The organism is Streptomyces sp. NPDC002867 (assembly GCF_053591895.1).
In genome coordinates, this window is record NZ_JBSFUR010000014.1 from 54,011 (window position 1) to 164,997 (window position 110,987).

General features: G+C 71.5%; 103 protein-coding genes, 1 tRNA gene and 3 pseudogenes (1 of these 107 cut by a window edge). 39 read left to right on the forward strand and 68 right to left on the reverse strand.

The window, feature by feature from the left end; genetic code table 11:
- Together ACWD0A_RS16115 and ACWD0A_RS16120 are read left to right on the forward strand one after the other, a co-directional pair.
- Nucleotides 1-398, forward strand: partial view of an RNA polymerase sigma factor gene (locus tag ACWD0A_RS16115; RefSeq protein WP_451298494.1) — the final stretch only. The gene continues 847 nt to the left of window position 1, outside the view; only the last 398 of its 1,245 coding nucleotides appear in the window; its start codon lies off the left edge, out of view; it ends in the stop codon at nucleotides 396-398.
- 56 nt (nucleotides 399-454) lie between these two features.
- Nucleotides 455-862 (forward strand): PPOX class F420-dependent oxidoreductase, encoded by a 408-nt coding sequence (locus ACWD0A_RS16120; RefSeq protein ID WP_451298496.1) that lies wholly within the window; start codon nucleotides 455-457, stop codon nucleotides 860-862.
- A 14-nt stretch (nucleotides 863-876) separates the two neighbouring features.
- Here the strand turns inward: ACWD0A_RS16120 and ACWD0A_RS16125 are convergent, their stop codons facing one another.
- The 3 genes and pseudogenes from ACWD0A_RS16125 to ACWD0A_RS16135 form a co-directional block, all read right to left on the reverse strand.
- Nucleotides 877-1,452, reverse strand: coding sequence for a histidine phosphatase family protein (locus ACWD0A_RS16125; RefSeq protein WP_307716366.1), 576 nt, complete (start codon nucleotides 1,450-1,452; stop codon nucleotides 877-879).
- A gap of 40 nt (nucleotides 1,453-1,492) precedes the next feature.
- Nucleotides 1,493-1,959 (reverse strand): annotated as a pseudogene (locus tag ACWD0A_RS16130) (GNAT family N-acetyltransferase).
- A gap of 23 nt (nucleotides 1,960-1,982) precedes the next feature.
- Nucleotides 1,983-3,419 carry an aminotransferase-like domain-containing protein gene (locus ACWD0A_RS16135; RefSeq protein ID WP_451298498.1) on the reverse strand — a complete coding sequence of 479 codons (1,437 nt, stop codon included), beginning with the start codon at nucleotides 3,417-3,419 and terminating at the stop codon, nucleotides 1,983-1,985.
- Between ACWD0A_RS16135 and ACWD0A_RS16140 the strand changes: the two genes are divergently transcribed.
- Nucleotides 3,418-4,314, forward strand: a complete 897-nt coding sequence (locus ACWD0A_RS16140) for a DMT family transporter (RefSeq protein WP_451298500.1) — start codon at nucleotides 3,418-3,420, stop codon at nucleotides 4,312-4,314. The genes ACWD0A_RS16135 and ACWD0A_RS16140 overlap by 2 nt on opposite strands.
- Before the next feature lie 89 nt (nucleotides 4,315-4,403).
- A complete protein-coding gene (locus ACWD0A_RS16145) occupies nucleotides 4,404-4,595 on the forward strand; it encodes a DUF1918 domain-containing protein (RefSeq protein ID WP_177153465.1) in 192 nt (63 codons plus the stop codon).
- A gap of 36 nt (nucleotides 4,596-4,631) precedes the next feature.
- On the opposite strand, the gene ACWD0A_RS16150 is transcribed toward ACWD0A_RS16145, so the two are convergent.
- Nucleotides 4,632-5,921, reverse strand: coding sequence for a glycoside hydrolase family 10 protein (locus tag ACWD0A_RS16150; RefSeq protein WP_451298502.1), 1,290 nt, complete (start codon nucleotides 5,919-5,921; stop codon nucleotides 4,632-4,634).
- 173 nt (nucleotides 5,922-6,094) lie between these two features.
- On the opposite strand from ACWD0A_RS16150, the gene ACWD0A_RS16155 reads away from it, so the two are divergent.
- Both ACWD0A_RS16155 and ACWD0A_RS16160 read left to right on the forward strand, forming a co-directional pair.
- Nucleotides 6,095-6,955 carry a 3-hydroxybutyryl-CoA dehydrogenase gene (locus tag ACWD0A_RS16155; protein ID WP_177153463.1) on the forward strand — a complete coding sequence of 287 codons (861 nt, stop codon included), beginning with the start codon at nucleotides 6,095-6,097 and terminating at the stop codon, nucleotides 6,953-6,955.
- Nucleotides 6,956-7,113: 158 nt separating this feature from the next.
- Nucleotides 7,114-7,371, forward strand: coding sequence for a hypothetical protein (locus ACWD0A_RS16160; protein ID WP_177153462.1), 258 nt, complete (start codon nucleotides 7,114-7,116; stop codon nucleotides 7,369-7,371).
- Between the two features lie 15 nt (nucleotides 7,372-7,386).
- On the opposite strand, the gene ACWD0A_RS16165 is transcribed toward ACWD0A_RS16160, so the two are convergent.
- The 9 genes from ACWD0A_RS16165 to infC all read right to left on the reverse strand — a co-directional run bounded on the left by ACWD0A_RS16165 (nucleotide 7,387) and on the right by infC (nucleotide 17,226).
- Complete coding sequence (locus tag ACWD0A_RS16165; RefSeq protein ID WP_177153461.1) at nucleotides 7,387-7,917, reverse strand: NUDIX hydrolase; 531 nt, start codon at nucleotides 7,915-7,917, stop codon at nucleotides 7,387-7,389.
- Between the two features lie 51 nt (nucleotides 7,918-7,968).
- Nucleotides 7,969-9,309, reverse strand: a complete 1,341-nt coding sequence (locus ACWD0A_RS16170; protein WP_451298505.1) for a transcriptional regulator — start codon at nucleotides 9,307-9,309, stop codon at nucleotides 7,969-7,971.
- 466 nt (nucleotides 9,310-9,775) lie between these two features.
- Nucleotides 9,776-12,331 (reverse strand): phenylalanine--tRNA ligase subunit beta, encoded by a 2,556-nt coding sequence (pheT, locus tag ACWD0A_RS16175; protein WP_451298507.1) that lies wholly within the window; start codon nucleotides 12,329-12,331, stop codon nucleotides 9,776-9,778.
- Complete coding sequence (gene pheS / locus ACWD0A_RS16180) at nucleotides 12,331-13,452, reverse strand: phenylalanine--tRNA ligase subunit alpha (RefSeq protein WP_177153457.1); 1,122 nt, start codon at nucleotides 13,450-13,452, stop codon at nucleotides 12,331-12,333. Before pheS ends, pheT begins: the two co-directional genes overlap by 1 nt.
- Nucleotides 13,453-13,588: 136 nt before the next feature.
- Complete coding sequence (locus ACWD0A_RS16185) at nucleotides 13,589-14,722, reverse strand: ATP-binding protein (protein ID WP_451298509.1); 1,134 nt, start codon at nucleotides 14,720-14,722, stop codon at nucleotides 13,589-13,591.
- Between the two features lie 96 nt (nucleotides 14,723-14,818).
- A complete protein-coding gene (locus tag ACWD0A_RS16190) occupies nucleotides 14,819-15,667 on the reverse strand; it encodes a TrmH family RNA methyltransferase (protein WP_451298511.1) in 849 nt (282 codons plus the stop codon).
- Between the two features lie 114 nt (nucleotides 15,668-15,781).
- Nucleotides 15,782-16,165 carry a 50S ribosomal protein L20 gene (gene rplT / locus ACWD0A_RS16195; protein ID WP_019325184.1) on the reverse strand — a complete coding sequence of 128 codons (384 nt, stop codon included), beginning with the start codon at nucleotides 16,163-16,165 and terminating at the stop codon, nucleotides 15,782-15,784.
- A gap of 103 nt (nucleotides 16,166-16,268) precedes the next feature.
- Nucleotides 16,269-16,463: a 50S ribosomal protein L35 gene (gene rpmI, locus ACWD0A_RS16200; protein WP_018848956.1), complete on the reverse strand. Its 195-nt coding sequence runs from the start codon at nucleotides 16,461-16,463 to the stop codon at nucleotides 16,269-16,271.
- A gap of 121 nt (nucleotides 16,464-16,584) precedes the next feature.
- Nucleotides 16,585-17,226: a translation initiation factor IF-3 gene (gene infC, locus ACWD0A_RS16205; RefSeq protein WP_307716354.1), complete on the reverse strand. Its 642-nt coding sequence runs from the start codon at nucleotides 17,224-17,226 to the stop codon at nucleotides 16,585-16,587.
- A 351-nt stretch (nucleotides 17,227-17,577) separates the two neighbouring features.
- Between infC and ACWD0A_RS16210 the strand changes: the two genes are divergently transcribed.
- Complete coding sequence (locus ACWD0A_RS16210) at nucleotides 17,578-17,955, forward strand: DUF1844 domain-containing protein (protein ID WP_307716353.1); 378 nt, start codon at nucleotides 17,578-17,580, stop codon at nucleotides 17,953-17,955.
- Between the two features lie 13 nt (nucleotides 17,956-17,968).
- On the opposite strand, the gene ACWD0A_RS16215 is transcribed toward ACWD0A_RS16210, so the two are convergent.
- The 3 genes from ACWD0A_RS16215 to ACWD0A_RS16225 form a co-directional block, all read right to left on the reverse strand.
- The gene (locus ACWD0A_RS16215) at nucleotides 17,969-18,703 is read right to left on the reverse strand and encodes an SseB family protein (protein ID WP_451298514.1); all 735 of its coding nucleotides are present in this window, start codon (nucleotides 18,701-18,703) and stop codon (nucleotides 17,969-17,971) included.
- 138 nt (nucleotides 18,704-18,841) lie between these two features.
- Nucleotides 18,842-20,056 (reverse strand): type VII secretion-associated serine protease mycosin, encoded by a 1,215-nt coding sequence (mycP, locus tag ACWD0A_RS16220; RefSeq protein ID WP_451298516.1) that lies wholly within the window; start codon nucleotides 20,054-20,056, stop codon nucleotides 18,842-18,844.
- Entirely contained in the window at nucleotides 20,053-20,907 is an 855-nt protein-coding gene (locus ACWD0A_RS16225) for a hypothetical protein (protein WP_451298518.1), read from the reverse strand. Before ACWD0A_RS16225 ends, mycP begins: the two co-directional genes overlap by 4 nt.
- A gap of 1,116 nt (nucleotides 20,908-22,023) precedes the next feature.
- Here ACWD0A_RS16225 and ACWD0A_RS16230 point away from each other — a divergent pair.
- On the forward strand, nucleotides 22,024-23,226 hold the full coding sequence (locus ACWD0A_RS16230; RefSeq protein ID WP_451298520.1) for an amino acid deaminase/aldolase: 1,203 nt from the start codon (nucleotides 22,024-22,026) through the stop codon (nucleotides 23,224-23,226).
- A gap of 17 nt (nucleotides 23,227-23,243) precedes the next feature.
- On the opposite strand, the gene ACWD0A_RS16235 is transcribed toward ACWD0A_RS16230, so the two are convergent.
- Both ACWD0A_RS16235 and ACWD0A_RS16240 read right to left on the reverse strand, forming a co-directional pair.
- On the reverse strand, nucleotides 23,244-23,885 hold the full coding sequence (locus ACWD0A_RS16235; protein ID WP_451298522.1) for an NAD(P)-dependent oxidoreductase: 642 nt from the start codon (nucleotides 23,883-23,885) through the stop codon (nucleotides 23,244-23,246).
- On the reverse strand, nucleotides 23,876-24,898 hold the full coding sequence (locus tag ACWD0A_RS16240; protein WP_451298524.1) for an EamA family transporter: 1,023 nt from the start codon (nucleotides 24,896-24,898) through the stop codon (nucleotides 23,876-23,878). The genes ACWD0A_RS16235 and ACWD0A_RS16240 overlap by 10 nt, the downstream gene beginning before the upstream one ends.
- Before the next feature lie 27 nt (nucleotides 24,899-24,925).
- Here ACWD0A_RS16240 and ACWD0A_RS16245 point away from each other — a divergent pair, with 27 nt between their 5' ends.
- Complete coding sequence (locus tag ACWD0A_RS16245) at nucleotides 24,926-25,720, forward strand: MarR family transcriptional regulator (protein ID WP_451298526.1); 795 nt, start codon at nucleotides 24,926-24,928, stop codon at nucleotides 25,718-25,720.
- 133 nt (nucleotides 25,721-25,853) lie between these two features.
- Here ACWD0A_RS16245 and ACWD0A_RS16250 read toward each other — a convergent pair whose 3' ends face one another.
- Genes ACWD0A_RS16250 through ACWD0A_RS16265 form a run of 4 tightly spaced genes read right to left on the reverse strand, consistent with a single transcriptional unit; the run spans nucleotide 25,854 to nucleotide 30,448 of the window.
- Nucleotides 25,854-26,882, reverse strand: coding sequence for a DUF2510 domain-containing protein (locus tag ACWD0A_RS16250; RefSeq protein ID WP_451298528.1), 1,029 nt, complete (start codon nucleotides 26,880-26,882; stop codon nucleotides 25,854-25,856).
- Between the two features lie 31 nt (nucleotides 26,883-26,913).
- Nucleotides 26,914-27,699 (reverse strand): 3-oxoacyl-ACP reductase, encoded by a 786-nt coding sequence (locus tag ACWD0A_RS16255; protein WP_451298530.1) that lies wholly within the window; start codon nucleotides 27,697-27,699, stop codon nucleotides 26,914-26,916.
- 6 nt (nucleotides 27,700-27,705) lie between these two features.
- On the reverse strand, nucleotides 27,706-29,070 hold the full coding sequence (locus tag ACWD0A_RS16260) for an aldehyde dehydrogenase family protein (RefSeq protein WP_451298532.1): 1,365 nt from the start codon (nucleotides 29,068-29,070) through the stop codon (nucleotides 27,706-27,708).
- Between the two features lie 7 nt (nucleotides 29,071-29,077).
- The gene (locus tag ACWD0A_RS16265; protein WP_451298534.1) at nucleotides 29,078-30,448 is read right to left on the reverse strand and encodes a glutamine synthetase family protein; all 1,371 of its coding nucleotides are present in this window, start codon (nucleotides 30,446-30,448) and stop codon (nucleotides 29,078-29,080) included.
- A 78-nt stretch (nucleotides 30,449-30,526) separates the two neighbouring features.
- Here ACWD0A_RS16265 and ACWD0A_RS16270 point away from each other — a divergent pair, with 78 nt between their 5' ends.
- The 3 genes from ACWD0A_RS16270 (at nucleotide 30,527) to ACWD0A_RS16280 (ending at nucleotide 33,644) form a co-directional block, all read left to right on the forward strand.
- Nucleotides 30,527-31,267, forward strand: coding sequence for a FadR/GntR family transcriptional regulator (locus tag ACWD0A_RS16270; protein ID WP_451298536.1), 741 nt, complete (start codon nucleotides 30,527-30,529; stop codon nucleotides 31,265-31,267).
- 197 nt (nucleotides 31,268-31,464) lie between these two features.
- Nucleotides 31,465-32,931 (forward strand): ethanolamine permease, encoded by a 1,467-nt coding sequence (gene eat / locus ACWD0A_RS16275; protein WP_451298538.1) that lies wholly within the window; start codon nucleotides 31,465-31,467, stop codon nucleotides 32,929-32,931.
- An 86-nt stretch (nucleotides 32,932-33,017) separates the two neighbouring features.
- Nucleotides 33,018-33,644: a gamma-glutamyl-gamma-aminobutyrate hydrolase family protein gene (locus ACWD0A_RS16280; protein ID WP_451298659.1), complete on the forward strand. Its 627-nt coding sequence runs from the start codon at nucleotides 33,018-33,020 to the stop codon at nucleotides 33,642-33,644.
- 125 nt (nucleotides 33,645-33,769) lie between these two features.
- Here ACWD0A_RS16280 and ACWD0A_RS16285 read toward each other — a convergent pair whose 3' ends face one another.
- The gene (locus tag ACWD0A_RS16285) at nucleotides 33,770-34,696 is read right to left on the reverse strand and encodes a LysR family transcriptional regulator (protein WP_451298540.1); all 927 of its coding nucleotides are present in this window, start codon (nucleotides 34,694-34,696) and stop codon (nucleotides 33,770-33,772) included.
- A gap of 70 nt (nucleotides 34,697-34,766) precedes the next feature.
- Here ACWD0A_RS16285 and ACWD0A_RS16290 point away from each other — a divergent pair, with 70 nt between their 5' ends.
- Nucleotides 34,767-35,897, forward strand: coding sequence for a TDT family transporter (locus tag ACWD0A_RS16290; RefSeq protein WP_451298542.1), 1,131 nt, complete (start codon nucleotides 34,767-34,769; stop codon nucleotides 35,895-35,897).
- On the opposite strand, the gene ACWD0A_RS16295 is transcribed toward ACWD0A_RS16290, so the two are convergent.
- The 4 genes from ACWD0A_RS16295 to ACWD0A_RS16310 form a co-directional block, all read right to left on the reverse strand.
- Nucleotides 35,848-36,582 (reverse strand): helical backbone metal receptor, encoded by a 735-nt coding sequence (locus ACWD0A_RS16295; RefSeq protein WP_451298544.1) that lies wholly within the window; start codon nucleotides 36,580-36,582, stop codon nucleotides 35,848-35,850. The two genes, ACWD0A_RS16290 and ACWD0A_RS16295, sit on opposite strands and share 50 nt — an antisense overlap.
- Nucleotides 36,583-36,586: 4 nt before the next feature.
- Nucleotides 36,587-37,180: a helix-turn-helix domain-containing protein gene (locus ACWD0A_RS16300; protein ID WP_451298546.1), complete on the reverse strand. Its 594-nt coding sequence runs from the start codon at nucleotides 37,178-37,180 to the stop codon at nucleotides 36,587-36,589.
- A 280-nt stretch (nucleotides 37,181-37,460) separates the two neighbouring features.
- Nucleotides 37,461-39,305: an ABC transporter permease/substrate binding protein gene (locus ACWD0A_RS16305; protein ID WP_451298548.1), complete on the reverse strand. Its 1,845-nt coding sequence runs from the start codon at nucleotides 39,303-39,305 to the stop codon at nucleotides 37,461-37,463.
- Nucleotides 39,298-40,455, reverse strand: coding sequence for a quaternary amine ABC transporter ATP-binding protein (locus tag ACWD0A_RS16310; RefSeq protein WP_451298550.1), 1,158 nt, complete (start codon nucleotides 40,453-40,455; stop codon nucleotides 39,298-39,300). The genes ACWD0A_RS16305 and ACWD0A_RS16310 overlap by 8 nt, the downstream gene beginning before the upstream one ends.
- A 249-nt stretch (nucleotides 40,456-40,704) precedes the next feature.
- Here ACWD0A_RS16310 and ACWD0A_RS16315 point away from each other — a divergent pair, with 249 nt between their 5' ends.
- From ACWD0A_RS16315 to ACWD0A_RS16325, 3 genes are all read left to right on the forward strand, one after another.
- Nucleotides 40,705-41,610 (forward strand): 5'-3' exonuclease, encoded by a 906-nt coding sequence (locus ACWD0A_RS16315; RefSeq protein ID WP_451298661.1) that lies wholly within the window; start codon nucleotides 40,705-40,707, stop codon nucleotides 41,608-41,610.
- A gap of 68 nt (nucleotides 41,611-41,678) precedes the next feature.
- Entirely contained in the window at nucleotides 41,679-42,521 is an 843-nt protein-coding gene (locus ACWD0A_RS16320) for a siderophore-interacting protein (protein ID WP_451298552.1), read from the forward strand.
- Between the two features lie 255 nt (nucleotides 42,522-42,776).
- Nucleotides 42,777-43,436, forward strand: coding sequence for a class I SAM-dependent methyltransferase (locus ACWD0A_RS16325; protein WP_451298554.1), 660 nt, complete (start codon nucleotides 42,777-42,779; stop codon nucleotides 43,434-43,436).
- Between the two features lie 44 nt (nucleotides 43,437-43,480).
- Here the strand turns inward: ACWD0A_RS16325 and ACWD0A_RS16330 are convergent, their stop codons facing one another.
- On the reverse strand, nucleotides 43,481-44,110 hold the full coding sequence (locus ACWD0A_RS16330; protein WP_451298556.1) for a MerR family transcriptional regulator: 630 nt from the start codon (nucleotides 44,108-44,110) through the stop codon (nucleotides 43,481-43,483).
- A gap of 104 nt (nucleotides 44,111-44,214) precedes the next feature.
- On the opposite strand from ACWD0A_RS16330, the gene ACWD0A_RS16335 reads away from it, so the two are divergent.
- From ACWD0A_RS16335 to ACWD0A_RS16345, 3 genes are all read left to right on the forward strand, one after another.
- Complete coding sequence (locus ACWD0A_RS16335) at nucleotides 44,215-45,195, forward strand: hypothetical protein (RefSeq protein WP_451298558.1); 981 nt, start codon at nucleotides 44,215-44,217, stop codon at nucleotides 45,193-45,195.
- A 99-nt stretch (nucleotides 45,196-45,294) separates the two neighbouring features.
- A complete protein-coding gene (locus ACWD0A_RS16340) occupies nucleotides 45,295-45,426 on the forward strand; it encodes a hypothetical protein (protein ID WP_451298560.1) in 132 nt (43 codons plus the stop codon).
- Nucleotides 45,427-45,683: 257 nt separating this feature from the next.
- Nucleotides 45,684-46,079, forward strand: coding sequence for a nuclear transport factor 2 family protein (locus ACWD0A_RS16345; protein ID WP_451298562.1), 396 nt, complete (start codon nucleotides 45,684-45,686; stop codon nucleotides 46,077-46,079).
- Nucleotides 46,080-46,148: 69 nt separating this feature from the next.
- Here the strand turns inward: ACWD0A_RS16345 and ACWD0A_RS16350 are convergent, their stop codons facing one another.
- The 11 genes from ACWD0A_RS16350 to ACWD0A_RS16400 form a co-directional block, all read right to left on the reverse strand.
- The gene (locus ACWD0A_RS16350; RefSeq protein WP_451298663.1) at nucleotides 46,149-48,980 is read right to left on the reverse strand and encodes a DEAD/DEAH box helicase; all 2,832 of its coding nucleotides are present in this window, start codon (nucleotides 48,978-48,980) and stop codon (nucleotides 46,149-46,151) included.
- A 160-nt stretch (nucleotides 48,981-49,140) separates the two neighbouring features.
- Nucleotides 49,141-50,094, reverse strand: coding sequence for a twin-arginine translocase subunit TatC (gene tatC, locus ACWD0A_RS16355; protein ID WP_451298564.1), 954 nt, complete (start codon nucleotides 50,092-50,094; stop codon nucleotides 49,141-49,143).
- Between the two features lie 47 nt (nucleotides 50,095-50,141).
- Complete coding sequence (gene tatA, locus ACWD0A_RS16360) at nucleotides 50,142-50,429, reverse strand: Sec-independent protein translocase subunit TatA (RefSeq protein ID WP_307716325.1); 288 nt, start codon at nucleotides 50,427-50,429, stop codon at nucleotides 50,142-50,144.
- A 240-nt stretch (nucleotides 50,430-50,669) separates the two neighbouring features.
- Complete coding sequence (locus tag ACWD0A_RS16365; RefSeq protein WP_451298566.1) at nucleotides 50,670-50,867, reverse strand: hypothetical protein; 198 nt, start codon at nucleotides 50,865-50,867, stop codon at nucleotides 50,670-50,672.
- Between the two features lie 20 nt (nucleotides 50,868-50,887).
- Entirely contained in the window at nucleotides 50,888-51,142 is a 255-nt protein-coding gene (locus ACWD0A_RS16370) for a hypothetical protein (protein ID WP_451298568.1), read from the reverse strand.
- Nucleotides 51,139-52,137 carry a helix-turn-helix transcriptional regulator gene (locus ACWD0A_RS16375; RefSeq protein WP_451298570.1) on the reverse strand — a complete coding sequence of 333 codons (999 nt, stop codon included), beginning with the start codon at nucleotides 52,135-52,137 and terminating at the stop codon, nucleotides 51,139-51,141. Before ACWD0A_RS16375 ends, ACWD0A_RS16370 begins: the two co-directional genes overlap by 4 nt.
- 16 nt (nucleotides 52,138-52,153) lie before the next feature.
- Nucleotides 52,154-53,113, reverse strand: a complete 960-nt coding sequence (locus ACWD0A_RS16380; protein WP_307716321.1) for a helix-turn-helix transcriptional regulator — start codon at nucleotides 53,111-53,113, stop codon at nucleotides 52,154-52,156.
- 156 nt (nucleotides 53,114-53,269) lie between these two features.
- Entirely contained in the window at nucleotides 53,270-53,644 is a 375-nt protein-coding gene (locus ACWD0A_RS16385; RefSeq protein ID WP_177151005.1) for an FKBP-type peptidyl-prolyl cis-trans isomerase, read from the reverse strand.
- A 45-nt stretch (nucleotides 53,645-53,689) separates the two neighbouring features.
- Nucleotides 53,690-54,643: an FKBP-type peptidyl-prolyl cis-trans isomerase gene (locus ACWD0A_RS16390; RefSeq protein WP_451298572.1), complete on the reverse strand. Its 954-nt coding sequence runs from the start codon at nucleotides 54,641-54,643 to the stop codon at nucleotides 53,690-53,692.
- Between the two features lie 117 nt (nucleotides 54,644-54,760).
- Nucleotides 54,761-56,122 (reverse strand): Pup--protein ligase, encoded by a 1,362-nt coding sequence (pafA, locus tag ACWD0A_RS16395; RefSeq protein WP_307716319.1) that lies wholly within the window; start codon nucleotides 56,120-56,122, stop codon nucleotides 54,761-54,763.
- A 9-nt stretch (nucleotides 56,123-56,131) separates the two neighbouring features.
- On the reverse strand, nucleotides 56,132-57,403 hold the full coding sequence (locus ACWD0A_RS16400) for an MFS transporter (protein WP_451298575.1): 1,272 nt from the start codon (nucleotides 57,401-57,403) through the stop codon (nucleotides 56,132-56,134).
- A 143-nt stretch (nucleotides 57,404-57,546) separates the two neighbouring features.
- Between ACWD0A_RS16400 and ACWD0A_RS16405 the strand changes: the two genes are divergently transcribed.
- Nucleotides 57,547-58,653, forward strand: a complete 1,107-nt coding sequence (locus ACWD0A_RS16405) for a LacI family DNA-binding transcriptional regulator (protein WP_451298577.1) — start codon at nucleotides 57,547-57,549, stop codon at nucleotides 58,651-58,653.
- 57 nt (nucleotides 58,654-58,710) lie between these two features.
- A complete protein-coding gene (locus ACWD0A_RS16410; protein WP_451298579.1) occupies nucleotides 58,711-59,763 on the forward strand; it encodes a hypothetical protein in 1,053 nt (350 codons plus the stop codon).
- A gap of 89 nt (nucleotides 59,764-59,852) precedes the next feature.
- Here the strand turns inward: ACWD0A_RS16410 and prcA are convergent, their stop codons facing one another.
- The 5 genes from prcA to arc all read right to left on the reverse strand — a co-directional run bounded on the left by prcA (nucleotide 59,853) and on the right by arc (nucleotide 65,552).
- Nucleotides 59,853-60,617 (reverse strand): proteasome subunit alpha, encoded by a 765-nt coding sequence (gene prcA, locus ACWD0A_RS16415; protein WP_177151011.1) that lies wholly within the window; start codon nucleotides 60,615-60,617, stop codon nucleotides 59,853-59,855.
- A 39-nt stretch (nucleotides 60,618-60,656) separates the two neighbouring features.
- A complete protein-coding gene (gene prcB, locus ACWD0A_RS16420; protein ID WP_177151012.1) occupies nucleotides 60,657-61,502 on the reverse strand; it encodes a proteasome subunit beta in 846 nt (281 codons plus the stop codon).
- Nucleotides 61,503-61,649: 147 nt separating this feature from the next.
- Nucleotides 61,650-61,868, reverse strand: a complete 219-nt coding sequence (locus ACWD0A_RS16425; RefSeq protein WP_451298581.1) for a ubiquitin-like protein Pup — start codon at nucleotides 61,866-61,868, stop codon at nucleotides 61,650-61,652.
- A gap of 149 nt (nucleotides 61,869-62,017) precedes the next feature.
- Complete coding sequence (gene dop, locus ACWD0A_RS16430) at nucleotides 62,018-63,529, reverse strand: depupylase/deamidase Dop (protein WP_451298583.1); 1,512 nt, start codon at nucleotides 63,527-63,529, stop codon at nucleotides 62,018-62,020.
- Between the two features lie 256 nt (nucleotides 63,530-63,785).
- The gene (gene arc, locus ACWD0A_RS16435) at nucleotides 63,786-65,552 is read right to left on the reverse strand and encodes a proteasome ATPase (RefSeq protein WP_451298585.1); all 1,767 of its coding nucleotides are present in this window, start codon (nucleotides 65,550-65,552) and stop codon (nucleotides 63,786-63,788) included.
- Between the two features lie 263 nt (nucleotides 65,553-65,815).
- On the opposite strand from arc, the gene ACWD0A_RS16440 reads away from it, so the two are divergent.
- Nucleotides 65,816-66,127 (forward strand): ferredoxin, encoded by a 312-nt coding sequence (locus ACWD0A_RS16440; RefSeq protein WP_451298587.1) that lies wholly within the window; start codon nucleotides 65,816-65,818, stop codon nucleotides 66,125-66,127.
- Nucleotides 66,128-66,131: 4 nt separating this feature from the next.
- Here ACWD0A_RS16440 and ACWD0A_RS16445 read toward each other — a convergent pair whose 3' ends face one another.
- From ACWD0A_RS16445 to ACWD0A_RS16455, 3 genes are all read right to left on the reverse strand, one after another.
- The gene (locus ACWD0A_RS16445; protein ID WP_451298589.1) at nucleotides 66,132-66,713 is read right to left on the reverse strand and encodes a hypothetical protein; all 582 of its coding nucleotides are present in this window, start codon (nucleotides 66,711-66,713) and stop codon (nucleotides 66,132-66,134) included.
- A gap of 228 nt (nucleotides 66,714-66,941) precedes the next feature.
- Nucleotides 66,942-67,829 (reverse strand): tRNA (adenine-N1)-methyltransferase, encoded by an 888-nt coding sequence (locus ACWD0A_RS16450; RefSeq protein ID WP_177151017.1) that lies wholly within the window; start codon nucleotides 67,827-67,829, stop codon nucleotides 66,942-66,944.
- A gap of 120 nt (nucleotides 67,830-67,949) precedes the next feature.
- Nucleotides 67,950-69,203, reverse strand: a complete 1,254-nt coding sequence (locus ACWD0A_RS16455; RefSeq protein ID WP_451298591.1) for a site-2 protease family protein — start codon at nucleotides 69,201-69,203, stop codon at nucleotides 67,950-67,952.
- A 121-nt stretch (nucleotides 69,204-69,324) separates the two neighbouring features.
- Between ACWD0A_RS16455 and ACWD0A_RS16460 the strand changes: the two genes are divergently transcribed.
- Nucleotides 69,325-70,284, forward strand: a complete 960-nt coding sequence (locus ACWD0A_RS16460) for a RecB family exonuclease (protein ID WP_451298593.1) — start codon at nucleotides 69,325-69,327, stop codon at nucleotides 70,282-70,284.
- 13 nt (nucleotides 70,285-70,297) lie between these two features.
- A complete protein-coding gene (locus ACWD0A_RS16465) occupies nucleotides 70,298-70,969 on the forward strand; it encodes a response regulator (RefSeq protein WP_451298595.1) in 672 nt (223 codons plus the stop codon).
- 87 nt (nucleotides 70,970-71,056) lie between these two features.
- Here ACWD0A_RS16465 and ACWD0A_RS16470 read toward each other — a convergent pair whose 3' ends face one another.
- The 3 genes from ACWD0A_RS16470 to metH all read right to left on the reverse strand — a co-directional run bounded on the left by ACWD0A_RS16470 (nucleotide 71,057) and on the right by metH (nucleotide 77,491).
- Nucleotides 71,057-72,658: an ABC transporter substrate-binding protein gene (locus ACWD0A_RS16470; protein ID WP_451298597.1), complete on the reverse strand. Its 1,602-nt coding sequence runs from the start codon at nucleotides 72,656-72,658 to the stop codon at nucleotides 71,057-71,059.
- Between the two features lie 507 nt (nucleotides 72,659-73,165).
- Nucleotides 73,166-73,867 carry an HAD family hydrolase gene (locus ACWD0A_RS16475; RefSeq protein ID WP_177151022.1) on the reverse strand — a complete coding sequence of 234 codons (702 nt, stop codon included), beginning with the start codon at nucleotides 73,865-73,867 and terminating at the stop codon, nucleotides 73,166-73,168.
- 108 nt (nucleotides 73,868-73,975) lie between these two features.
- On the reverse strand, nucleotides 73,976-77,491 hold the full coding sequence (gene metH, locus ACWD0A_RS16480; RefSeq protein ID WP_451298599.1) for a methionine synthase: 3,516 nt from the start codon (nucleotides 77,489-77,491) through the stop codon (nucleotides 73,976-73,978).
- A gap of 261 nt (nucleotides 77,492-77,752) precedes the next feature.
- On the opposite strand from metH, the gene ACWD0A_RS16485 reads away from it, so the two are divergent.
- The 4 genes from ACWD0A_RS16485 to ACWD0A_RS16500 all read left to right on the forward strand — a co-directional run bounded on the left by ACWD0A_RS16485 (nucleotide 77,753) and on the right by ACWD0A_RS16500 (nucleotide 82,763).
- On the forward strand, nucleotides 77,753-78,520 hold the full coding sequence (locus ACWD0A_RS16485; protein ID WP_451298601.1) for an IclR family transcriptional regulator: 768 nt from the start codon (nucleotides 77,753-77,755) through the stop codon (nucleotides 78,518-78,520).
- A 233-nt stretch (nucleotides 78,521-78,753) separates the two neighbouring features.
- Nucleotides 78,754-79,545: an MIP/aquaporin family protein gene (locus ACWD0A_RS16490; protein WP_451298603.1), complete on the forward strand. Its 792-nt coding sequence runs from the start codon at nucleotides 78,754-78,756 to the stop codon at nucleotides 79,543-79,545.
- A 53-nt stretch (nucleotides 79,546-79,598) separates the two neighbouring features.
- On the forward strand, nucleotides 79,599-81,125 hold the full coding sequence (glpK, locus tag ACWD0A_RS16495) for a glycerol kinase GlpK (RefSeq protein WP_451298605.1): 1,527 nt from the start codon (nucleotides 79,599-79,601) through the stop codon (nucleotides 81,123-81,125).
- 12 nt (nucleotides 81,126-81,137) lie between these two features.
- Entirely contained in the window at nucleotides 81,138-82,763 is a 1,626-nt protein-coding gene (locus tag ACWD0A_RS16500; protein WP_307717901.1) for a glycerol-3-phosphate dehydrogenase/oxidase, read from the forward strand.
- Nucleotides 82,764-82,811: 48 nt separating this feature from the next.
- Here the strand turns inward: ACWD0A_RS16500 and ACWD0A_RS16505 are convergent, their stop codons facing one another.
- Nucleotides 82,812-84,182 (reverse strand): MFS transporter, encoded by a 1,371-nt coding sequence (locus ACWD0A_RS16505; protein WP_451298607.1) that lies wholly within the window; start codon nucleotides 84,180-84,182, stop codon nucleotides 82,812-82,814.
- A 162-nt stretch (nucleotides 84,183-84,344) separates the two neighbouring features.
- On the opposite strand from ACWD0A_RS16505, the gene ACWD0A_RS16510 reads away from it, so the two are divergent.
- Entirely contained in the window at nucleotides 84,345-85,016 is a 672-nt protein-coding gene (locus tag ACWD0A_RS16510; RefSeq protein ID WP_451298609.1) for a FadR/GntR family transcriptional regulator, read from the forward strand.
- A gap of 142 nt (nucleotides 85,017-85,158) precedes the next feature.
- Here ACWD0A_RS16510 and ACWD0A_RS16515 read toward each other — a convergent pair.
- Nucleotides 85,159-85,606, reverse strand: a pseudogene (locus ACWD0A_RS16515) (ABC transporter permease); the annotation flags it as partial.
- Between the two features lie 27 nt (nucleotides 85,607-85,633).
- A pseudogene (locus tag ACWD0A_RS16520) lies at nucleotides 85,634-86,181 on the reverse strand (fuconate dehydratase); the annotation flags it as partial.
- A gap of 256 nt (nucleotides 86,182-86,437) precedes the next feature.
- On the opposite strand from ACWD0A_RS16520, the gene ACWD0A_RS16525 reads away from it, so the two are divergent.
- Nucleotides 86,438-87,472 carry a PAC2 family protein gene (locus ACWD0A_RS16525; RefSeq protein WP_451298611.1) on the forward strand — a complete coding sequence of 345 codons (1,035 nt, stop codon included), beginning with the start codon at nucleotides 86,438-86,440 and terminating at the stop codon, nucleotides 87,470-87,472.
- Between the two features lie 266 nt (nucleotides 87,473-87,738).
- Here ACWD0A_RS16525 and mshC read toward each other — a convergent pair whose 3' ends face one another.
- From mshC to ACWD0A_RS16545, 4 genes are all read right to left on the reverse strand, one after another.
- A complete protein-coding gene (gene mshC / locus ACWD0A_RS16530; RefSeq protein WP_451298613.1) occupies nucleotides 87,739-88,968 on the reverse strand; it encodes a cysteine--1-D-myo-inosityl 2-amino-2-deoxy-alpha-D-glucopyranoside ligase in 1,230 nt (409 codons plus the stop codon).
- Nucleotides 88,969-89,072: 104 nt separating this feature from the next.
- Entirely contained in the window at nucleotides 89,073-89,900 is an 828-nt protein-coding gene (locus ACWD0A_RS16535; protein WP_451298615.1) for an SCO1664 family protein, read from the reverse strand.
- On the reverse strand, nucleotides 89,864-90,454 hold the full coding sequence (locus ACWD0A_RS16540; RefSeq protein ID WP_256524417.1) for a DUF3090 domain-containing protein: 591 nt from the start codon (nucleotides 90,452-90,454) through the stop codon (nucleotides 89,864-89,866). Before ACWD0A_RS16540 ends, ACWD0A_RS16535 begins: the two co-directional genes overlap by 37 nt.
- Before the next feature lie 68 nt (nucleotides 90,455-90,522).
- A complete protein-coding gene (locus ACWD0A_RS16545; RefSeq protein ID WP_451298617.1) occupies nucleotides 90,523-91,227 on the reverse strand; it encodes a histidine phosphatase family protein in 705 nt (234 codons plus the stop codon).
- A 244-nt stretch (nucleotides 91,228-91,471) separates the two neighbouring features.
- Here ACWD0A_RS16545 and corA point away from each other — a divergent pair, with 244 nt between their 5' ends.
- Complete coding sequence (gene corA / locus ACWD0A_RS16550; protein ID WP_451298619.1) at nucleotides 91,472-92,455, forward strand: magnesium/cobalt transporter CorA; 984 nt, start codon at nucleotides 91,472-91,474, stop codon at nucleotides 92,453-92,455.
- Between the two features lie 18 nt (nucleotides 92,456-92,473).
- On the opposite strand, the gene ACWD0A_RS16555 is transcribed toward corA, so the two are convergent.
- Together ACWD0A_RS16555 and ACWD0A_RS16560 are read right to left on the reverse strand one after the other, a co-directional pair.
- Nucleotides 92,474-93,259, reverse strand: a complete 786-nt coding sequence (locus ACWD0A_RS16555; protein WP_451298621.1) for a ferritin-like domain-containing protein — start codon at nucleotides 93,257-93,259, stop codon at nucleotides 92,474-92,476.
- Nucleotides 93,260-93,464: 205 nt separating this feature from the next.
- Nucleotides 93,465-94,514, reverse strand: coding sequence for an LLM class F420-dependent oxidoreductase (locus ACWD0A_RS16560; RefSeq protein ID WP_451298623.1), 1,050 nt, complete (start codon nucleotides 94,512-94,514; stop codon nucleotides 93,465-93,467).
- Nucleotides 94,515-94,643: 129 nt separating this feature from the next.
- Between ACWD0A_RS16560 and ACWD0A_RS16565 the strand changes: the two genes are divergently transcribed.
- Together ACWD0A_RS16565 and ACWD0A_RS16570 are read left to right on the forward strand one after the other, a co-directional pair.
- Nucleotides 94,644-95,627, forward strand: a complete 984-nt coding sequence (locus tag ACWD0A_RS16565) for an aldo/keto reductase (RefSeq protein WP_451298625.1) — start codon at nucleotides 94,644-94,646, stop codon at nucleotides 95,625-95,627.
- A 338-nt stretch (nucleotides 95,628-95,965) separates the two neighbouring features.
- A complete protein-coding gene (locus ACWD0A_RS16570; protein ID WP_451298665.1) occupies nucleotides 95,966-98,266 on the forward strand; it encodes a helix-hairpin-helix domain-containing protein in 2,301 nt (766 codons plus the stop codon).
- Between the two features lie 126 nt (nucleotides 98,267-98,392).
- Here ACWD0A_RS16570 and ACWD0A_RS16575 read toward each other — a convergent pair whose 3' ends face one another.
- Nucleotides 98,393-99,043, reverse strand: coding sequence for a hypothetical protein (locus ACWD0A_RS16575; protein WP_451298627.1), 651 nt, complete (start codon nucleotides 99,041-99,043; stop codon nucleotides 98,393-98,395).
- Between the two features lie 47 nt (nucleotides 99,044-99,090).
- Here ACWD0A_RS16575 and ACWD0A_RS16580 point away from each other — a divergent pair, with 47 nt between their 5' ends.
- Complete coding sequence (locus ACWD0A_RS16580; RefSeq protein ID WP_100106356.1) at nucleotides 99,091-99,279, forward strand: DUF5703 family protein; 189 nt, start codon at nucleotides 99,091-99,093, stop codon at nucleotides 99,277-99,279.
- 112 nt (nucleotides 99,280-99,391) lie between these two features.
- On the opposite strand, the gene ACWD0A_RS16585 is transcribed toward ACWD0A_RS16580, so the two are convergent.
- The 3 genes from ACWD0A_RS16585 to ACWD0A_RS16595 all read right to left on the reverse strand — a co-directional run bounded on the left by ACWD0A_RS16585 (nucleotide 99,392) and on the right by ACWD0A_RS16595 (nucleotide 102,095).
- On the reverse strand, nucleotides 99,392-100,213 hold the full coding sequence (locus ACWD0A_RS16585) for a chaplin family protein (protein ID WP_451298629.1): 822 nt from the start codon (nucleotides 100,211-100,213) through the stop codon (nucleotides 99,392-99,394).
- Nucleotides 100,214-100,356: 143 nt separating this feature from the next.
- Nucleotides 100,357-100,590, reverse strand: coding sequence for a chaplin (locus tag ACWD0A_RS16590; RefSeq protein WP_451298631.1), 234 nt, complete (start codon nucleotides 100,588-100,590; stop codon nucleotides 100,357-100,359).
- Nucleotides 100,591-100,769: 179 nt separating this feature from the next.
- Entirely contained in the window at nucleotides 100,770-102,095 is a 1,326-nt protein-coding gene (locus tag ACWD0A_RS16595; RefSeq protein ID WP_451298633.1) for a M20/M25/M40 family metallo-hydrolase, read from the reverse strand.
- A gap of 185 nt (nucleotides 102,096-102,280) precedes the next feature.
- On the opposite strand from ACWD0A_RS16595, the gene ACWD0A_RS16600 reads away from it, so the two are divergent.
- The 3 genes from ACWD0A_RS16600 to ACWD0A_RS16610 all read left to right on the forward strand — a co-directional run bounded on the left by ACWD0A_RS16600 (nucleotide 102,281) and on the right by ACWD0A_RS16610 (nucleotide 103,709).
- Nucleotides 102,281-102,368, forward strand: a tRNA-Leu gene (locus ACWD0A_RS16600).
- A gap of 53 nt (nucleotides 102,369-102,421) precedes the next feature.
- Nucleotides 102,422-102,748 carry a DMT family transporter gene (locus ACWD0A_RS16605; protein ID WP_451298635.1) on the forward strand — a complete coding sequence of 109 codons (327 nt, stop codon included), beginning with the start codon at nucleotides 102,422-102,424 and terminating at the stop codon, nucleotides 102,746-102,748.
- A 37-nt stretch (nucleotides 102,749-102,785) separates the two neighbouring features.
- Nucleotides 102,786-103,709 (forward strand): pseudouridine synthase, encoded by a 924-nt coding sequence (locus tag ACWD0A_RS16610; RefSeq protein ID WP_451298637.1) that lies wholly within the window; start codon nucleotides 102,786-102,788, stop codon nucleotides 103,707-103,709.
- A 20-nt stretch (nucleotides 103,710-103,729) separates the two neighbouring features.
- Here the strand turns inward: ACWD0A_RS16610 and ACWD0A_RS16615 are convergent, their stop codons facing one another.
- From ACWD0A_RS16615 to ACWD0A_RS16625, 3 genes are all read right to left on the reverse strand, one after another.
- Nucleotides 103,730-104,818 carry an S-(hydroxymethyl)mycothiol dehydrogenase gene (locus ACWD0A_RS16615; RefSeq protein WP_451298639.1) on the reverse strand — a complete coding sequence of 363 codons (1,089 nt, stop codon included), beginning with the start codon at nucleotides 104,816-104,818 and terminating at the stop codon, nucleotides 103,730-103,732.
- Nucleotides 104,819-105,178: 360 nt separating this feature from the next.
- Nucleotides 105,179-106,642, reverse strand: coding sequence for an amino acid permease (locus ACWD0A_RS16620; protein WP_451298641.1), 1,464 nt, complete (start codon nucleotides 106,640-106,642; stop codon nucleotides 105,179-105,181).
- Nucleotides 106,643-106,856: 214 nt separating this feature from the next.
- Nucleotides 106,857-107,558, reverse strand: coding sequence for a FadR/GntR family transcriptional regulator (locus ACWD0A_RS16625; RefSeq protein ID WP_451298643.1), 702 nt, complete (start codon nucleotides 107,556-107,558; stop codon nucleotides 106,857-106,859).
- 157 nt (nucleotides 107,559-107,715) lie between these two features.
- On the opposite strand from ACWD0A_RS16625, the gene ACWD0A_RS16630 reads away from it, so the two are divergent.
- Both ACWD0A_RS16630 and ACWD0A_RS16635 read left to right on the forward strand, forming a co-directional pair.
- Nucleotides 107,716-108,225 carry a gluconokinase gene (locus tag ACWD0A_RS16630; protein ID WP_451298645.1) on the forward strand — a complete coding sequence of 170 codons (510 nt, stop codon included), beginning with the start codon at nucleotides 107,716-107,718 and terminating at the stop codon, nucleotides 108,223-108,225.
- A 55-nt stretch (nucleotides 108,226-108,280) separates the two neighbouring features.
- Entirely contained in the window at nucleotides 108,281-109,678 is a 1,398-nt protein-coding gene (locus ACWD0A_RS16635; RefSeq protein WP_451298647.1) for a GntT/GntP/DsdX family permease, read from the forward strand.
- Here ACWD0A_RS16635 and ACWD0A_RS16640 read toward each other — a convergent pair.
- On the reverse strand, nucleotides 109,664-110,326 hold the full coding sequence (locus ACWD0A_RS16640) for a cytochrome b/b6 domain-containing protein (RefSeq protein ID WP_451298649.1): 663 nt from the start codon (nucleotides 110,324-110,326) through the stop codon (nucleotides 109,664-109,666). The two genes, ACWD0A_RS16635 and ACWD0A_RS16640, sit on opposite strands and share 15 nt — an antisense overlap.
- Nucleotides 110,268-110,933 (reverse strand): molybdopterin-dependent oxidoreductase, encoded by a 666-nt coding sequence (locus ACWD0A_RS16645; RefSeq protein ID WP_451298667.1) that lies wholly within the window; start codon nucleotides 110,931-110,933, stop codon nucleotides 110,268-110,270. Before ACWD0A_RS16645 ends, ACWD0A_RS16640 begins: the two co-directional genes overlap by 59 nt.
- Nucleotides 110,934-110,987: the final 54 nt, after the last annotated feature.

Below are 110,987 nucleotides of genomic sequence, written 5' to 3' on the forward strand. Positions count from 1 at the left end.
GGTGTCTGCGCCGCGGCAGGCCGGGGCCGTACCAGATCCAGGCGGCGATCAGCGCGGTGCACAGTGACGCGCGGGACGCGGCCGCCACGGACTGGGGCCAGATCCTGCGCCTGTACGACCAGTTGACGGCGATCGCGCCGAATCCGGTGGTGGCGCTCAACCGGGCGGTCGCCGTGGCCGAGGTGCGGGGCCCCCGCCCGGCGCTCGACCTGGTGGAGGCACTCGTCCCCTCGCTGGGCGATTTCCACGTGCTGCACGCCGTGCGGGCCGATCTGCTGCGGCGGCTCGGACGCCGCGCCGAGGCGGCGTCGGCCTACGAAGCGGCGATCGCGGGCGCCGGGAACGCAGCGGAGGCCGCCTGCCTGGAGCGCAGGCTCCGCGGTCTCGGGCCGGTGTGAGGGACCGGGGCCGTTTTCCCAACGACCTTGACCGGGGCGGAGGTTACCCTCTGCCCATGCCGATACCTCTGAGCGAGTCCGCCCGCCTGATGTTCGACGAGCCGAATCCGGCGGTGCTCGCCACCGTCCTGCCCGACGGCAGCCCGCAGACGTCGGTCGTCTGGGTGGGCCGCGAGGGCGACGAGCTGGTGATCTCCTCGCAGGCCGGCCGGCGCAAGGACCGCAACATCGCCCGCGACCCGCGCGTCTCGCTGACCGTGTACGACCGCAAGGACCCGCTGCGCTACGTGGAGGTGCGCGGGACCGCGACCGTCACGGAGGACCGGGGGCGCGGGCTCGCGGTGCGGCTGGCGGAGGAGTACGAGGGTCCCGGCGCGGGGCAGGAGTACCTGGACCTCCCGCCGGAGACCGTACGCGTGGTCATACGGATCACGCCGGAGCGGTTGGTGGGGACGGCGAGGTAGCCGTGTCCCGCCGGTCAGGCGGCCGCCTCCAGGCACAGGTGCCAGCGGCCCGGCTGTCCGGTGAGGGTGACCGTCGACAACGGGCGGACGTCGACGTTCCAGTACATCGAGGGATGGGCGCGCAGTGCGTACACGAAGGCCGCCCGCACCACGGACGGTTCGGCCACGGCCACGATCGCACGGCAGTCGTCCGCGGGCCGGGTGTCGAGCCAGCCGCCTATCCGCGAGATGAACGCGAGCAGCGGTTCGCCGCCGTGGGGGGCGCTGCGCGGGTCGGCGAGCCAGGCGTCGACCGCGGCGGGCTCGCGCGCGGTCACCTCGGCGAGCGTGCAGCCGCGCCAGCGGCCCATGTCGCAGTCGCGCAGGGCCGGCTGGGCGAGCGGGGCGAAGCCGAGCGCCTCGCCGGTCGCACGGCTGCGGGTGGTGGGCGAGCAGTAGCGCAGCTCGGCGGCGCTCAGCGGCACGAGCGCGTGCGCGGCGAGCTGCACCTCGTGCCAGCCGGCCTGGTCGAGCGGCCGGTCGTCGTCGAACCGCTCCGTGAGCAGCGGAGAGCTGCGCGCCGCGGCGATCAGGGTGACCCGGACAGTCATGGCGTGATGGTGATGGCCAGCGCCTCGCAGGTCAAGGGTGTCACTCGAACATCAGGTTGAGCCAGTTGCCCGGGACGGCGAGCTCTTTGAAGCCCAGCTTCTCGTAGAGGCCGTGGGCGTCGTCGGTGGTGAGCAGGATGCGGCGCAGTCCCAGGGGGGCGAAGTGGTCGCGGACCGCGGTGACCAGTGCGGTGCCCAGACCCTCGCCCCGGGCGGACCGGTCGACGTAGACGTCGCAGAGCCAGGCGAAGGTGGCGTGGTCGGTGACCACCCGCGCGAAGCCGGCCATCTGCCCCGAGACCGTCTCGTACGCACCGAAGTTGACCGATCCGGCGATGGCCCGGTCCTGCTTCTCCCGGCTGCGCCGAGCGCCCAGTACGCCTCGGTGGAGAGCCAGTGGTGGATCCGCTTCTCGTCCAGCCGGGCCGGGTCCGTGGAAATCGTGTACGCGCCATGTATCACCTCGGTCATGGCGGGAGCGTCGCACACCGGCGCGACGGCTGTCATCGGAGTGTCCCCGGGGCCTGCGGTCACCTCGTCAGCTCGCCGTAGGCGGCCTCCAGCCTGCGCACCCCCTCGGTGATCTCACCGACACCGGCGACGCCCGCGAAGCTCAGGCGGATGTGGCCGGCGGTCGGTTCGGCGGAGAAGTACGGGCGGCCGGGGGCCACCGCGACGTCGGCCCGCAGCGCCGCGGCGACGAGTGCGCTCTCGTCGACGGTGTCGGGCAGTCGCAGCCAGAGGTGATAGCCGCCGGAGGGGATGTGCGGCAGGGCGAGGTGGGGCAGGTGGAGCCGCAGCGCGGCCGTCATGGTGTCGCGGCGGACCTTCAGTTCGCCGGCCACGGCGCGCAGGTGACGGCTCCACGCGGGCGCGCCGACGAGTTCGAGTGCGGCTTCCTGGAGGGGCCGGGGGACGAAGAAGGTGTCGACGACGTGGATGGCGCGCAGCCGTCCGAGCACGGGTCCGCGGGCGGCGAGCATGCCGACGCGCAGGCTGGGCGAGGTGGCCTTGGTGAGCGAGCTGACGTGGACGACGACGCCGTCGTGGTCGTCGGCCGCGAGCGGCCTGGGCAGCGGGCCCGCGTCCTCGTGGACGAGTCGCCGCGCGAAGTCGTCCTCGATGACGAACGCGCCCGCCTCGCGGGCCACACGCAGCACCTCGGGACGGCGCTCGGAGGCGAGGACCGCGCCGGTCGGGTTCTGGAAGAGCGGCTGGCAGACGAAGACGCGGGCCCCGGTGGCGCGGAAGGCGGCGCCGAGCAGGTCGGGCCGCACGCCGTCGGCGTCCACCGGAACCGGGACCGGCCGCAGACCTGCGGCACGGGCGATGGCCAGCATGCCGGGGTACGTGGGCGATTCGACGAGGACGGGCGAGCCGGGCGGTGCGAGCGCGCGCAGGGCGGTGGTCAGCGCGGACTGGCCGCCCGCCGTGACCAGGACGTCCGCCGGACCGACCGTCTCGCCGATCGAGCGGGCGAACCATTCGCGCAGTTCGGGCAGTCCGTCGGTGGGCGGTCTGCTCCAGGCTCCGGGGCGGCGGCCGGCGCGGGCAAGGGCCGCCGCCATGGCCCGTTCGGGCTGGAGGGAGGAGTGCAGGTAGCCGCCGTTGAACTCGACGACACCCGGCGGGGGCACGGCCAGGGTGACGAGGACTCCGGACGCGTCGACGGTGCGCGGTACCGCCTCGGCGGCGGCGTCGGCGCTGAGGGTGACCTCCTGCCAGGAGGTGTCGCCGGCCGGCGGGGCGTCGGTGCGCGGGTGGGCACGGAAGGCCCCGGCCCCGGGCCGGGTGACGACAAGTCCTTCGGCGACGAGCTGGGCGAGCGCGCGGGAGACGGTCACCGGCGAGACGCGGTAGCGCTCGACGAGCGCTCTGCTCGACGGCAGCTTTCCTCCAGGTGAGTAGCGGTCCAGTTCCCGCTTCAGCGAGTTCACCAGTTCAGCCACACTGCTACGCTCTTGCATGACAGCACAGGATAGCGCTACTCCCACCACCACGATAGCGGTCAGCAGCGGCACGGTCCTCGCCGCGCTCGGCGTCCTCGCCTTCTCGCTGACGTTCCCCTCGACTGTCTGGGGCCTGGACAGCTTCGGCCCCTGGTCCCTGGTCGCCGTGCGCAGCGTCCTCGCGGCGCTCGTCGCGGGCGGGTTCCTGCTGGCGCTGCGCGTCCGCGTCCCGGAGCGCCGCCACTGGGCAGGACTCGCGGTCGTCGGCGGCGGGGTCGTCGTGGGCTTTCCGCTGCTGACGACCCTGGCCCTGCAGACCTCGACCACCTCGCACGCCGCGGTCGTCGTGGGACTGCTGCCGCTGACCACGGCGGTCTTCGCGGCCCTGCGCACAGGTCGCCGGCCGTCGCCCACGTTCTGGGCGGCCGCGCTCGCCGGAGCCGTGGTCGTGATCGCCTTCACCGTGCAGCAGAGCGGCGGGGCCCTGCACACGGGCGATCTGTACCTCTTCGGCGCCCTGCTGGTCTGCGCCGCGGGCTACACCGAGGGCGGCAGGCTCGCCTCGGTGATGCCCGGATGGCAGGTCATCGGCTGGGCGCTGGTCATGTGTCTGCCGCTGAGCGTGGCCGGGTCCCTCGTCGCGCTCTCCGTCGAGCCGGTGCACCTCACCGCCAGGGGCGTGACCGGACTGGTCTGGGTGGCGGTCGGATCGACCTTCCTCGGGCTGTACGTCTGGTACCGCGGCATGGCCGAGATCGGCATCGCCAGGGCCAGCCAGCTCCAGCTCGCCCAGCCGCTGCTCACCCTGGTCTGGTCGGTGGCCCTCCTCGGCGAGACCCTCTCCCCCGAGGCCCCGCTCGCCGCTCTGGGCGTCCTCCTGTGCATCGCGGTCACCCAGCGGGCCCGGACCTGAGGTCCACGGCCGGGGATGCGCGGCGCACCCCCGGCCGTAGACTCGAAAAGACCCACCAAACGGACCGGTTGCCGAGGAGGTCACTCCGCATGCAAGCAAACGAGGGCGACACGCTGCTGGTGCACGGCAGAACCGTGGGGCAGCACGACAAGCACGCCGAAGTCCTCAAGGTGCTGGGACCCGACGGCACTCCTCCGTACCGCGTCCGTTTCGACGACGGGCACGAAGCGGTGCTGTCCCCCGGGCCCGACTGCGTGGTCCAGCACCACGAGAAGTCCTGACCACACCGTCCCGGTCCGGGAGCGCGGGCGCCGGGCTCAGCCCCCCGTCCGCACCCGGGTCGGGTAGTGGTCCTCCACCACCTTCGTCATCGCCCCCAGGGGATCGGCCCCCACCTCCAGCGCCGAGAAGAAGCAGTGACCGCCCACCTGGGGGTACCGCGAGGCGTACGTGAGGTGGCGGGAGAGCTCCGCGGGGTCGTGCCATGCCGCGGGCTGGCCCGGGATTCCCACCTTGTACAGCGCCTCGCCGATGTACAGGTCGACTCCCGTGCCGTCGGCGACGGCCGACCACCAGGGCACGAGCGTCGAGTAGTCGGCGGCGGCGAAGCCCATGTGCCAGTACACCTGTGGGACGACGTAGTCGATCCAGCCCCGCCTGACCCAGGTGCGGGTGTCGGCGTAGAGGTCGTCGTACGTCTGCACGCCCGCCGTCGTGCGGGACCCGGCCGGGTCGGTCGAGGCGTTGCGCCACACGCCGAAGGGGCTGATCCCGAAGCGGACGTGCTTCTTCTCGCTCCTGATCCGCGCGCCCGTCTCCCGCACCAGCAGGTCGACGTTGGCCCGGCGCCAGGCGGCCCTGTTCGCGTATCCCGAGCCGTAGCGGGCCCAGGCCGCGTCGTCGTCGAAGTACTGGCCGGCGACGGGATACGGGTAGAAGTAGTCGTCGAAGTGCACGGCATCGATGTCGTAGCGGCGGACGGCGTCCAGTATGGCGGCCTCGACGAAGGCCCGGACCTCAGGAATGCCAGGGTTGTAGTACAGCTTCCCGCCGTACGGAACGATCCAGTCCGGGTGCTGCCTGGCCGGATGGCAGGGCACCAGCCGGGAGGGGTCCGCGTGGATCGCCACCCGGTACGGGTTGAACCAGGCATGCAGTTCCAGACCGCGCCGGTGCGCCTCCCGCACCGCGGTACCGAGCGGGTCCCAGCCGGGGTCCCGCCCCTGGACACCGGTGAGGTACTGGCTCCACGGCTCGTACGGCGACGGCCACAGCGCGTCGGCCGTCGGCCGCACCTGGAACATCACCGCGTTCAGCCGGCGCTCCACCGCGGCGTCGAGGTGGGCCAGCAGCTCGGCGCGCTGCTCGGCCGCGCTCAGGCCCGGCACCGACGGCCAGTCGCGGTTGCCGACCGTCGCCAGCCACATCCCGCGGAACTCCCGCGTGGCCCGCTTCCCCCGCGCGGCCCTGCCCATCGGCACCCCTTCCCCCGCGGCCCCGGCCCCCTCCGAGCCGCGGGCGAAGGCCGCCGCTTCCCCAGTCGTCGCGAGCGCGGCCAGTGCTCCGGCCGCAGCGACCACGAAACCTCTTCTCCTCAAATGCCCCATATGCCCACCCTTGCCGCTGACGGTAGCCATTGCCCTGTCCCGCAGAGCATGCCCGCCCCTGCGGCTCGGTCATCCACGCATCCGGAGTAACGTCGGGGGGTCGGCGGGCGCCGGAACCGTACGGGGGACCTGCCGACCGAAGGACCAGCGAAAGGCATCAGGTGACGGACTCAATGGCCGACATTGCACGCGTCGGAGTGGTGGGCTGCGGCCAGATGGGCGCGGGCATCGCGGAGGTGTGTGCCCGCAGCGGCCTCGAGGTGAAGGTGGCCGAGACCACGGGCGAGGCGCTGGAGATCGGCCGCACCCGGCTGTACAACTCCCTGACCAAGGCGGCCGAGCGCGGCAAGATCACCGAGGAGGAGCGCGACGCCACCCTGGAGCGCCTCTCCTTCACGACCGACCTCGGGGAGTTCGCCGACCGCGATCTCGTCATCGAGGCCGTGGTCGAGAACGAGCAGGTCAAGACCGAGATCTTCCAGGTACTCGATCAGGTGGTGACCCGGCAGGACGCGATCCTCGCCTCCAACACCTCCTCGATCCCGCTGGTGAAGCTGGCCGTCGCGACCTCGCGTCCCGACCAGGTCATCGGCATCCACTTCTTCAACCCGGCCCCGGTGCAGAAGCTGGTCGAACTGATTCCGGCGCTGACCACCTCCGAGGAGACGATCAAGCGCTCCGAGGCCGTGGTGCAGCAGGTGCTGGACAAGCACCCGATCCGGGCGCAGGACCGCTCCGGCTTCGTGGTGAACGCCCTGCTCATCCCGTACCTGCTGTCCGCGATCCGGATGTTCGAGTCGGGCATCGCCAGTCGCGAGGACATCGACAACGGCATGGAGATGGGCTGCGCCCACCCGATGGGACCGCTGAAGCTGTCGGACCTGATCGGCCTGGACACGGTCGCCTCGGTCGCCGACTCGATGTACGCCGAGTACAAGGAACCTCTGTACGCCGCTCCCCCGCTGCTCCAGCGGATGGTCGACGCGGGCCGGCTCGGCCGGAAGTCCGGCTCGGGCTTCTACACCTACTCCTGACGCGGCCACAGGAGAATTCGAACAAGGATTCACACGGGGTGCGCGGGGCGTGCCCGCATATGCCATGCGCGCACGCTCCCGCCCTCCCGCCGGGGTGAGTTGACTCGGTCCCGTTCAGCAAGGGTCCGCGTACGACTAGCCGAACAGGAGAAGCATCCGTGTCCACCGACCCTGATCACTTACTGGCCGTCGAGGAATTCGCCGAACTGCGCCGCAGCATCGACGTGGGACTGGCCCGTATCGACGGCCACCTGGCGCTGCTGGCCCAGCGGGGCGACCAGATCGACCGGGAACTGGCCGACCTGACCGCTCGCGTCGGGGCGCTCGAGCACGCCCGATGGCCCCTGCCCGCCGTGGCGGCGCTCACCGCGCTGGGGGCGCTGGCGGTCGCGGTGTGGCAGGCGGTGAGCCCCTAGGCCGTGGCCGGGGCCCTATCCCAGGCGCAGATGGTGGAGCATCAGCAGTCCGGCCGCCATGTTGGCGGCCGGGACCTCACCGCGGGCGATCATGTCGGGCACCAGCTTGAGCGGTACCCACTCGCGGCGTGAGGACTCGAAGTCGTCCTCGGGGTGGCCGATGTAGGTGGCGTCCTCGGCCCAGTAGAGGTGGTGCCGGGCATCGGTGAGGCCGTTGGACGGCTCGACGGTGAGCAGATGACGGAGGGGACCGGGACGCCAGCCGGTCTCCTCCTCCATCTCGCGCGCCGCCGCGTCGGCGACGCTCTCACCGTCCTCGACGACTCCCGCGGCGAGTTCCCAGCCCCAGCTGTCGGTGATGAAGCGGTGCCGCCAGAGCATCAGCACCTCGTTGGCCTCGTTGACCGCGGTCGCGACGGCGACCGGGCGGAGCCGAATCAGGAAGTGGTCCAGGTGACGGCCGTCCGGGAGTGCGACATCCGCCAGATTGACCCTGAACCAACGGTTTTCATACACAGTTCGTTCGCTTAAGTTCGTCCACTGCACGCTTCTGCCACCTTCCGACAAGTCGATGGCAATATGGCAGCAGGGCCCGGCTCAGAGGGGAACGCGCAGCGCTCCGTCGATGAGGTGGGCCGCCTCGGCGGCATCGGCACAGCCACTGGTCACCAGATGCTCGCGCACGGCCCGCAGACGGTCCCGCAGCCGCTGCGACTCCATCCCCCGGACCCGCTCCACCATCCGTGCCGCCGTCCGCGCCGCGCGGTCCGCCTCGCCCTGGCGCAGTTCGATCTGGCTGAGCATCGCCAGCCGGTGCACCCGGCCGCGGTCGTGCGCGGGGGTGTCCACCGCGGTCGCCGCGTGCTCGCGGGCCGCGGCCAGGTCGCCCAGGCTCAACAGGGCTTCCGCCACCTGGACGTTGACCAGCCCCGGCTGGACGTAGCCCGTCTCGTCCGGCTCGTACCCCGGACGGATCCGCTCCGCCTCCGACTCGGCCCGGCGGATACACCGCAGTGCGCTCGTGGCGTCGCCGAGTTGGGCGTACGCCTTGGCCTGCATCGCGTACAGGTCGGCCGCGAGCGCGGGGGTGATCTGGTGCCCGGCGGCACGCAACGCGGCCTCCGCGAAGGCCACGGCCTGGCGGAAGTCGGACATGAACAGCGACTGGTTGACGAGCAGCGCGATCACGTACGCGCCGAGTCCCCGGTCGCCGCTGGCCTTCGCCAGGCGCAGCGCCTGGTGGAAGTAGCGCTGGGCGAGACCGTGCGCGTCGGAGTCGTACGCACAGATCCCGGCGACGGCGACAAGCCCGCCGGTCGCGCGGTGCAGTTGGCGGCCGAGGGTGTCGCTGTACGCGCCGCGCAGCAGCGGGGCGGTCTCGGCGTTGAGGAAGCCGACGACGCGGAAGCGGGTCGCGATCCCGCCGGCCTTGCGGTACATCAGCTCGTAGTGGGCGCGAGCGGCCCTGAGCATCTCTATGTCGGCCATGCTCACGCTCGTCAGGCCGGCGCGGGAGACGTCCGAGTCCTCGGGAGGGTTCTCCCATTCCCAGACCGGCATCACGGCCGGCGTTCCGGTGACGGCGGGCGCCTCGACGATGTGCGGACGCTGCTGTTCGTCGGAGCGCCACAGGGCCGCGGCGCGCTCCACGAAGCCGGACAGCGACGACCCCTGCGGCGGCGCGGGCTCGCCCGGTACGCCGAGGCCGATGTCGTCGAGCGTGACGACGCGGCGCAGCCGGACGGCGAAGACCTCGCAGATCAGATCCGGCACCTGCCCCCGCGGGCGCTGGCCCTTCAACCAGCGGGCCACCGCGGTGTGTTCGTAGCGCAGCGACAGTCCTCTGGCCCGGCCGGCCTGATTGACGCGCGCCGCGAGACCGGCGTGGGAGATGCCCGCTTCGTCGAGCAGGGCGTCGAGCAGAGTGTTGGGCTGCATGGGCCCCTCCGGTGACTCGGTCCGCCTCAGCCTAGTAGAGGACGATTCGCACGGGGTGTGAAACAAGTGCCCCGTTCCGCACCGTGCGTGCTCTCCCGCCGCACACCGGGGGGCCGGTTGACTGAACTGCCTCTCACAGAGGCGGCCGGGCCGCCGGCTCCCCCTCGTACAGTGCGGCGGCCCCCCTCGCGTCGTCTGCCCTGCTGATCTGCCCGACACTCCGCGGCAGGGCGGACGGCGCCGGCCGCGGCGGCGGTCCCGCTCCTGGCGGACACCGCGAGGCAGCACAGGCCCTGGCGATGGGAGGGTTCCGGGCGGGTACCGGCGCAGTGCTTCCCCGACTGCGCCGGTACCCGCGCGCGGTCGTCACGCAGGTGACGAGGAGCGTCGCGGCGCCGGGTTCGGGGCTGGGCGGAAGCACGACGGGGCCCGGGGGCAGCGCCCCCGGGCCCCGGATCCCAGAGGCTCACGCGCCCCGCAGTACCGCTCCCGTGCGCTCCGCCGCCAGCGACACCGCCGCATCCCGTGCGGCCGACGCCTCGTCGACCGTCAGGGTGCGGTCGGGCGCGCGGAACCGCAGCGCGTACGCCAGCGACTTGCGGCCCTCGCCGATCTGCTCGCCGGTGAACACGTCGAACAGCCGGACCGCCTCCAGCAGTTCGCCCGCGCCCTCGCGCAGCGCCGCCTCCACGTCCGCCGCGGGCACGTCGTCCGCGACGACGAGCGCCACGTCCTGCGTGGCCACCGGGAAGGTGGAGATGCTCGGGGCCTGCACGACACCCGCCGCCGCGCCCTCGACCCGGTCCAGGTCCAGCTCCATCGCGCAGGTGCGCTCCGGCAGGCCCAGGGACTTCAGCACGCGCGGGTGCAGCTCGCCGGTGAAGCCGACGGTGTGCTCCTCGCCGTCCACGGCGACCGAGAGGACGGCGCAGCGTCCCGGGTGCCAGGGACCGTACTGGCCCTTGCGGACGATGAGTTCGACGCCTGCCTCGGCCGCCACGGTCCGGGCGGCCTCGACGGCGTCCGCCCAGCCCGCCGGGCGGCCCTTGCCCCACCAGCCGGCCTGCTCACGGGCGCCGGACAGCACGACCGCCGCGTGACGCGGCTGGTGCGGCAGCGCCGCGTTCAGCTCCGCGATCTGCTCGTCGGTCGGACGGCGGTCGACGGGCAGCTGGACCGCCCGCCGCTCCTGGCCGGTCGGCCGGAAGACGAGTCCGGTCTCGAAGAGCGCCAGGTCGTGGCTGCCCCTGCCGTCGTTGCGGCGCAGTGCGCCGAGCAGACCCGGCAGCAGCGTGGTGCGCAGCGCCGGCTCCTCGTCGGAGAGGGGGTTGACGAGCGTGACGACACTGCGGCACGGGTCGTCCGCGTCGAGACCGAGCTGGTCGAAGACCTGCTCGGAGACGAACGGGTAGTTCGGCGCCTCGACGTACCCGGCACCGGCCAGCGCCCGGCCGACCCGGCGGTGCAGCCGCTGCCGGGCGGTGAGGCCGCGGCCGGACGGCGGCGTGGGCAGCGTGGAGGGCAGGTTCTCGTAGCCCTCGAGCCGGATGACCTCCTCGGCGAGGTCGTTCGGGTGGGCGAGGTCGGGGCGCCACGACGGGACGGTGACGACGAGCTCGTCCTGGCCCAGGACGTCGCAGCCGACCTCCTGGAGGCGGCGCACCACGGTCTCGCGCCCGTACGCGACGCCCGCCACCCGGTCGGGGTGGTCGGCCGGCATCGTGACGGTGCGCGGTGCGGCGGCCGCGGTGATCTGGGTGACGCCGGCCTCGGCGGTGCCGCCCGCGAGCAGCACCAGCAGGTCGACGGTTCGCTGCGCGGCGGCGGCCGCGGCCTGCGGGTCGACGCCGCGCTCGAAGCGCTTGGACGCCTCGGAGGACAGCTTGTGGCGGCGCGCCGTGCGGGCGATGGCGACCGGGTCGAAGTGCGCGGCCTCGATCACGACCTCGGTCGTGCCGCTGATCCGACCGGTCTCCGGGTCGGGCTGGGCGTCCGCGATCTCGGTGTTGGCCCCGCCCATGACGCCCGCGAGGCCGATGGGGCCGCGGTTGTCGGTGATGACGAGGTCCTCGGCGTCGAGGACGCGCTTGGTGCCGTCGAGGGTGGTGAGCTGCTCGCCGGGCCGGGCGCGGCGCACCCCGATCGGCCCGTCGACACGGGAGCGGTCGTAGGCGTGGAGCGGCTGGCCGAGCTCGAGCATCACGTAATTGGTGATGTCGACGGCGAGCGAGATCGGTCGCATCCCGGCCTTCTGCAGCCGGCGCTGCAGCCAGATCGGGGAGCGGGCCTCGGGCTCCAGGCCGACGACGGTGCGCGCGGTGAAGCGGTCGCAGCCGACGGGGTCGGAGACCTGGACCTCGTAGCCGTAGGAGTTGGGCGCGGGCACGTCGAGCAGCGCCGGGTCGCGCAGCGGCAGCCCGTAGGCGATGGCCGCCTCGCGGGCGACACCGCGCATCGACAGGCAGTAGCCGCGGTCCGGGGTGACGGCGATGTCGAGGACCTCGTCGACGAGCTCGAGGAGCTCGATCGCGTCGGTTCCGACCTCGTGCTCGGGCGGCAGCACGATGATGCCGCCTCCCCCAGACTCCGTCCGGGGGGACCCCCAGCCGTCGTCGCCCATGCCGAGCTCGTCGCCCGAGCAGATCATGCCGTGGGACGTCCTGCCGTACGTCTTGCGGGCGGAGATCGCGAAGTCACCGGGCAGCACCGCGCCGGGGAGCACGACGACGACCTTGTCGCCGACGGAGAAGTTCCGCGCGCCGCAGACGATCTCCTGCGGCTCACCCGTGCCGTTGGCCTGGCCGACGTCGACGGTGCAGAAGCGGATCGGCTTCTTGAAGCCGTCGAGCTCCTCGATGGTCAGGACCTGGCCGACGACGAGGGGGCCCTTGAGCCCGGTGCCGAGCTGCTCGACGGTCTCGACCTCGAGGCCGGCGGAGATGAGCTTGGCCTGGACGTCACGACCGGTCTCCGTCGCCGGCAGGTCGACGTACTCCCGCAGCCAAGAAAGCGGGACCCGCATCAGATCTCCATCCCGAACGGCCGGGTGAACCGGACGTCACCCTCGACCATGTCTCGCATGTCTTCGACGTTGTGGCGGAACATCAGCATCCGCTCGATGCCGAACCCGAAGGCGAATCCGCTGTACTTCTGGGGGTCGACACCGCAGGCGATGAGCACCTTCGGGTTGACCATGCCGCAGCCGCCGAGCTCGATCCAGCCCTCGCTGGAGCAGGTGCGGCAGGGCCGGTCCGGGTTGCCGACGGACTCGCCGCGGCACACGTAGCAGACCATGTCCATCTCGGCGGACGGCTCGGTGAACGGGAAGAAGTTCGGCCGCAGCCGGGTCTTCATGCCCTCGCCGAACAGCGCCTGGACCATGTGGTCGAGAGTGCCCTTGAGGTCGGCCATGGTCAGGCCCTCGTCGACGGCGAGCAGCTCGACCTGGTGGAACACCGGGGTGTGCGTGGCGTCCAGCTCGTCGGTGCGGTAGACGCGGCCGGGGCAGATCACGTAGACCGGCGGCTCGCGGTCCAGCATCGACCGGACCTGGACGGGCGACGTGTGCGTGCGCAGCACGACGCCGGAGTCCGAGGTGCCGTCGGCGTCGGCGACGAAGAAGGTGTCGTGCTCTCCGCGGGCGGGGTGGTCGGCGGCGATGTTGAGCGCGTCGAAATTGAGCCACTCGGTCTCGACCTCGGGACCTTCGGCCACCTCGTAGCCCATGGCCACGAAGACGTCCTCGATGCGCTCCATGAGCGTGGTCAGCGGGTGGCGGGCACCTGCGGGGACGCGGTCGTAGGGCAGCGTGACGTCGACGGACTCCTCGACGAGCACCCGGGCGTCCCGCTCGGCCTCCAGCTCGGCCTGGCGCGCGGCCAGCGCCTTGCTGACGGCGCCACGGGCCTGGCCCACGCGCTTGCCGGCCTCGGCCTTGGCCTGCGGCGGCAGTGCGCCGATCTCGCGGTTGGCGAGGGAGAGCGGCGAGGTGCCACCGGTGTGCGCGGTCTTCGCGTGGGCGAGCGCTTCGAGGTCGGCGGCGGCGGCGAAGGCGGCGAGCGCCTCGTCCCGCATGCGCTCGATCTCTTCCGGTTTCAGTGCCTCGACCTCAACAGGGTCGTACGACTTATTGGGTGCGGACATCTCTTCCCGTACTTCCGAATGGGCTGGCTGGGGACCCCGCACGTCGACCAGGGACGACCGAGGACGCAAAGGTGCCAAAGGCCGAGTCTAACGGGGTGCGGGGATGCGGATGAGCCCGTGGGCTGCCCGGCGGCCTCTACAGGAGGTGGGCCGGAGTGCCGACGGGCAGGATAAATCGGAACTCGGCGCCGCCGCCGGGTCCCCGGCCGACGGTGATCGTCCCGCCGTGCGCCTCGACGATGCCCTTGACGATGTAGAGGCCCAGCCCGGTGCCGCCGCGCTTGCTCCCCCGCCAGAAGCGGGTGAAGACACGGCCCATCGACTCCTCGGGGATGCCGGGACCCTCGTCGCTCACGGTGACTGCCGTGCCCTTCTCGTCGTCCTTCGCCGGTGCCGGCGCCACCTCGATGGTGACGGTTCCCTCGCCGTGGCGCACCGCATTTTCCAGCAGGTTGCCGAGGACCTGGTCCACCTTGTCGGGGTCGGCCCACAGATCCGGCAGCCCCGGCCGGATGCGGACGAGGAACCGGTCGGGCGCCTGGCCGGCGGCTGTGTGCGCCTGGACGTGGCGGGCGACGGCGGCGGCCATGTCGACGGGCTGGCGCCGGATCTCGAGCCGGCCGGAGTCGATGCGGGATATGTCGAGGAGCTCGGCGATGAGCCGGGTGACCCGGCCCGCGTCGGCGTCGACGGTCTCCAGCATCAGCCGCTTCTGGTCGTCGGTGAACCTCTCCCACTTGGCGAGCAGGGTCGCCGTGAAACCTTTGACGGAGGTCAGCGGGGAGCGCAGCTCGTGGGCGACGGTGGCGATCAGTTCGGCGTGGCTGCGTTCGGTGCGGCGACGGGCCTCGGTGCCGCGGAGGCTGACGACGAGCCGGCGAAGCGGCCCGGTGGGAACGTCGCGCACGTAGCGGGCGGACACGAGGATCTCGCGGCCGCCGGGGAGCAGCAGGTTGCGCTCGGGCTGGCCGACCCGGGTGGAGAGTCCGCCGTAGGGGTCGGTCACCGTCCACCAGCGACGGCCCTTGAGGTCCTCCAGCGGCAGTGCGCGCTCCAGCGGGGCGCCGATGGCGTCGGCCTTGGACACGGCGGTGATGCGCTCGGCGGCCTCGTTGAAGCAGACGACGCGTCCGGTCTCGTCGGCGACGACCAGCCCGTCGGGGAGGTCGTCGGGGTCGATGACGGACATGGCCCCGGACACCTCGGGACCGCCGGTGCGGCACAGGACGGCCTCCGGTGTCCGGTTCGGCCTCTTGGTCCCGACGGTCATGTCCCCGTACCCCACCTCTCCGCTGCCGAGTGGGCCCCGAGCCCGTCACCCTACTAGCTGAACGTGACGTGGCGGACCCCCTGAGCGAGTACTCCCTCAGCGGGCGGCGCCCCGGGCCCCGGCCCGCTGGGCGCGCGCCGAGGCATACAGACATACGGCGGCGGCGGTGGCCAGGTTCAGACTCTCGGCCTTGCCGTGAATGGGGACGCGTACGACGGCGTCGGCGAGGGCGCGGGTCTCCTCCGGCAGGCCCCATGCCTCGTTGCCGAAGATCCAGGCGGTGGGGCCGCCCATGGTCCCGGCGTCGAGCTCGTCGTCGAGGTCGTCGTCGCCCGCGCCGTCGGCGGCGAGTACGCGCACGCCGGCCTCCTTCAGGCCCCGGACGGCCTGTTCCACCGGAACGCCCACGGCGACCGGCAGGTGGAAGTGCGACCCGACCGACGCGCGTACGGACTTGGGGTTGTAGAGGTCGACGGAGGCGTCCGTGAGGACGACGGCGTCGGCACCCGCGGCGTCGGCGCAGCGCAGCACGGTGCCCGCGTTGCCGGGGTCCCGTACGTGGGCGAGGACGGCGACGAGCTTGGGCCGGGCGGCGAGGATGTCCTCGAACGGCGAGTCCAGGAAACGGCACACCCCGACGAGCCCCTGCGGGGTGACGGTCTGGGACACCTCGGCGAGCACGGTGTCGGCGGCGTGGTGCACGCGGGCGCCCGCGGCGCGGGCGGCGTCGACGATGTCGGCGTACCGCTCGGCCGCCTCGACGGTGGTGAACAGCTCGACGAGGGTCGGTTCGCCGCCGGGGCCCCGGTGGGCGACGGCCTCACGGACGGCCTGCGGCCCCTCGGCGATGAACAGCCGGTCCTTCCCCCGGAAGTTCCGCTTGGCGAGCCGCCGGGCGGCGGCGACCCGCGGGGAACGCGGGGAGATCAGCTCGGGGGTGGACATGGGCGCCTGGGGCTCTCTTCCTCGGTCGGCTGGGGGTCGGTCGCGGGGCTCGGTCAAACACACCGGACCCGCAGGCCCTGGGGCCTGCGGGTCCGGTCACGCTCGGTGCGGCCGTCAGGCAGCCTTGGGCGCGTTGACGTCGCTCGGCAGCGCCTTCTGGGCGACCTCGACCAGCGCGGCGAACGCGCCTGCGTCGTTGACCGCGAGCTCGGCCAGGATCTTGCGGTCCACCTCGATGTTGGCGGCCTTCAGACCCTGGATGAAGCGGTTGTAGGTGATGCCGTTGGCGCGGGCAGCGGCGTTGATGCGCTGGATCCACAGCTGACGGAAGTCGCCCTTGCGCTTCTTGCGGTCGTTGTAGTTGTAGACCAGAGAGTGGGTGACCTGCTCCTTGGCCTTGCGGTACAGGCGCGAACGCTGGCCGCGGTAACCGCTGGCCTGCTCGAGGATCGCCCGGCGCTTCTTGTGGGCGTTGACTGCCCGCTTGACGCGTGCCACTTGTTAACTCCTTGTAGCGGGGCCGTGGTGCGTGATCACACGGCCCGGAAACGAATAGGTCCCGGTCCCGGCGTCCCGTCCCCTGCGTCGGGGACGGAGGACGTCACTTGCCGAGAAGCTTCTTGATCTTCGCGGCGTCGCCCGGGGCCATCTCGGCGTTGCCGGTGAGGCGGCGCGTCAGACGGGACGACTTGTGCTCGAGCAGGTGGCGCTTGCCGGCGCGCTCACGGAGCACCTTGCCGGAGCCGGTGATCTTGAAGCGCTTCTTGGCACCGCTGTGCGTCTTGTTCTTCGGCATCGCGCCGTATCTCCTCATCAGTGGCGCTCCCCCGGTGCGGGCACCGGACTGCGGGAGCGTCAGATCTTCGTTGTGGGTTCCGGGCGGGACCGGGGGCCGCCTGTCCGGCTGGCCCCGCGGGTCACCCCTCGGAGGATGTGTCGGCCGGGGCGTCGGCGTCCTGCGAGCCCTGGCGCTCCGCCTTGCGTGCGGCCTGGGCCTCACGCGCCTCGGCCATGGCCTCGGTCTTCTTCTTGTGCGGGCCGAGAACCATGATCATGTTCCGGCCGTCCTGCTTCGGGTTCGACTCGATGAAGCCGAGGTCCTCGACGTCCGCCGCGAGACGCTGCAGAAGACGGAAGCCAAGTTCGGGGCGGGACTGCTCACGACCACGGAACATGATCGTGATCTTGACCTTGTCGCCCTGCTTGAGGAACCGCACGACGTGACCCTTCTTGGTGTCGTAGTCGTGCGGGTCGATCTTCGGCCGGAGCTTCATCTCCTTGATGACCGTGTGCGCCTGGTTCTTGCGCGCCTCACGGGCCTTCATGGCCGACTCGTACTTGAACTTCCCGTAGTCCATGAGCTTGCACACGGGCGGACGGGCGTTCGCCGCGACCTCGACCAGGTCAAGGTCGTACTCCTGCGCAAGCTCCAGGGCCTTGGCAAGCGGAACAATCCCGACCTGCTCGCCGCTGGGACCGACAAGTCGCACTTCGGGAACGCGAATCCGGTCGTTGATGCGGGGCTCGGCGCTGATGGATCCTCCTAAGTAGCACCACACGACCGCCTGGCAGACAGCCGCGTAACGTCTGTTTCGTCAGACCAACCGCGCCGGAACACGAAAAATGCCCCGGACGGGACACAGGCGGCTGCTCCATGAATACCGGAGCACCGCCGCGGTGAACCGCGGGGCGCACATCGGGCGACTCCATCGTCCGTACGGAACGATGGGCGCCGCCTGACCGGTGACCCGCCGCCCGGAGGGCGGCCAGGTGGGAGATCGGAGCCTCCACTTGTGGGCTGGGCACGCAGGTGTCCAGCCGGTCGTCACACAAGGTTAGCAGCTCCCGGGCGATGCGGCTAACCGGTGGCCACGGCGGTGACCTGCGCGGCGGGGCATATCGTGTGCGTCATGAGTGACGCGACCTCCCCCCAAGAGCCCTCCGCCCAGGAGGCCCCCGACTTCGACGCCATGACCCGCGACATCGCGGAGGTCCCCGCGGTCGAGGTGATCGTCACGGTCGCCGTCAACCTGATGAGCGCCGCCGCCGTCAAGCTCGGTCTGACCGAGGACGGCGATGACCACAAGGACCTCGACGAGGCCCGCAAGCTGGTGCACGCGCTGGCGGGTCTGCTCGACGCGAGCACGACCGAGATCAGCTCCTTCCACGCGGCTCCGCTGCGCGACGGACTGAAGTCGCTGCAGCTCGCGTTCCGCGAGGCGTCGCTGGTGCCGGACGAGCCGGGCCAGGGACCGGGCGAGAAGTACACCGGCCCGGTCTACGGCTGACCTGTTCGGAGACCTACTCCCTGACGTAGAAGGGCCCGCCCGGAGGGGTGGCCCCGGCCGGCAGCAGTGCCAGGTCGAGGCCCCGCACCAGGCGGGCCCTCAGTACGTCGTCGGCCGCCAGCGCCTCGGCGACACGTCGCCCCGCCTCGGCCGGGACCGCGTCCGGCGCGAGGACGAGCGCGAGGGTGCCGTCAGCGTCGCGGCCGGGCCCCAGGTGCGCGCGCAGGACGGCGGGCTCGGCGGCCAGCCTGTCGCGCACGGCGGCGGTGACGGCCGGATCGGCGAGGGGGTCGGTGCTGGTGCGGCCCTCGGCGAGGGCGAGCAGGGCGTGTCCGGTCAGCTGGTACGGGACCGGGCCGGCCAGATCGATGACGAGCGTGTCCGCCTTCTCGTGCGCCGCGGCCTGGAGCGCCTGGTGCAGCGGGACGGCGACGGGGCGGGCCTCGGGGTCCCACAGGGCGAGCGAGGCGGTCGAGGTGAACGCGGGCAGGGCGCGGCGATCGCCTGCCGTCAGGGTGGGCACGGCCATGTCGCTGGTCTTCTCGCGGCGCAGCCCGTTCTCGTCCTCCTCGACCTCGCCGAGGACGGCGACGACGGGGACGAGGAGACGTGCGCTCCTGAGCGCCTCCAGCACGGGCCGTTCGGCGGTGCGGTCCTCGGCCCAGGCGGCGAGCGCCGCCTCCAGGGCGGGGTCGGCGGTGCCGTCGTCGTCGGAGAAACCGGGGTCCGGGATGTTCTTGAGCGCCACGCGTCGAGCCTAACGTCCTGCTCGTGACCGCCGGCGCGCGCCTCTCGTCGGACGGGGCCGCGGGTCGCGGCGGCCGCGGTAGGTTGCGGCGGCCGCGGTCGCGGGTTGCGGCGGCCGCGGCGACGGTCCCGGCTCGGGTCAGAAGGAGCCGCCGTGGCTCCGGCGGCCTCCGCTCCAGAGCACGACGGCCGCGGCGAGGGTCAGCACGCCGAGGCCGCCGGTCACGGGGGCGAGCCAGCCTGCCGGTTCGACGCCGTCCTCCTCCGGGTCGGGGCCCCGGCCGAAGTACCGCTCGTCGTAGCCGGACGCGGCCGCCTTCAGGTCGCCGGGGCGCAGCCGCGCACCTTCGGTGATCGCCGCTGCCGGATCGACGAACCCGTAGCCCCGGGAGTCGTCGCGGCCGCCCTCGGGGGCGTTGCGGGCCGTGTCGCGCAGGAGCTTCTTGATCTGGGCCGGGGTGAGGTCCGGGTGGGCGGACCGGACGAGGGCGACGGCGCCCGAGACGAAGGCCGCGGCGGCGCTGGTCCCCCAGCCCTGGTAGTACTTCCGGTCCGGGTCGGCGAGCACGATGTCGACGCCGGGGGCGCTGACCGTGGCGTACCAGCGGCGGGTGGAGAAGGAGGCGTGCGTCCCGAAACGGTTGACCGCCGTCACCGCGATCACGCCCGGGTAGGCGGCGGGGTAGGAGATGTGGTCACCCTTCTCGCCGCCGTTGCCCGCGGAGGCGACGACGACGGCGCCCTTGGAGAGGGCGTACTGGACGGCGGCGTCCTCGCCCGCCTCTGGGTGGGCCGACTCGCTGTCGTCGCCGAGCGAGAGGTTGATGACGTCGGCACCTTGGTCGGCCGCCCAGCGGATGCCCTGGGCGAGGGCCGTGCCACGGGACTTGCGGGCCCGGTCACGCGCCTTGTCGCCGCCTTCGAGGATGACGCGGACGGGCAGGATCTTCGCCTCCGGGGCGATGCCCATCACGCCGGCCTCCTGGCCGGGGCCGTGCCCGTGGGCGGCGATGATGCCCGCCATCGCGGTGCCGTGACGGGCCCAGGGGCGGTCGCCGCGCTGGGCGCCGAAGCCGATGAAGTCCTTGCCGGGCAGCACGGATCCCGCGAGGTCGGGGTGCTGGTCGTCGACGCCCGTGTCCAGGACGGCGACCGTGATGCCCTCGCCCTTGGTCGTCTGCCAGGCCTGGTCGGTGTGGAGGGCGTCCAGGCTCCACTGCTGGGCGCGGATCGCGTCGGCGTGCGCGGGCGTCGCGGCGGGCAGCACGGCGAAGGCCGCGGCGACGAGTGCGGCGCTGAGGCGGTGGCGGCGCGGGTGGAGACGGCGAGGGCGCGGGACGCGCGGGAGGCTCATTCGGTCTCCTCCGTGGCACGGCCGACGGCGGTCCGCAGGCCCCGTTCGATGCGGTCGGCGATGCCGGCGGCGTCGTGGCCGAGCCCGGACTGGGCGGGGGCGGTCGTCGCGCCGTCCGCCTTGGCCTCGTCGGCGGGCTGCGGGTCGGGGACGGGGCGGCCGTCGGCGAACCCGGAGACGGCGTAGACGACGACGGGCGCCTCGGTCACGACGTCGACGGTCCAGCTGGCACGCTGCTCGTCGCCGAATCCGGCCGCGACCGTGCCCTTGGCCGGCAGCGTGCGGGGCATCAGGTCGGTGCGCTCGCCGAGCCCTTCGGTGGCGAACCGGTTGTGCAGCGCGAGCATGCCGTCCTGCTCGGCCTCGGTGAAGACGAGGCCGACCGTGGTGACGCTGCTCGCGGTGGCGTCGGTGTACGTGGCGCGCACGACACGGGCGCAGCCGACCGGCTCCAGCGTCTTGACGAGCAGTGGGTCGAGCGCGGGTGCGCAGCCGCTGTCCGGGGCGACGGCGATCCGCGTCCAGACGCGGTCGGCCCCGCCGGGTCCGGCGCCGTTGCCCTTGAGGGTGGGCGGGAACAGCTTGTCCACGGGGACGCTGTGCCACATGGCGCGCACCTTCGCGTAGGTGTCGCGCTCGGCGGTGTCGGCGCTGGAGTCGCCGGTGAGCCACAGGCCGGTCACGGCGCCGCCGATGAGCCCGAGCCCGAGGACGACGCAGGCGACGGCGCCGACGGTCCGCGCGGGGTGCCGGGTGCGTACGGGCCGCAGCCGCGTGGTCAGTTCGGTGGGGGCCTCGGGCGGGGCCCAGTGGTTGGCGGGCGGTCGGGGCGCACCGGGCCGCGGCGTCATGTCGACGTGTCCGACGGGCCTTCGTCGCGGCACGGGGGGCACGACCGGCGGCTGCGCTGCGGGGGCGGGTACCCGTCGGGGTCCGGGCGCCGGGGCGGTGGGACGCAGGCGGGTGGTGGTCTCCTCCGGGATGCTCCCGTCCCCCGGCGGGGCCCAGGGAGCACCGGCGGTCGCGGGCGGCATGGGGCGCTCGGGGGACACGGCGGGGCGGGGCGGGCTCGTCCGGGGCGTGTCCGGGGCGGATGCGGGCGGCGGAGTCGCCGCCCCGGCGGCAGGCGCGGGCGTGGCGGCCTGCGGTGGCGGCGCCGACGGCCCGGCCGGAGCGGGCACGGCCCGGGCGGCATGTGGGGGCACTCCGGTCGCGGGCGCGGCGGCGTCGCGAGCGGCGGGCGGCGTGGTTCGCTGCGGGGTCACGCCCGGACGCGACGGGGGCGCCGGAGCGGCAGGCGCGGGCTGCGGCGTGCGCGGGGCGGACTCGGCACGGGAGCCGTCACCGGAACGGTCGGCGCCAGGCGCGGTCGTGCCGGGGCGCGGCGTCGCGGCAGCGGCGGCAGGCGGCTGTGCGGCGGGCGTGCCGGACGCGGCCGCGGGCTGACGGGGCTGACCTGATGGGGCAGCCGTGTCCGCCGCGCGATGTGCGGTGCGCTGGGGCGCCACCGTCTGGGGCGCCACCGTGGGGCCGGAGCCGCCGGACCGGTCCTGGGAGGGCACGGCAGACCCGGGCGCGGCCGGAGCCGGCGTGGACGCCGGAGCGGTCGCGGCCACGGATGCGGATGCCGGAGCGGGCGCCCCCGGCGCGGCACTGGGCGGCAGCGAGGAGGGCGGGTCCGGGGTGGACGGTTCGGGTGGGAGGATCGCGTCGGCGATGCGGGAGCGGGGCGGGGGCTGGGCACCGGAAGGGCGTTGTGCCTCCGTGCTCATTCCGCCCCCCGTTGCTCGACACGTACCACCGACGGATCACCGTTCGGGGCAGGCCTGTTCGCCACCTCGTGCAGGCCACTGTGCATGTCACTCTAACGGGCTGCGCTGGGCCGGACCGCCATGCGGCGGGGGGTCCGGGGGATCTGCCCAGAACATCCCCTACCCCGGGGTAAACCGGTCTGGCAAGCTCGGCCCATGACTCCCCGTGCCGCAGACCGGGCCCGCTACGACAAGGCCACCGCGCATCTGGACGCCCCTGTCGCGATCGTCGACCTCGGGGCGTTCGACGCCAACGCCGACGACCTCGTCCGCCGGGCCGCAGGCAAGCCGATCCGGGTGGCGAGCAAGTCGGTCCGGTGCCGGGCCCTGTTGGAGCGCGTCCTGGCACGCGACGGCTTCGCCGGGATCATGTCGTTCACCCTGGACGAGTCCCTGTGGCTGGCGCGAGCCGGATTCGACGACGTGCTGCTCGCGTACCCGTCCGCGGACCGGTCCGGTTTCGCGGAGCTCGCGGGCGATCCCAAGCTTGCCGGGGCCGTGACGGTGATGGTCGACGACCTCGCCCAGCTGGAGCTCATCGACCGGTCCCGTGGCGGCGGCAAGGAGGAGATCCGGGTCTGCCTGGAGCTGGACACGGCGCTGCACCTGCTCGGCGGCCGGGTGCGGATCGGCGCCCGCCGGTCGCCGATCCGCGAGCCCGCCCACATGGCCGAGATCGCCCGGTCCGTGGCACGGCGGCCGGGTTTCCGGCTGGTGGGCCTGATGGCGTACGAGGGTCACATCGCGGGGGTGGGTGACTCGGTCGACGGTTCGCCGCTGCGGTCGCGGGCCGTACGGCTCATGCAGCGCGCCGCGCGGGTGGAGCTCGCCGCCCGGCGGGCGGCCGTGGTGCGGGCGGTGCGTGCGGTGGAGCCCGATCTGGAGTTCGTCAACGGCGGCGGGACGGGGAGCGTCCAGCACACGGCGGAGGAGGACGCGGTCACGGAGATCGCGGCCGGTTCGGGCCTGTACGTGCCGCGACTGTTCGACAACTACACCTCCTTCTCCGGGCGTCCGGCCGCACTGTTCGCACAGCCCGTCGTCCGCCGGCCGGGTGTGGGGGTCGTGACCGTGCTCGGCGGGGGCTATCCCGCGTCGGGGGCGGCCGGGCCGGACCGGCTGCCGGTCCCCCACCTCCCGGAGGGCCTGCGTTACGACCCCAAGGAGGGGGCGGGCGAGGTGCAGACCCCGCTGATCGGGCACGCTGCCGACGATCTGCTGATCGGCGACAAGGTGTGGTTCCGCCACGCGAAGGCCGGTGAGCTGTGCGAGCGCTTCGACACCCTGCACCTGGTCGAGGGCGAGCGGGTGACGGGCACGGCGCCGACCTACCGGGGTGAGGGACGAACCTTCCTGTAGCGGTCGGCATGACGAGGTCAGTACGCCACGGTGAACCGTGCCCGCCGGTGCCTGGGCCGCTCCGCCTCGTCCAGCAGGGCCACGGCGAAGTCCTCCATGGATATGGCGGAGCGGCCCTCGTCGTCGACGAGCAGTTCGTCGCGGCCCAGCCGGTAGTCACCGGTGCGCTCGCCCGGCTCGAGCAGGGCGGGCGGGCTCAGGTACGTCCAGTCCGCGTCGGACGCGAAGGCCCGGCAGGCATCGAGCTGCGCGGCGCAGGCGGCGGCGATCGGCCCCAACTCCGAGGGGAAGCCGGGCCCTTCGGCCAGGGTGAGCGGCCCCTTGCCAGGGAGCGTGAGCGATGCGGCGCCGCCGACGAGGAGGAGCCGTACACCAGTGCGGGTGACTCCTGCGAGCAGCGCCTCGGCGGTCGCCACCAGCTCCCGCTCACGGCCGGGCGCGGGTCTCGTCGCGCTGATCACGAGGTCCTGCCCGGCACTCGCGCGGGCGACGACGTCCGGGTCGGCGGCGTCGGCCACGTGGGGTCGGGCCCGGTGGGGGAGGTCCGCGAAGCGAGCCGGGTCCCTGACGACAGCGGTGACGTCGTGTCCCCGGGAGAGCGCCTCGGTCACGGTCCTTCGTCCGACGTTCCCCGCGGCTCCGAAGACGGTCATGCGCATGGCTGGGCTCCTCGCTGTCGTGCCCCCTGGCCGGTGGGGGTCGGGGTACTGCCGTGGCCGGCGGCCCCGGCCGAGGACGGGACGGGCTGAGGCACGGCGGCGGAAGGGGCTGCCGTACGAGGGGATGGCTGCCTCTGCGTCTGCGCGGCTATGAGGGCGGCGACGACGACGATGCCGCCGACGGCCTGGAGGCCGTTGAGCCGCTCGCCGGCGACGATCAGGCCGAGCACGGTCGCGACGAGCGGACTCAGGAGCCCGAGGAAGGACACCGCGGTCGGCGGCAGTGCGCGGATCCCTCGGAACCAGAGCGCATAGGCGACGGCCGCGCCGATGAGTGACAGGTAGGCGTAACCCAGCACGTTCTGCGTGGTCAGGCCGGCCGGGGGCGGACCCTCGACGAGCAGCGCCACCGGAAGGAACAGCAGTCCGCCGGCGACGAGCTGCCACCCGGTCGTGGCGAGCAGCGGTGCGGGCGAGGTCCACCGCTTGGCGAGGACCACTCCGGTGGCCATGACCAGGGCGCCTCCGAGGGCGGCGGAGACGCCGATCGCGTCCAGCCGGGCGTCGGCCTGCAGGACGAGCAGGCTCACGCCCGCGATGCCCGCGACCCCCGCGAGCGCGGTGCGCCGGGTGAGCCGGTCCCCGAGGATCGCGGCGGACAGTCCTGCGGCGAACAGGGGCTGCACGGCGCCCACGGTGGCCGCGACTCCGCCCGGCAGCCGGTAGGCCGCGACGAAGAGGAGCGCGAGGAACACGCCTATGTTCAGCGCGCCGAGAACGAGCGCACGCCACCACCAGATGCCCCGCGGCAGCCGCCGCGTGACGGCCACGAGCAGCAGGCCCGCGGGCAGTGCGCGGATCACCGCGGCGAGCAACGGGCGCCCGGGCGGCAGCAGCTCGGTCGTGACGAGATAGGTGGTGCCCCAGATGGCCGGAGCAAGCGCGGTCAACAGCACGACGCCGAGTCGGCCGTTTCTCAATTGATTGCTTAGCACTAAGCCAAAGTAACTCATCACTAAGAGATTCGCTAGACTCTTTTCATGACAGACCACGTGGATCTCGTAGTGAGGCAGTGGCGAGCCCAGCGCCCCGACCTCGACGTGTCGCCCATGGCGGTGATCGGGCGCCTGACGCGGCTCTCCCGCCTCATCGCGTCGGAGCTCGGGCAGACCTTCGCCGCCCACGGCCTGGACAGGGCCTCCTTCGACGTCCTCGCCACGCTGCGGCGCAGCGGGCCCGAGCACCGCCTCACCCCGGCGGCGCTGACGCGATCGGCGATGGTCACCTCGGGGGCCATCACCCAGCGCCTGGACCGTCTTCAGGCGCGGGGCCTGGTCACCCGCACCCCGAGCGCCTCGGACGGGCGCGTCGTGCACGTCTCGCTCACCGACGAGGGCCTGGCGCTCGTCGACCGGGTGCTCCCCGACCATCTGGCCACCGAGAACCGGGTCCTGGGAGCGCTGGACGAGAGCGGCCGCCACACCCTCGCCGGCCTGCTGCGCGAGTTGCTGGAATCGCTCGGCGACACCGTCCCGGCGGACACCACGGGCTATGCCGAGACGCCGGATTATGAGAACGAGTTCTGCGAAAAACCGTCGCAGGACTTCGGCGAGGGGCCCCTCCGCATCGAGTACGCGGGCCACGGCGACGTGCGGCCGCGGCGCGGCGGCGGGCGCCCGAAGGTGATCGACGACGAGATGCTGGCCACCGCCCGCGCGCTGCGCGACCAGGGTGTGCCGGTCTCCGAGATCGCCGGCCGGCTCACCATCCGGACGGGGAAGAACGCGGGCCGGCACCCGTCCGTCGCCTCGCTCTACCGCGCGCTCGCCGAGTGACCCTCACGCGGTCCCCGATGCACCGTCAGAGCCCGTCGCCTGGTGCACCGTCACATCCCAGCGCGCGGTGCACCGTCACACCCCATCCGCCGGTGCACCGTCATGCGTTCACCCGGTGCGCCGGGCAGGTGCGTCAGCCGGGGCCGATGGTGCTGCCGACGCCGCCGCTGGTGGCGTCGCCGATCGGGCGGATGCTGGACGCGATCCTGTCCATGTCGGCGAGCGGGGGTCCGTCCGGTCCGGCGTCGAAGGCGAAGCGCACGACGACCAGCGCCTCCGTGCCCGTGTGGGACGGGAAGACGAGCGACTGCACATAGCCGCCGGGGCCCGCTCCCGTGACGACCCGCCAGCGCACGAGGTACCCGGAGCGCCCGGCGACGGCGAAGTTCTGCGACTTCACGACGGTGTGCGACGTGATGCCGCCGTGGATGCGGGTGCCGAGCGCGTCCTCGTCGTACGCCTCCTCGGCCGCCTTCTCGATGTCCTGCTCGGCCACGGCCTTCGGTGTGCCGTCACCGCCGGACTGGGTGGCCGTCATGGAGGTCACCCGGCCGTGCCGGCAGATCGACGAACCGCCGCCCGGACAGTCGTAGGTCTCGTCCGTGTACATCGTCGTGCCGGAGCCGAGAGCGCTGCTCGACTTCTCCCAGCCCTCGGGGATGGGCATGGTGATGCCGTTGAGCTGGTCGACGAGCTCCGTGGAGTCCTCGTCGGCGGTCGCGGTGGGCGACGCGCTCTGCTCCGGCCCCGAGGTCGCCGGGACGGAAGCGGCCGTGGTGGCCGGCGCGGCGTCGGGCGTGTCCGGATCGTCGTCGATGAGCAGCACGGCGCCTGTGACGAGCGCGGCGACGAGCACGGCGCCCGCGGCGGCCAGCGCGACGACCCGGCGCCTGCCACCGCCCGGGCCACCGGCCGCGAGGTGCTGGGGCACGATGGGGGGCCCGAATCCACCGCCCGGGCCCTGTGACAGGGCACCGGGGCCGTAGGCCGGCTGCCCGGGTCCGTGCACCGGCATCTGCGCGGGTCCGTACGCCTGCGCCCCGGTGTCCGACGGCCCCTGGGCCGCGCGCGTGTGCGCGGCCCAGGCCGAGCCGTCCCACCACCGTTCGGTGCCGGGCCCCTGCGGGTCCGGATACCAGCCGGGAGGGGTCGTCATGCTCATCCGGACACCCTATGCGCGGCACCGGCGCGCACTACACAGGGGTGACGTACGCCCCCGCGATACCGCCGTCGACCAGGAAGTCGGTGGCGTTGACGAACGACGAGTCGTCGCTGGCGAGGAACGCCACCGCGGCGGCGATCTCCTCCGCCTCCGCGAACCGCCCGACCGGAATGTGCACCAGGCGGCGCGCGGCCCGCTCCGGGTCCTTGGCGAACAGCTCCTGGAGAAGCGGGGTGTTGACCGGCCCGGGGCACAGCGCGTTCACCCGGATGCCCTCCCTGGCGAACTGCACGCCGAGTTCGCGCGACATCGCGAGCACGCCGCCCTTGGACGCGGTGTACGAGATCTGCGAGGTCGCGGCGCCCATGCGGGCCACGAACGAGGCGGTGTTGATGATCGAGCCCTTCCCCTGCTGCCGCATGTAGGGGATGGCTGCCTTGCAGCACAGGTAGACCGAGGTCAGGTTGACCTCCTGGACGCGCTTCCACGCCTCCAGGCCCGTCTCCAGGATCGAGTCGTCGTCGGGCGGCGAGATGCCCGCGTTGTTGAAAGCGATGTCGACGCTGCCGTAGGTGTCGTACGCCGTCTTGAACAGCGCCTCGACCTGCTCGGCGTCGGTGACGTCGACGCGTACGAACGTCCCGCCGACCTCGTCGGCAGCCGCCTTGCTGGCGGTCTCGTCGATGTCGCCGCAGACGACGTTCGCGCCCTCGGCGGCCAGTCGGCGCGCTGCGGCGAGACCGATGCCGCTGCCGGCGCCGGTGATGACTGCGGTGCGGCCCACGAGGCGGCGGCAGATGGGGGTGTCAACGGTCATGGGTGCTCAGGCCTCCGTGCTGATGAAGACGTTCTTGGTCTCGGTGAAAGCGGTGAGGGCGTCGGGGCCGAGTTCGCGGCCGAGGCCGGACTGCTTGTAGCCCCCGAACGGCGTCCAGTAGCGGACGCTGGAGTGGGAGTTGACGGACAGGTTGCCCGCCTGGACCGCCCGTGAGACGCGCAGCGCACGGCCCACGTCGCGGGTCCAGATCGAACCGGACAGTCCGTACTCGGTGGCGTTGGCGAGCCGTACGGCGTCCTCCTCGTCCTCGAACGGGAGCACGGCGGCCACGGGCCCGAAGACCTCTTCGCAGGCGGCGGGCGCGTCGGGCGCGAGGTCGGTGAGGAGCGTCGGCGGGAACCAGAAGCCGGGCCCCTCGGGGGCGGTGCCGCGGATCGCCTTCGCGTCGTCGGGGACGTAGGACCGTACCCGGTCCAGCTGGGTCCGGGAGATCAGGGGCCCCATCTGTGTCTTCTCGTCCGACGGGTCTCCGACGACCACGGACTCGATCGCGGGTGCGAGCAGGTCGAGGAAGCGGTCGTACACGGAGCGCTGCACGAGGATGCGGGTGCGGGCGCAGCAGTCCTGGCCGGAGTTGTCGAGGAACGACATCGGGGTGGCCGCCGCCGCGGCGTCGAGGTCGCTGTCGGCGAAGACGATGTTGGGGCTCTTGCCGCCGAGTTCGAGGGTCACCCGCTTCACGCGGTCGGCGCACTTGGCCATGATCTGCTTGCCGACCCGGGTCGACCCGGTGAACACGATCTTGGCGACGCCCGGGTGCTCGACCAGGGTGTTGCCCGCCACGTCCCCGGCGCCCGGCAGCACCTGGAACAGGTGCTCGGGAAGACCCGCCTCCAGCGCGAGTTCCGCGAGGCGCAGCGCGGTGAGCGGGGTGGTCTCGGCGGGCTTGAGCAGTACGGCGTTGCCGGCGGCGAGCGCGGGGGCGGTGCCCCAGGCGGCGATCGGCATGGGGAAGTTCCACGGCGCGATGACGCCGACGACACCGAGCGGTTCGAGGACGGTGATGTCCAGGCCGCCGGGGACGGGGATCTGGCGGCCGTTCAGGCGCTCCACTCCCCCGGCCGCGTAGTCGAACAGGTCGCGGGCGTTGCCCGCTTCCCAGCGCGCGTTGCCGATGGTGTGCCCGGCTTCGAGGACTTCGAGCCGCGCCAGTTCCTCGACGTGGCCGTCGACGACCGCGGCGAATCGGCGCAGCAGCCTCGCCCGGTCGGCGGGGGTGGCTGCCGCCCACTGCCGCTGGGCCGCGGTGGCGCGGGCGACGGCGGCGTCGACCTCGGCGGCCGTGGTCGCGGGGACGGTGCGCACGACCTCTTCGGTGGCGGGGTTCAGTACGTGGTGCTGGGCGGTCAAGGAGGCCTCACATGCGTTCGAAGGAGCGGCGGAGCTCCCAGTCGGTGACCGCTGCGTCGAAGGCTTCGAGTTCGACGCGCGCCATGTTCCGGTAGTGGGCGACGACCTCGTCGCCGAAGGCGGCCTTGGCGATGGGGCTGTTCTCCCAGAGCTCGGCGGCCTCGCGCAGGGTGGTCGGGACGTGTTCGTAGTCGGCGGTGTAGGCGTTGCCGGCACACGCGTCGGGCAGTTCGAGCCGCTGCTCGATGCCGTGGAGCCCGGCCGCGACGAGACCGGCGACGGCGAGGTGCGGATTGACGTCGCCGCCGGGCAGCCGGTTCTCGAACCGCATCGAGCGGCCGTGTCCCACGACGCGGAGCGCGCAGGTGCGGTTGTCGTAGCCCCAGGCGACGGCCGTCGGGGCGAAGGTGCCGGGCTGGAAGCGCTTGTAGGAGTTGATGTTCGGCGCGTACAGCAGGGAGAAGTCGCGCAGGGCGGCGAGCTGGCCCGCGAGGAAGTGGCGCATCACGGGCGACATGCCGCCCGGCCCGTCGCCCGCCATGACGTTGGTGCCGGCCTCGTCGATGGACTGGAGCGACAGGTGGATGTGGCAGGAGTTGCCCTCGCGCTCGTTGTACTTGGCCATGAAGGTGAGCGAGACGCCCTCCTGCGCGGCGATCTCCTTGGCGCCCGTCTTGTAGACGGCGTGCTGGTCGCAGGTGACCAGGGCCTCGTCGTACTTGAAGGCGATCTCGTGCTGGCCGGGGTTGCACTCCCCCTTGGCGGACTCGACGGTCAGTCCGGCCGCCGCCATCTCGTTGCGGATCCGGCGCAGCAGGGGTTCGATGCGGCCGGTGCCGAGGACGGAGTAGTCGATGTTGTACTGGTTGGCCGGGGTGAGGCCGCGGTAGTCGCGGTCCCACGCCTGTTCGTAGGTGTCCTTGAAGACGATGAACTCCAGCTCCGTGCCCACGTGCGCGGTGTACCCGTGCTCGGCCAGGCGCTCCAGCTGGCGGCGCAGGATCTGGCGGGGCGCGGCGGCGACGGGCGAGCCGTCGTTCCACGCGAGGTCGGCGACGAGCAGTGCGGTGCCCTCGTTCCACGGGACGCGGCGCAGCGTGGTGAGATCGGGGTGCATGGCGAAGTCGCCGTACCCCCGCTCCCAGGAGGACATCTCGTAGCCGTCGACGGTGTTCATCTCGGCATCGACGGCAAGGAGGTAGTTGCAGCCCTCCGTGCCGTGTTCGACGACCTCGTCGAGGAAGAAGGGTGCGGCGAACCGCTTGCCCTGGAGCCGTCCCTGCATATCGGGGAAGGCCAGGACGACTGTGTCGATCTCGCCGCTCGCGACGAGGGCGCGCAGCTCCTCGACGGCGAGTGGTGGTGTGCGGTCTGCCACGGGATTACGCCTCCTTGGGTCAGCCGGGAGTCATAAGGTATTGCTGAAGACCATTGCTTGGGAAGGGGAAACGGCGAGGTGGCGAAGACAGGCGGGACGACGGACGGGCCGGCCGACCGGCTCACCCCCGTGCTGCGCCCCGTACGCGCGGGCAACGGCTTCGAGGAGGCGCTCGAGCAGATCCTCCAGCTGTTGCGGCTCGGGCTGGTCTCCGGCGGCGAGCGGCTGCCCGCGGAGCGGGAGCTGGCCGAGCGGATGGGCATCAGCCGGGTCACGCTGCGCGAGGTGCTCAAGGTGCTGACCGATCAGGGCCTGGTGGAGAGCCGGCGGGGCCGCTACGGCGGAACGTTCGTGCTGCACCGGCCGGACAGCCAGGGCGAGGACGAGCTGCGCCGGCGGCTCGCGGGTGTGGACGTGGACGACACCCTGCGCTTCCGGGAGGTGCTGGAGGTGGGCGCGGCCGGACTGTGCGCGACGCACGGACTGACCGACGGGGGCGCCGAACGGCTGCGCACGGCGCTGGCGGCGACGCACGACGCACCGCTCGCGGAGTACCGCAGACAGGACACGCTGCTGCACCTGACGCTGGCCGAGTTGTCGGGCTCGCCCAGTCTGACCGCGCAGTACGCCGCCGTGCGGGCGAAGCTGAACGATCTGCTCGACTGCATCCCGCTGCTCGTGCGGAACCTGGAGCACTCACAGCACCAGCACGCGGCACTCGTCGAGGCGGTCCTGGAGGGAGACGCGGACGCGGCGCGCGAGGTGATGCGGGAGCACTGCGAGGGCACGGCGGCGCTGCTGCGCGGCTTTCTGCCCTGAGAGGCGGGCGCGCGCGAGGGGCGGCGCCGGCAGGGTGGCCGCGGACCGGTCCACAGGGCACTGGCGGGCGTCGGACAGGGGGGCCGAGGGCCGATCCGTAACCTCGGCTTTACCCAGAGGGCTTGCGCTGCCGCCGGAGTGCCGCAAAGGTGTCCGCACAAACCTTTGACCTGAGCGACCTGAGCCAGGAGCGACCCATGGCTGAAGGCACCACCTCGCGCACCCCGTCCCCCGCGCCCTCCTCGGCCGAGCCCGTGGGGGACGCCTATCTGAACCGCCGCACCCTGCGCAGGGGCAGCGCCGGCTGGCTGCTCCTGACCGGTCTCGGCGTCGCGTACGTCGTCTCCGGCGACTTCTCCGGCTGGAACATCGGCCTGTCCAAGGGCGGCTTCGGCGGACTCGCCGTCGCCACCCTGCTGATGGGCGCGATGTACGCCTGTCTCGTCTTCGCCCTCGCCGAACTGTCCGCGATCCTGCCGACCGCGGGCGGCGGTTACGGCTTCGCCCGTCGAGCGCTCGGCACGTGGGGCGGTTTCCTCACCGGCACGGCGATCCTCATCGAGTACATCCTCGCGCCCGCCGCGATCTCGATCTTCATCGGCGACTACGTCGAATCCCTCGGACTGTTCGGCCTGGAGTCCGGCTGGCCGGTCCATCTCGCCTGCTTCGCGATCTTCATCGGCATCCACCTGTGGGGCGTCGGCGAGGCGCTGCGCTTCAGTCTGGTCGTGACGGCCATCGCCGTCGCCGCCCTGCTGATCTTCGCCCTCGGCGCGCTCACCGAATTCCACGCGGGCGGCCTGGACGACATCCCGGTCGACAAGGACGCCTTCGGCGCGAATTCGTGGCTGCCGTTCGGTCTGCTCGGCATCTGGGCCGCCTTCCCGTTCGGCATGTGGTTCTTCCTCGGCGTCGAGGGGGTGCCGCTCGCGGCGGAGGAGGCCAAGGACCCGGTGCGCTCGATGCCGCGTGCGCTGGCGATCTCCATGGGCATCCTGGTCCTGCTCGCGGTGCTGACGTTCTTCGCCTCGACCGGCGCGCGCGGCTCGGCCGCCATCCAGGAGGCGGGCAACCCGCTGGTCGTGGCCCTCCAGGGGGACGGCGACCCGACCCCGCTCAGCCGCTTCGTGAACTACGCCGGCCTCGCCGGTCTCGTCGCCTCCTTCTTCTCCCTGATCTACGCGGGCTCCCGGCAGCTCTTCGCCCTGTCCCGGGCCGGGTACCTGCCGCGGTTCCTGTCGCTGACCAGCCGGCGCAAGTCCCCGTACCTGGGGCTGCTGATCCCCGGCGCGATCGGCTTCGCGCTGGCGGCGGGGACCGGGAACGGCGCGCGGATGCTGAACATCGCGGTCTTCGGCGCCACGATCAGCTACGCGCTGATGGCCCTCTCCCACATCGTGCTGCGCCGCCGCGAACCCGAACTCCCCCGCCCCTACCGGACTCCCGGCGGTGTCGTCACCTCGTCCGTCGCCTTCGTGCTGGCACTGTCCGCGCTGGTGGCGACGTTCCTGGTGGACAAGGACGCCGCCTTCACGGCGCTCGCCGTCTACGCCGTGGCCCTCGCCTACTTCGCGTTCTACAGTCGGCACCGGCTGGTGGCGCAGGCGCCCGAGGAGGAGTTCGCCGCGCTGGCGGCGGCCGAGGCCGAGCTCGAACGGAAGTGAACGCAGTGCACGTGTCGCGTGGGTCCAAGCCGCTCATCGGTGTCAGCACCTACCTGGAGGCGTCCGCGCGGTGGGGTGTGTGGGACATGTCCGCCGTGCTGCTGCCGGCCGCTTATCCCCGGCTGGTCCAGGCGGCCGGCGGCCTCGCCGCGATGCTCCCGCCCGACGACCCGGCGGCCGCCGGATCGGTGGTCGCCCGGCTCGACGGCCTGGTCGTCGCGGGCGGCCCCGACGTGGAACCGGAGCGGTACGGCGCCGAACGCTCGCCCCGCACGGGCCCGCCGGCTCCCGAGCGCGACACCTGGGAACTGGCGCTGATCCGGGCCGCGCTGGCTTCCGGGACACCGCTGCTGGGCATCTGCCGCGGCATGCAGCTGCTGAACGTGGGCCTCGGCGGGACGCTGGTCCAGCACCTGGACGGCCACATCGGGCCGGACGGGGCGCTGGGTGTGTTCGGCGAGCACGCGGTGAAGCCGGTGCCGGGGACGCTGTACGCGGGGATCGTGCCGGAGGCCGCACCGGTGCCGACGTACCACCACCAGGCGGTGGACCGCCTGGGAGAGGGCCTGGTCTCGTCCGCGTACGCGGAGGACGGCACGGTGGAGGCGGTGGAGAGGCCGGGCGACGCGTGGGTGCTGGGTGTTCAGTGGCATCCGGAGATGGGCACGGACGTCCGGGTGATGTCGGCGCTGGTGGACGCGGCGGCGGGGTAGCGCTGCGCGGGGCCCTTTCCCCACCCCGCCCCTTCCCGAACCGGGGCAAGCCCCGGACCCCGTACCGCGCTTCGCGCGGTGTCCTCGAACGCCGGACGGGCTGATCTCGCTCCGTCACCCGACCCCTACCACGGTGCCCGCGTCAGCGAGAGCAGGTCGCGGGCCGGGCCCGCGGGGCGTTGGCCGTGGGGCCAGACGGCCCGCAGGTCGCGGTCGAGACGCACCCCCTCCACCGGGATGCGGACCAGGCGGCGCGACGCCAGCTCCTCCGTCACCGCCAGCTCGCTGAGCACCGCCGGACCCGCCCCGCTCACCGCCGCCGCCTTCACCGCGGTCGTCGAGGCCAGTTCCAGGAGCGGGTCGGACAGCCCGCCGTACCGGGACAGCGCGGAGTCGAGGACCTGCCGCGTACCGGAGCCGCGTTCGCGCAGGACGAGCGGCGAGGCGGCCAGTTCCTCGGGGGTGAGGGCGGCGCGCCGCCGCCTCGCCCACGCGTGGGCCGGCGCGGCGACCACGAACAGGCGGTCGTGGCCGATGATCGCCCCGTCCAGCCCCTCCGGGACCGCCAGGCCCTCGACGAAGCCCAGGTCCGCCTCCCCCGTGAGCAGCCGCTCCGCGACCGCCGCGGAGTTCCCTGCGAGCAGCGAGACGGCCGTGCCGGGGCGCTCGGCGCGCAGCGCGATCAGCCAGCCGGGCAGGAGGTACTCGGCGATCGTCATGCTCGCGGCCACCCGCAGCCGGGAGTCACGACGCCCCCGCAGCGCCTGCGCCCCCGCGTCGAATGCCTCGGCCGCCTCGACGACCCGGCGCGCCCAGTCGGTCACGAGCGCCCCCGCCTCGGTGAGCCGGGAGCCGCGCGGTGAGCGGTCGACGAGGGCCACGCCGAGCTGGCGTTCCATGGAGCGGATGCGGCTGCTGGCCGCCGGCTGGGTGATGCCCAGCTCGCGGGCGGCACGCCCCAGGCTGCCGTGCCGGGCGACCGCGAGCAGCAGTTCGAGCGCTCCCAGGTCGGGCACGCGGTGGGCGAGCGGCACACGCTCCTCGTCACTCATAAGACCAGTTTATGAGGTGATAGGTGAATGGTCCCTGGTGGGCCGGGCGAGCAGACGCCAGGGTGACGCCATGGTCACCGTCGCCCATACCCGCAGCCGCCTGTCCGCCTCACCCCGGCGCCCGCTCGTGGTGCGGCTGCCGTCCGTCAGGGAGCTCGGCCCGAACTGGTACGCGGCGGTCATGGGGACCGCGATCGTCGGCACGGCCGGCGACGCGCTTCCGGTGCGCCTCCCGGGGCTGCACACCGTGTGCGTCGCCGTGTGGGCACTGTCGGCCGTGCTGCTGACGGTCCTGCTGGCGGCCCGTGCCGCGCACTGGGTCCGTCACAGTGACCGGGCCCGCGCGCACCTGCTCGACCCGGCCGTCGCGCCGTTCTACGGCTGTCTGTCGATGGCGCTGCTGGCGGTCGGCGCGGGAGCGCTGACGGTGGGCCGTGGCCTGGTCGGCGGCCACGCGGCCCTGCCGGTCGCGGCGACGCTGTTCGCGGTGGGGACGGCCGTGGGTCTCGTGGCCGCCGTGGCCGTGCCGTACCTCATGGTCGTGCGCCACAAGGTGACCCCGGGCAGTGCCTCGCCCGTGTGGCTGCTGCCGGTCGTGGCGCCGATGGTCTCCGCGTCCTTCGGGCCGCTGCTGGTGCCGCATCTGCCCGCAGGCCAGGGGCGCGAGGCGCTGCTGCTGGCGAGCTATGCCATGTTCGGGGTCAGCCTGCTGGCGACGCTGCTCATCCTGCCGGTCGTCTTCGCGCGGCTCGTGCACCACGGCCCGCTGCCCCTGGCACTGACTCCCGCCCTGTTCCTGGTCCTCGGTCCGCTCGGCCAGTCGACGACCGCCGTGAACAAGCTGGCGGACGTGGCTCCGCGCGCGATCGAGGCGTCGTACGCGCACGGTCTCGGCGCGCTCGCCGTCGTGTACGGCGTGCCGGTGATGGGCTTCGCGCTGCTGTGGCTGGCGCTCGCCGGTGCGATGGTGGTGCGCGCCGCCCGTGCGGGGCTGCCGTTCACGATGAGCTGGTGGGCGTTCACCTTCCCGGTCGGCACGTGCGTGACGGGGGCGCAGACGCTGGCCCGCCACACGGGACTGGTGGCCTACGAGTGGCTGGCGATCGTCCTGTACGTCTTCCTCGCCGTGGCCTGGGCCGTGGCCGGTGCCCTCACCGTCCGGGGTGTGCTGCGCGGAGAGCTGCTCGCAGGGCGGCGCTGAGCACCCCGGGGGCGTCGACCAGGGAGGGCCCGTACCAGGTCAGCGAACGCCCGTCGACGAGGGCGGCGGGCAGGGCCGGGAACGCCTCGGGACCGTCGTCGGGGCCGAAGGCGTAGGGCTCGTCGGGCAGGACGACCAGGTCTGCGCCGCTCCCCCGCAGCTCGTCGAGCGGGATCCGCGGGTAGCGGTCGGCGTGGCCGGCGTAGGCGTTGGCGACGCCGAGCCGGGCGAGCAGGTCCCCGGCGAAGGTGTCGCGGCCGAGCACCATCCAGGGCCTGCGCCAGATCGGCACGACGGCCCGCACGCCGACGACGGGCTCGACGGACGACCAGACCCGCCGGGCCTCGTCGAGCCAGCGCGGCCGGGCGAGGCCGCAGCCGCCGACGAGGACGCGCTCCAGCTCGCTCAGCGCCTGGTCCAGGCCGCGCACCTCGGTGACCATGACCTCGATCCCCGCCGCGCGCAGCGCCGCGAGATCGGGCTCGCGGTTCTCCTCCTCGTTGGCGACCACGAGGTCGGGCCGCAGCGCCGCGACGGCCGCCACGTCGGGGTTCTTGGTGCCGCCGACGCGTACGACGTCGAGGCCGGCGGGCCTGCTGCACCAGTCGGTGGCGCCGACCAGCAGCCCGGGCGCGGTCGCGGCGACGGCCTCGGTCAGCGAGGGCACCAGGGAGACGACGCGCACGCGGTCAGCCCCGGGGGTCGTTGTTCGCCGCGATGTGGTCGGCGACCGCGACGACGAGGATGCGGGTGTCCGCAGTGGTGGCCCGCCAGCGGTGCCGCACACCGCCGGACAGGAAGAGTGAGTCGCCGCGGCCGAGCCGGTGGGCGCGGCCCTCGGCCTCCACCTCGACGGCCCCCTCGGCCACGTACATCAGCTCGTCGTTGCGGTGCTGGAACTCGCCCTCGGTCTCGCGCTCGCCGCTGTACTCGGTGGCGTGCAGCTGGTGGCGGCCGCGCACCAGGGAGCGGACTCCCGGCGGCGGCGCGCCGGGGTGGGTGCTGTCACCGGCGCGTACGAGGTCGATGGTGCGGGCCGAGTCGGAGGCGGCGAGCAGCGTCTCCGCCGTGGTGTCGAGGGCGTCGGCGACGCGCTGGAGGGAGCGGATGCTGGGGCGGGCGCGCTCGTTCTCGATCTGGCTGAGGAAGGGCACGGAAAGGCCGCTGCGGGCCGCGACGGCGGCGAGGGTCAGACGCAGTGCCCGGCGCCGTTTGCGCACGGCCGCGCCCACCCGGAGAGGCTCTTCCCTCTCCTTGGCGTCCTTCGCGTCCTTCGCGTCCATGGGCCGGGCTCCCCTCCCCTGGGTCCTGTATCACCATACGCAGCATTGGCCCATCCGTACTCATCGAGCGCTGGAGTAGCGCGATCAAGGCGGTCACGGCCGAAAGGGGCGGGTCCCCTGCCGAGCGGCGGTGCGGCTCGGCAGGGGACCCACCCCTTTCGCGGGTGCGGCGGCGGATGCGGCCCGGTCACCTCGGGGCGATGCGGTCGGCGATGCCCGGGTTCTTCTCCGTCCAGGCCCCTTGAGGTAGTCGAGGGAGTCCACTCCTTCGACGTACGGTTCAGGGCGCGGTCGCGCTCTCCTTGCCGCCTGCGGTCTTGCCCGCCTTGCCGAGGGGGGTCCACTTGTCGGCGAGGCCGGGGTTGTCCTTCAGCCAGGCGCGGACGGCTTCCTGCTCCTTGCCCTTGCCGGTCTCCTGGATCTTCGCCTCGAGGTCCGTGAGCTGCTTCTCGGTCATGCCGAAGTTCTTCAGCCACGCGGCGACCTGCGGGTTGTCGGCGCCGAAGTCCTTGCGCGCGAGCGTGTGCACACCGTCGCCCTTGCCCCAGGAGCCCTTGGGGTCCTTGAGCTTCTTCAGGTCGTAGGTGCTGTACGCCCAGTGCGGCGACCACAGGGTGGTGACGATGGGCTCCTTCTTGTCGTACGCCCGCTTCAGCTCGGCGAGCATGCCGGGCGTGGAGCCGTCGACGACCTCGTACTCGCCCTCCAGGCCGTAGTCCTTCAAGACCTTGTCCTTGAGGAGGCCCATCATCCCGGCGCTCGGCTCGATGCCGATGATGCGACCCTTGAACCGGCCCGACTTGCCCTTGAGGTCCTCCAGGGAGTCGATGCCCTTCATGTACGACGGGACGGACAGCTCCAGCGAGGTGGGGCCGTACCAGGAGCCCATGTCCTCCAGCTTGTCCTGGTACTTCTCCCAGTAGGAGGCATGGGTGACGGGGAGCCAGGCGTCGGTCTGGAAGTCGATCTGGCCGCCGGCGAGCCCGGTGTAGAGCGAACCGGCCTCCAGCTGCTTGGTGTCGACCTCGAAACCTCGCTGCTCCAGCAGTTCCTTCCACAGGAACGTGGACGCGATGCCCTCGTCCCACGGGATGTAGCCGACGGAGATCTTCTTGCCCTGGCCGACGTTCGCCGCGTCCGAGGTGTTCTGCGTCTTCGCGCCGCCGAACATGCCCATGCCGCCCGCGGCGAGCGCGAGGACGACGACGCCCACGACGGCCACGGCGGGCCGGGGGCGGTGGTTCCAGATCTTGACACCGCCCGCCATCGCGCGGGCCTTGGCGAGCGCGCGGCGTCCGAGCGGCGAGACCTGGCGGCCCAGCGCACCGGTGATCCGGTCCAGGTACATGGCGAGGATGACGATGGAGATGCCGGCCTCGAAGCCGAGACCGATGTCGACGTTGCCGATGGCGCGGTAGACCGCGCCGCCGAGGCCCCCGCCGCCGACCATGCCGGCGATGACCACCATCGACAGGCCCAGCATGATGACCTGGTTGATGCCGGCCATGATCGTCGGCAGGGCCAGCGGCAGCTGGACGCGCAGCAGGGTGTTGCGCTGGGTGGTGCCGAACGCCTCGGCCGCCTCGACGAGTTCTCCGTCGACCTGCCGGATGCCGAGCTCGGTCATGCGGACGCCGGGCGGCAGGGCGAACACGATGGTGGCGATGATGCCGGGGACGACGCCGACGCCGAAGAAGATGATGCCGGGGATCAGGTAGACCATGGCCGGCATGGTCTGCATGAAGTCCAGCACCGGCCGTGTGACGGCGCTGACGGCCTTCGAGCGCGAGGCCCAGATGCCGAGCGGTACGGAGATCACCAGCGTCACGATGGTCGCGACGAGCACCAGCGAGAGTGTCGACATCGCGTCGTTCCACAGCTCGATGGAGTCGATCAGGGCGAAGCCGGCGAACGCGAGCACACCGGCGAGCAGACCGCGCAGCCACCAGGCGGCCACAGCGAGGACGCCGGCGAAGAGCAGGGGCTCGGGCGCGGACAGGGCCGCGTCGATCCCGTCGTACATCCCGGTGACGAGCGAGCTGATCGCGTCGAACAGCCAGGACAGATGGCGCTGGAGCCAGTCGACACCGCTGTCGACCCAGGCGCCGAGGTGAAGCCTAGGCACCGGCCACCGCCTTGCCCGCGGGGGCTGCCGCCTTGGCGGCGGCGGGCGTCAGCTGCGCGGGCACGTCGAGGGGCGTGCCCGGGTTCATCGGCTCGCCGAGGACCGCGAGCAGCCGCGCCCTCGGTACGACGCCGATGAGCGCGCCGTCGTCGTCCGTGACCGCGACGGCGACGCCGCTGGTGGAGCAGGGCCTGAACAGCTCGAGGATCGGGGTGTCGGCGCCGACCGTGGCCGGGGCCGCGGCCAGCACGTCCTTCGCGTCGCGCATCTCCTCGCCGCTGTCCGTCACGGTGCCGTACACGGTGTCCGCGTCGGCCATGATCGCGCCGGCGGTGAGCACGCGGGAGCGGTCGACGTCCTGGGTGAAGGAGGCCACGTAGTCGTCGGCGGGCGTGACGAGGATGTCCTCGGCGGTGCCGAGCTGGACGATCCTGCCGTCGCGCATCACCGCGATCGAGTCGCCGAGGCGCGTGGCCTCGTTGAGGTCGTGGGTGATGAAGACGATGGTCTTCTGCAGGCGCTTCTGCAGCTCCAGCAGCTGGTCCTGCATGTCGCGGCGGATCAGGGGGTCGAGCGCGCTGAAGGACTCGTCCATGAGCAGCAGATCGGCGTCGGTGGCCAGGGCGCGGGCGAGGCCCACACGCTGCTGCATGCCGCCGGAGAGCTCGTCGGGCCAGGAGTTCTCCCAGCCGGCCAGGCCGACCAGCTCCAGTGCCTCGGCGGCCCGCTCGGCGCGTTCGGCGCGGGGGACGCCCTGCACCTCGAGGCCGTAGGCCGCGTTCTCCAGCACGCTGCGGTGCGGGAAGAGCGCGAAGTGCTGGAACACCATGCTGATCCTGGTGGAGCGCACAGCGCGCAGTTCGCGGGGGCTGAGGGCGGTCAGGTCCTGACCGTCGAAGAGCACGCGTCCGGCGGTGGGCTCCAGCAGTCCGTTGAGCATGCGCAGCAACGTGGACTTGCCGGATCCCGACAGACCCATGACGACGAAGATCTGACCGGGCTCGACGGTGAACGAGGCGTCGACGACCGCCGCGGTCGTTCCGTCGGCGCGCAGCTCGCCTCGGTCGGCGCCGCTCTCGAGCCGGGTCACCGCTTCGTCGGGTCGTCTGCCGAACACTTTGTACAAGTGCTCGGCCTGCAGCCTGGACACATACACCTCACGCGTAGAACCGGGAACGGCCCGCCACCACCGTGAGCAGGCCGTGGAGCACGGCGGGGTCCGCCCGCTTGCCCGGTGCAATGGTTGAAATTACGACGGGATTCGCTCCGGTTCCGCCCTTGCCCCGGCCTGAAAAGGGCAAACACCAAGGTGATCCACCTCACGGCTGAGGTGTCTTGCGGGGGCGACGGGTCGCTGTCAGTGGGGTACGGCATCATCTTCGATGTGACGCGACGCCTGATGCTCCTCGACACCGCTTCCCTGTACTTCCGCGCCTACTACGGGGTCCCCGACTCGGTCCGGGCTCCCAACGGCACCCCGGTCAACGCGGTGCGCGGGCTGATGGACTTCATCGCACGGCTCGTGCAGGACCACCGCCCGGACGACCTGGTCGCCTGCTGGGACAACGACTGGCGGCCGCAGTGGCGGGTCGACCTCATCCCGACGTACAAGGCGCACCGGGTGGCCGAGGAGCACGAGGTGGGGCCGGACGTCGAGGAGACGCCGGACACGCTGGATCCGCAGGTGCCGGTGATCCAGGAGGTGCTGGCGGCGGTCGGCATCGCCCGCGTCGGCGCCGACGGATACGAGGCGGACGACGTGATCGGCACGCTGACGGCGCGTGCCCCGGGCCCGGTCGACATCGTCACCGGCGACCGCGACCTCTTCCAGCTGGTCGACGACGCCCGCGAGCGGCGGGTGCTCTACCCGCTGAAGGGCGTCGGGACGCTGCAGGTGACGGACGAGGCGTGGCTGCGCGAGAAGTACGGCGTGGACGGGCCCGGGTATGTCGACCTCGCCCTGCTGCGCGGCGACCCGAGCGACGGGCTGCCGGGCGTGCCGGGCATCGGCGAGAAGACGGCGGCCAAGCTGCTCGACACGTACGGCGACCTGGCCGGGATCATGGCGGCGGTCGACGACCGCACGTCGAAGCTGACGCCCTCGCAGCGCAAGCGCCTGGACGAGGCGCGCGCGTACGTCGCCGTGGCGCCGAAGGTCGTCAGGGTCGCCTCCGACGTGCCGCTGCCCGAGTTCGACGCGTCCCTGCCGAGCGCGCCGCGCGACCCGGGCGCGCTGAAGGAGTTGGCGGAGCGGTGGGGACTGGGCGGGGCGGTGGTACGGCTGCTGTCGGCGCTGGAGCGCTGAGGTGCCGAGTCCGCGGAAGTGTTAACTTAGGCAAGCCTAAGCATGCGCACACTTCCAGGGAGAGCACCGTGGCAGAGCGACCGGCCCGCAAGGCACCGAAGGTCCACGAGGCGAAGGTCGTGCGCACCGAACGGCTGACGCCGCACATGGTGCGGGTGGTGCTGGGCCTCGACGCGTCGTCCTCCTTCGAGATCGGCGAGTACACCGACCACTACGTGAAGCTCGTCTTCCCGGCGGCGGGCGTGCGTTACCCGGAGCCGTTCGACATGGAGCGGATCCGCGAGGAGTTCCCGCGCGACCAGTGGCCCGCCAACCGCACGTACACCGTGCGGTACTGGGACGCGGTGCACCGCGAGCTGACCATCGACTTCGTCGTCCACGGCGACGAGGGCCTCGCGGGGCCGTGGGCGGCGCGCGCCCGCGTCGGCGAGACGGTGCGCTTCCTGGGCCCGGGCGGCGGTTACGTCCCCGCGCCCACGGCCGACTGGCACCTGCTGGCAGGCGACGAGAGCGCGCTCCCGGCGATCGCCGTGGCGCTCGAGCAGATGCCGGCCGACGCGGTGGTGCACGCCTTCGTGGAAGTGGCCGGCCCGGAGGACGAACAGAAGATCGCCGCGCCCGGCGGCGTGGAGATCACCTGGCTGCACCGCGGCGACCGACCGGCGGGCGAGGCGCTGGTGGCCGCGGTGGCGGCACTGGACTTCCCGGAGGGCGAGGTCAGCGCGTTCGTGCACGGCGAGGCGGGCAGCGTGAAGGAACTGCGCCGCCACCTGCGCATGGAACGCGGCGTCCCGCGCGAGCAGTTGTCGATCTCGGGCTACTGGCGCCTGGGCAAGTCGGACGAGGCGTGGCGCGCGATCAAGCGCGAGTGGAACGATCAGGTGGAACGCGAACAGGAGCGGGCGGCGTAGCCCCAGGCCGGTTCGGGCCCGCGCGCCTGCGCAGGGGCCCCGCGGAGGGCCGTGACAGGGCCATGCGCCGCTTTTCCGGACCAAGGCGACGATCGCGTCAAGCGGCGTCGATCCGGACCGCTTTGACGACTGACCGCGTTCGGGACGTGCTCGCTGTCCGGGTCAGGGAATCGGTCATGAGGCGGTCGTCCCTGGCCCTTTTCCGGACCAAGAAAGTGATCACGTGGGCTGCGGGTCCTCACTAGAGTCGCCCGCATGCCTGATCTCTCCTACCTCGCCGCCGTCCGGGAGTCGTACGACACGGTCGCCTCCGACTACTTCGAACAGGTCAAGCCCCCGGCGGAGCTGGATCCACTGTCCCGAGGGATGCTGAACGTGTTCGCAGAGGTCGTGCGAACGGCCGGTCTCGGGCCCGTCGCCGACCTGGGCTGCGGGCCCGGCAAAGTCACGGCCTACCTTGCCGAGCGGCAAGTGCCAGCGTTCGGCATGGACCTCTCGCCCGCCATGGTCGAACTGGCCCGGAGCGCCTACCCGGATCTGCGCTTCAGCGTCGGATCGATGACCTCGCTCCCGATCGAGGACGACGACCTCGGCGGCATCCTCGCGTACTACTCCACCCACCACACCCCACCGACGTTGTTGCCGGTGGTGTTCGGCGAGTTCCACCGCACTCTCGCGCCTGGCGGCTGTCTGATGCTGGCCGGCCACGTAGGGGCGGGCCGGCATCTACGTCCCACACAGGCATATGGCGGTCATCCGGTGTCTTACGAGTCCTACCTGTTGCCGCCTGATCGGATTGCCGAACTCCTGAAGCAGGCCGGGCTCGTCCTCACTGCACGACTGGTGGAGGAACCCAGCGAAGGGGCTGAGAGGACTTACGCCACCTTCCTTGCCCACAAACCCGAACGGCCTTGACGTTCGAACCCGGGCGGTCCGCGTACCCGGGTCGTACCCCCGGGCTAGTCCACGTACCTCTTCGCCGAGCGGTGCGTCTGGGCCAGGCGGCGCAGGGACGCCAGCATCGCGTCGCCCAGGACCGTACCGACCACCACTCCCTCCACCAGGTCGTCCAGGCCCGCCCTGCCGGCCACGTACGCCAGGTCCGCGTCGGCCACCCGGTCGGCCGCGTCGGCGTAGTCGTCGAGAACCTCCGCGAACGCCCCGTGGCCCACGCGGTCCAGTGCCGCCAGCGTCTCGGCCAGGGCCGTGGCCGCCGGGTCGCCGACATCGACCTGCCAGCCCCGCCGGGCGATCAGCCGTCCGACCTCGTCCCGCGCCCTCGCGATTGACGCGTCGTCACCGCCCTGCGCGTACCGCGGAGTGATCCGGTGCGCCGCCTCCCCCAGCACCTTGTGCACCGACCTGTCCGGGTCCTCGACCGCCGCGACCACCTCCCGGATCGCGGCCACGGACAACCCTCCGATGTCGAGCAGCGCCCGGATCAGGCGCAGCCTGCGTTCGTGCCGGTCGTCGTAGCTCGCCTGGTTCGGGCTGCTCAACTCCCCCGCGGGCAATAGCCCTTCCCGCACGTAGTACTTGATCGTGGGGACCGACACCCCGGTCCTGCGGCTCAACTCACCGATGCGCACCGCGCGTTCACCTTTCCGCCCTTGCCTTCACCGCACCCATCATAGATAGTCTCCCTATCAGATAGCGGACAGCTCCGCTATCCATAATCGCTTTGGGGGTCTCCATGTCCGCATGGACGTCGTGGCACAGGCCGCTGCTCGCGTTCGCCGCGTCGATGGCCGTGCTCGCCGTCGTCTCGGCCGTCGGCCTGGCCGTCGACGAACGGGTCGTCGCCGGCGCACCGGTCTGGTTCAAGCCGTTCAAGTTCTCGGTGTCGTTCGTCGCGTACGCGCTGTCCCTCGCCTGGATGCTGCCCCTGCTGCCCCGCTTCCGACGGGCCGGCTGGTGGGGCGGCACCGTCGTGGCCGTGACCAGCGGGATCGAGATGATCCTGATCACCGGCCAGGCGGTGCGCGGCAGGCGCAGCCACTTCAACAACGAAACGCCTTTCGACAAGGCCGTGTTCGACACCATGGCGGTGACGGTCGTCGTCCTGTGGGCCGCCACGCTGCTCATCGCCGCCCTGCTGTTCCGCGCGCAGCTCGCGGACCGCGCGTCCGCCTGGGCGATGCGGTGCGGCGCGGTGCTGGCACTGGCCGGCGCCGCTCTCGGCTTCGTGATGGCGCAGCCCACCCCGGAGCAGCGGATACAGATGGAGCAGGGCACCGCCGATGTCGTCGGCGCCCATGGCGTGGGCGTCACGGACGGCGGCCCCTCGATGCCGCTGACGGGCTGGGAGACCACCGGCGGCGACCTGCGCATCGCGCACTTCGTGGGACTGCACGCCCTGCAGGTGCTGCCGTTCACCCTGTTCCTGCTCGTCGCCCTCGCCCCGCGCTTCACCCGCCTCGCCGACGAACGCGTCCGCCTCCGCCTCGTCCTGGTCGCCTGCGGGACGTACGCCGCCGTGTTCGCCCTGGTGACGTGGCAGGCCCTGCGCGGTCAGGCCCTGATCCACCCCGACGGGGCGACGCTCGGCGCCGCCGCCGCGATCGTCGCCGCCGCTGCGGCGGGCACGTGGGCCGCCCTGCGCACGACGCCCTCCGCAAGTCCTCCTGCCGGAGTGAGCGATTCCGCGCACGACGGCAAGGAGCTCGTCGCATGACCCGCTTCCTCTTCGAGGTCTCCTTCCGGCCGGCGAGTGGGACCTGCTGCTCGGCCGGTGGATGTACCGGGAGGGCCGGCGCCTGGAGATCCACCCCTGGTGAGCCCCCTGCTGGTACTGACCGTCCCGCTGTCCCCGGTCGGGCCGCTCGCCTTCCTGGCGCTGCGCGCGACGCGCACCGGGCACGCGGCACGAAGCCGCGCCACCGCCCCGGCGGCGGCCGCGTCCTGACCCTCGGCGTCACGGCCACAGCGCGCCGGTCACCGCCGCGACGGTGTCGGCGCGGTCACGGGATCGGGGCCGTACCCGCGCGCTGGACGCGGGTCCTGCACGTGCCGCTGCCGGGCTGGGGCGACCGGGTGCTACGGCTCGCCGAGCTCACCGAACTGGCCAGGTCGCTGGCCGGATTCCACGGGCGTGGACAGTCCGTCGGCCCCGGCGGATGATTGAACAAACAGGAGGAACAGGCACGAAAGGTGTGGTTCGCCATGTCTGAGCACCCCGACTGCGCCCTGGTCCGCAAGGGTTACGTAGCGTTCGGCGAAGGCGACATGGAGACGCTGAGCTCCCTGTTGACGGCCGACGCGGTCTACCACGTCCCGGGCAACAACATGCTCTCCGGGCACCACAAGGGACGCGATGCCATTCTCGATCTCTTCCGCCGCATGGGCGAGGCGACCAACGGAACCATGCAGGTCCAGCTGGACGCGGTGCTCGCCGATGGGCGCGGACACGTCATGTCCTTCCACACGTCCCGTGCCGACCGGGGCGACCACGGCCTCGAGATCCGCCAGGGGCTGTTCTTCACGATCGTCGGCGGCAAGGTCACCGACATCGACCAGTGCACCGAGGACATCGACGAGGAAGACCGGTTCTGGAGCTGAGCCGGGTGCGGCCGGGCCCCCACCGTGGTGTGGGGTCCGGCCCTTGGTCCCAGCCGAACACCCCTGGTCTCAGCCGACCGAGCTGTAGGCCACGACGCCCCGCAGCAGCGCGTCGACCGCCTTGCGGGCGTTCTTCGCGACGGTGCTGTTCTCGCGGGGCGCGGCCGCCGCTATCTGGCCGAGCACGTCGATGACCTGCTTGCACCAGCGCACGAAGTCTCCCGCGGGCATCTCCGCCTCGCGCAGCACCTCGTCGAGCCCCTTGTCGGACGCCCACTGGTGCGCGGCCCAGGCAAAGCCGAGGTCCGGCTCACGCTGCCCGACGCCCTCCGCCTGGTTGATCTTGAACTCCTCCTCCAGGGCGTCCAGCCGGCCCCAGATGCGGACCATCTCCGCCAGCGCGGTCTTCGCCCGGCCCGTCGGCACCTTGGGGGCCACCGCGTCGTCCGCCTGCCGCGCCTCGTAGACCAACGCGGATACACAGGCGGCCAGTTCGGCCGGGTTGAGCCCCTCCCAGACCCGGTCGCGCAGGCATTCGCTCGCCAGCAGGTCCAGCTCGCCGTACAGCCGGGCGAGCCGCTTGCCGTGCTCGGTGACCTCGTTGCCCCGCAGGTAGTCCATCTCGGTCAGCAGGGCGACGATCCGGTCGAAGGTCCGCGCGATCGTGTTCGTGCGCCCCTCGATCCGGCGCTCCAGCTGGCGGGTGTCGCGCTGGAGGCGGTGGTAGCGCTCGGCCCAGCGGGCGTGGTCCTCACGCTCGTCGCAGCCGTGGCAGGGGTGCGCGCGCAACTCGGCGCGCAGGCGCGTGATCTCACGGTCGTCCGCCGCGGGCGACCGCGACTTGCGGTGCCGGTCGGGGACGATGTGACCGGCCTTGGTGCGCAGGGCGGACGCCAGGTCGCGTCGCGACTGCGGGGAACGGGCGTTGAACGACCTCGGGATGCGCATCCGCTCCAGCGCCTCGACGGGCACCGGGAAGTCTATGGACGCCAGCCGCTTGACCTGGCGCTCGGCCGTGAGCACCAACGGGCGCGGCCCGTCGTGGTATTCGAAGCCGCCGCGGTGTCCGTTGGTCCGGCCCGCGGGCAGCCCCGGGTCCAGCACCAGCGCGAGGCCCGCGAACTTGCCGGTCGGGACATGGATGACGTCTCCCGGCTTGAGCTTCTCCAGCGAGGCGGCCGCCGCCGCCCTGCGCTGGGCGGCGCCCTGCTTGGCCAGCTCCGTCTCGCGGTCCTTGAGGTCGCGGCGCAGCCGCGCGTACTCCTCGAAGTCGCCGAGGTGGCAGGTCATGCCCTCCCGGTAACCCTGCAGCCCCTCCTCGTTGCGCTGGACCTGGCGCGAGATGCCGACCACCGACCGGTCCGCCTGGAACTGCGCGAACGACGTCTCCAGCAGCTCGCGCGAGCGGTGCCGTCCGAACTGGTGCACCAGGTTGACCGCCATGTTGTACGACGGCTTGAAGCTGGAACGCAGCGGATACGTACGGGTGCCGGCGAGTCCGGCGAGCGCCTCCGGGTCCATGGCGCGCTGCCACAGGACGACGGCGTGCCCCTCGACGTCGATGCCGCGCCGGCCGGCCCGGCCGGTCAACTGGGTGTACTCGCCGGGGGTGATGTCCGCGTGCTGCTCGCCGTTCCACTTGACGAGCTTCTCCAACACCACCGAGCGGGCGGGCATGTTGATGCCGAGCGCCAGCGTCTCCGTGGCGAAAACGGCCTTCACCAGGCCCTGTACGAACAGCTCCTCCACGACCTCCTTGAAGGTCGGCAGCATGCCCGCGTGGTGAGCGGCGATACCGCGCTCCAGACCTTCGAGCCACTCGTAGTAGCCGAGGACGTTGAGGTCCTCGGTGGGTATGGCGGACGTGCGCTGCTCGACGATCTCGCGCACCCTGCCGCGCGCCTCGTCGTCGTTGAGCCGAAGGCCCGCGTACAGACACTGCTGCACGGCGGCCTCACAGGCCGCGCGGCTGAAGATGAACGTGATGGCGGGCAGCAGTCCTTCGGCGTCCAGCCGGTCGATGACCTCGGGCCTGCCGGGCGTCCAGATACGGCTGCGCTGGCGCCGCTCGCGCTCGCGGTCGGCCTCGCGGACCATCTTCCCGCGGCGCCGGTCGCGGGGGTTGTACGTGCGCTGGTTCTCCATGCGGGCCAGACGCACCAGGTCGGGGTTGACCTCGCGCCTGCTCCGGCCGCGGCCGCCGTGGTCGGTGCCCTCCTCGAAGAGGTCGTACATCCGGCGGCCGGCCATGACGTGCTGCCACAGCGGAACGGGCCGCTCCTCGGAGACGATCACCTCGGTGTCGCCGCGCACGGTGTCCAGCCAGTCGCCGAACTCCTCCGCGTTGGACACCGTCGCCGACAGTGACACGAGCGTCACGGACTCGGGGAGGTGGATGATCACTTCCTCCCAGACGGCGCCGCGGAAGCGGTCGGAGAGGTAGTGGACCTCATCCATGACCACGTACCCCAGGCCCCTGAGCGACTGGGAGCCCGCGTACAGCATGTTCCTCAGGACCTCGGTGGTCATGACGACCACGGGCGCCTCGGAGTTGACGCTGTTGTCCCCGGTGAGGAGGCCGACCCTCTCCGCGCCGTAGCGCCTGACGAGATCCGTGTACTTCTGGTTGGACAGGGCCTTGATGGGCGTGGTGTAGAAGCATTTGCGGCCCTGCGCGAGGGCCAGGTGGACGGCGAACTCGCCGACGATGGTCTTGCCGGAGCCGGTGGGTGCGGCGACGAGCACGCCCTTGCCCGCCTCCAGGGCCCGGCATGCCTCGATCTGGAACGGATCGAGGTCGAAGTCGTACAACGCGCGGAAGGGGGCCAGCGCGGTGGCCTCCTCAGCAGCGCGGACGCGTGCGGCGGCATAGCGCTCGGCGGGAGAGAGATCCTCGGTCATCTTGCTCATGAGCCTACCCGCCCCCTCTGACAGTGAGCGGATCTTTAAATGACGGGCGCACCTACCCCTGGCCCTACCCGCGCCGGGCGCCGTTTGCACACGACGAGGGGCCGGGGATTTCTCCCCGGCCCCTCACTGTGCGTGCGTCCATGACTACGGATCAGGTGACGTCGTCGTATCCGTTGAGCCGGTTCGAGCGGCCGCCGTCGGCGTCGCCGGTGGCCTGCTCGGGCAGCGCGCGGGAGGCCGGGACCGTCTCGACCTCGCCGATCTCCGACGGGGTCAGATCGAGGTCGGACGCCTCGTCGTCGTCGAGCCCCGCATCGGGGTCGTTGCGGCGCCTGCGACGGTCGTTGAGGAGCGAGAAGCCGACAGCGACGAAGTAGAGCAGGATGATCGGCCCGGACAGCGCCACCATGCCCAGCGGGTCGGTGGAGGGCGTGGCGATCGCGCCGAAGACGAAGATGCCCATGACGGCGCCCCGCCACCAGCCGAGCATGCGCCGGCCGGTCACGATGCCCGTCAGGTTCAGCATGATCAGCAGGAGCGGCAGCTCGAAGGAGAAGCCGAAGATCAGCACCATCCGGACGGTGAAGTCCAGGATCTTGTCGACGCTGAGCAGGTTCTCCGCCGGGGCCGGGGTGATGGAGAGCAGCACCTTCATGCTCACCGGCATGATCAGGTAGGCGAAGTAGACACCCAGGGCGAACAGCGGGGCCGCGGCGGCGGCGAAGTAGTAGCTGTACTTCTTCTCGTTCTTGTGCAGGCCCGGGGCGACGAAGGCCCACAACTGGTAGAGCCAGATCGGGCAGGAGACGACGATGCCCGCCATCAGCACCACCTTGACCGTCGTGGTGAACGGCGACAGCAGGTCGGTGTAGACGACGGTGGCGCACACCCCGCCGGTCTTCGGGCCGTCGTTCCCGCACTCCGGCACGGGCGAGGTGAGGAACTCCATCAGCTCCTGGCTGTAGGCCACCGCGACGGCCGAGGCGATGATGATCGCCAGCATGGCCTTCGCGAGCCTGTTGCGGAGCTCACGCAGATGGTCCGCGAGCGGCATCCGCCCCTCGGGGTCCTTCTCCTTCTCGTTCGAGCGGGCAGACTTGAGCAACCCACGTCCTCATCTCGTGCGGCAGGCCACCATCGAATGGCCTTGGGTCAGCGCTGGGGGGTGTCGGTGGGCTCGGTCACAGGGCGAGCGCTGGTGACATCGCCGGGCGCGGCCTGGATCGTGCGGGGCGCGGTCTGACCCTGCGCCGGGTCCTTCGGCTCCGCGGGCGTCGCCGCGGGCTGGCCCTCCGACTTCATCGCCTTGGCCTCGCTCTTGAGGATGCGGGCGGACTTGCCCAGCGAACGCGCCATGTCGGGGAGCTTCTTGGCCCCGAACAGCAGAAGGATGAGCAGCGCGATGATGATGATCTCGGTGGGGCCGATCTGTCGGAACATAACTGTCTCTACCTTCTCACCGAGGCGGCTTGGGGCTCTTGGCTTCGGGCCACCTCGGACTGACGTCCGAAGCGACTCGGCAGCGATCGTAACTCGGACGGGTAAACGCAGGGCAATCCCTGTGCATACACCCATCAGCGGTCGGCGCCTCATCTCCGGGGCCGCCATCAGCAGCGTACCGCCCTGGTCAGCCCCGCAGCAGGGTGCGTCCGTGATCTCCGGCCGCCTTCTCCGGGCCGCTCAGCGCAGCGTCTCCCCGGTCTGCGCGAGGGATGTCGCCGCCCGCTCCAGGTCCTCCGCCGCCCGGTCGATCCGCTCGGCGGTGCGGGCGACCTCCCGGCCCAGGCGCTGGGCCTCGACGAAGACCTTGATACCGAGGACCCCCAGGACGGCGACGCCGAGGAATCCGAGGGCGATGGCGAGCATGGGCCAGAACATGCGACGAGCCTAGACCGTCCTCAGCCGGTGTTGTGCAGGCGCAGGGTCCGCACGCCGCCGCCGGTCAGCAGCTCGACGATGCGCTCACCGGCCGGCTTGCGGACGGCGGAGCCGCACTCGGGGCAGGTGAACGAGTAGAAGGTGGTACGGCGGCTGCCGCCGATCGCCAGCCGCAGCGCGCCCGCGGACAGTTCGAAGCGCGCCCGGCAGTCGGGGCAGGCCGCCTTGAAGAGGACCGGCGCGACGGCGGCGGGGATCTGGGGGATCACAGTCATGGGCGCCGTACTCCTTCGTCCCGTCCGTCGTCCTGGCCGTCATAGGCGGCGAGCGCGTCCTGTGCCGCCGTCCGCGCGCTGGCCGCGAGCTCCGGCGGGGAGACGATCCGCCCGTCGCGGCCGAGCCGCAGTGCGAGCCTGCGCAGGGAGGCGGGCGCCGGTGTGCGCAGGGTGATGCGCAGTCCCCCGTCGGCGAGCTCCTCGGCGCTGTCGTGCGGGTAGTACTCGGCGACCCAGCGTCCGCCGGGGCCGACCTCGACGATCACCTCGGGGTCGTCGGCGGAGGGCTGCACGAGTCCTTCGGACAGGTCGCGCAGTTCGATCTCGGGCGGCGCGGCCGGGGCGTCGAGGAGCCGGATCTCGGCCACGCGGTCCAGCCGGAAGGTCCGGCGCGCCTCGGAGAGGCGGCACCACGCCTCCATGTACGTGTGGCCGACGGCGAAGAGGCGGATGGGGTCGACCTCGCGCTCGGTGAGCTCGTCGCGCGCCGGCGAGTAGTAGCGCAGCCACAGCCGGCGGCGCTCGGAGATCGCCCGGTCGACGTCGGCGAAGACGCCGCCCTCGGACTCGAAGGTCACCGACAGTCGGGAACTCGCTCCCGCGGCCTCGCCGGCGGCGCCCTCGATCTTCGCGGTGGCCCGCAGCAGCGCGTCCCGGTCGCCCTCCCGCAGGCCGGGCAGGGTGGCGACAGCCCTCGCCGCCACGAGGAGCGCGGTCGCCTCGTCGGCGGCCAGGCGCAGCGGCTCGGCGGTGGACTCGCCGGACGCGTCGGGGTTGCGCCACCAGATGCGCTCGCCGTCGGTGTCGATGTCCAGGAGGTCGCCGCCGCGAAAGCTCGTCCCGCACATAGGCAGGACGTCGAGGTCGGAGATCAGCTCGTCCTCGCTGATCCCGAAGGCGCGGGCGACGTCGGCGATGCGCGCGCCGGGGCGCTCCCGCAGATAGGTCACCAGCGACAGCATGCGCCGGGTCTGGTCGATGGCGTTCGCGGCCATGGTCCTCGAGTCCCCCTCAGCCCTTGGCCACGGCACGCAGCCGGTCCACCACGTCGGCCCGCAGGTCCGCGGGCTCCAGCACGACGACGTCCGGGCCGAACTCGACGAGCCAGGCGTCCAGTCCGTGTCCGTACGGAATCTCCAACTCGTCCCAGCCGTCGCCGAGTTCCCGTACGGCCGTGGCCCGTGAGCGCAACGGGTAGCCGCAGCCGGACCGCAGCCGGATCCGGGCGGAGCGGGTCGCGGTCTCCCCCGCCCAGCTCTCGACGGTCTCCCGTACGGTGACGACGTCGGGCACGGGCACCGTGAACGCGCCGGACCGCGAGGAGCGGACCCTGCCGCTGATCCGGGACAGCCGGAAGACCCGCTCGGCCCCGCGCCCGCGGTCGTATCCGGCGAGGTACCAGTGGCCGCGCCAGCATTCGAGGGCCCACGGCTCGACATGGCGCTGCTCGGGCTGTGCGGCGTTGGCCTTGCGGTAGTCGAACAGGACCGGGCGGCGGTCGCGGCAGGCGAGCATCAGCGGCTCGAACGCGGACTCGTGGACGGGGATGCGGGGTTCGAGGGCGCTGTGGTGCGCCTCGTAGGCGTCCTCGGTCTCGGGCATGCCGGCTGCGCGCAGCTTCTGCAGGGCGCCGCTCGCGGCGCCGGCGAGGCGGGCCTGCTGCCACACCTTGGCGGCCAGGCCCAGGGCGGCGGCCTCCTCGGCGTCGAGGGTGATCGGGGGCAGACGGTTGCTGTCGCGGCGGGCGAGGTAGCCGATGTCGCCGTCGAGGGACTCCACCGTCTCGATGACCAGGCCGAGTTCGCGCAGATCGTCCTTGTCGCGCTCGAACATCCGGTTGAAGGAGTCGTCGGAGCCGGCCTCCAGGTACGCCTCGATGGACCCGCGCAGCTCGCGCTTGCTGAGCGGGCGCCGGGTCCCGAGCAAACACAGCGCGAGATTCATCAGCCGCTCGGCCTTGGCAATGGCCATCGACGCCCTTCACCTCATCTGATGGAGTCCTTACGCCCGTCGACCGTACCGCCCCGGGGTGTCCGGACAAAAGCGAGGGCCCGTGCCAGGGCCCCGGACGCGGTCCGGGGAAGGCACGGGCCCTCGTCACGCTGTGCAGCGCCGCGGAACGCTCCGTCAGGCGGCGACCAGGTCGCAGACGAAGATCAGCGTCTCGCCGGGGGCGATGCGGCCGCCGCCGGCGCCGCGGTCGCCGTAGGCCAGGTGCGCGGGGATGGTCAGCTGGCGACGGCCGCCGACCTTCATGCCCTGAACGCCCTGGTCCCAGCCCGCGATGACCTGGCCGGCGCCGAGCTGGAACTGCAGCGGGGTGCCGCGGTTCCACGAGGCGTCGAACTCCTCGCCGGTGGAGAAGGCCACGCCCACGTAGTGGACGGAGACGGTGTCGCCCGCCTTGGCCTCCGGGCCGTCGCCCTCCCAGATGTCCTTGATCTCCAGGTCGGCCGGCGGCTCGCCGCCCGGGAAGTCGATCTCGGGCTTATCGATGCTCACGGATGTCGCTCCTTGCGTTCTTCGTGCGAGTCAACCGGGACAGTCTTACAGAACTGCCAGGATGTCGACGGAGAAGACCAGCGTGGACTTGGCGGGGATGCCCTGCTGCTCCTGGTCGCCGTAGGCCATGTCCGGCGGCACGACCAGCAGGACGCGGCTGCCGGCCTTCTTGCCCTCCAGGCCCTTCTGCCAGCCCGGAATCACCTGCGCCAGCGGGAAGTTGACCGGCGCTCCGCCCCTGGCGTAGCTGCTGTCGAATTCCTTGCCGGTCTTCCACAGGACGCCCTTGTACTGGACGGCCACCGTGTCGCTCGCCTTCACCGCGGGTCCGGTGCCCTCGATGATGTAGTTGGACACGAGCTTGGCCGGCGCGTCCTTCTTGGGCACGGTGATGGAGGGCGCCTTGCCGTCGGTGTTGGTGCCGACCTTGGGCAGGTCGATGTTGTCCTGGGCGACCTCGCTGCCCTTGGCGGTGGCCGGCAGGCTGGTGCCCTTGACGATGTCCATCACGAACACGAGCGTGGCGTTGGCCGGGATCTCGCCCTGGCCCTGGGCCCCGTAACCGAGCTCCGGCGGGATGGAGACCTCGATCCGGCTGCCGACCTTCTGGCCTTCCAGGGCCTTCTGCCAGCCCTCGATGACACCGCCGCCACCGATCGTGACCGCGAAGGGCTCACCGCGGTCGAAGCTGTTGTCGAACGGCTTGTCGCCGTCCCACAGCTGCCCGAGGTAGTCGACCTTGGCGAGGTCGCCCTTCTTCAGGGCAGGGCCGTCACCCTCGCTGATGACGTTGACCTTCAGGTCCTTGGGCGGCTTGCCCTCGCCCTTGGCAAGGGTCGGCTTCTCGCCGAACTTCTTGCCGGCGGTGATCGTGGGCAGCCCGTTCGTCATCGAGACGGCAGAGGTGGAAGCGGAATCGGAGTCCTTGTCTTCGCTGCCGCAAGCCGCTGTCGACAACAGCAGCAGGGGCACGACGAGAAGGCCGGCAAGTCGGCGCACGTGTTCCTCAGATCTCTTACGACTCAGTAGTTGCGGACACTCTAGGGCGTGCCACGGGCCCCGCACGAGGAACGTGCGGGGCCCGTGTGGCGTTCCGGCCGTCGGTGCTGACGCCTGCTACATACCGGCGATGAGCTTCTCCACGCGGTCGTCCACCGAACGGAACGGGTCCTTGCACAGCACGGTGCGCTGCGCCTGGTCGTTGAGCTTGAGGTGCACCCAGTCGACCGTGAAGTCCCGCCGCTGCTCCTGCGCACGGCGGATGAAGTCGCCGCGCAGCCGGGCCCGGGTGGTCTGCGGCGGCACGGACTTGCCCTCGAAGATCTTCAGGTCGTTGCAGATGCGGGCGGCCTGTCCCTTCTTCTCCAGGAGGTAGTAGAGCCCGCGCCGGCGGTGGATGTCGTGGTACGCGAGGTCTATCTGGGCGACCCTCGGGTGCGACATGGTCATGTTGTGCTTGGCGCGGTAGCGCTCCAGGAGCTTGTACTTCATGACCCAGTCGATCTCGGTGCCGATGCGGTCGAGGTCCTCGGTCTCGATCGCGTCGAGCGTGCGGCCCCAGAGCTCGAGGACCTGGGCGACCGTGCCGGTGCGGATGCCCCGGCGGTCGACGAAGTCGACCGCCTTCTCGTAGTACTCCCGCTGGACCTCCAGGGCGGAGGCCTCTCGGCCGGAGGCGAGGCGCACCTTGCGCTGGCCGGTGATGTCGTGACTGACCTCGCGGATGGCCCGGATCGGGTTCTCCAGGGTGAGGTCGCGCATGACGGTGCCCGCCTCGATCATGCGCAGCACGAGGTCGGTGGCACCGACCTTGAGGAGCATGGTCGTCTCGGACATGTTCGAGTCGCCGACGATGACGTGGAGACGGCGGTAGCGCTCGGCGTCCGCGTGCGGTTCGTCGCGGGTGTTGATGATCGGACGGGATCGGGTGGTGGCGGAGCTGACGCCCTCCCAGATGTGCTCGGCGCGCTGGCTGACGCAGTAGACCGCGCCCCGCGGCGTCTGCAGCACTTTGCCCGCGCCGCAGAGCAGCTGCCGGGTCACGAGGAAGGGAATGAGGATGTCGGCCAGCCGGGAGAACTCGCCGTGCCGGGCGACGAGATAGTTCTCGTGGCAGCCGTAGGAGTTTCCCGCCGAGTCGGTGTTGTTCTTGAAGAGATAGACGTCGCCCGCGATTCCCTCCTCGTGCAGGCGGCGTTCGGCGTCGACGAGCAGGCCTTCCAGAATGCGCTCGCCGGCCTTGTCGTGCGTGACCAGCTCGGTCACGTTGTCGCATTCCGGCGTTGCGTATTCCGGATGCGATCCCACGTCGAGGTACAGGCGGGCGCCGTTCCGCAGAAAGACATTGCTGCTGCGGCCCCATGACACGACACGGCGGAAGAGGTAGCGCGCCACTTCGTCAGGTGACAGTCGGCGCTGTCCCCTGAACGTGCACGTGACGCCGTACTCGTTCTCCAGCCCGAAAATGCGGCGGTCCATGTCTGAACATTACGCCTCACGGCCTGAACTGAAACCGGGTTGGGCGGCCCCGTTTCGATCATTTTCCGATGGGTCCGGACCTGAGCCCGCAATGTCCTCGGTACGGCCCGCGACGGCGAGCACGCGCTGAGTGGCCGTCAGAACGAGCAGGGCGGCGAATCCGCCCGCGCCGGCGACGGCGAAGCTCCACGCGGTGCCGCCGATCTCGACGGCGGGGCCCGCGACGGCCGTGCCGACGGCCGCGCCGACACCGAAGGTGGTCACCAGCCACGAGAACGCCTCGGTGACGGTGCCGCGCGGGGCGTGCCGGTCGACGACGATGAACGCGCAGGCGATGGCGGGAGCGAGGAAGACGCCGGCCAGCGCCGACAGCGCGGTCATCGCGACGACACCCGGAGTGAGCACGAGCGGCAGGTAGCCGAGGGCGAGCAGGGCGACGATGGCACGCAGCCTGGACTCGGGCGGTCCCGCCCACTGCCGCGCTCCGTACACGGTGCCGCCGACGAGGGCGCCCAGACCGAGTGCGGCCATCAGCCAGCCGTAGACGGCCTCGCGGCCGTGATCGTCGGCGTAGGCGACGCCTGCGACGGTGATGGAGCCGAGCGCGAGGCCCACGAAGAAGAACGCGCCGAGCAGGGCGAGCAGCCCCGGCGAGCGCAGGGCGCCGAGCCAGTGCGCCTCACGAGGGGCCGAGCGCCAGGCACGGGACGGCTGGGAGAGCACGACGGACAGGGCGCCGGCAACCCCTGTCGCGTTGATGACGAGAAGTGCGGCGGCGGGCGACCAGACGGAGACCAGCAGGGTGACCAGCAGCGGGCCCACGGTGAACATGATCTCCTGCGCGACCGCGTCCATGGCGTAGGCCCGGTGCACGCGCTCCTCCTGGCCGAGCACGCTCGGCCACAGGGCGCGCAGTCCGCCCTCGAGCGGCGGCGTGAACAGTCCGGCCACGATCACCGCGGTGTACGCGAGGGGCAGCGAGCCGGTCCCGACGACGGCCAGCAGCAGCATTCCGAGCGCCGAGACGACGGCGGAGGGGAACTGGACCCTCGGCTGTCCGTACAGGTCGACGGCGCGGCCGAGCAGGGGCTGGCCCACGGCCGTGGCCAGCCCGTACACGGCGGCGAGGGCTCCGGCGAGGGTGTAGCTGCCGCCTTCGGCGCGCGTGAACAGGACGATGGCGATGTGGGCGGTGGCGGCGGGCAGCCGGCCCACGAGGGTGCCGGTCAGCAGCCGTGCCGCGTGCGGTGCCCTGAGGATCTCTGCGTATCCGACGGCCATCCGGGACCCCTCTCCCCCGGACCCCGCCGAGGTTTTACGTATAACGTCCTCGTCCATACGTACCATGTCGACAGTCCGCGGGTCCACCGTGCCGCCACCCGGGACGCTCGCGGATCACACAGCGCGGCCGAGGACGGCACCGCATGGCACACCCGACCCCCGAGGGCCGTCCCGTCCCGGCGGAAGTGGGCTCCACCCGGCCCACCAGCAAGGACGTGGCCCGCGTCGCCGGGGTCTCCCAGGCCACGGTCTCCCTGGTCCTGGGCGACAAGTGGCGCGGCCGCGTCTCCGAGCGCACCGCCTCTGTGGTGCGCGACGCGGCCCGGGAGATCGGCTACCGGCCCAACCTCGCCGCGCGCAATCTGCGTCTCGGACGCACGAGGACGGCGCTGCTCGTCGTGCCGGCCCTCACCAACGAGTTCTTCGCTCGCGTCTACACCGGTGCGGCCACCGTCGCCGCCCGGCACGGCTTCGGCGTCGTCCTCTACCCGTCCCCCGAGGGCATCGGGCCCGCCAGGGACCCGTTCGCGTCCGCCCGCGCCGCTCTCGACGGCGTCATCGCCTCCTCGATGGCCGCCGATACCCTCGCCGCGATCCGCGGCAGCGACCTGCCGCTCGTGATGCTGGACAGCGACCCCTCGGACACCGGCGTCGCCGCCCACGTCAACCTGGACATCGCCGACGGCATGCGGCAGGTGACGGACCATCTGCTCGGGCTGGGACACCGGCGTTTCGTCCATCTCGCCTCCGCCGTCGCCTCCTGGACGTTCGACGTGCGCGCGCGGGCGCTGCGCTCGGCCCTGGCGGATGCGGCGGACGCGGAACTGACTACCGTCGCGGCACCGCTCGACGTGGACTCCGGCCGCGCGGCGGCCGAGCGGGCGCTCACCGCGCCGGGCCCCCGGCCGACCGCGCTGGTCTGCGACGACGACATCCTGGCCGCGGGTGCCTGCAAGGCGGTGCGCCGGCTCGGCCTGCGCGTCCCCGAGGACGTCTCGGTCACGGGCTTCGACGACCTCGCCCTGGCCACCGCGGTGGAGCCGGAGCTCACCACGGTCCGCCTCCCCGCGGAACGGATCGGCGAACGCGGCATGTCGGCGCTCCTCGCAGTGCTGGACAACCGGCCGCCCGAACAGGACGTCCTCCCCGTCGAACTGGCCGTACGCGGCTCCTCGGCGCCCCCGCCGCACAGCGGCCCGGCGTCTGCCGACGGCGCGCGTCCGGCCGGAAACGGCCGGCCGTCCACCTGACCGATTCGCTGCGGCCGCGCTTGAGGCGGCACGAAGGGCCGTGGAACGATCGCGATCATGACCAGTGCGGCCCAGCGCCCGATCGACGCGACACTGCTCGGCGGCGTACGAACTCAGGGCTCGGTGCACCCCGCGTCCGGCGGGCGGCTCGGCGTCCGGCACGAGGACCGGATCGAGCTGCACGACCGCGCGGCGTTCCTCGCGGGCGGCCGGTCACTGCTGCACTCCCTGGCGCTGCCCTGCCGGGCGCGGGTCACCCCGCTGCCCGACGGGACGGTCGTCGTGGCCGAGAGCGCCCGGATCCGGGCGGTCGGCGCCGACGGGCGCACCCGCTGGGCGCTCCCCCACCCCGTCTGGCGACACAGCTCACGAGACCCGCGGCCACCCGGTGCGCCGGTGGTCAGTCCCGACGGACGCCTGGTCTGCGCCGTCGTGCCGGCGCTCGAGCCGGACACCGAGGAGCGCGTGTACGTCCGGGACACGCTGCTGCTCCTGGACGCCGCCACCGGCGCCGTCCTCGCCGAGCGGCCCGTCGGCCCGGTCGCCTCCGACCTGACCGGCACCTGGCACCCCGACGGCCACTTGATGGCACTGTCCTGCTGGACGGCCTGTGCGAGCTGGACGACGTGGTGGGTCGAACCGCGCCACGACGGGCTCCACATCCGCGGCGGGGTAGGCATGCACGAGATCGTCGGCTTCCTGCCCGGCAGCACCCGGGCCCTCACCCTGCGGCGCGCCGAGCACATCGCCGTCAACGACGACCGTGACGAGCTCGCCGCGCACGACGCCGCGAGCGACGAGCAGACCGCGCTGTTCGATCTGTCCGCGCTCGCCGCGGACGCCGAGAACGACGAGTTCACCGCGGCCTGCCTGCTCGACGACGCCCATGTCCTGGTCGCGGGACGGATCTTCCCCCGCGGCAGGCCGCCCGCCACCCGGCACTGGCTCTGCGACGCGCGGACCCTCGCACCGCTGGGCAGGCTGCGCTATCCCCGCCGGGTCGGCACGGCCGTCACCGCGCTCGGCGACGGCACCTGGCTGACCCGTCACGGCGACGAACTCCACCGCTGGGCACTCCCGCCCACTCTGCGCCCCGCAGGCCGCGCCTGACGCCGTAGGGCCCCCTCCGGCTCCGGGCACGGCCGAGCCCCGGACCGCACGGGCGGCCGGGGCACGGGCGACAGGGGTGCCGGGGCGCGCTACTCCGCGCCCTCCTCCGTGTCCTCGATGTCCGAAGGGGCGTCGGTGGGCGCCGTGGCGGCCTCCTCGGCCTCCAGCAACCGCGACAGCTGCCGCCCGATGATCCGCTTGAACTTCCGCGCCTGCGGCCTCGTACGGTCCAGGACCGCGACCTCCAGGCGCTCGGCGGGGATCTCCCGATCGCTGCCGTTGGCCTGGCTGGACAGGGCCTGGACGGCGAGCTTCAGCGCCTCGGCCAGCGACATCCCGTCGCGGTGCCGCTGGTCGAGGAAGCTGCTGATCTGCTCCGCGTTGCCGCCGACGGCGACCGAGCCGTGCTCGTCCACGATCGAACCGTCGTGCGGGAGGCGGTAGATCTGGTCACCCTCGGGGGACGCGCCGACCTCGGCGACGACCAGCTCCACCTCGTACGGCTTCTCACCGGCGCTGGAGAAGATGGTGCCGAGCGTCTGCGCGTACACGTTCGCGAGGCCGCGGGCCGTGACGTCGTCGCGGTCGTAGGTGTATCCCCGCAGGTCCGCGTAGCGCACACCGCCGATGCGCAGGTTCTCGTACTCGTTGTACTTGCCGGCCGCGGCGAAGCCGATCCGGTCGTAGATCTCACTGAACTTGTGCAGGGCGCGGGACGGGTTCTCGCCGACGAAGACGATGCCGTCGGCGTACTGCATGACGACGAGGCTGCGACCGCGGGCGATGCCCTTGCGGGCGTATTCCGCCCGGTCGGCCATGGCCTGCTGGGGTGAGACATAGAACGGCGTCGACACCGGCTATCCGTCCCTTTCTGTCAAAGGCGAGTACATGGATCAGAGCAGCGCGGCACGCGGGCCGTCGGGGTGGGCCAGGCGGCCTTCGAGGATCGACCGGGCGATCTCGGAGGTCTCGGCCTCGGTGAGCCTGCGGAAGCCCTCGTCGGTGATGACCGTGACGATGGGGTAGATCCGCCGGGCCACGTCCGGGCCGCCCGTCGCCGAGTCGTCGTCGGCGGCGTCGTAGAGCGCCTGGACGACCAGCGTGGTGGCCTGCTGCTCGGTCTGGTCCTCGCGGTAGAGCTTCTTCATGGCGCCGCGCGCGAAGATCGAGCCGGAGCCGGTGGCCGCGTACCCCTGTTCCTCGGAGCGGCCGCCCGTGACGTCGTACGAGAAGATGCGGCCCTTGTCGCGGTCGATGTCGTAACCGGCGAAGAGCGGCACCACGGCCAGGCCCTGCATGGCCATGCCGAGATTGCTGCGGATCATCGTGGAGAGGCGGTTGGCCTTGCCCTCCAGGGAGAGCTGGACGCCCTCGACCTTCTCGAAGTGCTCCAGCTCCAGCTGGAACAGCTTGACCATCTCCACGGCCAGGCCGGCGGTGCCGGCGATGCCCACGGCCGAGTACTCGTCGGCCGGGAAGACCTTCTGCATGTCGCGCTGCGCGATCATGTTGCCCATGGTGGCGCGGCGGTCGCCGGCCAGCACCACGCCGCCGGCGAACGTCGTCGCGACGATGGTCGTGCCGTGCGGGGCCTCGAAGACTCCCTGCACGGGCGGCAGTGAGCGGTTGCCCGGGAGCAGCTCCGGTGAGTGCTCGCCGAGGAAGTCCATGAAGGACGAGGAGCCCGGCGTCAGGAAGGCTGCCGGCAGACGCCCGGTGCTACGAGGGTTGGCTTCCACGCGTTTCCTTCCGGGTAGGCGGCGGCCCGCCTCTGCACGCGCGGGCCGATCTTTCGAACTGTGCACGGACCTTACCCGCGCCGTGGCCGGTCATCCGTCCCGGTCCCCCCGGCTTTCGCCGACGGGAGCCGGGACGGACAACGGTCGTTACTGGCCGCCCTTTTGGACGAAGGAACGCACGAAGTCCTCCGCGTTCTCCTCGAGGACGTCGTCGATCTCGTCCAGTACGGAGTCGACGTCGTCCGACAGCTTCTCCTGGCGCTCCTTGAGGTCTTCGGCCGCCTGCGCGTCCTGCGTCTGCTCCTCGACCTCCTCAGTGGAACGCGTGGCCTTCTGCTGTCCGCCGCCGGTGTCCTTGGTCGCCATGTCCCTCACCCCGCTCGGTTTGCCCTGACGTGAGTTCGTTCGGTCAAGATCAGACCCTACAAGCCGGGTCCGACATCGGCCCCGCACTTTCGCTCAACGTCCGGGGACCACCTCGATGATTCCCGGACGGGAGGACTTTCAGCCCCCGGTCAGCCCCCGGACAGCACGCGGACCAGCTCTTCGGCCGTGCGGCAGCGGTCCAGGAGTTCCTTGACGTGGTTACGTGTACCACGCAACGGTTCCAGCGTGGGCACTCGTTGCAGAGAGTCACGGCCGGGCAGGTCGAAGATGACCGAGTCCCACGACGCGGCCGCAACGTCGTCCGCGTACTGCTCCAGGCAGCGGCCGCGGAAATAGGCCCTGGTGTCCTCCGGAGGGCTGGCCTGCGCCCGCTCGACGGCCTGCTCGTCCAGAAGGCGCTTCATCTTCCCTCGGGCCGCCAGACGGTTGTACAGGCCCTTGTCCGGCCGCACGTCCGCGTACTGCAGGTCCACGAGGTGGAGGCGTGCCGCGTCCCAGTCCAGGGTGTCGCGGCGCCGGTAGCCCTCCATGAGTTCCCGCTTGGCGATCCAGTCCAGCTCGCCGGACAGGCTCATGGGGTCGTTCTCGAGGCGGTTGAGTGTGTCCTCCCAGCGCGTGAGGACGTCCTTGGTCTGCTCGTCGGCGTCGGCGCCGAAGCGCTCCTCGACGTACTTGCGCGCGAGCTCGAAGTACTCCATCTGCAACTGGACGGCGGTGAGTGTGCGGCCGCTACGGAGTGTGACGAGATGCTGGAGGCTCGGGTCGTGCGAGACCTGGTGCAGTGTGCGCACGGGCTGCTCGACCGCGAGGTCGACCGCGATGAATCCGTCCTCGATCATCGAGAGCACCAGGGCCGTGGTGCCCAGCTTGAGGTAGGTGGAGATCTCCGACAGGTTCGCGTCGCCGATGATCACGTGCAGCCGGCGGTACTTCTCGGCGTCGGAGTGCGGTTCGTCGCGGGTGTTGATGATCGGGCGCTTGAGGGTGGTCTCGAGGCCCACTTCGACCTCGAAATAGTCCGCGCGCTGGCTGATCTGGAAGCCGTGCTCGTGGCCGTCCTGGCCGATGCCCACCCGGCCCGCGCCCGTGACGACCTGGCGGGAGACGAAGAACGGCGTCAGATGGCGCACGATGTCCGAGAACGGGGTCTCCCGCTTCATCAGGTAGTTCTCGTGCGTGCCGTAGGACGCGCCCTTGTTGTCGGTGTTGTTCTTGTAGAGGTGGATGGGCTGGGCCCCGGGCAGCTGGGCCGCCCGCTCTGCGGCCTCGGCCATGATCCGTTCGCCGGCCTTGTCCCAGAGCACGGCATCGCGCGGATTGGTCACCTCGGGCGAGCTGTACTCGGGGTGGGCGTGGTCGACGTAGAGCCGTGCGCCGTTGGTGAGGATCACATTGGCCAGGCCGATGTCCTCGTCGGTGAGCTGGCTGGAGTCGGCGGCCTCGCGGGCGAGGTCGAAGCCGCGGGCGTCCCGCAGCGGATTCTCCTCCTCGAAGTCCCAGCGGGCGCGGCGCGCCCTGTGCATCGCCGCCGCGTAGGCATTGACGATCTGGGACGAGGTGAGCATGGCATTGGCGTTCGGGTGGCCGGGGACGGAGATGCCGTACTCCGTCTCGATTCCCATTACTCGCCGTACGGTCATGCGGCCCTCCTTGCCCGGCGGCGCTCCCCGCTGGGAGCGGCGCTCAGATACCGCTGGCTCTCCGGTGCGCGTGCGGTGCCCGTCCCCGCACTCCGCGACTCTGCGGTACCGACGAGCCTAGAACGCCGTCGCGTGGGTGGGGAGATCAATTCGGTCATTGCTCTGTGTGGTCCCACCTGGCCGGAAAGCATCCGGCTGCGGATACCCGCCCCCTGCCGTCGCGGGGGACCGCGGCATCCGCAGCCGGTACGCCTGCCTACAGGTACTGACCGGTGTTCGCCACCGTGTCGATGGACCGGCCGGTGTCGGCGCCCTGCTTTCCGGTGACGAGGGTGCGGATGAAGACGATCCGCTCGCCCTTCTTTCCGGAGATCCGGGCCCAGTCGTCCGGGTTGGTGGTGTTGGGCAGGTCCTCGTTCTCCTTGAACTCGTCCACGCAGGCCTGGAGCAGGTGGGAGACGCGGATGCCCTTCTGGTTGTGGTCGAGGAAGGCCTTGATGGCCATCTTCTTGGCCCGGTCGACGATGTTCTGGATCATCGCGCCGGAGTTGAAGTCCTTGAAGTAGAGGACTTCCTTGTCGCCGTTGGCGTACGTGACCTCGAGGAAGCGGTTCTCCTCGGACTCCGCGTACATCTGCTCCACGACCGACTGGATCATGGCGTGGGCCGCGGCCTCCTTCGATCCGCTGTGCTCGCCGAGGTCGTCGGCGTGCAGCGGGAGCGAGGGGGTCAGGTACTTGGCGAAGATGTCCTTGGCGGCCTCCGCGTCCGGACGCTCGATCTTGATCTTGACGTCGAGCCGGCCGGGCCGCAGGATCGCGGGGTCGATCATGTCCTCGCGGTTGGAGGCGCCGATGACGATGACGTTCTCCAGGCCCTCCACACCGTCGATCTCGGCGAGCAGCTGCGGGACGATGGTGTTCTCCACGTCCGAGCTGACGCCCGATCCACGCGTGCGGAAGAGGGACTCCATCTCGTCGAAGAAGACGATGACGGGGGTGCCCTCGCCCGCCTTCTCCCGGGCACGCTGGAAGACGAGGCGGATGTGCCGCTCGGTCTCACCGACGTACTTGTTGAGGAGCTCGGGGCCCTTGATGTTGAGGAAGTAGCTCTTCCCCGCGGGCTGGCCGGTCACCTCGGCGACCTTCTTGGCAAGGGAGTTGGCGACGGCCTTGGCGATGAGCGTCTTGCCGCATCCGGGCGGGCCGTAGAGCAGGATGCCCTTCGGCGGCCGCAGTTCGTGCTCCTTGAAGAGGTCGGGGTAGAGGTACGGCAGCTCGACCGCGTCGCGGATCATCTCGATCTGGCCGCCGAGGCCGCCGATCTTGTCGTAGTCGACGTCCGGGACCTCTTCGAGGACGAGCTCCTCGACCTCGCTCTTCGGGATCACCTCGTAGACGTAGCCGGAGCGCGGCTCGAGCAGCAGCGCGTCGCCGGGGCGGATGGTGGTGTCCAGCAGCGGCTCGGCGAGCCGCACCACCCGCTCCTCGTCGGTGTGCCCGAGCACCAGGGCGCGCTCGCCGTCCTCCAGGATCTCCTTGAGGGTGACGATGTCCCCGGCGCGCTCGAATTCCATGGCGTCGACCACGTTGAGCGCCTCGTTGAGCATGACCTCCTGGCCGCGCCGGAGGTCGTCGACCTCGACGCTGGGGCTCACGTTCACCCGGAGCTTGCGGCCCCCGGTGAAGATGTCGCACGTGCCGTCCTCGTTCGCCTGCAGGAAGACACCGAAGCCGGCCGGCGGCTGCGCGAGCCGGTCGACCTCCTCCTTGAGGGCCACGATCTGGTCGCGGGCCTCACGGAGCGTGTTGGCGAGCCGCTCGTTCTGTGCGGACACGCCGGCCAGGTTGGTCTGCAGCTCGACGATCCGCTCTTCGAGAATCCTCGTATGACGCGGAGAGTCGGCGAGCTTGCGGCGCAGGACGGCGATTTCCTGCTCGAGATAGGCAACCTGGCCGGCTGGGTCTTCAGACCCCCGCCCCGGCCGGATGCCGCGGTTGATGTCGTCGTCGTGGGCTGCCACGGTCCTCACCTCCTCCAAGGGGAGCTGGACGCTTCCTGACCCTACCTGTGTGGGTGGTGATTGAAACCCCTAGATCACAAAGACGGAAGGGGTGTGTCCGATCTTCACCCTTGCGCTCTCCCTCGTGCCAGGGGAATACCCAGCAGATACCCACCCGGCAACATCGGAAAGCGGTCGGTTGTATCGTCGAAGCGTTCAACACCCGTCAGGGCTGGCGCGACTTGTATCACTTACTGCGCCCGACGAAGGAAACGGCAGGAGATATGACCGTGCAGCACGAGGTTCCCACCGACGGTGCCGCCGAGGCTCTCGAGGTCTGGATCGACCAGGACCTCTGCACCGGCGACGGAATCTGTGCGCAGTACGCCCCGGACGTCTTCGAACTCGACATCGACGGCCTCGCCTACGTGAAGTCCGGGGACGACGAACTGCTCCAGGACCCGGGCGCGACAACGCCGGTGCCCCTGCCGCTGCTGAACGACGTCGTCGACTCCGCCAAGGAGTGCCCCGGCGACTGCATTCACGTACGTCGGGTTTCGGACAGGGTAGAGGTCTACGGCCCCGACGCGGAGTGAGTGGTCACATACCGCGCGCTTCCGGCTGGGCGGCACGCACGAACTTCCCGCCCTGCCACCGCCATTCGACGTCCTCCCGCTCGTCGGGGCAGCAGCTCGGCACCTCCGGCGAGGAGTACCCGAGCAGAGTGGCCGTGATCGCTCCGTCACGTACGGCGAGCGAGCCGACGCTGAGTTTCTCTGCCGGCTGAACCAGCGTCGCCACGACGCGTGCCGCGGTCCCGCGGCCGGCCGCGAGGACGTACACGCCGCTGGGCGGGGTGCCCGAACCGGCGTCGCACCGGGCCGCCACCACGGTCTCGGGGCCGCCGTCGCCGTCGAGGTCGCCTGTGGCCCGCTTCGTGACGACGGTGTCGAAACCGCCGCATTCCAGGGGCATCTCGACGCCCTCCGGATCGGGCGCCGGCGCGGGGGCGGGCGCCGTCACAGTGCGTGATTCCGAGCCCTTCTGGGACGCCGTGGCGGCGTCGGGCTGGACGAAGCCGGCGGCGGCCACGACCGCGGCCATCGCCGTCGCGGTGGCCAGCCAGTGCACGGGGCGGGCGTGGGTGTGCGCGAGGTCCGGGACGGCTGCGGAGTTCTGCACGCGGGGAGTCTCCTGAGAGGCCAGGGCTTGTGGGGGTGGCCAGCATCGTGCCATACGTCACATGGGACCGGAACAGGGGGGTCCGTAAGCCTCGGGTAAAGACTCCGCGATGACAGGCCCCGGTTGCGGAAGGCTCGCCGACGCGGGGTCAATACGACGACGCCGCCGTCGAGTTCCGGCCGGGGCACGGGAACTCGGCGGCGGCGCCGTCGTGTTGTACGGGTGCGGTCAGCCCTTGTTGGGCCCTTCGTAGTCCTCGCCGTACGCGCCCTTGGCGGGACGGCGGCGGCGCATCGGGGGCTCCACGCCGTCGGCGAGGCGGCGGGCTGTGACCAGGAAGCCGGTATGTCCGATCATCCGGTGGTCGGGGCGCACGGCCAGTCCCTCGACGTGCCAGTTGCGGATCATCGACTCCCAGGGCTGCGGCTCGGCGAAGCAGCCGATCTCACGGATGGACTCGACGGTGCGCGCGAGCTGGGTGGTCGTGGCGACGTAGCAGCACAGGATGCCGCCGGGGACGAGCGCCTTGGAGACGGCCTCCAGGCACTCCCAGGGCGCGAGCATGTCCAGGATGACGCGGTCGACGTCGGAGTCGGTGAGGTTGTCCTGGAGGTCGCCGACCGTGAGCTGCCAGGCGGGGTGCGGGCCGCCGAAGTAGCGCTCCACGTTCTGCTGGGCGATCTCGGCGAAGTCCGCGCGGCGCTCGTAGGAGTGGAGCATGCCGTGGTCGCCGATGGCGCGCAGGAGGAAGCTGCTCAGCGAACCCGAGCCCACGCCGGCCTCCACGACGCGTGCGCCGGGGAAGATGTCGGCGAAGGCCAGGATCTGCCCCGCGTCCTTGGGGTAGACCACGGCGGCGCCGCGGGGCATGGACAGGACGTAGTCGGGGAGCAGGGGGCGCAGCGCGAGGTAGGCGACGTTTCCCGTGGTACGGACAACACTGCCCTCGGGAGCGCCGATCAGCTCGTCGTGCGGGAAGGAACCCTTGTGGGTGTGGAAGTTCTTCCCGGCCTCGAGCGTGAACGTGTAGTGGCGTCCCTTGGGGTCGGTGAGCTGGACCTGGTCCCCGACCTTGAAGGGCCCGCGACGGCGGGCGGCACCGGTCGGTTCGGACATGTGACCAGCCTACCGGGCCCCGGCCCCGCGCCGGACCACGCCCCGGGCGGGACGGGCACGCGCCGTCTGGTCTGCTGCACGTCGACGCACGCTCGAGCGCCCCGGAGGAGAACCGAGCCCCTATGAAGAAGAAGCCGGCCGCGCCATCGCCGCGACGAAGGCGCGTTCGACGTCCGCCGTGGACAGGACGCCGTAGATCTCGCCGGTCTCCTCCACCACCAGGTACTCCGTCGCGGGCGCGGCACGGAGCCTGTCGAGCAGGGCCTCGCCGGCGAGCTCGGCGGGGACCTTCATGTCCTCGGTGAGCTCCTGGGCCAGGCCGCTCACCGCGACCCAGGGGCGGCGGTGCTCGGGGACGCCGACGATGGCGGCCTCGCGCACCAGGGCCGTGGGCTCCCCCTGGCCGTCGACGACGACGAGGGCGCGGGCCCCGGCCTCGTTGGCGCGGCGCAGCGCCTCGGAGAGCGGGGTGTCCGACTCGACGGGGACGGCGCGGCGGGTGAGCGCGCGGGCGGCGAGTTCGGGCAGGTGCTCGCGGAGCCGGGCCATGCGCAGGCTGTTGCCGGCGCCGGTCCAGATGATGGCGGCGAGGATCGCAGCGAGCAGCGCGTCGGTGACGGTCTCCATGCCCCCGATGTCCTCGGTGGCGTTGCCGAGTGCGCCGGTGTGGGTGAGCAGCGGGAGGCCGATGAGGACGGCGACGGCGAGGGCGCGGCCGACCCAGGCGGCGGCGATGGTGCCGGTCATGGGCTTGCCGCTGATCTTCCAGACGACGGCGCGCAGCATCCGGCCGCCGTCGAGGGGCAGTCCCGGCAGCAGGTTGAACGCGGCGACGATCAGGTTGGAGATCATCAGTCCGGCGAGCAGCACGCCGGGCACGGTGCCGGGCTCGACGGCCGTCATGCCGAGGTAGAACAGCCCGGCAAGCACGAGGGAGAGCAGCGGGCCGACGAAGGCGAGGACGAATTCGCGGCCGGGTGTCTCGGTCTCCTTCTCGATCTCGGAGACGCCACCGAAGAACTGGAGCTGGATGCGCCGCACCGGCAGTTTGAAGCGGAGCGCGGCGACGGTGTGGGCGAGCTCGTGGACGAGGACGGAGGCGTAGAAGGCGACCGCGAAGAACAGCGACACCAGGTAGCGGGCGCCGCCCAGTTCGGGCAGGACGCGGTCCAGCTGACCGCCGAAGACCCACGTGATCAGGGCGGCGACGACGAACCAGCTGGGGGCGACGTACACGGGCACGCCGAAGGGGCGGCCCATGAGAATGCCTCCGCCCGGTTCGCCCGAGCCGCGCTTCCTGCCACCGCCCGGCGCGGTCTTGCCCGCATCGGACCGCGGCCGCTCGCGCTCGCCGCTCGTGTCGTCCTCGTTCACGGGGTCCCTTCGTCGCCGAGCCTCTTCGCAAAAGGTGTCGCTCGCTCGATCATGCACGCGCGAGGTCCTGTCGTCGATGGTATGCCGCTCGCTGTCAGTGGCGGGCCGTAGGGTCTGCGTCATGAGTACGAGCCAGCAGCCCGCCGGCGGGCCGTCCGCCGCTGCCGCCGAGCCCGGGTCCGACGCCGAGGCGGACGGTGCGGCGACCGCTGCCGTGGTGCCGAGGCCGGCCGCGGAGCCGATGTCCCTGTCGCCTTCCCGGGCGGGCGACTTCATGCAGTGCCCCCTGCTGTACCGGTTCCGGGTGATCGACCGGCTGCCGGAGAAGCCGAGCGAGGCGGCGACCCGCGGGACGCTGGTGCACGCGGTGCTGGAGCGGCTGTTCGACGATCCGGCCCTCCAGCGCACGGCTCCGCGGGCGAAGGCGATGATTCCCGGCCAGTGGCAGAGGCTGCTGGAGACGAAGCCGGAGCTGGGCGAGCTGTTCGCCGAGGACGCCGGAGGCGAGCGGCTTGCGCGCTGGCTGGGCGAGGCGGAGCAGCTGGTGGAGCGGTGGTTCTCGCTGGAGGACCCGACCCGGCTGGAGCCCGCCGAGCGGGAGATGTTCGTCGAGACGGAGCTGGATTCGGGACTGCGGCTGCGCGGGGTGATCGACCGGGTGGACATCGCGCCGACGGGCGAGGTGCGGATCGTCGACTACAAGACGGGCAAGGCACCCCGCCCCGAGTACAGCGAGGGCGCGCTGTTCCAGATGAAGTTCTACGCGCTGGTGATCTGGCGCCTGAAGAACGTGCTCCCCCGCCGGCTCCAGCTCGTGTACCTGGGCAGCGGTGACGTGCTGACGTACGACCCGGCGATGGCGGACCTGGAGCGGATGGAGCGCAAGCTGCTGGCCCTGTGGGAGGCGATCCGGCAGGCGACGCGGACCGGCGACTGGCGCCCGCGCCCGACCAAGCTGTGCGGCTGGTGCGACCACCAGGAGTTCTGTCCGGAATTCGGGGGCACTCCCCCGGTTTATCCGCTGAGCATTTCCCCGGCCGCGTCGGCCGAGGATGGTCAGGGCAGAATGGGCCCGGTCTAAAGAAGGAGTTCCCGTGGCTATCCGCGTCCTACTGGTCGACGACCAGCCGCTGTTGCGCACCGGCTTCCGGATGATCCTGGAGGCTGAGCAGGACATCGCGGTGGTGGGCGAGGCCGGGGACGGCCTCCAGGCCCTCGATCAGGTGCGGGCGCTGCAGCCCGATGTGGTGCTGATGGACATCCGGATGCCGCGGATGGACGGTGTCGAGGCTACCCGGCAGATCACGGGCCCGGGCCGGGACGGCCCGGCGAAGGTGCTGGTGCTGACGACGTTCGACCTCGACGAGTACGTGGTGGAGGCGTTGCGCGCCGGCGCCAGCGGCTTCCTGCTGAAGGACGCCCCGGCCAATGAGCTGGTGCAGGCGATCCGGGTGGTCGCGGCCGGCGAGGCGATGCTGGCGCCGAGCATCACCCGGCGGCTCCTCGACAAGTACGCCGACCATCTGCCGTCGGGCGAGGAGCCCGTTCCGGACACGCTGCACACACTGACCGACCGTGAGGTCGAGGTGCTGAAGCTGGTCGCCCGGGGTTTGTCGAACGCGGAGATCGCCGCGGATCTCTTCGTGAGCGAGACGACCGTGAAGACGCATGTCGGCCATGTGCTCACCAAGCTGAGCCTGCGCGACCGCGTCCAGGCCGCGGTGTACGCCTACGAGAGCGGTCTGGTGCGCCCCGGCGCTCAGTGAGCGCGGGGCACGACGGGCAACGGCCGGTGTCCGTCGGTGGGTTCCACCGACGGACACCGGCCGTTCGCGTCTGCGGGTGCGCCGGTATCAGACGCCGCTGCCGCGGGCCAGCTCCCACAGCTGAAGGTCGGAGCTGGTGTTGAGCGCCCATTCGACGCCCGTGATGTCGTCGTGGGCGGCGACGTACTGCTTGCCCTGCCACAGCGGCAGCACGGGCACGTCGTTGGCGACGATCTCCTGGATCTTCTTGAAGGCCGGGGAGGCCGCGGTGCGGTCGGCCTCGCGGCGCGACTGCGGGATGAGGTTGCGCGCCTCTTCGCTCACGTAGGGCGAGTTGAGGAAGTTGCCCTTGTCGAGGAACGGGGCGGTGTAGTTGTCCGGGTCCGGGAAGTCGGGGAACCAGCCGAGGCCGTAGACCGCGTAGTCACCGCGCTTCTGGGCCGGGCGGAACTTGGCCCACTCGGTGCCCTTGATGGTGACGTCGAAGAGCCCGGTCGCGTTCAGCTGGTCGCGGAGCGTCTCGAACTCCTTGGCCGTGCCCGCGCCGTAGTGGTCGGTGGTGTAGTTCAGCTCCAGCTCGACCGGGGTGTCGATGCCGGCGTCGTTCAGGAGGGCCGCGGCCTTCTTGCGGCTCGGCTCGCCGTACTTGTTGTAGAACGAGTTGGTGTGCGCGGCGATGCTCGACGGGATGAGCGAGTAGAGCGGCTCGGCGGTGGAGCCGTACACCTGGCCGGCGATCTGGCCGCGGTCGATGACGGCCGCCATCGCCTGACGCACGGCCTTGTTCTTCACCGACGGGTCGTTCGTGTTGAAGGCGAGGTAGCGGATCTCCAGGCCGGGGACCTCGGTGAGCGTGATGCCCTCCTTGGGTGCGGTGGAGAGTTCCTTGATCTGCTCGGGTGACATCGCGCGGGTCATCATGTCGATCTCACCGGACTCGAGCGCCTTGCCCATGGCCTCGGCGTCGGGGAACGACCGCAGTTCGACCCGGTCGTTGCGGAGCTTGATGTCGCCCTTGTAGTTGGGGTTCTTGGTGAAGACGACCTTGGAGATGCGGTCCCCGTCGGTCTCGCTCTCCATGGTGTACGGGCCGGTGCCCTCGACCTCGAAGCCCTCCCGGAGCTTCTTCCCGTCGTACTGCTTGGGGCTGACGATGGCGGCGACCGGCGTCGAGAGCTTGTACGGGAAGGTGGCGTCGGGCGTGGAGAGATGGAAGATGACCTCGTCGTCGCCCTTGGTCTCGATGGTGTCGATGTTCGACAGGAGGGCGGCGGTGCCGTTGTCGGCGTCGATGTCGAGGACGCGCTGGATGGAGAACTTGACGTCCTCCGCGGTCACCGCGGTGCCGTCGGCGAACTTCAGTCCGCTGCGCAGCTTGCAGCGGTAGCTCTCGCTCGCGGTGTCCGTGAAGACGCAGGACTCGGCGGCGTCCGGGACGGGCTCGCCACCGCCGCGCGGCGGGTGCATCAGCGTCTGGACGGTCTGGCGCAGGACGTTCCAGGCGCCGGTGTCGTAGGCGTAGGCCGGGTCGAGGGGCGCGGGAGAGTCGGCGGTGGCGGCGAACTGGTCCGTGGTGCCCACGACGATGGCGTCACCGCCGCCCGACCCGCCGTCCGTGCTGCCGCAGGCGACGAGCACGGGCGCGAGCAGGCCGATCATGGCCAGCGGCACCAAAGTCTTACGGTTCATCCTGGACGTACTCCCTCATCCATCCGGCACTGTGATACAGCGTTGTGTGCAAGTCACTCCACCGCTTCCACCCGGTCGGGGCGGCGCGATCGGGCCGGGGATACAGAGCGATCGGTCCTGTGTTTCCGACGGCTTGGTGGCCGGCGGGACACCACGGCGACGCGGTGAAGTTCTCGCGATGAGATTAGTCGGCGGCGCCAGGAAAGCGTGACCGGACCCGAGTTGGGGCGTAATCGCTGAGTGATCATCAACGCCTGGGCAGAGGCAGCTCGCCCCTGGAGGATTCAGGCGCTCCTCCCGCAAATCGGACAGTCCAAGGCGCCCGATCCCGGTCGAACGGGGCATCGGGCGCCGGACGCGGTCTGCCGAGACGGCACGCACAGTGACGAACGTCACCATGGGGACGCATTCTCGAATATCGAACAGTCATCGCACGAGTCACGGAAAAGGCGTGCCCCGCAGCCCCCGAGTTTTCCGTGCATTCGAGAAACACGGACAGTACACGTATCAGTGCGGTGAGGTGATCAGCGTGCGCAGGAAAAGCAGATCGACTTCTTCGAGCGACTGAACGACGATTCGGCCCGCGGCGGGCGCGATCGGCGCCACCGACGGCACCGCGACGACCCGGCACCCGGCCGCTTCGGCGGCGGCCACCCCGGTCGCCGTGTCCTCGACGACCGCGCATCTCAAGGGGTCGGCGCCCAGCCCCTGGGCGGCCAGCAGGTACGGGTCGGGGTGCGGCTTGGTGCGCGGCACCTCGTCCCCCGCAACGGACAGGGCGAAGTACTGGGGGCCGAGGGAGGCCATGATGCGGTCGATGATGCGGCGGTGGGAGGCGGAGACCAGCGCCGTGGGCACGTTGTGCGCGGCCAGCTCGGCGAGCAGCCGCTCCGCACCCGGCATCAGCGGCACACCGCGTCCGATCCGGTCCTCGAACTTGTCGTTGAGCAGCACGGTCAGCTCGGCCAGGCTGATGTCCGCGCCCGTGGCCTCGATCAGGTAGCCGGCGCTGCGGGTCATGGGACCGCCGACGACGACGTCCCGCCATGTCTCGTCCAGCTGGTGCCCGAGGTCCGCGAAGACCTCCACCTCGGCGTCCCACCAGAAGCCCTCGGTGTCGACCAGGGTGCCGTCCATGTCGAGGAAGACGGCCTGGAGCGCCGCCCCATCGGCCGAACGGGTCAGGGACGCGGGGACCGTGCTGGTCATGGGCACACCTCCGGAAGGGACGAGAAGGCCGGCCACCTCACCCTGCGGCTTTCCCGCAAGGTCTGGTGACCGGCCTGCACTGGACCGACCAGTGTACGACTCGTCCGATCAGCGTGCGTTGAAATACTTTGCCTCGGGGTGGTGAATCACGATCGCGTCCGTGGACTGCTCCGGATGGAGCTGGAACTCCTCGGACAGCTGCACCCCGATCCGCTCGGGCTGCAGCAGCTCGGCGATCTTGGCGCGGTCCTCCAGATCGGGGCAGGCGCCGTAACCCAGCGAGAACCGGGCGCCGCGGTACTTGAGCGCGAACATGTCCTCGACGTCCGCCGGGTCCTCGCCGCCGAAACCGAGCTCGGCGCGGACGCGCGCGTGCCAGTACTCGGCGAGGGCCTCCGCCAGCTGGACGGACAGCCCGTGCAGTTCGAGGTAGTCGCGGTAGGAGTCGGCCTCGAAGAGCTTCGCGGTCTCCTCACCGATCCTGGACCCGACGGTGACCACCTGGAGGCCGACGACATCGGTCTCGCCGGACTCCTCGGGACGGAAGAAGTCCGCCAGGCACAGCCTGCGGCCACGGCGCTGGCGCGGGAAGGAGAAGCGGGTGCGCTCGGAGCCGTCCTCGTTCAGGAGGATCAGGTCGTCGCCCTTGGACACGCAGGGGAAGTAGCCGTAGACGACGGCCGCCTCCAGCATGTTCTGCGTGTGCAGCTGGTCCAGCCAGCCGCGCAGGCGCGGCCGGCCCTCGCTCTCCACCAGCTCCTCGTACGACGGTCCGTCACCGGTGCGGGACTGCTTGAGCCCCCACTGGCCCTTGAAGAGGGCGCCTTCGTCGAGCCAGGAGGCGTACTCCTTGAGCGGGATGCCCTTGACGACACGCGTACCCCAGAAGGGCGGCTCCGGTACCCGGTTGTCCGTGGCCACGTCGGAGCGGACCGCGCCCTCGGCCGGAGCCGCCTCCTCCACCACGGCGGAGGCGGTGGCGCGCACCCGGCGCTGCTTGAGCTCGGGCAGGACGGCGCCGGGCACTCCGCGCTTGACCGCGATGAGGGCGTCCATCAGGCGCAGGCCCTCGAAGGCGTCACGGGCGTAACGGACCTCGCCCTCGTAGATCTCGTGGAGGTCCTGCTCGACGTAGGCGCGGGTGAGGGCGGCGCCGCCGAGGATGACGGGGTAGTCGGCGGCCAGCTTGCGCTGGTTGAGCTCCTCCAGGTTCTCCTTCATGATCACCGTGGACTTGACGAGCAGGCCGGACATGCCGATGACGTCGGCCTTGTGCTCCTTCGCCGCGTCCAGGATCGCGGCGACGGGCTGCTTGATGCCCAGGTTGACCACGTTGTAGCCGTTGTTGGACAGGATGATGTCGACGAGGTTCTTGCCGATGTCGTGCACGTCGCCGCGGACGGTGGCCAGGACGATGGTGCCCTTGCCCTCGTCGTCCGTCTTCTCCATGTGCGGTTCCAGGTAGGCGACCGCGGTCTTCATCACCTCGGCCGACTGGAGCACGAACGGCAGCTGCATCTGGCCCGAGCCGAACAGCTCGCCGACCACCTTCATGCCGTCGAGCAGCGTGTCGTTGACGATGTCCAGGGCGGGCCGGTCCCGCAGCGCCTCGTCGAGGTCGGCCTCGAGGCCGTTCTTCTCGCCGTCGATGATGCGCCGCTTGAGGCGCTCCTCCAGCGGCAGGGCGAGCAGTTCCTCCGCCTTGCCGGCCTTCATCGACTTGGTGTTGACGCCCTCGAACAGCGCCATCAGCTTCTGCAGCGGGTCGTAGCCCTCGGCGCGCCGGTCGTAGATCAGGTCGAGCGCCGTGCTGACCTGTTCCTCGTCGAAGCGGGCGATCGGCAGGATCTTGGAGGCGTGCACGATCGCCGAGTCCAGGCCCGCCTTCACGCACTCGTCGAGGAAGACGGAGTTGAGCAGGATGCGGGCGGCCGGGTTGAGGCCGAAGGAGATGTTCGACAGACCGAGGGTGGTCTGCACCTCGGGGTGACGCCTCTTCAGCTCGCGGATCGCCTCGATGGTGTTGACGCCGTCCTTGCGGGACTCCTCCTGTCCCGTACAGATCGTGAACGTCAGCGTGTCGATGAGGATGTCCGACTCGTGGATGCCCCAGTTGCCGGTGAGGTCCTCGATGAGCCGCTCCGCGACCGCCACCTTGTGCTCGACGCTGCGGGCCTGGCCCTCCTCGTCGATCGTCAGCGCGATCAGCGCGGCACCGTGCTCCTGGGCCAGGCGCGTGACCTTCGCGAAGCGGGACTCGGGGCCGTCGCCGTCCTCGTAGTTCACCGAGTTGATGACAGCACGGCCGCCCAGCTTCTCCAGGCCGGCGCGGATGACGTCGACCTCGGTCGAGTCCAGCACGATCGGCAGCGTCGACGCGGTGGCGAACCGGCCGGCCAACTCCTCCATGTCCGCCACGCCGTCACGGCCGACGTAGTCGACGCACAGGTCGAGCATGTGGGCGCCCTCGCGGATCTGGTCCCGGGCCATCTCCACACAGTCGTCCCAGCGGCCCTCCAGCATGGCCTCGCGGAACTTCTTCGAGCCGTTGGCGTTCGTCCGCTCACCGATCGCCATGTAGGCGGTGTCCTGCCGGAACGGCACCGTCTGGTACAGCGACGCGGCGCCCGGCTCCGGGCGCGGCTCGCGGACCGCCGGCCGGATGCCGCGCACCCGCTCGACGACCTGGCGCAGGTGCTCCGGCGTCGTGCCGCAGCAGCCGCCGACGAGCGAGAGGCCGTACTCGCGGACGAACGTCTCCTGCGCGTCGGCGAGCTCGGGCGCCGTCAGCGGGTAGTGGGCGCCGTCCCTGCCGAGCACCGGGAGGCCGGCGTTCGGCATGCAGGACAGCGGGACGCGGGAGTGGCGGGCGAGATACCGCAGGTGCTCGCTCATCTCGGCCGGGCCGGTGGCGCAGTTCAGACCGATCATGTCGATGCCCAGCGGCTCCAGCGCGGTCAGGGCCGCGCCGATCTCCGAGCCGAGCAGCATCGTGCCGGTCGTCTCGACCGTCACGGAGCAGATGACGGGCAGGCTGGAGCCGGTCGCGTCCAGCGCGCGGCGGGCGCCGAGGATGGCGGCCTTCGTCTGGAGCAGGTCCTGGGTCGTCTCGACGAGCAGCGCGTCGGCGCCGCCGGCGATCATGCCCTCGGCGTTCTGCTGATAGGCGTCGCGCAGGGCCGTGTACGGGGCGTGGCCCAGCGTCGGCAGCTTGGTGCCCGGGCCCATGGAGCCCAGCACCCAGCGCTGCTGCCCGGTCGAGGCCGTGAACTCGTCGGCGACCTCGCGGGCGAGGCGGGCGCCGGCCTCGGACAGTTCGAAGACGCGCTCGGGGATGTCGTACTCGCCGAGCGCCGCGAGGTTCGCGCCGAACGTGTTCGTCTCGACGCAGTCGACGCCGACCTCGAAGTAGGCCTCGTGGACGGAACGGACGATGTCGGGGCGCGTGACGTTCAGGACCTCGTTGCAGCCCTCGAGGTTCTCGAAGTCCTCGAGGCTGGGGTCCTGGGCCTGGAGCATCGTGCCCATCGCGCCGTCGGCCACCACCACCCGGGTGGCGAGCGCTTCGCGCAGTGCGTCGATTCGGGTCCGGCTGTCAGCGGAAGGGGTCGGCGACGAGGCCATGGAATGTGCTCCCTGGGATGCGACGGCTGTCGGCTTTGCGTCTTCCGGTGGAAGGCGCACGCAGCCAGAGTAGCCGTGCGCCTCCTTCCTGCGGGGAGGTGTCCCACGACGCGGACGGAACGGTGCCGTGCGGGGTTTCCGTGGGTAGCTCGACCGGGGGATACTCACTCCGCGATGACCAAGGTCGGCATGGGCCGATAGTGTTCAGCATTGTCGAACCACTACCAAGATCGTCGAACCGCAGTGAGAAGGGCCGATCCGATGGCGAAGAACATTCAGTCCCTGGAGCGTGCGGCCGCGATGCTGCGGCTGCTCGCCGGCGGAGAACGCCGGCTGGGACTGTCGGACATCGCCTCCTCCCTGGATCTGGCCAAGGGTACGGCCCACGGCATTCTGCGCACCCTCCAGGCCGAGGGCTTCGTCGAACAGGACACCGCGTCCGGCCGCTACCAGCTGGGGGCCGAGCTCCTGCGGCTCGGCAACAGCTATCTGGACGTGCACGAGCTGCGGGCCCGCGCCCTCGTCTGGACCGACGACCTCGCGCGCTCCAGCGGGGAGAGCGTGCATCTCGGCGTCCTGCACCAGCACGGCGTGCTCATCGTCCACCACGTCTTCCGGCCGGACGACAGCCGGCAGGTCCTCGAAGTGGGGGCCATGCAGCCGCTGCACTCCACGGCCCTGGGCAAGGTGCTGGCGGCGTACGACCCCGTGGCGCACAGCGAGGCGCTCGAGGTCGACCGCAAGGCGTTCACCCCGCGGACGGTGACCGGGCTCGACGAGTTCGAGACCGTGCTGGACCACACCAGGGCGCGCGGCTGGGCGGCCGACGTGGAGGAGACGTGGGAGGGCGTGGCCGCCGTCGCCGCCCCCATCCACGACCGACGGCGTATGCCCGTGGGCGCCGTGGCCATCACGGGCGCCGTGGAGCGCGTCTGCGACGGCACCAGGGAGCTGCGGTCCGAGCTGGTGGCGGCGGTGCGCGACTGCGCGCGGGCCGTGTCGAGGGACCTCGGCGCCGGGCGGTTCTGATCGCCTTGGCGCATCGTCGGTAACGATCCGGTTTTCGCCGGACACAACCCTTGACGTCGTGTTTACCAGGGGGCAAAACTGCCGTTCACCGGTCGGCAATGCCGAACACCTAACGGCAATACACGCTAGAGTGTGGCAAAGCCAGACCGGGAGAACGCCCTCTGCTGAGGGCGCGGACCACCGGAGGGACCCGGGGTTCGCCTTCCCCTGGACGAAGGACAAAGGAGTCGCGGGTGTCCAACTCCGACATCTTCATCGGCGAGATCATCGGTACCGCCGTTCTCATCCTGCTCGGCGGCGGCGTCGTCGCCGCTGTCGTACTCAAGCGCTCGAAGGCGCAGAACGCCGGCTGGCTGGCCATCACCTTCGGGTGGGGCTTCGCGGTCCTGACCGCGGTGTACATGACCGGAGCCCTTTCGGGGGCTCACCTCAACCCGGCCGTCACCGTCGGCATCGCGATCAAGGCCAACGACTGGGGCACCGTCCCCGTCTACCTCGCCGGGCAGCTGCTCGGCGCCATGATCGGCGCGGCGCTGGTCTGGATCGCCTACTACGGACAGTTCCAAGCTCATCTCACCGACCCCGAGATCGTGGGCGACCCGGCCGACAAGGCGATCGAGGGTCCGCACGCGGAGGGCAGCGGCAAGGCCGGCCCGGTGCTCGGCGTCTTCTCCACCGGCCCGGAGATCCGCAAGGTCTGGCAGAACCTCGCCACCGAGATCATCGGCACGGCAGTGCTGGTCCTCGCGGTGCTCACGCAGGGTCTGAACGACAGCGGCAAGGGCCTCGGCCCGCTCGGCGGACTGATGGTCGCCCTCGTTGTCGTCGGCATCGGTCTCTCTCTCGGCGGCCCGACCGGCTACGCCATCAACCCCGCTCGTGACCTGGGTCCGCGCATCGTGCACGCCCTGCTCCCGCTGCCGAACAAGGGCGGCTCCGACTGGGGCTACGCCTGGATCCCCGTCGTCGGTCCGCTGATCGGTGCGGCCGTCGGTGCGGGTATCTACAACATCGCGTTCGCCTGAGCCGTATCAGCAGCACGAGCCGTATTCATGACAGACCTGAGCAGGAGCACCCCGTGACCGACGCACACACCACCGGGCCGTTCATCGCGGCCATCGACCAGGGCACCACCTCCAGCCGCTGCATCGTCTTCGACAAGGACGGCCGGATCGTCTCCGTCGACCAGAAGGAGCACGAGCAGATCTTCCCGAAGCCGGGCTGGGTCGAGCACAACGCCGCCGAGATCTGGACGAACGTCCAGGAGGTCGTGGCGGGCGCCATCGAGAAGGCCGGCATCACCTCCGCGGACGTCAAGGCCATCGGCATCACCAACCAGCGCGAGACGACGCTGCTGTGGGACAAGAACACCGGTGAGCCCGTCCACAACGCCATCGTCTGGCAGGACACCCGCACCGACGCGCTCTGCAAGGAGCTCGGCCGCAATGTGGGCCAGGACCGCTTCCGCCGCGAGACGGGCCTGCCGCTCGCCTCGTACTTCGCCGGCCCCAAGGCGCGCTGGCTGCTCGACAACGTCGAGGGCCTGCGCGAGCGCGCCGAGCGCGGCGAGATTCTCTTCGGCACCATGGACTCCTGGGTCATCTGGAACCTGACCGGCGGAGTCGACGGCGGCGTCCACGTCACCGACGTCACCAACGCCTCCCGCACCATGCTGATGAACCTGCACACCATGGAGTGGGACGACAAGATCCTCCAGTCCATGGAGGTGCCGGCGGCGATCCTGCCGGAGATCCGTTCCTCCGCCGAGGTGTACGGGCTGGCCAAGGGCGGCGCGCTGGACGGCATCCCGGTGGCCTCCGCGCTCGGCGACCAGCAGGCGGCCCTGTTCGGCCAGACCTGCTACTCGAAGGGCGAGGCCAAGTCCACGTACGGCACCGGCACCTTCATGCTGATGAACACCGGTGACGAGCCCGTCAACTCCTACAACGGCCTGCTGACCACCGTCGGCTACCGCATCGGCGACGAGAAGGCGGTCTACGCCCTCGAGGGCTCGATCGCCGTCACCGGTTCGCTGGTGCAGTGGATGCGCGACCAGATGGGCCTGATCAACTCGGCCGCCGAGATCGAGACCCTCGCCTCCTCGGTCGAGGACAACGGCGGCGCCTACTTCGTCCCGGCCTTCTCCGGCCTCTTCGCCCCGTACTGGCGCTCCGACGCCCGCGGTGTGATCGCCGGACTGACCCGGTACGTCACCAAGGCGCACATCGCGCGCGCCGTTCTCGAGGCCACCGCCTGGCAGACCCGCGAGATCACCGACGCCATGACGAAGGACTCCGGCGTCGAGCTGACCGCGCTCAAGGTCGACGGCGGCATGACCTCCAACAACCTGCTGATGCAGACGCTCTCGGACTTCCTGGACGCGCCGGTCGTGCGTCCGATGGTCGCCGAGACCACCTGCCTCGGCGCCGCCTACGCCGCCGGCCTGGCCGTCGGCTTCTGGCCGGACACCGACGCGCTGCGCGCCAACTGGCGCCGGGCCGCCGAGTGGACCCCGCGCATGGACGCTGACAAGCGCGATGCCGAGTACAAGAGCTGGCTCAAGGCCGTGGAGCGGACCATGGGCTGGCTCGACGAGGAAAACTGACGAGGAGCAATGATGACCACCCTGCAGAGCGTCCCCGACCACGGGACGCGCCCGGCCTCCGGCTCGACGGTGTCCTCCTTCAAGGCAGCGAGCCGCGCCGAGACCCGGGAGCAGCTCTCCACGGCGACGTACGACCTCCTGGTGATCGGCGGCGGCATCCTGGGCATCTCCACCGCCTGGCATGCCGCGCAGTCCGGGCTGCGGGTGGCCCTGGTGGACGCCGGCGACTTCGCCGGCGCCACCTCCTCCGCCTCCTCCAAGCTCCTCCACGGCGGTCTGCGCTACCTGCAGACCGGCGCGGTGAAGCTGGTCGCGGAGAACCACTTCGAGCGGCGTGCCGTCTCCCGCCAGGTGGCGCCGCACCTGGCCAACCCGCTCACCTTCTACCTGCCGGTCTACAAGGGCGGCCCGCACGGTGCCGCGAAGCTCGGCGCGGGCGTCTTCGCCTACTCCGCGCTCTCCGCCTTCGGCGACGGCGTCGGTCACCTGCTCAGCCCGGCGAAGGCCGCGGCCGACGTGCCCGAGCTGCGCACCGACAACCTGAAGGCCGTCGCGGTCTACGGCGACGACCAGATGAACGACGCGCGCATGGCCCTGATGACCGTCCGCGCGACCGTCGAGGCCGGTGCCACCGTCCTCAACCACGCCGAGGTCACCGGCCTGCGCTTCACCCGCGGCCGGGTCACCGGCGCCGAGCTCAAGGACCGCACCGACGGCACCGAGTTCGGTGTCGACGCCCGCCTGGTGCTCAACGCCACCGGTCCGTGGGTGGACCACCTGCGCCGCATGGAGGACCCGGAGGCGGCTCCCTCCATCCGCCTGTCGAAGGGCGCGCACCTCGTCCTCAAGCGCACCTCCCCCTGGAAGGCGGCGCTCGCGACCCCGATCGACAAGTACCGCATCACGTTCGCCCTGCCCTGGGAGGACATGCTGCTGCTCGGTACGACGGACGAGGAGTACGAGGGCGACCCTGGGGACGTCGCGGTCAACGAGAAGGACATCACGCAGATCCTGGACGAGGCCGCGTTCTCGATCCGCGACCAGCAGCTGTCGCGCGATCTGATCACGTACTCCTTCGCGGGTCTGCGCGTCCTGCCCGGCGGCCCCGGCGACACGTCCAAGGCCAAGCGGGAGACCGTCGTCACCGAGGGCCGCGGCGGCATGCTGTCGGTGGCCGGCGGCAAGTGGACCACCTTCCGCCACATCGGCCGCACGGTGATGCACAAGCTGGCGACGCTCCCGGGCCGGCCGCTCGCGGAGGACATGGAGCCGATCGCCCAGCTGCCGAAGAAGCTGCCGCTGCCGGGCATCGCCAACCCGAACGCGGTCGCGCACCGCCTGCTCGTCGACGGCGGCACGCCGGGCCCGCGCATGGCGGCCGACACCGCCCGCCACCTCGCGACCCACTACGGCTCCCTGTCGTTCGACATAGCCCGTCTGGCGAGCGAGGACCCGGCGCTGGCCGAGCGCGTCCACCCCGACGCGCCGGAGATCTGGGCGCAGGTCGTGTACGCGCGTGACCACGAGTGGGCCGAGACGGCGGACGACGTGCTGCGCCGCCGTACGACCCTGACGATCCGGGGTCTCGCGACGGACGAGATCCGCGGAAAGGTCGAGGACCTGCTCGGCAAGAAGTAGGAACCGGTACGAGAGGGGCGGCACACCGCGGGTGTGCCGCCCCTCTCGTCATGCGTTGAGCTCCTCCAGCGTCCTGCCCTTCGTCTCGACGGCGAGCAGGGCGACGACGGCGCCCACCGCCGCCACCGCCGCGAACTGCGCGAAGACCATGGCCAGGCTGCCGCCCGCGCCGAGGATCGCGCCCAGGGCGACCGGCCCGAGGATGACGCCGAGCCGGTTGCACAGGCCGCCGAACGCGGCGCCCTTGGCACGGTTGCGGGTCGGGTAGAGCTCGGGCGAGTACAGGTAGAGCCCGGAGTTGACCGTGTAGAGGAAGAAGGTCGTGCCGGAGGCGAGGACAGCGACCTGGAGGCCGGAGGTCGCACCGGCCAGAGCCAGCATGCCGAGGGTGACCGCGGTGCCGCCGAGTGCGGTCACGAGGGCGGGTCTGCGGCCCACCCGGTCGATCACCAGGGCGACGACGAGCGTGCCGAGCAGTCCGGTGACGTTGCCGAGCAGGGTGTAGCCGAGCGCGGTGCTCAGGTCGAGGCCGAAGTTCTTGGTGTAGAGGGACGGCAGCCAGGTGGAGATGCCGTGGTTGACGTAGTAGGCGACGAACCAGAGCGCGGAGACGACCGCCGTACGGCGCAGGTAGCGGCCCGAGAACAGTTCCCGCAGCCGGCCCCGCGACGTGGCCTCCTCCGGCCGCGCGGACGGCGCCGGGGCGGGCAGTGGCTTGCCCGTGGCCTCGGCGACCTCCGCCTCGATGCGCGCGATGACCTGCTCGGCCTCCTGCGTACGGCCGCGGGCCAGCAGCCAGCGCGGGGACTCGGCCACGTGGCGCGGGAGCAGGGCGGCGAACAGGACGGGTACGGCGCCGATGACGAACATCGCCCGCCAGCCGAGGGTGGGGACCACCCACACGGCGACGAGACTGGCCGCCGCCAGGCCGGCCGGGAAGATCATCTCGTAGAGGAGTACCAGGCGGCCGCGGTTGTCGGAGCGTGCGATCTCGTTGATGTAGGTGGCGGCGACGGGGACGACGCCGCCGATACCGATGCCCTGGATCAGGCGGAAGAGGGAGAAGGCCTCGAGCCCGTCGGAGAGCGCCACGGCGAGCGAGGCGAGGCCCGTCACGGCGACGCCGAGGGCGACCGTGCGCACGCGGCCGATGCGGTCGCCGAGCCAGCCGGCCGCGAGGGCGCCGAAGAGCATGCCGATCGACGCCGCCGTCAGGGCGAGGGTGGCCCCTGCCGTCGTCAGGTTCCATTCCTTCCGCAGGACGGGGAGCGCGGAGGCGGCCAGCAGCTGGTCGAACGCCTCGAAGAAGGTGACGGCACCGATCAGGAAACGGACCTTGACGTGCCAGCGGGAGTGAGGAAGCCGCTCGAGTCGCGCGGCTATCGAGTATTGGACAGGCGGGTTGGCCACAGTCGTCATGAGGGTTCCTCCCGCTGACGGGGATCCGCGGAAACGGGCAGACAGCAGATTGCGTCAACTTACGCCACGTCCCCGGGGACGTGGCGTAAGCGGGGAAGGCCGTGACCGTGGGCGGCCGCAGGCGGCATAATCGTCGATACATCGGATGTATGGAGGTCGCCCGTGGCTGTCACCGACGAGGCCATCGAGAAGATCAAGGGGATGATCGTCTCCGGTGCACTGCGCCCGGGCGACCGGCTCCCCAAGGAGAGCGAACTTGCCGCGGAGCTGGGCCTGTCGCGGAACTCGCTGCGGGAGGCGGTGCGGGCGCTGTCCCTGATCCGCATCCTCGATGTGCGGCAGGGCGACGGCACGTATGTGACGAGCCTGGACCCGCAGTTGCTCCTGGAGGCGCTGAGCTTCGTCGTGGACTTCCACCGGGACGACACGGTGCTGGAGTTCCTGGCGGTACGGAGGATCCTGGAGCCGGCGGCCACGGCGATGGCGGCGACGCGGATCAGTGAGGCCGAACTGACGGCGCTCGGCGAGCAGTTGGATGCGCTGGGGGCACAGCCGTCGGTGGAGGAACTGGTCGCGGCGGACCTGGAGTTCCACCGCGGCATCGTGCAGTCCTCGGGGAACTCGGTGCTGTGCTCCCTGCTCGACGGCCTCTCCGGCCCGACGACCCGGGCCCGCATCTGGCGCGGCCTGACCCAGGAGGACGCGGTGAGCCGCACGCTCCACGAACACCACGCGATCCTGGCGGCCCTGCGGGACCGCGACGCGGAGGCGGCGCGGTCGTGGGCGACGGTGCATGTGGCGAGCGTGGAGCAGTGGCTGCGGTCGACTCGGTGACGGTTCCCCACCCCCCTTCCCGAACCGGGGCTTCGCCCCGGCCCCCGTGGCCCTGCGCCCTGGCGAGCGCGGGCTCTCGGGGCTCCGGGCACAGGCAGCGCCGCAGGCGTCTGAGGCGCGGGTCCGGGGGCGGAGCCCCCGGTTACCGACGCCAGTCCTGGCGTTCGCCGCTCGCGAAGCGGGAGATCACCAGGGCCACGATGATGATCGCTCCGTTCAGGAACTGGTTCCACAGCGCCGGCACCCCGCCCAGCGTCATGACGTTCACCACCAGCTGCAGCGTCAGCACACCCGTCAGCGCCCCGAACAGCGTCCCCGGGCCGCCCTTCAGGCTGATGCCGCCGATCACCGCCGCCGCGAAGACCTGGAAGATCCAGCCGTTGCCCTGTGTCGCCGCCACCGAGCCGTAGTGGCCCGTGCACAGCACACCGGCGAACGCCGCCAGCAGGCCGCCGACCGCCGGCACGATCCAGGTGATGCGGTCCACGCGGATGCCCGCCGCCCCGTGCCGCCTCCGGGTTGCCGCCGATCGCGTACAGCGCGCGCCCGTGGCGCAGGTACGCCAGTGCCGCCCCGCCCGCCGCGGAGAGCTCGCGGTCCAGGACGGCGACGCGGGCGCCACGCTCCCGCAGCAGCGCGGCGCGCTCGGCCCTGCCCGGCTCGGCGGCGCGCAGGATGGCGAGTGCCTCGTCGCGGGTGAGGACGTCGGTCGGGTAGCGGAAGTCGACCAGGCCGACGAGTTCCTCGGGCGTCATGGACGCGAGGAACTCCCGTACGGGGAGCCCGGCGTGGGTGGCGGCGAGGTCCCAGGCGGCGTTGGCGACCGCGCCCGCCGCCATGTGCATCACACCCTTCTCCAGGCCGAGCCAGCGCAGTTGGGAGTCGTGGGTGGGGCCGGTGTGCAGCACGGCGAGTCCGGCGGCGGTGAAGGGTGCGGGGCGGCCGACCACATAGGCCGCAGCGCCTCCATGGCGGCGGCGACGACTTCGTTGCCGCGTCCGATGGTGAAGCAGAATCCGTGGCCTTCGCTTCCGTCGCCGAGGCGCATCACGACGTAGGCCGCGAAGTAGTCGGGGTCCGGGTTCATGGCGTCGGAGCCGTCGAGCTGTTCCGAGATGGGGAACCGGACGTCGTGGACCTCGAACTCCGTGACGGTCTGACTCATGCACGAACCCCAGGTGAGCAGAACATCGGATCTCTCTGGCGAACATCCGATGTATAGCGCCGCATGGACGCGCCAGTCCCGGGTTCGGACGGAAAATCCACCCACAGCTCGGATGAATGAGCGTCTCGTCGTCCCCGCGCCCCGACATCTGCCCGGCCCTGGGAAGTTCACCCGGGCGTGCAAGGGGGCTGCGGCGGGGCACCCGGTAAGCCGTAAGGTTGGGACGTAATAAAGGGAACTTCGGAAGGAGGCCTGGGTGATCGAGCTCGAGGGAGTACCCGAGCTGATCGACCCGGTCATGGTGGCCGCGTTCGAAGGCTGGAACGACGCCGGTGACGCCGCCTCCACCGCGGTCGCTCACCTGGACCGGGAATGGAAGGGCGAGGTGTTCGCGGCGCTCGACGCCGAGGACTACTACGACTTCCAGGTCAACCGGCCCACGGTGTGGCTGGACGGCGGTGTACGGAAGATCACCTGGCCCACCACCCGGCTCTCCGTGGTGCGCGTCGGCGGTGACAAGCCGCGCGACCTGGTCCTGGTCCGCGGCATCGAGCCGTCCATGCGCTGGCGTTCGTTCTGCAACGAGATCCTGGGCTTCGCCCACGAGCTGGGCGTCGAGATGGTCGTGATCCTGGGGGCGCTGCTCGGCGACACCCCGCACACGCGGCCGGTGCCGGTCAGCGGCATCACCTCCGACCCGGATCTCGCGCGGACGATGGACCTGGAGGAGACGCGGTACGAGGGGCCGACCGGCATCGTCGGCATCCTCCAGGAGGCGTGCACCCACGCCGGGGTCCCCGCGGTGAGCCTGTGGGCCGCGGTCCCGCACTACGTGTCCCAGCCGCCCAACCCCAAGGCCACCCTGGCGCTGCTGAACCGCCTGGAGGACCTGATCGGCCTGCGCATCCCCCTCGGCGAACTGCCCGAGGACGCACGGGCCTGGCAGCTGGGGGTGGACCAACTGGCCGCCGAGGACACGGAAGTGGCCGAGTACGTACAGACGCTGGAGGAGGCGCGGGACACCGCCGAGCTGCCCGAGGCGTCCGGCGAGGCCATCGCCCGGGAGTTCGAGCGCTACCTGCGGCGGCGTGACGGCGGGCACGGCGGCCACGCGACCGACGGCGGCGAGGGCAGCTCGTACCTGCGCGACACCTCCAGCGGGCGCACCCGTCCGCCCGCGCCGCCCCGGCCGGAACCGGATGCGGCGGAGCCGGGTGGCGAACCGGGCGCCGAGCGGGAGCCGGACCGCGAGGACGACGGCGGCGAGGCGAACGGGTCGTCGGAGGACTGAGGGGTCCGGGAGTCACGGCGAGCGGGGTGGTGCCGGAAGTCGGCACCACCCCGCCGTGCGTACGGCCGCTCACCCCTGGTCGAGGGCGACCACATCGTCCTCGGTGTCGGGCGTCGGCGGCACGTCGAAGCCGGATCCGCGGCTCGGACAGAGCCGGCGCTCGCAACGGTGGTCGGTCTTGAGGCCGGCGACTGAGCGGCGAGGGTCGCAGCAGGGCAACCGCACGCGTGCCGGGCGACCGCCCGCCCGCACGACCGGATCCGTCCCTAGAGCGCCACGCCCAGCAGAGCGTCGACCGCGCGGGACACCAGCCCCGGAGCGCCCTCGTCCGTGCCGCCCTCGGACTGCTGCAGTGCGGCCCAGCGGTCGACCGCGGCGAGCGCCGCGGGGGCGTCGAGGTCGTTCGCGAGCGCCTCTCGGATCTCCCCCACCAGGCTGTCCGCGGACGGGCCGTCGGGCCGGGAGACGGCCGCGCGCCAGCGCCCGAGCCGCTCGACCGCGTCGCTCAGCACCGTGTCCGTCCACTCCCAGTCGGCCCGGTAGTGGTGGGACAGCAGGGAAAGGCGGATCGCGGCGGGGTCCACGCCGTCACGGCGCAGCTTGGAGACGAAGACCAGGTTGCCCTTGGACTTGGACATCTTCTCGCCGTCGAGGGCGACCATGCCCGCGTGCACGTACGCCTTGGCGAAGGGGTGCTCGCCGGTGAGCACCTGGGCGTGCGACGCGCCCATCTCGTGGTGCGGGAAGGCCAGGTCGGAGCCGCCGCCCTGCACGTCGAATCCCATGCCGAGGTGATCGAGGGCGATGGCGACGCACTCGATGTGCCAGCCCGGCCGGCCGCGGCCGAGGCTGCCGCCGTCCCAGCTGGGCTCCCCCTCACGGGCGGCCATCCACAGCATCGGGTCGAGGGGGTTCTTCTTGCCGGGGCGCTCCGGGTCGCCGCCGCGCTCCGCGGACAGCAGCCGCATCGCCTCGGCCTCGAGCCGGGAGACCTCGCCGAAGTGCGGGTCCGCCTCCACGGAGAAGTAGACGTCGCCCTCGAGCTCGTACGCGGCGCCCGCGTCCCGGAGCCGTTCCACGAGGGGAACGATGCCCGGTATCGCCTCGACGGCGCCGATGTAGTGCTGCGGGGGCAGCATCCTCAGGGCGGTCATGTCCTCCCGGAACAGGGCCGTTTCACGCTCGGCGAGCTCGGTCCAGTCATGCCCGTCGCGGATCGCGCGCTCGAGCAGCGGATCGTCCACGTCCGTCACGTTCTGGACGTAGTGAACCTGCCGCTTGGTGTCGAGCCACACGCGCTGCACGAGGTCGAACGCGTTGTAGGTCGCCGCGTGACCCATGTGGGTCGCGTCGTACGGCGTGATGCCGCAGACGTAGATACGGGCGACGGGACCGGGGTCGAGGGTCACCGGACCGTCGGTCGCGGTGTCGTGGATCCGGAGGTCGCGGCCCTTGCCGGGCAGGGCGGGGACCTCAGAAGCGGGCCAGGCATGCATGCCTCGAGCCTAACCGGACGCATGTTCCGCATACGAACCGGATCACTGCTCTTGGCCGGTTGGGCACTCTTGCGATCAGCTGGGAACTGTGCCTGAGCGACCCGCTACACCGGCGGCCAGGGAATCGCAGGCCACTCGCCCGACGGAACGGGATGGGCCCCCGAGGCCAGCAGCGCCGCCACACGGGCCCGTACGGCGGCGACCTCGGCGGCGGTGAGCAATTCGGCCAGACGGGTGGCGAGCGGCGCCCCGTCCGTGAGCGCGGCGGCCACCGACGTGAGCGTCTCGGTCGCCTCGGCGGGCAGCGGCTCCCCCGCCCAGCCCCACAGCAGGGTGCGCAGCTTGTCCTCGGTGTTGAACGTCACCCCGTGGTCGATCGCGTACAGGGCCCCGTCGACCGTGGGCAGCAGGTGGCCGCCCTTGCGGTCACCGTTGTTGATCACCGCGTCGAGCACGGCCAGGCGGCGCAGCCGCTCGTCGTCGGCGTGGACGAGCAGGGCCGTGCGCCCCTCGCCGACGTCGGCGAAGCCGACCGCCTTCCAGCCCTCGCCCGGCTCCTCGTCCTCGACGAGCGCGAGCAGCGCGGCCTCCGGGTCGGCCTCGATCCACAGCTGGACCATGCCCTGCCCGTAGGGGCCGTCCCGCAGCACAGTGGGCGGCACGAGTCCCCAGCCTGTGGCTTCCGAGAGCTCGTACGCCGCCACCTCGCGCTGGGCGAGCGTGCCGTCGGGGAAGTCCCACAGCGGACGCTCGCCGGCGATCGGCTTGTAGACGCAGTGGGCCTCGTCGCCCTCGTAGGCCACGGAGCAGTAGAGCACCGCGTTGGACGCCTCACGGAGCCGTCCGCGCACGGTGATCTCGCCCTTCGCCAGGAGGGTGAGCACGTCGACCGTGCTCACGCGCCCCGTCGGTATCCGTTCTGGCGCGGGCATACGTGTCCTTCCGGATCGAGCGGCAGGCTGCACAGCGGGCACGGCGGCCGGCCGGCGTTCACCACGTCCAGCGCACGCTTGGCGAACGCCCTGGCCTGGGCGCCGGTGAGCCGGACGCGCAGCATCGGGGGGCCGTTCTCCTCGTCCTGCAGCAGCCGCTCCTCGGCCTCCGCGAGATCCTCCTCGGAGTCCGCGTCGAGCTCGACGAGCGCCTGGGCCTCGACGATCATGCGCTGTTCCTCGCCGTCCCACGCCAACGCCATCGTGCCGACGCGGAACTCCTCCTCGACCGGATTGTCGAGCGGCGCGGTGTCGGCGACGTCCGCGGGCGCCATGGCCGGCACGGGCGCGTTGCCCCCGGTGCGGCGCACCACCTCGTCCAGGAGTTCGTCGATCCGCTCGGCGAGCGCGGCGACCTGGGTCTTCTCCAGAGCGACGCTGGTGACGCGCCCTGCGGCGGAAGCCTGCAGGAAGAACGTACGGCGTCCAGGCAACCCGACCGTGCCGGCCACGAAACGCTCCGGCGGGTCGTAGAGGAACACCTGACGGGACACGTCCTGTCTCCCTTGGGATCGGTCTTCGGATCGGTCTTTCGGCCCGTCCACCCTACTGCGCGACGCGATCACGGTGCGCCCGCGCCGCCTCCGACGACGGCACGTCCGCTCTCCTCGCTCCTCTCCTCCTCACCGCTCACGCGCGGCACGAGAGAGTTGAAGTCCCCTGTGTCGCCGAGGCGCAGCAGGAAGGGGCGGGTGCGGCTGTAGCGGATCGCGGTGACCGAGCAGGGCTCTACGTGGATGCGCTGGAAGAGGTCGAGATGCATGCCGAGGGCGTCGGCGACCAGGGACTTGATGATGTCCCCGTGCGAGCACATCGCATAGACGGCGCCGTCGCCGTGCTCCTGCTCGACGCGCGCGTTCCAGTCGCGGACGGCGTCGACGGCGCGGGCCTGCATGGCGCGCATCGACTCGCCGCCGGGGAAGGCGGCGGCGGACGGATGCTGCTGCACGACCTCCATCAGCGGCTCGTCGGCGAGTTCGCCGAGTTTGCGGCCCGACCAGTCGCCGTAGTCGCACTCGCCGATCCGATCGTCGGTCTCCAGGGTCAGCCCGGGCCGCGCGTCGAGCAGCGGCTGCAGGGTCTCGCGGCAGCGCTCCAGCGGGCTGGAGACGACGGCGGCGAGGGGTACCCCGGCGAGGCGGGCGGGCAGGCCGGCGGCCTGGGCGGCCCCGCGTTCGTCGAGGTGGACGCCGGGCGTCCGGCCGGCGAGCACACCGGCGGTGTTGGCGGTGGAACGTCCGTGCCGTACGAGGATGAGCGTGGCCATGGCCGCAAGCCTACGGCGGTCCGTCCCGCATGCCGGGGTGTGCCGGGTGATCGGGCAGGAGGCATCCCCTGAGCGTGACGAAGCCCCCTGCGTGGGCGGGCCGTGTCAGCCCCGGTGCGGTGGGTATCCGGCTACCGCGTGGTTCGACGACGGACCACCGGACAGAATCGTCTCCGGAGAAGTGAGACTGTGACGCAAGCTCGGCCTCCTTCTGTGCGGCCGTCGACCTGGAGAAAATGCTCGGATGATCGTGGATTGCGCCATCTACCGCGACGGACGCCGCACCGACGGCCCGTCGGACTTCTCCGACGCCCTGGACGAGGCGCGGGCCGCGGGGGACGCCTTCTTGTGGATCGGCCTGCACGAACCGACGGAGAAGGAGTTCGACCACGTCTCCGAGGAGTTCGGCCTGCACCCGCTGGCGGTGGAGGACGCGCTCAAGGCGCATCAGCGGCCGAAGCTGGAGGTGTACGACGACTCGCTGTTCGTGGTGCTGAAGCCTGTGGTCTACGAGCCCGAGAGCGATGCGGTCAGCACCGGCGAACTGATGGTCTTCATAGGGGACTCATTCGTGGTGACGGTCCGCCACGGCGAGGGCGCTCCGCTGCGCGCCGTGCGCGAACGGCTGGAGGCCGAGCCCATGGTGCTGCGGCACGGGCCGACCGCGGTGCTCTACGCGATCAGCGACGCGGTCGTCGACCACTACATAGACGTGGCCGCCGAGTTGCAACTGGACCTGGAGGAGATGGAGGCGGAGGTCTTCGCCCCGGGCGGCAAGGACGCCAGGAACACGGCGGCGCGGATCTACACCTTCAAGCGCCAGGTGCTGGAGTTCCGCCGGGCGGCGGGGCCGCTGGCGGCGCCGATGACGCGGCTCGCGGGGGCCGGCGTGCCGTTCGTCGACGAGCACTCGCAGCCGTTCTTCCGGGATGTCAGTGACCATCTGACCCGGGCGAACGAGCAGGTGGAGGGGCTGGATCGGCTGCTGTCGGACATCCTGTCCGCCCATCTCGCGCAGATGGGCGTGCGGCAGAACGACGACATGCGCAAGATCTCGGCCTGGGCCGCGATGGCCGCGGTCCCGACGATGGTCGCCGGTGTCTACGGGATGAACTTCACCCACATGCCGGAGCTGCACTGGGTGTGGGCGTATCCGGCGGTCCTGCTGCTGATGGCGGGCGCGGTCGTCGGCCTGCACCGGCTGTTCAAGCACCGGGGCTGGCTGTAGGTCCGGCGCCGGGACCGGTCAGACGGCGGGCGCGGGGGTGGGCGGCCCGTCGAGCGCTCCGCGCCGCTCCGGCATCGCGAGGGAGACCATGCGCCGCCAGCCGCCGAGCCGCTCGTACGCGTACATCCCGTGGATGCCCGCGGCGAGCGCCGCCGACTTGGCCTTCGGCCAGCGCAGCAGCCGGCCCATGTGGCCCATCACGGCCAGGCTGACGTCGCGGTAGACCGCGATCTCGTTGAGCGAGCTCTCCCGCAGCACCTGCTGGATCCTGCGGCCGTGCGCCGCCGCGGCGAGGCGGAGCAACTCCTCGTGGCAGTAGGACAGATGGTTGTTCTCGTCTGCGGAGATCATCATGATGGCCCTGCCGACCTCCGGGTGGTCGCCGAAGTACTTGACGAGCATGACCATCTGGTCGGCGGCGCGCTGCTCGGTGACACGGCTGTGCGCGAGGTAGACGACGATGTCCTCTTCGGTGAGCGGCTCGTCGCGGCGCAGTTTGTCGTGTGCGAGCCCGATGCCCCGCTTCTCCAGCAGCATCGTGTAGTCGGTCTCGGGCGGTACGGGGACGGGGTCCAGTCCCCGCTTCCTGAGCAGCGCGTTGAAGATGCGGCCGTGCTTGTCCTCGTCCGCGCCGTGGCGGGTGATCTTCGGTGCAAGACGGCGCATGCTCTCCGGGACCAGGGCCGCGATGCGCGCGTTCTCCCAGCCGCCCTGCGTCTCGCCGCTGGCCGCGATGGAGCAGAACAACTGGTAGGTGTCGTCGCTGTCGACGATCTCCTGAAAAATGCTTCGGGCCGAGAGCATCTCTGCCACCTCCGTGAAGGCATCCGCAGAGAACGAGTCAAATGCGGGCGGCCGAACGCGGCAACAGGTGGCGGGACCGACTCGTCCGAACGGGCGATGGCGCGCGGCGCCGCGGCAGTAACCGCCGCGCCGGTCGCGCGTTGTACCGCGTGACGGCCGTGGCGGGGAAGACCCCCGAGCCCCCACCACGGCCGCAGACTCCTCGTCAGGCAACGCCGGCGAGTTCCAGGGCCTCGGTGCCGGCGCGCAGCGCGGCGATGCGCTCGTCGAGCGTGAAACCGGCCGGGGAGAGGGTCAGGGTGGTGACCCCGGCGGCGGCGTAGGCCGTCATCCGGTCGGCGATCCGCTCCACGGAACCGAGCAGCGCCGTCTGGTCGATCAGCTGGTGCGGCACCGCCGCGGCCGCGCCCGCCTTGTCGCCGGACAGGTACTTGTCCTGGATTTCGGCGGCCTCCTTCTCGTATCCCATGCGCTGGGCGAGCTGGTTGTAGAAGTTCTGCTTGCGGCTGCCCATGCCGCCGACGTACAGCGCGGTGTACGGGCGGAACATGTCGGCGAGACCGGTGACGTCGTCACCGACGGCCAGCGGCAGGGTGGGGCAGACGTCGAAGCCGTCCATCGTCTTGCCGGCCTTCTCCCGGCCCGCGCGCAGGTACGTGACGGCGGTCTCCTCCAGGTGGTCGGCGGAGGGGAAGATCAGCAGGGCGCCGTCGGCGATCTCACCGGTCTGCTCCAGGTTCTTCGGGCCGATCGCGGCGATGTAGAGGGGGATGTGCTCGCGCTGCGGGTGGACGGTGAGCTTGATCGGCTTGCCCGGACCGCCGGGGAGCGGCAGCGTCCAGTGCTCGCCCTCGTACGTCAGACGCTCGCGGGTCATCGCCTTGCGGACGATCTCGACGTACTCGCGGGTGCGGGCGAGCGGCTTGTCGAACTTGACGCCGTACCAGCCCTCCGAGACCTGGGGGCCGGAGACGCCGAGGCCGAGGCGGAAGCGGCCGCCGGAGAGCGAGTCGAGGGTGGCGGCGGTCATCGCCGTCATGGCGGGCTGGCGGGCCGGGATCTGGAGGATCGCGGAACCGACGTCGATGCGCTCGGTCTGGGCGGCGACCCAGCTGAGCACGGTGGGCGCGTCGGAGCCGTACGCCTCCGCGGCCCAGCAGACGTCGTAGCCGAGCCTGTCGGCCTCCTGCGCGACGGCGAGGTTGTCGCCGTCCATTCCCGCACCCCAGTAACCGAGGTTGATGCCCAGCCGCATAACCGCTCCCTCTTACTGATCAGTAACGTCCCTGTTCAGGGGACTCTAGCGCGGGCGCCCGGGATACGGCAGGGGAGGTTGTCCACAGGCTCTCTCGGCGTCGGCCCCTGGCCAGTAATCTCAGCGCCCATGGAGCAGAGGCATCTCGGCCGCACCGGCCTGCGCGTGTCCCGTATCGGACTCGGCACCCTCACCTGGGGCCGGGACACCGACGAGCACGATGCCGCCGACCTGTTGAAGGCCTTCTGGGAGGCGGGCGGGACGCTCGTCGACACGGCCGACGTCTACGGCGGCGGGGATGCCGAGTATCTGCTGGGCCGGATCGTGGAGCGGCTCGTGCCGCGGCGGGACCTGGTCATAGCGACGAAGGCGGGCAGCGTGCCCGATCCGGACCGGCGCTTCGACGGGTCGCGCGGGCATCTGCTCGCCGCGCTCGACGCGTCGCTGGAGCGGCTCGGGACGGATTACGTGGACCTGTGGCAGATCCACGCCTTCGACCCCGTCACACCGCTGGACGAGACGCTCCAGGCTGTGGACATCGCCGTCGCGAGCGGCCGGGCCCTGTATGCGGGGGTCTCCAATTTCTGCGGCTGGCAGCTGGCGAAGGCCGCGACCTGGCAGATGGCGGCACCGGGGGTGCGGACGCGGCTGGCGAGCACGCAGATGGAGTACTCGCTGCTGCAGCGAGGGGTGGAGCGGGAGGTGCTGCCCGCCGCGCTGGACCTGGGCGTGGGGCTGCTGCCGTCGTCACCGCTGGGGCGCGGTGTGCTGACCGGCAAGTACCGGACGGCCACGCCCGCCGACTCGCGGGGGGCGTCGGAGCACATGGCGCCCTTCGTGGAGCCTTATCTCGACGAGGCGGCGAGCCGGATCGTGGACGCGGTGGCGACGGCGGCGGACGGTCTGGCGGCGACGCCGCTGGAAGTGGCGCTGGCGTGGGTGCGGGACCGGCCCGGCGTGGTGGCCCCGATCGTGGGCGCGCGCAACGCGCAGCAGCTCACGGCGGCGTTGTCGGTGGAGGCGCTTAGTCTTCCTGACGAGATCTGCCAGGCGCTGGACGACGTGTCGGCGCCCGTGCACCGCTATCCCGACCAGGACTGGAGCACGCTGTGACCGCGCCCAACCCGGGGCGACCCCCCGGCCCCGCCCCCACCGCGCCCGCCACGGCGGACCCGCAGCCCCCTGCTCCGGCAACCGCCGCGGCCGGGCCGCAGGGCCCTGGCCCGGCGGCCACGGGGGCGCAGCCCCAGGGTGGCTCGGCCGACGCGGGCCCGCAGGCCGCCGGCCCGGCGGACGGGTCCGATGCCCGCGGTCCCGCGGCCGGGCGGGGCCCGGCGGGCGGGCCGGACACAGCGGGCGACGGGGACGACGCCCAGAGCCCGGCAAAGGGGTCGGCCGCAGACGCGGCAGCCGTCACGGGCGGGGACGCCGATGGGCCCGAGGCCGCGCCCCTGGCGGGCGATGCAGCAGCCCAAGGCGGTGCCCACGGCGCGGCGGACGAGTCGGCCTCCAGCCCGGCGACCGGGACGGGCGGCGACGGGGCCGATGCCCCCAACCCGGCGGGCGGCGGTCACGACGTGGGAGACGCAGCCGCCGACAGCGGCGCCGATGAGGACGACACTCGCCGGGCCGCGGGGGGGCCGGGCACAGCGGCGGCCGACGGGGACGACGGCTCGAGCCCCGCGGACGGCGGCCACGGCACCGGTGACTCAGACGCTGAAGACGACGCCCCTGGCCCGGCGGAGGGGTCGGCCGCGGGCGCGGCAACTGCCACGGGCGGCGACGCCGATGGGCCCGAGGCCGCGCCTCCGGGCGATGTCGCCGAGGGCAAGGACGAGGCCGAGGCGGAGATTGCCGCGCAGCGGGAACTGCGGGCGCGGATCGAGAAGCGGAAGGCCGAGCGAGGCGGGCCCATCGACAGCGGGGCCAAGCTCAGCGGGAAGGCCGCCGATCTGCTCGCCGCCGTACGGGCCGTGGAGAGCGGCGACGCCGCCGGGACGGGGTTCTTCGACGCGGCGCCGCCCGTGCCCCGGCGCCCAGCGCCGGTGCCCGCACCCGCGCCCTCCGCGCCCGTCCGGGCACCGGCGCGGGCGCCGGAGGTCACGCCCGAGACCCTGGCCGCCGTCCGGGCCGTGCTCGTGCGGGGCGGCGCGCCCGAGGCGCTGGCCGTCCGGGTCGCCGAGACCCTCGGCGAATCCGCCGCGGACCTGCTCGCCGACGACCCCTGGCAGCTGCTGTCCGTGCCCGGCGTCGGGCCGGAGCAGGCGGACGGCTTCGCTCGGGCGCTGCTCGGCGAAGCGTGCGGACCCGGTGACGAGCGGCGCGTCTCGGCGCTCGTGGCCTGGCTGCTGGAGCGGGCGGCGCTCCAGGGGCACACCGCCCAGGACGCCTCCGCCGTGCGCGCCGCACTCGCCGAGCGCAAGGTGCCCGATCCGGACGAGGCCGTCCAGCAAGCCGTCGCCGACGGTGCCGTCCTCGTCTTTCAGGAGGGCGTGGAGGACGAGCAGGACACCGAGCCGGTGACCGTGCTGCTGGGACTCGACCGTTACGCCATGGCCGAGGAGAGCCTGGCCGACGGGCTCGCCCGGCTGGTCAGGACCGGTCCGTCCGACGACTGGGAGGGCCCCGAGCTGGTCCGGGCCGCGGGCGCGCACGGGCTCGTCGTGCACACCGGCGGCGAGGCCGCCCGCGCCGAGCCGGTCGCCCTCGCGGCGAGGGCCCGTGAGTTCGGCCTGCGCACCGTCGTGGCCACGCACGGGGAGAACGGCAGCCGCAGGCTCGGTTCCGAGGCCGGAGCCGTCACGGTCGCGGCGCTGCTCTCGGGCGCGGCCGGACCGGGCCGGGACGAGGACGGCGCGCTCGCGCTCGACGTCCTGGTCGTCCTCGACGCGCCGCAGCTGGACGTGGAGACCGCAGCGATGCTCGTCGAGTCGATGCCCGACGGCAGCCGCCTGGTGCTGAGCGGCGACCCCGGCGTGCTCGGGTCGGCCGGAGCGGGCCGCGTGTTCGGCGACCTCATCGCCGCGCGCGTGTGCCCGCAGATCGCCTCGCGCACGCCCGACCCGGGCCCGCTCGGCGAGCTGGTGTCCGGCATCGGCGTCGGGGAGCTCAACCAGGTGCCGGCGCCGGAGAAGGAGATCGTGATCGTGCCGGTGCGGGACGCCGGGGAGGCCATCCACCGCACGGTGCAGCTCGTCGTCGACTCGGTGCCGCGGGCCATCGGCGTCCCGGCCGACCGTACGCAGGTGATCACCGTCGGCCACGGCGGCCCGGCGGGCACCCGCGCGCTCAACGCGGCCCTCAAGCAGCGGCTGAACCCGGGCCCCGGCCGGTTCGGCGGGTTCGACCCGGGTGACCGTGTCGCCCACGCCCAGGCGCCCGGCCGGACGCTGACCGGCACCGTGGTCTCGGCGGACGCGGAGGGACTGCGTCTGGACTGCGAGGGGACCAGGACGCTCGTCCCCAAGGAGCGGGTCGAGTCGGAGGTCCGCCACGGCTGGGCGCTCACGGCGCACCAGGCGGCGGGCATGCGCTGGCCGGCCGTGGTCGTGGTCCTGCCCGGGGACGCGGCGCAGATGCTGAGCAGGCCGTGGGTGTACACCGCGTTCGGCCGCGCCGAGCGTCATCTGTCCGTCGTGCACGGCGTCGACCAGGCCCTCGCCCGCGCCGTGGCGGAGGTGCCGGGCGCGGAGCGTACGACCCGGCTGCGCTCGCTGCTGGAGGGCCTGCTGGCGGCCACGCCCGAGTCCTAGCACGGCCGCGGCCCGGGACGACGGCATCGCGTCGTCCCGGGCCGCGGCAGCGTGCCGGAGCCGCAGGGGCAAGGGCATGGCATCGGGCCGGACAGCGTCGAGAGGCGCCCGGCACCGAGACTGCCGTCACTCCTCCTGGTCGAGATCCTCCGCCAGGTCCTCCTCGTCGAAGACCGAGCTGACGTCGAAGCGGCAGACGACCCGCTCGGGGTCCGCCTGGTCGAACGGGAGGTTCAGCCACTCCCCCGGTTCGGGCAGCTCGTCCGCGGCGGCCACCCAGAGCGTGGAGTCCCCCTCCTCCAAGCCGAACTCCTTGTGCCGCGATGCGATTTCGTCCGGTTCGTACTCCCCGAAGAGCACACCGAGCGCCGCGTGCACGCTCGCGCCGACGACCGGCGCGTTCGCGGGCCGGTCCGCCGCGTCCGGATCGAGATCGGCGATGCGCTGTGCCTGGGCGAGCAGCCGCTGCGGCTCCGCCACCGCGTAGTCGCGGCGGATCAGCACGGTGAGGGCGTTCGGCTCCTCGGGACCCGCGTACGGCGGCAGCGAGTCGTCGGCGCCGGGAATCTCGAAGGGTGTCACCTCGTCGTAGCGGTCGTAGAGCCTCTCGTCGTAGGCCTCCGCCGCCGCGGCGAGCGCGTTGAAGGCGTCGTAGACGTCCGGGTCGTCCTCACCCGTGCGGTTCTCGACCGCCGCGAGGTGACGGTCCAGTGCGGCTTTGACCGCCTCGGCGGCGGCACGTACCTCGGCAGCGGTGGGCTGCGCAGCATCAGACATAGTGCAGACGCTATCCGTACCGGGTCGCTGCCCGCACAATAGATGCGATGCCGGAATACGAATTCGTCGACGTGTACGTCCCTCGCGGGGTCTCCCGCAAGGAGGCGACCCGTCTGCTGACCGACCATGCCGAGTACGGACACTGGGAGTTGGACCGACTGACCCTGCACCGGGACGGCAGCCGCCGTGTGCGGCTGCGCCGGCGGATCATCCGACAGGTGCGCGCCACCTGGTGAGCGCACCGGCAACGGTCCGGGCCCGATCCACGAGCGCAGACACGAGCCGGGCGCAGACGTAAGGAGCGGGCCTGCGGGCCCGCTCCTTCGTGTACCGCCTCAGCCGGACCGATCAGGCCGACGCGCGGGCCCGCCGGTAGAGGACCGCGCCCGCGAGCAGCAGTCCGACACCGGCCGGGGCGAGCACGTCGAGCGCGTCCATACCGGTCTCGGCCAGCTGGGCGCCCGTGACAGCCCGCGCACCGGGGGTGTTCGGCTCCTGCGGGTTCGACGGCGTGTTGGGGGTCGCCGGCGTCTCGGGCGTCTGGGGGGTGCCCGGCTGCTCCGGAGTCTGCGGGTTACCCGGCTGCTCCGGAGTCTGCGGGTTACCCGGCTGCTCCGGAGTCTGCGGGTTACCCGGCTGCTCCGGAGTCTGCGGGTTACCCGGCTCCTCCGGAGTCTGCGGGTTACCCGGCTCCTCCGGAGTCTGCGGGTTACCGGGCTCGGCGGGCGTGGAGCCCTCGGAGCCGTTCCCGCAGTTCCCGGACGACGGGTTGAGAGCGCCGATGATCGTGACGCTGTTCCCGCACACGTTGACGGGCGCGGCGACCGGCGCCTGTACCTGGTTGCCCGAGAGGATGCCCGGTGAGTCGCTCGCTGTGCCGCTCGCGTGCGAGCTGCCGGCCTGGCTGCCCGCACCGGAGTCGCCGCCGGACACGTTGGCGCACATGTTGCCCACGGCGGGGTTGAGAAGTCCGATGACGTCCACGGTGTTCCCGCAGACGTTCACCGGAACGTGCACCGGCGCCTGGAGTGAATTCCCGGACAGTACGCCGGGCGAATTCGACGCTCCGCCGGTCGCCACCGAATCCGCCTGTGCGTAACCCCCGCCGAGCGCGAGTACACCACTCGCGGCCGCTACGGAGATCAGACCTTTGCGCGTGACCTGTCGCATATGTTTCCTGCCTTCCAGCAGCTGTCAGAATGCCCCGGTGTGCTTCCCGGAGCTGGAAGAACCCGGGCGGCTCCGGAGTGCGGGCACGCACTCCCGAGCCGCCCGGAATCAAACCCGGGCCCTCCCGGGTCGAGTCACAGCGCTCAGAGGTTGGCGCATTCGTTGGCGAAGGCGGGGTTCAGCAGCCCGATGGCGTCGACCGTGTTGCCGCACAGGTTCACCGGCACGTGGAGCGGCACCTGGACAGCGTTGCCCGAGAGCACGCCGGGGGACTGCGCGGCAGCACCCTGGGCACCGGAGTCGGCCATGGCCACGCCCGCGCCTGCGAGCACCAGACCGCCAGTGGCAGCCGCAGCAGCGACGACCTTCTTGATCATTATTCCTCCTTGTTGGCAATACGGCCCCAGCCGCGGACCGCATCACCTGTAACGAGGAGGGCGCATGGGGGCTACGAGTCGAAACCTCCATTCACTCTTTCCGGTCACCGCCGCACATTCGGGCGATTATGAGAGCGTCGTTCCCTCACTTCCGCGCCCTTTCGGCCGGCAGTGGTGTGTCAGCACTGGTCCAGGAATCGGTCGAGCACGCGGACGCCGAACTTCAGGCCGTCCACCGGGACCCGCTCGTCCACGCCATGGAACATGCCCGCGAAGTCCAGCTCCGGGGGCAGCTTCAGCGGCGCGAAGCCGAAGCAGCGGATACCGAGGTCGTCGAAGGACTTGGCGTCCGTCCCGCCGGAGAGCATGTACGGCACGGCCCGGGCGATCGGGTCCTCGGCCTTGAGCGCCACCTGCATGGCGTCCACGAGTGCCCCGTCGAAGCTGGTCTCCAGCGCCTTGTCGCCGTGGACGTCCTCGCGCCTGACCCGGGGGCCGAGCAGCCGGTCCAGGTCCGCGAGGAACTCCTCCTCGTAGCCCGGCAGGAAGCGCCCGTCGACGTGCGCGGTCGCCTGGCCGGGGATGACGTTCACCTTGTAGCCGGCGCCGAGCATGGTGGGGGCGGCGGAGTTGCGCAGGGTCGCGCCGATCATCTTGGCGATGCCGCCGAGCTTGGCGAGCGTGGCGTCCATGTCCTCGGGGTCGAGCGGGGTGCCGAGCGCGTCGGACAGCTCGTCGAGGAAGGAGCGGACGGTCTTGGTCATCCTGACCGGCCACTGGTGGCGGCCGAGGCGGCCGACGGCCTCGCACAGCTCGGTGATGGCGTTGTCGTTGTTGGTCATCGAGCCGTGGCCCGCCGTGCCGTCGACGGTCAGGCGCATCCAGTGCATGCCCTTCTGCGCCGTCTCGACCAGGTAGAGGCGCAGGTTCTCGTTCACGGTGAAGGAGAAGCCGCCGACCTCGCCGATCGCCTCGGTGACGCCCTCGAAGAGGTCGGGGTGGTTGTCGACCAGGTGGCGGGCGCCGTAGGTGCCGCCGGCCTCCTCGTCGGCGAGGAACGCCAGCACGACGTCGCGCGGCGGCTTGCGACCGCTGCGCAGCCTGTCGCGTACGACCGCCAGCGTCATCGCGTCCATGTCCTTCATGTCCACCGCGCCGCGGCCCCAGACGCAGCCGTCCGCGATCTCGCCCGAGAACGGGTGGTGCGTCCAGTCGGCTGCGTTCGCCGGGACGACGTCGGTGTGGCCGTGGATGAGCAGCGCGGGCCGGGACGGGTCCTCGCCCTCGATGCGGGCCACGGTGGAGGCCCTGCCCTTGTGCGACTCGAAGATCTGCGGCTCCAGCCCCACCTCGGCGAGCTTCTCGGCGACGTACTCGGCCGCGGCGCGCTCGCCGGGGCCCGAGTGGTCGCCGTAGTTGCTGGTGTCGATCCGGATCAGCTCACGACAGAGATCGACGACCTCGTCCTCACCCGAGACGCCCCGGGCCGTGTTCGACTCGCTCACGCTGATTCCTCCCACTGTCGCTGCTGGTGGTCAGCCCTCATCCTCCCGCCATGCCGGTCATTGCCCAAGGGCGGCCTCCGGACGTCACGGGGCGTTCACGGACCCGGGGGTGTGATCGAGGGGGGCCGAATGTTTGCTATGGTTTTCCACGTCGGAACGGCCCAGGGCCGCGAGACAGACACCTTGTCCGGGTGGCGGAATGGCAGACGCGCTAGCTTGAGGTGCTAGTGCCCTTTATCGGGCGTGGGGGTTCAAGTCCCCCCTCGGACACCAGTGAGATCCCCACGGCGTGCCGTGGGGATCTTCGTGTCTCCGGGGAGGTGCTGATGGGTTTCCTGCTGGTCGCGGGAGCGATCGTCTCCGAGGTGACGGCCACTCTGGCGCTGCGCGCCTCGCACGGGCTGAACAGACCGGGTCCGAGCGTGCTGGTGGTCGTCGGATACGGCGCGGCGTTCGTGATGCTGGCGCAGGCGCTCAAGACCCTGAATGTCGGTCCCGTGTACGCGGTGTGGTCGGGGGTCGGGACGGTCGGGGCGTTCCTCGGCGGCGTCTGGCTCTTCGACGAACCCGTCAGGCCCGCGACGCTGATCGGGGTCGCGCTCGTCATGATCGGCGTAGCGGTGATGTACCTCGGCGGTGGAATGGAGCACTGAGGCGGGGACTTGGGCGCGGTGGGCATACAGTCTCGTCGTGAGACGCAGAAACAGGGCCCCGCTGTCGCCGCTCCCCCAGCGCGACGGCATCGACCCGGTGCGGCTGCGGCTGCCCGCCGATCCGGACGGCCTGTGGGCCACCGTGCGGGACCATCTCGTGGAGCGGTACGCGAACGCCATCGGGACCGAGCAGGTCGACGCCATGCTCGACGAGGGCCGTATCGTCTCGGCGGACGGCCCGGTCACGGCCGGTGAGCCGTACGAGGCGGGGCGGTATCTGTTCTTCCACCGGGATTTCGCCGCCGAGGAGCGGGTGCCCTTCGAGGTGGGCATCGTGCACCGCGACGAACGCCTGGTGATCGCCGACAAGCCGCACTTCCTCGCCACCGTTCCGCGCGGCAGCCACATCACCGAGACCGCGCTGGCGCGGCTGCGCCGCGATCTGGGGCTGCCGGAACTGCAACCCGCGCACCGGCTGGACCGGCTGACCGCGGGGCTGGTGCTCTTCGTCGTACGGCCCGGGGACCGGGGCGCCTACCAGACGCTGTTCCGGGACCGGCGGGTGCGCAAGGAGTATGAGGCGATCGCGCCGCACGACCCGTCGGTGGCCCTGCCCCGTACCGTACGCAGCCGGATCGAGAAGGAGCGCGGCGTGATCGCCGCCCGGGAGACGCCGGGCGAGCCGAACAGCGAGAGCCGGATCGAGCTGCTGGAGGCACGCGGCGTGCTCGGCCGGTACCGGCTGCTGCCGGCCACCGGCCGAACGCACCAGCTGCGCGTGCACATGAACGCCCTGGGGCTGCCGATCCTGTACGACCCGGTCTATCCCGAGGTACGGGAGCCGGGGCCCGAGGACTACACCCGGCCGCTGCAGCTCCTGGCCCGTGCCCTGGAGTTCACGGATCCGGTGACGGGTGAGGCGTGCCGTTTCGAGAGCCGGCTGCGGCTGGCGGCGTGGTGATCAGTGGCGATCAGCGGTGATCACAGGAGGACGACCGAGCGCAGGACGTCGCCCTCGTGCATCCGGGCGAAGGCCGCCTCGACATCGCCGATGCCGATGGTCTCCGTCACGAACGCGCCGAGGTCGATGCGGCCCTGCTGGTGGAGGTCGATGAGCATCGGGAAGTCGCGGGAAGGCAGGCAGTCCCCGTACCACGACGACTTGAGGGCTCCGCCACGGCCGAAGACGTCGAGCAGGGGCAGTTCGAGTTTCATGTCGGGGGTGGGCACGCCGACGAGGACGACCGTGCCGGCGAGATCGCGGGCGTAGAAGGCCTGCCGGTACGTCTCCGGGCGGCCGACGGCCTCGATGACGACGTCCGCGCCGAAGCCGCCGGTGAGTTCGCGGATCGCCTCGACGGGGTCCGCGGAGCGGGAGTTGACGGTGTGGGTGGCGCCCATGGAACGGGCGGTCTCCAGCTTGCGGTCGTCGATGTCGACCGCGATGATCTTCGCCGCTCCGGCGAGGTGCGCGCCGACGACGGCCGCGTCGCCGACGCCGCCGCAGCCGATGACGGCGACCGTGTCCCCGCGGCCGACCCCGCCCGTGTTGACGGCGGCGCCGATGCCCGCCATGACCCCGCAGCCGAGCAGTCCGGCGACGGCCGGGGAGACCGCGGGGGCGACCTTGGTGCACTGGCCCGCGGCGACGAGGGTCTTCTCGGCGAAGGCACCGATGCCCAGGGCGGGTGACAGTTCGGTGCCGGAGGCGGTGAGCGTCATCCGCTGCTGGGCGTTGTGCGTGTCGAAGCAGTACCAGGGCCTGCCGCGCCGGCAGGCGCGACACCGTCCGCAGACGGCGCGCCAGTTGAGGATCACGAAGTCGCCCGGCGCGACGTCGGTCACGCCGTCGCCGACGGACTCCACGACTCCGGCCGCCTCGTGGCCCAGCAGGAACGGGAACTCGTCGTTGATCCCGCCCTGCTTGTAGTGCAGGTCGGTGTGGCAGACGCCGCACGCCTGCACCTGCACGACCGCTTCGCCCGGCCCGGGGTCGGGGACGGTGATCGTCTCGACCCGCACCGGCTCGTTCCTCCCGGGTGCGATCACACCTTGCACCTGCTGGGGCATCGCAGGACCTGCCCTTCCTCGTGGTCTGTCACGGCGCGCGCCGCGATGGCTCGAACGGTATGCCGACGATGCCGCGGGAGAGGGCGATTTCCGTCAGGCGCGTGGCGTCCGGCGATGCCGCCCGCGGGTGCGCCGGCCGGCCGTGGCCCATGTCCGCCGGGAGGACGAGCTCGCGCGGCGGCCGACCGGGGTGCGGACGCGCCTGTATCCGCGGCGCGGGCGGCGGATCAGGCCCCGACCGGGCGCATCACGCCGGGCCGCGGGACCGCCGGTCACCACGGTGGACGTACGGCCGGCACCGGCAGACGGCGAAGGCCGGGCCCCGCGGGATGTCCCGCGGGGGCCCGGCCTTCGCTGCGATCAGGCGCGGACGTCCTCGCGCTCGGCCGTGATGCGGCCGACGCGCTTGCGGACGACGTACCAGCCGCCGACCAGCGCGGCCGCGATCAGCGGCAGGCAGTTGACGGTGGTGCGGCCGATGCCGCCGTCCATCCACATCAGGACGAGGACGGAGGCGAGGAAGAACAGCGTGACGAGCTGGGTGTAGGGGGCCCAGGGCAGCTGGTAACCGGGGCGGGTGACCCGGCCGTCCTTGGAGCGGTGCCAGAACAGCAGCGAGCAGACCATGATCATCGCCCAGGTGCCGATGATGCCGATCGAGGCGAAGTTCAGCACGAGCTCGAAGGCCTCGCCCGGCATGACGTAGTTCAGGCCGACACCGAGGACACCGAAGGCGGCGGTGAGCAGGATGCCGCCGTAGGGCACGCCGCCCTTGTTCATCACGCCGGTGAACTTCGGCGCTGAGCCCGACATCGACATCGAGCGCAGAATGCGGCCGGTCGAGTACAGGCCGGAGTTCAGGCTGGACAGGGCCGCGGTGAGGACGACGAGGTTCATGACGCCGGCCGCGCCCGGGATGCCGAGCTTGTCGAAGACGGTGACGAAGGGGCTCTCGTCGCCGGAGTACGCGGTGTACGGCAGCAGCAGGGCGAGCAGCACGACCGAGCCGACGTAGAAGAGACCGACACGCCACATGATCGAGTTGATCGCCTTGGGCATGATCTTCTCGGGGTTCTCGGTCTCGCCCGCGGCGACGCCGCACAGCTCGACGGAGGCGTACGCGAAGACGACACCCTGGATCAGCAGCAGCATGGGCATGACGCCGCTCGGGAAGATGCCGCCGTTGTCGGAGATGGTGGCGAGGCCCGGGGTGTGGCCGCCGATGTCGTGCGAGGTCACGACGAGGAAGATGCCGACGAGCATGAACACGACGAGCGCGGCGACCTTGATGATCGCGAACCAGAACTCCATCTCGCCGAAGTACTTCACCGAGATCAGGTTCGCGGTGAGGACGACGGCGAGGGCGATCAGGGCGAGGACCCACTGCGGGATGTCGCTGAACATCGCCCAGAAGTGGGCGTAGGTCGCGGCGGCGGTGATGTCGGCGATCGCGGTGGTCGACCAGTTGAGGAAGTACAGCCAGCCGGCCGTGTAGGCGCCCTTCTCGCCCATGAACTCACGGGCGTAGGAGACGAAGGCGCCGGAGGAGGGCCGGTAGAGCACCAGCTCGCCGAGCGCGCGGACGACGAAGAAAGCGAAGACGCCACACACCGCGTACGCGATGAAGAGGGACGGACCGGCGTTGGCCATGCGGCCGCCGGCGCCGAGGAAGAGCCCCGTACCGATGGCGCCGCCGATGGCGATCATGTTGATGTGACGTGACTTGAGGTCCTTGCGGTACCCGGCGTCACCGGCGTCTACGTGGGGGGCGCCCGTCGCGGCGGCGACAGGCGTGTCGGCCGCAGCCAGGGTGCGGTCACTCATTGAGGTTGTTCGCCTTCGTGAGGGGGTGTGCGGTACCCGGCCTTGTGCGCCGGCGGCTCTGTGCGGTGTGCCGCGGCACGGCGTGGGTGCCCAGAGAGCCTGATGGCTCATAGTCAGGGCAACCCTGGGATTTTGGCAGTGGTCAACCTCACTCAGACATAGATCTGAGGTATTTCAGAGGTTTCGCCAATGTGAAGCAAGGATGCCATGCGGTTCAGGGGGCGAGGACATCCAGCTCTTCCAGGGCGCCGGCGGCGATCTCCCTGGTGAGCCTCTCCGCGCGGGCCGCATCGCCTTCGCGAACGGCTTCGGCGAGCTGCACATGGAGCGTCACGGCCGCCGGGTCCGGGTCGTCGAACATCACGTGGTGGTGGGTCCGGCCCGCGAGGACCTCCGCGACGACGTCGCCGAGCCGGGCGAACATCTCGTTGCCCGAGGCGTTGAGCACGATCCGGTGGAAGGCGATGTCGTGCTCGAGGTAGCCCTCCAGCTGGTGGCCCCGGGAGGTGGCGACCATGCCGATGGCCTCCTGGGTGAGGGCGGCACACTGCTCCGGGGTGGCGTTGACCGCGGCGAGGGAGGCCGCGACCGGTTCGATCGCGGAGCGCAGCACGGTCAGGGAGCGCAGCTGGCGCGGCCGGTCGGCGCCGGCGAGGCGCCAGCGGATGACGCGCGGGTCGTAGACGTTCCACTCCTCGGTGGGCCGTACGGTCACGCCGACGCGGCGCCGTGACTCCACGAGGTGCATGGACTCCAGGACCCGGACCACCTCCCGGACGACGGTGCGTGAGACGTCGAAACGCTGGGCGACCTCGTCGGTGCGCAGGACGCTCCCCGCGGGGTACGCGCCCGCGGTGATCGCCAGGCCGAGGGTGTCGAGCACCTGTGTGTGAAGCCCTCGGCCTTCTGTGGTCATGGGCAAAGCCTACGGGTGGGCCACCGGTCGGAGCCGAGGGACCCGGGAACAAAAAGTATGACGTTTACGTCTCAGGCTCTTGAATAAGTCGTACCTAATGGGTTTCAGTAGCGCGACGGACCGATGTCGGATGTCGAAGAAGACAGCGAGGCACGTAATGAGCACCCCTCACGTCGTTGTGGTGATGGGCGTGGCAGGCACAGGCAAGACCACGATCGGCCCCCTGCTCGCCGCCGCCCTGGGCGTCCCGTACGCCGAGGGCGACGACTTCCATCCCCCGGCCAACATCGCCAAGATGTCGGCCGGCACCCCGCTGGACGACGACGACCGCCGGCCGTGGCTGGACGCCATCGGAGCCTGGGCCCATGAGCGGGCTGGACACGGCGGCGTGGTCTCCAGCTCGGCGCTCAAGCGCGTGTACCGCGACCGGCTCAGGGCCGCCGCGCCCGGAGTCGTCTTCCTCCACCTCACCGGCGACCGCGCGCTCATCGAGCGGCGCATGACGGAGCGCAAGGGGCACTTCATGCCGACCGCGCTCCTCGACTCCCAGTTCGCCACCCTCCAGCCGCTGGGTGACGACGAGGCGGGTGTCGCCGTCGACGTGTCCGGAACCCCCGAGGAGATCACCGAGCGGGCCGTCGCCGCGCTGCGCGCGCTCGGTTCCTGACCTCCGTCGTACCCCCGTCCCCCTCCACCGTCCCCTTCCGTGACAAGGAATCACCGTGACCAGTCTCAGCGTCGAGATGCTGGCAGCGGACACCGTCGAGCCGATCACCTCGGCGGGTAACGCTCAGCTGGGTACAGCCGTCCTGGCGGGTATCGCCGTCATCGTCCTGCTCATCACCAGGTTCAAACTGCACGCGTTCCTGGCCCTGACCATCGGTTCGCTCGCCCTCGGCGCGTTCGCCGGGGCGCCGCTCGACAAGGCCATCGCCTCCTTCAGCACCGGCCTCGGCAGCACCGTCGCCGGCGTCGGCGTCCTCATCGCCCTGGGCGCGATTCTCGGCAAGCTGCTCGCCGACTCGGGCGGCGCCGACCAGATCGTCGACACGATCCTGGCCAAGGCGGGCGGACGCGCGATGCCGTGGGCGATGGTGCTGATCGCCTCGATCATCGGACTCCCGCTGTTCTTCGAGGTCGGCATCGTCCTGCTGATCCCGGTCGTGCTGATGGTCGCCAAGCGCGGCAACTACTCGCTGATGCGGATCGGCATCCCGGCCCTCGCCGGCCTGTCCGTCATGCACGGCCTGATCCCGCCGCACCCCGGCCCGCTGGTCGCCATCGACGCCATCGGCGCCAACCTGGGGGTGACCCTCGCCCTCGGCCTGGTCGTCGCCATACCGACAGTGATCATCGCGGGCCCGGTGTTCTCGAAGTTCGCGGCCCGGTGGGTGGACATCCCTGCGCCGGAGAAGATGATCCCTCAGCGCGCCTCCGACGACCTGGACAAGCGGCCCAGCTTCGCCGCCACCGTCGCCACGGTGCTGCTGCCGGTCGTGCTGATGATGGCCAAGGCGCTCGTCGACATCATCGTGGACGACCCCGCGAACGGCCTCCAGCGCGTCACGGACGTCATCGGCTCGCCGCTGATCGCCCTGCTCGCCGCGGTGCTGGTGGGCATCTTCACCCTGGGCCGCGCCGCAGGATTCACCAAGGAGCGGATCGGCTCGACGGTCGAGAAGTCGCTCGCCCCGATCGCGGGCGTCCTGCTGATCGTCGGCGCCGGCGGCGGCTTCAAGCAGACGCTGATCGACATCGGTGTCGGCCAGATGATCCTGGACTTCTCCAAGGACTGGGCCATCCCGACGCTGCTGCTCGCCTGGCTGATCGCGGTGGCGATCCGGCTGGCGACCGGCTCGGCGACGGTCGCGACGATCTCCGCGGCAGGACTGGTCGCGCCGCTCGCGGCCGACATGTCGACCTCCCACGCGGCCCTGCTGGTCCTCGCGATCGGCGCCGGTTCGCTGTTCTTCAGCCACGTCAACGACGCCGGCTTCTGGCTGGTGAAGGAGTACTTCGGCATGAACGTCGGCCAGACGATCAAGACCTGGTCGGTGATGGAGACCATCATCTCGGTCGTCGGCATCGTCTTCGTGCTGCTGCTGTCACTCGTCCTGTAGCCACTCGGAGTGGTGGTCGCGGGCCCACTGGCGCTCGACCGACCCGGTGCGCATGCCACGGCGTGCCTCCGGGTCGGCGAGCGCCATTCCGATGTGTCCGGCCAGCACGATGCCGATGGCCAGCGACAGCCAGTCGTGCACGAACGTCGCGCCGGTGCGCCACACCAGCGGGGCGAGGTCCGTGAACCACATCAGCAGTCCGGTGCCGAGCATGACCAGGGCCGCGCCCGCGATCCAGGCCGCGTAGATCTTCTGCCCGGCGTTGAACTTCCCCGCCGGGCGGGACGGGAACCGGTGGTCCCGGCGGCGTACGGCACGCAGCCAGGTGCGGTCGTGCGGGCGGAAGCGGTTGAGCCGGCGCAGGTCGGCGCGGAAGGCCGGGGACGCGAGGCCGAGCAGGAACGGCACCGGCAGCAGCACGCCGGCCCACTCGTGGACGGTGACCACGAGATGGCGGCGGCCGACGAGTTCGGCGATCTGCGGTACGTACAGGGCGGCGGCGGTCGCGACGCAGGTGAGCATCAGGGCGGCGGTGGTGCGGTGCACCCAGCGTTCGGCCCGGCTGAACCGGCGCACGCGGGTGGGCGGTTCAGACGGTGGGGGTGTCGCTGCGGCCGTTGGACCGGCCGACCCAGGCGTCGATGTCATAGCCGCGCTCCTCCCAGTAGCCGGGCCGTACACGGGAGGTGACGGTGATCCCGGAGAGCCATTTCGCCGATTTGTAGAAGTACATCGGCGCGACGTAGAGCCGGGCGGGGCCCCCGTGGGCGTGACTGAGCGGCTTGTCCTGCATGCGCAGGGCGACCAGGACGTCGTCGCGACGGGCCTGCGGGAGGGTGAGGCTCTCGCTGTACGTGCCGTCGAAGCACGTGAAGCGGACGGCCGTACCCTCGGGGCGTATCCCGGCCGCGTCCAGCAGCAGCGACAGCCGCACACCTTCGAACGGGGTGTCGGGCACGCGCCAGCCGGTCACGCACTGCACGTCGCGCACGATCCGGGTCTGCGGGAGGGCGCGCAGGTCGGTGAGCGTGTAGGCGGCGGGGCGTTCGACGAGGCCGTCGACGGTGAGGCGGTAGTTCGTCCCGTTCCGGCGCGGGACGGAGGAGGCGACCGAGTAGTAGCGGAAGCCGCCGCCGTTGGGCAGCAGCCCGGTGAGGCCGGTGGGGTCCTTGTCGGCGGCGGAGCCCAGGAACGACTCGAGCGCGCGCTGGAGTTGGGGCGCGGCAGCGACCGAGGCGGCTCCGACGCCGAGCATGCCCAGCACCAGTCGGCGGCCGAGGGGCGTGCCGGCCGTCCCGTCGTCGCGCTC

What these genes read in the sequence shown, in the direction of transcription:
- ACWD0A_RS16425 (WP_451298581.1), bottom strand. Translation starts at nt 61,868, where the DNA reads ATGGCGACCAAGGACACCGGCGGCGGACAGCAGAAGGCCACGCGTTCC.
- ACWD0A_RS16535 (WP_451298615.1), bottom strand. Translation starts at nt 89,900, where the DNA reads ATGCCCGCGCCAGAACGGATACCGACGGGGCGCGTGAGCACGGTCGAC.
- ACWD0A_RS16615 (WP_451298639.1), bottom strand. Translation starts at nt 104,818, where the DNA reads ATGCCCCAGCAGGTGCAAGGTGTGATCGCACCCGGGAGGAACGAGCCG.
- ACWD0A_RS16505 (WP_451298607.1), bottom strand. Translation starts at nt 84,182, where the DNA reads ATGACGACTGTGGCCAACCCGCCTGTCCAATACTCGATAGCCGCGCGA.
- corA (WP_451298619.1), top strand. Translation starts at nt 91,472, where the DNA reads ATGATCGTGGATTGCGCCATCTACCGCGACGGACGCCGCACCGACGGC.
- ACWD0A_RS16255 (WP_451298530.1), bottom strand. Translation starts at nt 27,699, where the DNA reads ATGACCGTTGACACCCCCATCTGCCGCCGCCTCGTGGGCCGCACCGCA.
- ACWD0A_RS16630 (WP_451298645.1), top strand. Translation starts at nt 107,716, where the DNA reads ATGAGCACCCCTCACGTCGTTGTGGTGATGGGCGTGGCAGGCACAGGC.
- ACWD0A_RS16370 (WP_451298568.1), bottom strand. Translation starts at nt 51,142, where the DNA reads ATGACTGTGATCCCCCAGATCCCCGCCGCCGTCGCGCCGGTCCTCTTC.
- pheS (WP_177153457.1), bottom strand. Translation starts at nt 13,452, where the DNA reads ATGTCCGCACCCAATAAGTCGTACGACCCTGTTGAGGTCGAGGCACTG.
- ACWD0A_RS16225 (WP_451298518.1), bottom strand. Translation starts at nt 20,907, where the DNA reads ATGACGCCGCGGCCCGGTGCGCCCCGACCGCCCGCCAACCACTGGGCC.
- ACWD0A_RS16560 (WP_451298623.1), bottom strand. Translation starts at nt 94,514, where the DNA reads ATGCGGCTGGGCATCAACCTCGGTTACTGGGGTGCGGGAATGGACGGC.
- ACWD0A_RS16645 (WP_451298667.1), bottom strand. Translation starts at nt 110,933, where the DNA reads ATGCTCGGCGTCGGAGCCGCCTCGGTCGCTGCCGCGCCCCAACTCCAG.
- ACWD0A_RS16135 (WP_451298498.1), bottom strand. Translation starts at nt 3,419, where the DNA reads ATGCAAGAGCGTAGCAGTGTGGCTGAACTGGTGAACTCGCTGAAGCGG.
- tatA (WP_307716325.1), bottom strand. Translation starts at nt 50,429, where the DNA reads ATGTTCCGACAGATCGGCCCCACCGAGATCATCATCATCGCGCTGCTC.
- ACWD0A_RS16140 (WP_451298500.1), top strand. Translation starts at nt 3,418, where the DNA reads ATGACAGCACAGGATAGCGCTACTCCCACCACCACGATAGCGGTCAGC.
- ACWD0A_RS16325 (WP_451298554.1), top strand. Translation starts at nt 42,777, where the DNA reads ATGCCTGATCTCTCCTACCTCGCCGCCGTCCGGGAGTCGTACGACACG.
- ACWD0A_RS16590 (WP_451298631.1), bottom strand. Translation starts at nt 100,590, where the DNA reads ATGATCAAGAAGGTCGTCGCTGCTGCGGCTGCCACTGGCGGTCTGGTG.
- ACWD0A_RS16145 (WP_177153465.1), top strand. Translation starts at nt 4,404, where the DNA reads ATGCAAGCAAACGAGGGCGACACGCTGCTGGTGCACGGCAGAACCGTG.
- ACWD0A_RS16190 (WP_451298511.1), bottom strand. Translation starts at nt 15,667, where the DNA reads ATGTCCACCCCCGAGCTGATCTCCCCGCGTTCCCCGCGGGTCGCCGCC.
- ACWD0A_RS16565 (WP_451298625.1), top strand. Translation starts at nt 94,644, where the DNA reads ATGGAGCAGAGGCATCTCGGCCGCACCGGCCTGCGCGTGTCCCGTATC.
- ACWD0A_RS16240 (WP_451298524.1), bottom strand. Translation starts at nt 24,898, where the DNA reads ATGAGTTACTTTGGCTTAGTGCTAAGCAATCAATTGAGAAACGGCCGA.
- ACWD0A_RS16155 (WP_177153463.1), top strand. Translation starts at nt 6,095, where the DNA reads ATGGCCGACATTGCACGCGTCGGAGTGGTGGGCTGCGGCCAGATGGGC.
- ACWD0A_RS16345 (WP_451298562.1), top strand. Translation starts at nt 45,684, where the DNA reads ATGTCTGAGCACCCCGACTGCGCCCTGGTCCGCAAGGGTTACGTAGCG.
- ACWD0A_RS16230 (WP_451298520.1), top strand. Translation starts at nt 22,024, where the DNA reads ATGACTCCCCGTGCCGCAGACCGGGCCCGCTACGACAAGGCCACCGCG.
- ACWD0A_RS16605 (WP_451298635.1), top strand. Translation starts at nt 102,422, where the DNA reads ATGGGTTTCCTGCTGGTCGCGGGAGCGATCGTCTCCGAGGTGACGGCC.
- ACWD0A_RS16500 (WP_307717901.1), top strand. Translation starts at nt 81,138, where the DNA reads ATGACCACCCTGCAGAGCGTCCCCGACCACGGGACGCGCCCGGCCTCC.
- pafA (WP_307716319.1), bottom strand. Translation starts at nt 56,122, where the DNA reads ATGGACCGCCGCATTTTCGGGCTGGAGAACGAGTACGGCGTCACGTGC.
- ACWD0A_RS16575 (WP_451298627.1), bottom strand. Translation starts at nt 99,043, where the DNA reads ATGTCTGATGCTGCGCAGCCCACCGCTGCCGAGGTACGTGCCGCCGCC.
- ACWD0A_RS16245 (WP_451298526.1), top strand. Translation starts at nt 24,926, where the DNA reads ATGACAGACCACGTGGATCTCGTAGTGAGGCAGTGGCGAGCCCAGCGC.
- ACWD0A_RS16440 (WP_451298587.1), top strand. Translation starts at nt 65,816, where the DNA reads ATGACCGTGCAGCACGAGGTTCCCACCGACGGTGCCGCCGAGGCTCTC.
- ACWD0A_RS16450 (WP_177151017.1), bottom strand. Translation starts at nt 67,829, where the DNA reads ATGTCCGAACCGACCGGTGCCGCCCGCCGTCGCGGGCCCTTCAAGGTC.
- mycP (WP_451298516.1), bottom strand. Translation starts at nt 20,056, where the DNA reads ATGAGCCTCCCGCGCGTCCCGCGCCCTCGCCGTCTCCACCCGCGCCGC.
- ACWD0A_RS16335 (WP_451298558.1), top strand. Translation starts at nt 44,215, where the DNA reads ATGTCCGCATGGACGTCGTGGCACAGGCCGCTGCTCGCGTTCGCCGCG.
- ACWD0A_RS16380 (WP_307716321.1), bottom strand. Translation starts at nt 53,113, where the DNA reads ATGGCCATTGCCAAGGCCGAGCGGCTGATGAATCTCGCGCTGTGTTTG.
- ACWD0A_RS16375 (WP_451298570.1), bottom strand. Translation starts at nt 52,137, where the DNA reads ATGGCCGCGAACGCCATCGACCAGACCCGGCGCATGCTGTCGCTGGTG.
- rpmI (WP_018848956.1), bottom strand. Translation starts at nt 16,463, where the DNA reads ATGCCGAAGAACAAGACGCACAGCGGTGCCAAGAAGCGCTTCAAGATC.
- ACWD0A_RS16290 (WP_451298542.1), top strand. Translation starts at nt 34,767, where the DNA reads ATGGTCACCGTCGCCCATACCCGCAGCCGCCTGTCCGCCTCACCCCGG.
- eat (WP_451298538.1), top strand. Translation starts at nt 31,465, where the DNA reads ATGGCTGAAGGCACCACCTCGCGCACCCCGTCCCCCGCGCCCTCCTCG.
- ACWD0A_RS16410 (WP_451298579.1), top strand. Translation starts at nt 58,711, where the DNA reads ATGACCAGTGCGGCCCAGCGCCCGATCGACGCGACACTGCTCGGCGGC.
- ACWD0A_RS16185 (WP_451298509.1), bottom strand. Translation starts at nt 14,722, where the DNA reads ATGACCGTCGGGACCAAGAGGCCGAACCGGACACCGGAGGCCGTCCTG.
- ACWD0A_RS16580 (WP_100106356.1), top strand. Translation starts at nt 99,091, where the DNA reads ATGCCGGAATACGAATTCGTCGACGTGTACGTCCCTCGCGGGGTCTCC.
- mshC (WP_451298613.1), bottom strand. Translation starts at nt 88,968, where the DNA reads ATGCATGCCTGGCCCGCTTCTGAGGTCCCCGCCCTGCCCGGCAAGGGC.
- ACWD0A_RS16460 (WP_451298593.1), top strand. Translation starts at nt 69,325, where the DNA reads ATGAGTACGAGCCAGCAGCCCGCCGGCGGGCCGTCCGCCGCTGCCGCC.
- ACWD0A_RS16400 (WP_451298575.1), bottom strand. Translation starts at nt 57,403, where the DNA reads ATGGCCGTCGGATACGCAGAGATCCTCAGGGCACCGCACGCGGCACGG.
- ACWD0A_RS16125 (WP_307716366.1), bottom strand. Translation starts at nt 1,452, where the DNA reads ATGACTGTCCGGGTCACCCTGATCGCCGCGGCGCGCAGCTCTCCGCTG.
- ACWD0A_RS16120 (WP_451298496.1), top strand. Translation starts at nt 455, where the DNA reads ATGCCGATACCTCTGAGCGAGTCCGCCCGCCTGATGTTCGACGAGCCG.
- ACWD0A_RS16210 (WP_307716353.1), top strand. Translation starts at nt 17,578, where the DNA reads ATGAGTGACGCGACCTCCCCCCAAGAGCCCTCCGCCCAGGAGGCCCCC.
- ACWD0A_RS16620 (WP_451298641.1), bottom strand. Translation starts at nt 106,642, where the DNA reads ATGAGTGACCGCACCCTGGCTGCGGCCGACACGCCTGTCGCCGCCGCG.
- ACWD0A_RS16315 (WP_451298661.1), top strand. Translation starts at nt 40,705, where the DNA reads ATGCTCCTCGACACCGCTTCCCTGTACTTCCGCGCCTACTACGGGGTC.
- ACWD0A_RS16285 (WP_451298540.1), bottom strand. Translation starts at nt 34,696, where the DNA reads ATGAGTGACGAGGAGCGTGTGCCGCTCGCCCACCGCGTGCCCGACCTG.
- ACWD0A_RS16555 (WP_451298621.1), bottom strand. Translation starts at nt 93,259, where the DNA reads ATGCTCTCGGCCCGAAGCATTTTTCAGGAGATCGTCGACAGCGACGAC.
- ACWD0A_RS16405 (WP_451298577.1), top strand. Translation starts at nt 57,547, where the DNA reads ATGGCACACCCGACCCCCGAGGGCCGTCCCGTCCCGGCGGAAGTGGGC.
- ACWD0A_RS16170 (WP_451298505.1), bottom strand. Translation starts at nt 9,309, where the DNA reads ATGCAGCCCAACACTCTGCTCGACGCCCTGCTCGACGAAGCGGGCATC.
- ACWD0A_RS16475 (WP_177151022.1), bottom strand. Translation starts at nt 73,867, where the DNA reads ATGACCAGCACGGTCCCCGCGTCCCTGACCCGTTCGGCCGATGGGGCG.
- ACWD0A_RS16150 (WP_451298502.1), bottom strand. Translation starts at nt 5,921, where the DNA reads ATGGGGCATTTGAGGAGAAGAGGTTTCGTGGTCGCTGCGGCCGGAGCA.
- ACWD0A_RS16300 (WP_451298546.1), bottom strand. Translation starts at nt 37,180, where the DNA reads ATGGACGCGAAGGACGCGAAGGACGCCAAGGAGAGGGAAGAGCCTCTC.
- ACWD0A_RS16365 (WP_451298566.1), bottom strand. Translation starts at nt 50,867, where the DNA reads ATGTTCTGGCCCATGCTCGCCATCGCCCTCGGATTCCTCGGCGTCGCC.
- ACWD0A_RS16235 (WP_451298522.1), bottom strand. Translation starts at nt 23,885, where the DNA reads ATGCGCATGACCGTCTTCGGAGCCGCGGGGAACGTCGGACGAAGGACC.
- ACWD0A_RS16585 (WP_451298629.1), bottom strand. Translation starts at nt 100,213, where the DNA reads ATGCGACAGGTCACGCGCAAAGGTCTGATCTCCGTAGCGGCCGCGAGT.
- ACWD0A_RS16350 (WP_451298663.1), bottom strand. Translation starts at nt 48,980, where the DNA reads ATGACCGAGGATCTCTCTCCCGCCGAGCGCTATGCCGCCGCACGCGTC.
- ACWD0A_RS16545 (WP_451298617.1), bottom strand. Translation starts at nt 91,227, where the DNA reads ATGGCCACGCTCATCCTCGTACGGCACGGACGTTCCACCGCCAACACC.
- ACWD0A_RS16640 (WP_451298649.1), bottom strand. Translation starts at nt 110,326, where the DNA reads ATGACATCGACGCCTGGGTCGGCCGGTCCAACGGCCGCAGCGACACCC.
- ACWD0A_RS16625 (WP_451298643.1), bottom strand. Translation starts at nt 107,558, where the DNA reads ATGACCACAGAAGGCCGAGGGCTTCACACACAGGTGCTCGACACCCTC.
- ACWD0A_RS16280 (WP_451298659.1), top strand. Translation starts at nt 33,018, where the DNA reads ATGTCCGCCGTGCTGCTGCCGGCCGCTTATCCCCGGCTGGTCCAGGCG.
- metH (WP_451298599.1), bottom strand. Translation starts at nt 77,491, where the DNA reads ATGGCCTCGTCGCCGACCCCTTCCGCTGACAGCCGGACCCGAATCGAC.
- ACWD0A_RS16250 (WP_451298528.1), bottom strand. Translation starts at nt 26,882, where the DNA reads ATGAGCATGACGACCCCTCCCGGCTGGTATCCGGACCCGCAGGGGCCC.
- dop (WP_451298583.1), bottom strand. Translation starts at nt 63,529, where the DNA reads ATGACCGTACGGCGAGTAATGGGAATCGAGACGGAGTACGGCATCTCC.
- ACWD0A_RS16470 (WP_451298597.1), bottom strand. Translation starts at nt 72,658, where the DNA reads ATGAACCGTAAGACTTTGGTGCCGCTGGCCATGATCGGCCTGCTCGCG.
- pheT (WP_451298507.1), bottom strand. Translation starts at nt 12,331, where the DNA reads ATGCGGGTCCCGCTTTCTTGGCTGCGGGAGTACGTCGACCTGCCGGCG.
- ACWD0A_RS16485 (WP_451298601.1), top strand. Translation starts at nt 77,753, where the DNA reads ATGGCGAAGAACATTCAGTCCCTGGAGCGTGCGGCCGCGATGCTGCGG.